The organism is Mesorhizobium sp. B2-4-12 (assembly GCF_006441575.1).
Lineage (GTDB): Bacteria > Pseudomonadota > Alphaproteobacteria > Rhizobiales > Rhizobiaceae > Mesorhizobium.
Window position 1 is genome coordinate 1 of the sequence record NZ_VFVC01000001.1, and the last position, 113007, is coordinate 113007.

Consider the following 113007-nt stretch of genomic DNA (forward strand, 5'->3'; position numbering starts at 1 on the left):
AACTTCGTCATCCTAGGGCGCAGCAAGGAGCGTAGCGACGCAGCGCAGACCCTAGGATCCATGCCAAGACTTTGAAGCTGGTGTGACGGTGCAGAATTCCGCTCCGCTGTGCCCTTCGGCCGAGGTAACGGCATGGATCCCAGGGTCTCCGCGACGGAGCTTCGCTCCTGCTTCGCCCTAGGATGACGAAGTTGGAAGGGCGCCGGCCGAAGATTTGCGAAGGCCAAGCTAATCGCCAACGCATAGGATCAGTCACTCCTTCGCTTCGGGCTCGGCCGTTGCCTTGCTCTCGTCGGCCGGCTTGTAGAGGTAAAAAAACTGCCAGACGCCATAGCCGGCAAAGCCGAGCGCGATGACGCCCCAGAACGGCGTGCCGGTGGCGAACTCGATGACCGACCAGAGGACGCAGACCGCGACGACGGCGACGCGCCGCCAAAGTGGTCGGAAGAAGGGATGTTCGGAATCTTTCATCAGCCCAATCTATAGCAACCCGCCTCGCAGGGAACCCTCGCGTCAGGCATGCGGAAAACCTTGCGTTTCGACCGTGTAGCCGGCGGCCGTCATCACCCGCATCAGTTCCTTGTGGCCGACCTGCGCCATCCTGAGCGGCGGGTTCTTTTTCGGATCCTGCTCGGCCTCCACCACGAACCAGCCCTCATAACCATGATCGGCGAAGCGCTGCACGATGGCGCCGAAATCCAGCGAGCCATCGCCCGGCACCGTGAAGGCGCCGAGCGCCACGGCGTCGAGGAAGGATTGCTTCGTACGGTCGAGCTTGTCGATCACGCCCATGCGCACATCCTTCACGTGGACATGGTTGATGCGCCTGTGGTGGTTGTCGATGGCGCGCAGCACATCGCCGCCGGCAAAGGCCAGATGGCCGGCATCGAGCAGCAGCGGAATGCCTTCGCCGGAATGGCGCATGAAGGCGTCGAGCTCCGGCTCGGTCTCGACCACCGCCGCCATATGATGGTGGTAGGACAGCGGCATGCCTTGTTCGGCACACCATTCGCCGAACTCGGTCAGGCGCCGGCCATACGCCTTCATCTCGTCGCTGGTGAGTTTCGGCTTGGTGGCAAGCGGCTTGGAACGGTCGCCCTGGATCGAGCGGCCGACCTCGCCATAGACGATGCAGGGCGCATTGACCGCCTTGAACAGGTCGATCATCGGCTGGATGCGATCCTTGTTCTTGGCCATGTCCTCATCGACCAGCGTGCCCGAGAACCAGCCGCCGCACAGCGTCACGTCGGCCGCCTTCAGGATCGGCAGCATGACAGCGGGATCGTTGGGAAAACGCCGGCCCATCTCCATGCCGGTGAAGCCAGCCGAACGCGACTGGCGCAGGCACTCCTCCAGCGACACATCATCGCTGAGTTCGGCAAGATCGTCGTTCCACCATGCAATGGGGGACATGCCCAGTTTGGCTTTCAAGTCGTCACTCCAGTTTCAAAACAGCTCATTCTTTGGCCGTCAGTGCCGCCCCTCATCCGCCTGCCGGCACCTTCTCCCCGTATAGGGACGGGTAAGGGGCTGATCACGACGCTGGCGACCCCTCTCCCCGTTCTTATGGGGAGAGGGTAAGGGTGAGGGGCGGCGCTGACATTAGTCACCGACACTCTGCATCTGCCGCTTCTCGTCATAGGCCTTGCGTGCCGCGTTCACTTGTGGCCGCGCGGAGACTTCCGGCACCGCCACGTCCCACCAGTGGCCGCCGGCATCGGTCGAGACCAGCGGGTCGGTGTCGATGACCAGCACGGTGGTGCGGTCGTTTGTCTTCGCCTTCCGCAGCGCGTTTTCCAGCTCGGCGATCGACGGCACCTTATCGGCAATCGCCCCCATGCTCGCCGCATGCGCGGCAAAGTCGACATCGGGCAGGATCTCGTGGCGCGAGTCTTTCAGCAGATTGTTGAAGTTGGCGCCGCCGGTTGCCATCTGCAGCCGGTTGATGCAGCCGAAACCCCTGTTGTCGAGCAGCACGATGGTCAGCTTCAAACCGAGCATCACCGAGGTGGCGATCTCGGAATTGAGCATCAGGTAGGAGCCGTCGCCGATCATGACGACGACCTCTTCGTCCGGCTTCGCCATCTTGGCGCCAAGCCCGCCGGCTATCTCGTAGCCCATGGTCGAGAAGCCGTATTCGGCATGGTAGGAGCCGGGCGTGCCGGCCTGCCAGAGCTTGTGCAGTTCTCCCGGCAGGCCGCCGGCCGCATGCAGCAGGGTCACGCCGGAGCCCATGGCCCGCTGCACGGCGCCGATCACCTGCGCGTCGGAGGGGAAAGCGACGTTGGTCGACGCCGTCACCTTGGCCGCGTCGGACTGCCAGATCTTCTTGCCCTTGGCCGCATTCTCGGTCCAGACGGCGGGCGCCTTCCAGCCCTTCAGCGCGGCGCCGAGTTCGGCGAGACCCTCGGCCGCATCGGCGACCAGCGGCAGCGCGCGGTGCTTGCCGGCATCGAAAGGCTGCACGTTGAGCCCGATGATGGTCTTGCCGGAGTTCTTGAACAGCGCCCAAGAGCCGGTGGTGAAATCCTGCAGCCGCGTGCCGATGGCCAGCACCACATCGGCTTCCTCAGCCAGCCGGTTGGCGGCCGAAGTGCCGGTGACGCCGACCGCCGCCATATTGAGCGGATGACCGTCCGGCAGCGAGGACTTGCCGCCTTGCGTCTCGCAGACCGGAATGCCGGCACCCCCGGCGAATCTGGCCAACTCATCCGATGCCTGCGAATAGAGGACGCCGCCACCGGCGATGATCAGCGGCTTCTTCGCGCCCTTGAGTGTTGCGACGGCCGCGGCAAGCTCGCCGCGATCCGGACGCGGCCGGCGCTGATGCCAGACCCGTTCGACGAAGAAGCTATCCGGATAGTCATAGGCCTCGGCCTGCACATCCTGGCACAGCGACAGCGTCACCGGCCCGCAATCGGCCGGATCGGTCAGCACCTGCATCGCGCGGCTCAACGCCGGGATGATCTGCTCTGGCCGCGTGATGCGGTCGAAATAGCGCGAGACCGGACGGAAACAGTCGTTGACGGTCGCGGTGCCGTCGGAAAAATCCTCGGCCTGCTGCAGCACCGGATCGGGAATGCGGTTGGCGAAGACATCGCCAGGCAGGAACAGAACCGGCAAGCGGTTGACATGGGCGAGTGCGGCCGCCGTCACCATGTTGAGCGCGCCCGGCCCGATCGAAGAGGTCGCGGCCATGAAGCGGCGGCGGAAATTGGCCTTGGCATAAGCGATCGCCGCATGCGCCATCGCCTGTTCGTTGTGGGCGCGAAAAGTCGGCAAGTCGTCGCGCACCTGGTAGAGCGCCTCGCCGATGCCGGCGACATTGCCATGGCCGAAGATCGCCCAGACACCGCCGAAGATCGGCATTTTTTTTCCGTCGATCTCGGTCATCTGGTGGGACAGGAAGCGGGTCAACGCCTGCGCCATCGTCAGGCGGATTGTCTTGCTCATGGTCTTTTCCTTCGCAGTCCTTGTGCCGCGCCTGTTATGCTGCCTTGCGGCCGCGCGCGGCAAGCCACGCTTCGGTCAGTTGCTCGAAGCGCGACGCCATGTCGGCGACGGCCTCGTCATCGGACATCCTGCCGGCGAGCCACTCTTCGGCGGCGTGGACGAAGATTGTGCGGCCAACGGCAAAACCCTTGACGATCGGCGCCTTGGCCGTGGCGGCGAAAGCGGCTTCCAGCTCGTCCTGCGGCGCCTCGAGCCCAAGCAGCACGATGCCCCGGCACCAGGGATCATGTTTCAGGATGACAGCCTCGATCCTGGCCCAGGCGCCGGCCGAGGCCTGCGGCTCGAGCTTCCACCAGTCAGGCTTGATACCGAGCGCGTAAAGCTCCTCCAACGCGCGCGGGATGGTCGTGTCGTCGAGCTTGCCGTGCTTCCCGGCAATGATTTCGACCAGCAATTCGCGGCCGACCTTGCGCGCGGCCTCGAATAGCGCGCGCAGCTTCTGCTGTTGTTCTTCCTTCAAGGCCGCCGGATCGTCGGGATGGTAGAAGCACAGGCACTTGATGCAGTGATCGACAGGCCATTCGGCAAGCTGCGAGCCGATGTCCTGCGAGAACTCGAAGCGCAGCGGCCGCGATCCCGGCAGTTCCACCGGGCGTCCAAGCCAGGCGAAGGGATGGCGGGCGAATTCGAACATCGCCTCGCGGCCATGTTTCTCGTCGATCAGCATGCCGTAGCCGTCGCGGCCGGCGGCAACCTTCGCCGCCGCCTTGACGGCCAGCACCTTGAAATCGCGGATGCGCGCAGGATCGGCGCCGGCCTTGGCCGCGACGTCCTCGAGCTGCACGCGATGGTCGCAGGCGAGCGCCATCAGCGAAGGGATCTCGCGCCGGCGCGTGGTCGCCCAATGGATGTGGTTGATCGCCTCGTCCTTGCGCAGAGCCCGGTGCCTGCTGCCGTTCTTCAGAAAGAACTGCAGCTCCTCGAAGGTTGGATATTCCGGTGCGCAAAGCAGCCGCGAAACGGCGAAGGCGCCGCAGGCATTGGCCCAGGTCGCCGCTGTTTCCAGGTTTTCGCCGCCGAGCCAGCCGCGCAGCAAGCCGGACATGAAGGCGTCGCCTGCGCCCAGCACATTGTAGATCTCGATCGGGAAACCCTTGCCGACGACGCCGTCCTCGAGATCGTCGCTGATCGGCCCGTCATAGACGATGCAGCCCATGGCGCCGCGCTTGAGCACGATGGTGGCGGAGGACAGTGAGCGGATCGTCTTCAGCGCGCTCAGGCAGTCGTCGGCGCCAGAGGCGATCATGATCTCTTCCTCAGTGCCGACGATGAGGTCGCAATCGGGCAGCACCGTCTTCAACTGGGCCGAGACCCGGTCCGACTTCACATAGCGCTCGAAGCCCTCGGCATGGCCGGCGAGGCCCCATAAATTCGGGCGATAGTCGATGTCGAAGACAACCTTGCCGCCCTTGGCCTTCATGATGCGGATCGCCTTGCGCTGGGCGGCGTCGCTGTTGGGGCGCGAAAAATGCGTGCCGGTGACCACTATCGAGCGCGCCGAGGCGATGAAAGCCTCGTCGATGTCTTCCGGCGCCAACGCCATGTCGGCGCAGTCGGTGCGGTAGAAGATCATCGGCGAAACGCCTTCGCTCTCGACCGAGAGCAGCACCAGGGCGGTCAGCCGTTCCTTGTCGGTCTTCAGACCGTCGACGTTGACGCCTTCGCGCTTGAGCTGTTCGCGGATGAAGCGGCCCATCTGCTCGTCGCCGACGCGCGTCAGCAGCGCCGAACGCAGGCCGAGCCTCGCCGTGCCGACCGAAATGTTGGCCGGGCAGCCGCCGACCGACTTGGCGAACGAAGTGATGTCTTCCAGCCGCGAGCCGATCTGCTGGCCATAGAGGTCGACGGAAGCACGACCGATGGTGATGACGTCGAGCGGCGCCTGTTTCGCGTCCACGGCTTCGCTCATTGGAACCTCCCGTCGGGCTTGTTGTCATGGACAACATTGTTTGGATAACACGCGCGAGCGGCAGCGTGGCGCCGGCAATATGAAATAATAATTCCAATCCATAGTCAATATGGAATGAGCATTCCCGTACTGAAAACTGCGCGGCCATGATCCCGGACCGAAGGCGGGAAGCGATGGGCGGTGTCCGATTTCCGGTCTCGCCCAAGCCTTCTCGGGGTCAAATTCAGGTTCTTCGCTTGCGGCTTGCGTCGCGCCGCTTCTCGCCGACCCCGACGGTCAGAGCCATGGCCAGCGCCATCGTTGCCGACAGCGAGCGGAAGCCAGCGAAGTCCGCCTCGGCAACCTCGAACCAGACCCTGGCGAACTGGGCAAGCGGCGAAAAAGAGCTGTCGGTGATGGCGACGATCGGCACGCCCTGTTCCGAAATGCTGCGTGCTTCCTCGATTGTGGCCGGTGCGTAGGGCGAGAAGCTGATGGCGATGACGGCGTCCGCCGGCGTCGCGAAGCCGACCATCTCGGCGTTCAGGCCGGCGGCCGATTCGATCAGCTGGTTGCGGATCTTCAGCTTGCCCAGCGCGTAGGCGATGTAGGTCGCCACCGGGTAGGAGCGCCGCTTGGCCAGTACATAGATGGTCTGCGCCTTCGCCAGCAAGGAAATAGCGTCTTCCAGATGCGCGTCGTCCAGCGTGCGCGAAATATCGTTGAGCGAGGTGCTGGCGGCGGCGACGAAGCCGTCGAAGATCGCCCGGTGGCCGGCGCCGGCGTCAGCCTTGGCCCGCAGCGCCTGCAACCGCTCGTCATAGGAAGAATTGCGCTCGCGCAGCCGCTCGCGAAACACCTGCTGCAGGCTGGTGAAGCCGTCGAAGCCGAGCTGCTGGGCGAAACGGATCAGGGTCGAAGGCTGCACGCCGGCCGAGGCGGCGATGCTTGCAGCGGTGCCGAAGGCGATGTCGTCCGGATTGTCGAGCGCATAGGCGGCGATCTGGGCGATGCGCTTGGGCAGGTTCTCGCGCCGATCCAGGATAGTGGCGCGCAGCGTCTCGAAGTCGCGAGGTACCAGTTCGTCCATCGTCGGCCCGTTCAAGCTCATCCGTGAAGCGTCCTCTCTGCCTCATCATAGCGAGCTTGTGCAAGAACGCCATAAAAAATGAGGCAGACATTCCATTCCCGAAGAAAATGGATTAATTCATCCAATCGGCGCTTCAAGCAGTGGAGAAATCGCGGATGGTCGGCGTAGGTCTTATCGGCACGGGCTTCATGGGCAAATGCCACGCCATCGCGTGGAGCGCTGTCGGCGCAGTCTTTCCCGACGTTGCCAAGCCGCGGCTGGTCCATCTCGGCGAGGTCAACGAGGATCTCGCCAGGCGCAAGGCCGACGAGTTCGGCTTCGCCAAGGCGTCCGGCGACTGGCGCGCCGTGATCAACGACCCGGAGGTCGATATCGTCTCGCTGACCACGCCCAACCAGTTCCATCCGGAAATGGCCATCGCCATCCTCGAAGCCGGCAAGCATCTGTGGTGCGAAAAGCCGATGGCGCCGAACTTTGCCGAAGCCGAGGCGATGGCCGCCGCGGCCAAGAAATCAGGCAAGGTCGCGGCCCTTGGCTACAACTACATCCAGAGCCCGGCCATCCGCCACATCGGCGCGCTGCTCGAGGAAAAGATCATCGGCGAGGTCAACTATCTGCGTATCGAGATGGACGAGGATTTCATGGCCGATCCCGAGGCGCTGTTCTTCTGGAAGCACGAGGCCGCTTCCGGCTATGGCGCGCTCGACGATTTCGCCGTGCATCCGCTGTCGCTGGTCTCGGCCCTGTTCGGCCGCGTCGCCAGCGTCATCTGCGACATGGCCAAGCCCTATGCCGACCGCAAGCTGGCGGCCGGCGGGCGCCGCGCGGTCGAAACCTACGACATCGCCAGCGTGCTGATGCATCTGGAAAACGGCATTGCCGGCACGCTCCAGGTCAACCGCTCAGCCTGGGGCCGCAAGGGCCGCATCGCCGTCCAGATTTTTGGCTCCAAGGGCTCGATACTCTTCGATCAGGAGCGGATGAACGAATTCCAGCTTTACCTCACATCGGACCGCCCGACCGAACAGGGTTATCGCACCATCCTGGTGGCGCCGCACCACAAGCCGTACGACGCCTTTGTGCCGGCGCCCGGTCATGGCCTCGGCTTCAACGATCTCAAGATCATCGAGTGCCGCGAATTGTTGACGCGGCTCGCCGGCAAGCCGGCGCGGCTCATCGAATTCGCGCAAGGCCTGGAGATCGAGCGCACCGTGCACGCCATGGCGCGCTCGTTCGAGGAGAAGCGCTGGGTCGATGTGCGGTAGCGGCGGCTTGGCAGGATCGAGCGCTATCCAGCGGGGAACACATATGATGCCACGCCCGCTGCTAGCTTTAACGTCGGCGCCGTCCCTCATTGCCCTGCCGGGCCTTCGCCACGGATTTCGCCAGTTTCCCGCACCGCAGGGCAAGCGCCAAGGCCGAAACCGCTCCCTTCTCCCCGTCACTACACGGGGAGAAGATGCCGGCAGGCAGATGAGGGGCAGCGCCGACATTTCAAATCAATCAGTTGGTGCTGATCGCTGGGCACACCGGTCGGTGCTACTCGCGAACGGCGGCAAACGTCTCAGTTACCAGCGGTGGTATTCGTCTCCCACCCGTTCACCCAGACCTGCCGCAAGCCGTCGCCTTCGCCTTTGAACCACGGCTCGGTCGGGGCATCCTCGATGCGATCGTTGCGGAATTGCAGATCGCCTGGCGGAGTTCACACCAGGCGACGATGTTGGCGGTTTCAGCGTAGGAGTTGAGCGGGGTCGGGCGGATCAGGCGCCTGCAGGCGCGGTCAGGCTTGTCGGCCGAGCTTCTGCTCGTTGAGGATTGCGCGGCGCACCGGCGCCAGGTCGGTCGCTCCGGCCGAGGTGCCGCGAAACCCAGGCATTGCAAGGCTGAAGGCGGCCTGAGACCGGTCCGAATCCGGAGACCGCCGCCCTTCCATACAGACATGGCCTGCCAGATCACGCGGCTCCCTGCCGGCTCTCCATCATCGCGCGCCGTGCCGATCGGCGCCACTCGACGGCGCCGGCAAGGCCGTGCAGCACGGTCTCGGTGGTCGCCCAGTCGATGCAGCCATCGGTGATGCTCTGGCCATAGACGAGCGGCTTGCCGGCCACCACATCCTGCCGACCGGCGACGAGATTGCTCTCGATCATGACGCCGATGATGCGCTCGTCGCCTGCCGCCACCTGGCCCGCCACGTCAGCCGCCACTTTGGGCTGGTTCTCGGGCTTCTTGGCTGAGTTGGCGTGGCTGACATCGATCATCAGCCGCGGCGCGACACCAATGCGGGCGAGTTCCGCGGCGGCGGCCGCGACGCTCGCAGCGTCATAGTTGGGTTGAACGCCTCCCCGCAGGATAACGTGGCAATCCTCATTGCCGCTGGTCGCCGCTATGGCGCTGCGGCCGCCCTTGGTCACCGCCATGAAATGATGCGGCTGCGCGGCCGATTTCACCGCCTCGGCGGCGATCCGCAGATTGCCGTCGGTGCCGTTCTTGAAGCCGACGGGGCAGGACAGGCCCGAGGCCAGTTCGCGATGGATCTGGCTTTCTGTCGTGCGGGCGCCGATGGCGCCCCAGGCGACGAGGTCGGCGATATATTGCGGGATGGTCATGTCGAGGAATTCGGTCGCCGCCGGCAGGCCGAGATTGTTGACGGCCGACAGCACGTTGCGCGCCATGCGCAAGCCCTTTTCGATGTTGAAGCTGCCGTCGAGGTCCGGATCGTTGATCAGCCCCTTCCAGCCGACGGTCGTGCGCGGCTTCTCGAAATAGACGCGCATGACGATCTCGAGCCGGTCGGCCAGGGCTTCGCGCAGCGCCGCCAGACGGCTGGCATAGTCAACGGCGGCGACCGGATCGTGGATGGAACAAGGGCCGACGATGACAACAAGTCGATCGTCGGCCCCTGTGAGGATGGAATGGACGGCGTTGCGTGCCGTGGCCACGGTGCGCGTCGCCGTCAGCGTGCGCGGTATCTCGCCCATCACCTCGTCCGGCGTGCTCAGTGTCCTGATTTCGGTGACCCGAAGGTCGTCTGTGGTGGTCAACACGGCTTTCTGCTCCTGGTTGGGAGACCTGCCGGCTGAAACAAAAAAGCCGCCAGGTCTGGCGGCTTGTCGGATGTTTGATCTGCAATCTTCAGATCGAGCGCAATCCTCCCGCCGCCAGCGAGCTGCTAAAGTACCAATACGTGGCGGTCAGGTTGATCATGCGGGTCATATAGTCGATGCTGGGCTGTTTGTCACGTACCGCTGAGACTGATGAATTGTCTCAGTCTGTAATGTGCTCTTGGCCCTGGGGAAACCAGATGCCACGCCGAAGCCAGTTGGCCACCATATTGGGCACGACGTGATTCTGGTCGAGATCGTCCATGTCCTTGACGATGTCGATGCCAATGACCTGTTTGGACGGAAAGGCGAGCGCGAAGAGTTGGAGCGCATCGGCTTCCGATCGCGCGGTGACGCCGACACCAAGATGACCGTCTATCGTGATCCAGTATGGATGCATCGGGACCTTTTCTCGTCACGAGCGGTTCATGGAGTCCAGGGATCGAATAGTTCGATCCCGAAGCCTTCGAAGTCCTTGACATTGCGTGTTGCCAAAGCGAGCTTCTGCGCGATCGCGGTGGCTGCGATCAGGCCGTCCATTGACGACAAACCGCGACCGCGGCGCTTGGCAAGGCCCATCAGATCGCCCCAGGCCAAGGCGACCGGTTCGTGCACCGGCAAAACCCTCTGCTCGAAGCGCTGCGGCAGGTCCCGAGCGAGCCATTCGGCCAAGACCTCGCGCTTGCGGCCCTCATCCATAAGGGCGACGCCGCGCCGGATTTCGGCGATCGAAACCACGCTGATGAATGAACGGTCCTCGTCCAGCCCGTCCAGCCACTCCAGAACGGATGCGTCCGGCGACGGCCTCGTCACCTCGGACAGGACATTCGTATCAAGCAGCAGCTTCACAGCGGCAGATCACGCGGTTCGTCGCGTTGACGTTCAAGGTCGAGATCGGCGCCGCGCAGCGGCGAGTCCAGCAGGAACTCCGCAAGCGTACCCTTACGCGCCGTCTTGCGCCGCCATTCCTCGGCCGAGACGACAACCACGCTTGGTTTGCCGTTTCTGGTGATCGTCTGCGGCGAAGATTGCGCGCGCTCGATAACTTCCGATAGCCGGGCTTTTGCCCCGGCGACCGTCCAGTTCGTGTCTTTCTTGGGTTCTGGCATTTTAATCCCATGACTAGTCTGACTATGTTGACTATATGGGAATGCCTATGCTCCGGCAACAGGGCTTTTGAGACGCGGCCATGATGGCCCGGACAAACGGCCGAGCTCTGCTGGACGTAGTGGTGCCGTTACTCCCCAACAACGCCGGCTATGTTCTGGTCGTAGTCGACCAGCGAGCCGGTCATGACGCCGGCCTGCGGGCTCAGCATATAGGTGATCAGCCGGGCAAGCTGGGCCGGCTTCACCAACTGGCCCATCGGCTGCGCGGCCTCGGCCTTCTCCAGCCAGTCGTCCGGCGCGTCGTGCCATTTTTTCTGCACGATCGCCTCACCTTCGGTGTCCATCCAGCCGGGCAGCACGGCGTTGCAGCGGATGCGGTTCTTCCGGTAGGAGCTGGCGACATTCTTGGTCAGCGTCATCAGCGCGCCCTTGCTGGTCGAATAGGGCGTCAGGAACGACTGGCCGGCATGCGCCGACATCGACAGCACGTTGACGATCGAGCCCGGCGCCTTGCGTTCCAGCAGATGTGCGACCAGCCCCTGCATGAGGAAGAAGGGTCCCCGCACGTTGGTGTCGAATATCTGGTCGAAAAGCTCCTCTGAAGTCTCGACCAGCGAACCGCGCGCCGATGTGGCGGCGGCGTTGACCAGCGCGTTGATTGTGCCGAAATGCGAAATCGCGGTCGCCACCGCGCGCTTGCAGTCCGCCACTTTCGCAACGTCGGCGCTGATGAAGATGGCGTCGACGCCGGATTTCTTGAGGCTGGCGACGGCCTTGTCCCCCTTCTCCTGCGAGCGGCCGATGAGTGCCAGCGCCCGGCAGCCCTCATCGGCAAGCGCCTCCGCGACAGCGAAGCCAATGCCTTGCGCGCCGCCGGTGACGATGGCGCGTGTTTCTGAATTGCGATCGGCGAATGCGCTCATCGCTCTGCTCCTGTTTTCTTGGGTCGATTTCCGTTACTTGTCGAGACGGACGGTCTTGCCTGACGTCGCCGATTTCAGCGCCGCATCGGCGAGCCTCAAGGCCACAAGCCCATCCGCTCCGCTCGGAGCCGCTTTCTTGCCCGATGTCGCAGCGGTGATGAAGGCTGCAATCTCATTGGCATAGGCGTCGAGATAGCGCGTCATGAAGAAGTCGTGCAGCGGCGGGCGGGTATAGCCCTTGTCGTTGGCCAGTTCGATCGACACCGGCCGCTGGTTCTCGGCCGCGACCATGCCCTTCGAACCATGCACCTCGATGCGCTGGTCGTAGCCATAGGTGGCGCGGCGCGAGTTGGAGATGATGGCCTGCTTGCCGGAAGCCGTCTCGAGGATGACGCTGACCGAGTCGAAATCGCCGGCCTCGCCGATTTTCTTGTCCACGAGCACCGAGGCGTGGGCGCTGACCGCAACAGGCTCCTCGCCGAGCAGGAAGCGCGCCATGTCGAAATCGTGGATGGTCATGTCGCGGAAAATGCCGCCCGAGCGCTTGATGTAATCGATGGGCGGTGCACCGGGGTCACGCGAGGTGATCGTGACCATCTCGACGGTGCCGATGGCGCCGTCGTCGATCGCCTTGCGCACGGCGGCGAAGTGAGGATCGAACCGCCTGTTGAAGCCGACCATCAGCGTCGCCTTGGCCTTGTCCACCACGGCCAGGCACTTCTCCACCCGTTTGGCGTCCAGATCGATCGGCTTCTCGCAGAAGATCGCCTTGCCGGCCTTGGCGAAGCGCTCGATCAGGTCGGCATGGGTGTCGGTCGGCGTGCAGATGACGATGGCGTCGATATCGCCGGATTTTTCGATGGCATCGATGGTGCGCACCTCCGCGCCATAGGCGGTCGCCAATTCCGTCGCCGCCTTCTCGAAGGCATCGGCGACGGCAACCAGTTTGGCCTGTGGATTGGAGCCGACCGCGCGGGCGTGGACCTTGCCGATGCGGCCGGCACCGAGGAGGGCGAAGCGGAGAGTCATGGATATTTCCTCTGGGGATGGTTCGAAGCAGGGGCGCCTGTCACGGGCGCAGGGTGATTTTTGCGGTCCGGATATATCGACAGGGAGGCGATGACCGCCGCCTCCGCGCCCGGCCCTAGGCCGCGAGTTCGGCTTCCCCGGTCTTGGCGCCGGTGATGTAGGACACGATGTCCTGGCCGTCGGTGTTCTCCTTGCGCAGATTGGCCACGATGCGGCCGCGCCGGAACACGACGATGCGGTCGCAAAGGTCGAACACCTGGCGCATATTGTGGCTGATCAGGATCAGCGGCTCGCCATTGTCCTTCAGCGTCCGGATGATGTTTTCGACCTGCGCCGTCTCCTGCACGCCAAGGGCCGCCGTCGGCTCGTCCATGATGATCAGCTTGGAAGCGAAAGTCGCTGTCCTGGCGATCGCCACGCACTGGCGCTGGCCGCCCGACATGTGGCGGATGGTGTTGGAGAGGTTGGGTATTTTCACCGCGGTGCGAACCAGAGCCGCCTCGGTCGCCTTGCGCATATATTTGCGGTCGAGGATCGAGAATGGCCCGAGGTTGAACAGCACCCTCTCGCGGCCGAGGAACAGGTTCGATGGCACGTCGAGGTCGTCGGCCAGCGCCAGGTTCTGGAATACGGTCTCGATGCCCGCCTCGCGTGCCGCGATGGGACCCGTAAAATTCACTTCCTTGCCGTCGAACCAGATCTTGCCGCTGGTGCGCTGTTCGACCGCCGTGATCTGGCGCACGAAGGTCGACTTGCCGGCGCCATTGTCGCCCATGATGGCGACATGTTCGCCCTTGCGCAGCTCGAAGTTCGCGCCCTCGAGCGCATGCACGCCGCCATAGCGCTTGGTCAGGTTTTCGGTCTTCAGGACGATGTCTGACATGGTCAAGCCCTCAATGCACGCATACGTTGGCGCCACTGGTCGAGAACGACCGCTCCGACGATGATCACGCCCTTGACCATCTCCTGATAGTAGGCGTCGAGGCGCAGGAAGGTGAAGCCGGAGATGATGACGCCGAAGATCAGCGATCCGATCACCGTGCCGACGATGGAACCGCGCCCGCCCGACAGCGAAACGCCGCCGATGACCGCCATGGCGATGGCGTCGAGTTCATACATCACGCCCATGCCGGACTGGGCGGTGAGGTTCTTGGAGGAGAGCACCACGGCGGCGAGCGAGGCCAGGATCCCGGCAATGACATAGACCAGGATCTTGTGATTGGCGATCTTGATGCCGGACATGCGCGCGGCGTCCTCGTTGGAGCCGATGGCGTAACAATGCTTGCCGTATCTCGTGTAGGTCAAGATGAGCTGGAACAGGATCGCCAGCGAGATGAAGATGATGACCGGCATCAAGCCCTTGCCGATTGCCGCGAAACTGTCGGTCGGAAACGAGATCGGCTGGCCCTTGGACCACCATTTGGCAATGCCGCGCGCCGTCACCATCATGCCGAGCGTGGCGATGAAGGGCGGAATGCGCGTGTAGGCGATCAAGGCGCCGTTGACCAGGCCGGCAAGCAGGCCGCAGCCGATCGCCACCAGCACCGGCACGATGACCGGCAGGTCGGTCCAGCCCTCCGCGAGGAACATCGCCTTGGGATTGGGGTTGCCGTTGACGGTCGCCACCTGGGCGAAGCTCATGGCGATCATTGCGGTGGCGCCGACGATCGAGCCCGAGGACAGGTCGATGCCGCCTGTTATGATCACCTGCGTGACGCCGATGGCGATGATGCCGACGATCGACACTTGCAGGATGATGATCTGCAGGCGCGCCTCGTTGAAGATGCCGCTGACGTCGCTGCGCGTGTTGAACAGGAAGCTGTCGCCGAGAAAGATCCGGCCGATCGCCTCGAAGATGACGACGAGAATGACGAGCGCCAGGAAAACGTTGAATTCGGCCGGCCATGTGCGCTTCTTCGCGTCATAGCTGAGCCCGCCGACGCCATGAGATGTCTGTGCCAATCCTCTATCCTCCGTCAGCCACGGCCGTCCTCGCGTCTTTCAGACGCTGAGAAAGAGAGCGGCGCTACCTTTAGCGTGGGAGCGCCGCTCCGTATGTCCGCCGCTCAGTTCTTCTTCAGGAACTTGTCGATGTTGGCCGGTGTAACCAGCTGGAACGGGACGTAGACCTTGTGCTCCACCTTCTCGCCCTTGGCGAGCTTCAGCGCCGCGTCCAGCGCGCCAGCGCCCTGGCCGGCAGCGTCCTGGAACACGGTCACGGCAAGGTCGCCCGCCTGCATCGCCACAAGCGCGTCCTGGGTGGCGTCGACGCCGCCGACGATCACGGTTTTCATGTCGATGTTGCCGGCCTTCATCGCCTGGATGGCACCGATGGCGCTTTCGTCGTTGTTGGCGATGACGCCATCGAACTTCTTGCCGGTCGACAGCCAGTTGGTCATCAGGTTCTGGGCCTGGTCGCGATCCCAGTTCGACGTCTGCTTGTCGATGATCTTGATGAAGTTGCACTCCGGCGTGGCGATGACTTCCTCGATGTCCTTGGTACGCTGCACGGCGGCCTGGTTGGAAAGCTCGCCCATGATCACATAGACATTGGCTTCCTTCTTGCCGGCTGCCTTGAACAGGCGGCAGACTTCCTTGGTTTCCAGCGTGCCGGAATCGGCTTCGTTCGAAGCGACGAAGGCCTGGTTGTCCGGCAGCGTGTTCACATTGACCGGCTCGCGATTGACATAGACCAGCGGGACCTTGGCGGCCGCCGCGGCGTCCGACATCGCCTGGGTGGCCGAGGTGTCGACCGGGTTGACGATGATGGCGTCGACGCCCGAGGCGGCGAAGTTCTTGATCTGGTCGAGCTGCTTGGCGACGTCGTTCTGCGCGTCCTCGACCTGCAGTTCGACACCGCTCATGCCCTTGGCCTGCGCGATCATGCCGTTGCGCAACACGGTCAGGAAATTGTCGTCGAACTTGGCCATCGATACGCCGATCTTGGCGGCCATGGCGGATGAACTCATCAGCGCCGCGAAGGCGACGCCCAAAAGCAGTTTCTTCATTGTGTTTCTCCTCCACTTTTGGTGTCCGGTTGCACCGATCTATCCGGAATCCCCGATCTCCCCGGGGAATCTCTCCCTGATATCGTTTCGTTCCGCAGGGCGTTCCCCTGCACGGGCTGGAACGCCAAACCTCCGTTTGAAACAGATGTTCCGGAACGAAAGAACCAAAATGCGCAGTTGGTGAAATATTTATTCCATTTCGTATCGAGGCGTCAAGGGCGATTCCAAATCCGGACGCGGGATTTTGATGTCGATGCGGGAAAGCCATCTGGCAAGCGGTCGGCCGCGCGACGATGCGGCTCCTATCAGCCGTGATGGATTCTTTCATCCTGCCGGCGGGATGCGCCGGGTGTCGAGGTAATCGCTAGATATTCTCGGGCAGATAGATATCGAACGGCAGGAATGTCTGTCCTGGCGCGTTCGCCGCGCCGGTTTCGATGGCATGCGCCATGAGGTCGAGCAATTCGCGGCAAAGTGCGGCCAGCGGCGTGGAGATAACCATCGTCAGGATCCCGTCGGCCAGGGCCGAACGCGAGACCGCCGTGATCTCGTTGCAGACGACCGCCGGCATCTCGGCCGGGTTTGCCTGTCTCAGTGCCGCGACCGCGCCTTCCATGCCGCCGCCGGCGACGTAGCATCCGACCAGATCGGGGTGGCGGCCAAGAAGCTCGAGCAGCGTGTCCTGTGTGATCTGGTTGGCCTCGAGATTGACCAGCGTTTCCAGCAGGGTGAAGTCCGGCGCCTGTTCGCGGAAGAAAGAGCGAAAGCCGATCTCGCGCAGCTCATGCCCGTGGAAACGGTGGCTGCCGACGAACAGCGCGACCTTGCCCGGCCGCTTCGCCGCCTTCGAGATCATCCAGGCCGCAGTACGGCCAACCTTGCGGTTGTCGAGGCCGACATAGCCCTCGCGGATACCGGCTGCGAAGTCGGACAGCAATGAAAAGACCGGCAGTCCCCTGGCTTCCATCTCCTCGACCGTTACCGTCAGTGTCGGGTGATCAGGCCCGACCAGTGCGACGGCCCTGCATTTGGCCGCCAGCTTGCGGGTGCGCTCGACGATCTCGTCCGGCGTCAGCGAATTGGCGAAATCGATGATCGCGACGCCGCGGAAGCACTGCGATTGCGACACCGCGAGTTCGAGCTGCCGCGCGAACTCCGTGTAGAAGACATCATTGCCCCTCAAAAGCAGAAAGCCGAGCCGGTACTCCGGCAGTTCGTGGCGCATCCGCTGCTTGATCAGGCCGGCCGCGTGGTAGCCGATCTCGGTCGCGGTCTCATAGACGCGGCGCGCGGTTTCCTCGCGCACCGGCAGGCGGTTGTTGAGCACGCGGTCCACCGTGGCGACGCTGACGCCCGAGACGCGCGCCAGATCTGATATGGTCGGTCGTTTCGCCATGATCGCCCTCGTTCAATTTCCAACGTCGATACATCATTTTGATAGGAAATGATAGAAACTATCTTTGTGATATTGAGTCTATCACGGGTCAGCGGTATTTTTCAGGCCGAAGCCAGATGGGGTGCCAAAAGGTTGGCACTCGTTCGGGCGAGTGCCCTTGCCCAAGGAGGCAATCATGACCAGGAGGCAATCATGACCGCAACGCCGTCCCGGCGTGACTACAGCCTGATCGGCCGCGACTCCAAGCTCGCCGTGGAAGACGGCTTGTCGGCGGCGGAATGGTATCACACCGATATTCCCCGCAAGCAGATGAAGGAGCTGATGCAGCGCTCCGACGGCCCGGCCATCCGCGACACAGCGATCTGGATTGCCGCGCTGGTCGTCAGCGGCGCCGGCGGCGCCTGGTTCTGGGGCACATGGTGGTGCGTGCCGTTCTTCTTCGTCTATGGCGTCCTCTATGGTTCGTCCACCGATTCACGCTGGCACGAATGCGGCCACGGCACGGCGTTCCGGACGCAATGGATGAATGATGCGGTCTATCAGATCGCCTGCTTCATGATCATGCGCAATCCGGTGACCTGGCGCTGGAGCCACACGCGTCATCACACCGACACTATTATCGTCGGCCGCGACCCGGAAATCTCGGTCATGCGGCCGCCGGACCTGGTGCGCGCCATTCTCGGCTTTGTCGGCGTGCTCGATGCCTGGCATGCGATGAGCGACATGCTGCGCAACGCCGCTGGCAACATCAGCGCGGCCGAAAAGACTTTCATTCCGGAACAGGAGCGAAAGAAGGCGATCCGCATCGCCCGCATCTGGACCGCGATCTATGCCGCGACCATCGCGCTGGCGCTGTATTTCGGCTCGTTCCTGCCTTTGATGCTGGTCGGCCTGCCGAGGCTCTATGGCGCCTGGCATCACGTCATGGTCGGCCTGCTGCAGCATGGCGGCCTTGCCGACAACGTCACCGACCATCGGCTGAACAGCCGCACCGTCTACATGAACCCGATCAGCCGCTTCATCTACTGGAACATGAACTATCATGTGGAGCATCACATGTTCCCGATGGTGCCTTACCATGCGCTGCCGAAGCTGCATGCGCTGATCAAGCACGACCTGCCGGCGCCGACCCCGTCGATCCTGGCGGGCTATCGCGAGATGATCCCGGTCTTCCTGCGCCAGTTGCGCAACGAGGATTATTTTCTGAAGCGCGAATTGCCGCCGACCGCAAGGCCGTACCGCGAGGAATTCCACAACGATGCCGTCGCCGTCGCGGCGGAGTGATGGTGCGATCGAGATTTGCCGGGAGGACTGAATGAGCGACTGGGTCGAGGCCTGTGCTGCTGATGATATCGATGAAGAGGACGTGATGCGCTTCGATCACGGCGGACGTACCTTCGCCATCTATCGCAGCCCGGACGACGAGTACTTCGCCACCGACGGCCTCTGCACGCATGAGAAGGTGCATCTGGCCGACGGCCTGGTGATGGACGACATCATCGAATGTCCCAAGCACAATGGCCGCTTCAACTACAAGACGGGTGCGGCCAGGGGCGCGCCGGTCTGCGTCAACCTCAGGACCTACCCGGTCAAGGTCGACGCCGGCAAAGTTCTCGTTCAGATCGGGTGACGGACATGGCGCGGGGAATGGTCATCATCGGTGCCGGCGAATGCGGCGGGCGGGCCGCCCTTGGATTGCGCGATCTCGGCTATGACGGGCCGGTGACGCTGGTCGGCGACGAACCGCATCTGCCCTACGAGCGTCCGCCTCTGTCCAAGGATGCGATGGCCAGCGACGCGCCTGCCGTCAAGGCGATCGCCAGCGATGGGATGCTGGCCGAAAAGTCGATCCGACATATCCATTCCGTCCAGGCGGTGGCGATCGATCGCGCGGCGCATACGGTGCGTCTGTCGGACGGTTCGGTCCTGCCTTACGACAAGCTGCTGCTGGCCACCGGCTCGACCCCGCGCAAACTGCCGGTGCCCGGTCTCGGCGCGCGCTGCGTCTATCTCAGGACCTTCGCCGACGCGCTGACCATTCGCGCCCATCTCAGTGCCGGCAACCGCATCGCCATCGTCGGCGGCGGCTTCATCGGCCTTGAACTCGCCGCCGCCGCCCGCAAGCTCGGCGCCTCGGTCACTGTCATCGAGGCACAGCCGCGCATTCTGATGCGCGGCGTGCCGACCGAGATTGCCGAAATCATTCACCAGGCGCACATTGCCGAGGACGTCAAAATCCTGTGCGGTGACGGCATTGCGGCCATCGCCGATGACGGCAAGGAAGTGCGCGTGTCGCTTGCGGGCGGACGGGAAATCGCAGCCGATCTCGCCATCATCGGCATCGGCGCCGTGCCGGTGACCGGGCTCGCGGCCGAAGCAGGCCTCACCATAGACAACGGCATTGCCGTCGACGCTGAATTGCGCACGAGCGACCCCGACATCTTCGCCGCCGGCGACTGCTGTTCATTCCCGCTCGCCGTCTATGGCGGTCGGCGCGTGCGGCTGGAAGCCTGGCGCAATGCACAGGAACAGGGCGCGCTTGCTGCAAGAAACATGCTGGGTGCCGGCGAGGCGCATGCGGCGGTGCCGTGGTTCTGGTCGGATCAGTATGGCCTGTCCCTGCAGATCGCTGGTCTAGCGGACGAAGGCCGTTCTGTCGTCCGCCGCGATCTCGGCGACGGCGCCTTCATCCTCTTCCATCTGGCCGGGGATGGCAGGCTGGTGGCGGCCAGCGGCATCGGCCCCGGCAATGCGGTCGCCCGCGACATCAGGCTGGCCGAGATGCTGATCGGCAAGCAGGCCAAGCCCGCGCCGGAGTCATTGGGATCGCAGGCCGTCAAGCTGAAGTCGTTGCTGGCGGCGTAGGGGCGCAGGGCTAATTGTGGAAGTCGGCGCCGCCCCTCATTGCCCTGCCGGGCGTTCGTCGTTCGAAAAGCCAAGCAATTGGCTTTTCGTCCGCTGCGCGGACCACTTCTCAACTCCCCGAATAGTGACGGGGAGAAAGTAGCTGGCCGCAACCTCTCGGCGCCTCTTGCAACGCTGATGATTGGCGAAACCGGCAATGACAGTGCCCTTCTCCCCGTCACTATTCGGGGAGAAGATGCCGGCAGGCAGATGAGGGGCGGCGTAAACGCTGGAAGCCGCGCGACACCGATCCCCCGCAGCACTGAACTTCACTGGACTCTAAAACAGCGCCTTCAGCTCGTCCAATTTGTCGTTGACCAGCCAGCCATAATAATTCTCTTCCGGCAGCTTTTCCGGCTCGCCCGCAGCGCGGCGCTTGTCGTTTTCCGCCTTCAGCGCATAGGCGCGCTGCTCCGGATTGCCGACATTGTAGAGCGTGGCGGTCAGCCCCGGATTGCCCGAAATGTCGAAGCCGGCAATGCTCTTGTAGGCATCGATCGATTTCTTGATCGTCGCGGCGACATAAGGCAGCGTCAGGTCCGGATCCATGATGGTCTTGTAGACCGAGTTGGGATCGCCGACGTCCAGCTTCGGCAGGCCCGACACTTTGTGCACGAGATCGCTCATCTGCAAGGCGGTCAGTGGATTGAGTTGGCCGAGGCCGAAGGTCTGGCCAGCATAGTAGGGCTGGAAGAAAGTGGCGCCGAAGCGGTTGTCGGGGAAATCCTCGCCGCCGACGGTCTTGCCGCGAAACGAATGGTTCCAGACCTGTTCGCGGCATTCCCACAGATCGTAGCTGTCCGAGATTGCACCGCATTTTTTGAATTCCGGCCGCTGTACAAAATCGCTGACATCCTCGCCGTCATACGCAAAGGACAGTTTGCTGGAGAGGTAGGAGATCGCCTTGACGTAGTAGGTCTGCAGCCGGTCGTAGGCGTCGACATTATAGGTGTGCTCGCCGACGATGGCGCCGACAATATGCATAGGATCGATGCCATAGGCGCTTGCTGCCTTCTTGATCTTGCCGCGCAGATCGGCGTCGTTCTGCAGCAGCGCATAGACCTTGCGATACTTCGCCTGGAAGGTGGTGTTGGTCGCTTGCGTGCGCCGGCTGGAGGCGCCGGGAATATCGGGCTGCTCGGCATTTCGGTTTCCCGGCGGCACCAGCGTCGCCGCGTCGGCGGCGAAAAGCGTCGCCGCCAGCGTCAAGCCGAGAATGAACAGGATCAATTTTTTCATGCGCCGCCGCCTACAGTATTGCCGCGCAAACTAGGGTATCGCTCTTGGTCGAGTCGAGAGCGCCCCTTCGGTCGGCGAGACGAAAGGTGGCCAGATGGTACCATCTGGCCACACATTGATTCTTGCCGGAAACGGTGCCGAAGCATCGGTCAAAGTTGTTGGAGCGCCCTTTGCGCGTCCAGAGGACGCGCGGCGCTTCAATCCCGGCGCCGGAACATTCCGGCGCTGGCGTTTAAAGGATGAATCGCGACAAATCTGTGTTTCGCGACAGGTCGCCCACATGCTTCTCGACGTAGGCGGCATCGATGGTGACGGCCGTGCCGTGGCGGTCCGGCGCGTCGTAGGAAATGTCGTCCAGCACCCGCTCCATCACCGTCTGCAGCCGCCTGGCACCGATATTCTCGATGCTGGCGTTGAGGTCGACAGCCACACCGGCAAGCGAATCGATGGCGTCGTCGGTGAAGGTCAGGTCGACACCCTCGGTCTTCATCAGCGCGATATACTGCTTTATCAGGCTGGCCTCGGTCTCGGTCAGGATGCGGACGAAATCCTCCTTCTCCAGCGCGCGCAATTCGACGCGGATCGGCAGGCGGCCCTGCAGTTCCGGCAACAGGTCGGACGGCTTCGAGACGTGGAACGCACCCGATGCGATGAACAGGATATGATCGGTCTTCACCGGTCCATACTTGGTCGCCACCGTCGTGCCTTCGACCAGCGGCAGCAGATCACGTTGCACGCCTTCGCGGGAAGGGCCACCGGAAATGTCGGATCTGGCCGCGATCTTGTCGATCTCGTCGAGGAAGACGATGCCATCGTTTTCCGTCGCATCGAGCGCCCGGCGCACCACCTCGTCCTGGTCGAGCAGCTTGTCGGACTCGTCACTGACCAGCAGGTCGTAGGACTCCTTCACCGTCGTCTTGCGCAGCTTGGTCTTCTTGCCGCCCATCGCCTTCGACAGCATGTCGTTGATGTTGAGCACGCCGATATTGGCGCCCGGCATGCCGGGGATCTCGAAGCCGGGCATGCCGCCATTGCCGGTGTCCGCCACTTCGATCTCGATTTCCTTGTCGTCGAGTTCGCCTTCGCGCAGCTTCTTGCGGAAGGAGTCACGCGTCGCCGGGCTTGCCGTCTTGCCGACCAGCGCCTCCAGCACGCGTTCCTCGGCGTTGATGTGGGCACGCGCCTTGACGTCCTCGCGCATCTTCTCGCGCACCAGGCCGATGGCGATCTCGACAAGGTCGCGCACGATCTGCTCGACATCCCGGCCGACATAGCCGACCTCGGTGAACTTGGTCGCCTCGACCTTGACGAAGGGCGCCCCGGCCAACCGCGCCAAGCGGCGCGAGATCTCGGTCTTGCCGACGCCGGTCGGCCCGATCATCAGAATGTTCTTGGGCATCACCTCTTCGCGCATCTGCCCTTCCAACTGCTGGCGGCGCCAGCGGTTGCGGAGCGCAATGGCCACGGCGCGCTTGGCGTCCTTCTGGCCGATGATGAAGCGGTCGAGTTCCGAAACGATTTCGCGGGGAGAAAATGTGCTCATATCACTAAATTCCACTTTGCCACTGCTTGATGGCCTCGAACGGATGCAGCAGCATGATCACGTTGAGTGTCAGGTTGTCGCGGATAAGGTAGCCGGTACTTAATTCAAAGAGGACGGCGAGGCTGACGATCACCCATATAGGTAGCCTTCGCGCCATGACAAATCCCAGCACCATGGCCAGTGTGTCGGACAGCGAATTGATGATGCTGTCGCCGTAATAGTCGAGCGATATGGTGCCGGCGCGGTAGCGCTCGATGATGAAAGGGCTGTTCTCCAGCAACTCCCAGCCGCCTTCGATCAGGACGGCGAATGCCAGCCGCAAGCCGATCGGCGAGCGCGGGAACAGGAGCCGTGCCAGCGCGTAGAACAGGAAGCCGTGGATGATATGCGAGAAGGTGTACCAGTCCGAAATATGCTGGGAATTCTCGGAACTGTTCACCACGCCATGCCATAGTTTCACATACCCGCAGGTGCAGATCGGCGGATGGCCCATCAGGTAGAGCGTGACGGCCTGGACGGCAATTAGGCTGGCGACGATCAGCAGGCCCATCCGCCAGCTGTTTTCATAGGCCGAAAGACTCTTGTCCTCGTCGGAAATGATCATGCGCTACTGCCCCTCTTCAGCGTCGATCGCCATCAGCACGACGTCGCCATATCGGATCGCCTGCGGTTGATAGGCCTGAATCCGGCCTTTTCATAGGCGCGGATGGCCCGGATATTGGCCGGATCGGGGTCGATGATGACGCGCGGCACGCCTTCCTCGAACAACGCCTCGATGAACTGACGCACGATCGCCGAGCCATGGCCGATGCCGACCAGTTCCGGCCGGCCGATCGAAAGGTCGATGCCCAGCGTGCCGAACGGCTGGTCGGCATAGGGATGGTCGTCTTCCATATGCGGATCGTAGCTCTGCAGATAGGCGATCGGCTTGCCGTCGAACTCGACGATCAGCGGTTCGACGGAAATCGAATCGATATGATCGCGGATCTCGGCGAGTTCGGTCTCCGGATCGTCCAACCACTCCGCGACATGCGGTTCGGCCAGCCAGCCGGCGATCATCGGCAGGTCCTTCTTGGTCACCGGCCGAAAATCATAGCTATGGTCTTGTTTGATCATGATCTTGTCCGAAAACCGGTTGCCAGTTTTCGCTTACGCGGTCCTGCGGTTCGGGGATCATGGCCGGCCTTCTCAGGCGGCATCGAGCGTTTCGACAACGAAATTGTTGTTGGTGTAGACGCAGATGTCGGAAGCGATCTGCATCGCCTTGCGGGCGATCTCCTCGGCATCCTTGTCGGTGTCCATCAGCGCCCGTGCAGCCGCCAGCGCGTAGTTGCCGCCAGAACCGATGGCCATGACGCCAAATTCGGGCTCCAGCACGTCGCCCGTGCCGGTCAGCGCCAGCGACACCGACTTGTCGGCCACCAGCATCATCGCCTCCAGCCGGCGCAGATAGCGGTCGGTGCGCCAGTCCTTGGCGAGCTCGACGCAGGCGCGCGTCAGCTGGTCGGGATATTGTTCAAGTTTGGCTTCCAGCCGTTCCAGAAGCGTGAAGGCATCGGCCGTGGCGCCTGCGAAACCGGCAATCACATTGCCGCCCTTGCCAATGCGGCGCACCTTGCGGGCATTGCCCTTCATGATGGTTTGGCCGAGGCTGACCTGGCCGTCGCCGGCGATCACCACCTTGTTGCCCTTGCGCACCGTCACGATGGTCGTGGCGTGCATGGTCAGATTATCAGACATGTCCTGGCTCCGATTCGCGCGATCCCAAAAAAGGCGATTGGCGCGGTACGAGTAACTTTGATCGGCCATATGTATGCATAGGGCGAACGATTGCAAATCGCCTCTCCGGCAGGGCCGATACCTCTACGCAAGGCAACTGGCAATCGCCGGATCATGCTGGTAGAAGGCTTTCGTTTTCAAGCCCGCGAGCGCTTGAGGCCCGTGAACCGGTCACGATGTGCACCGCTGGGACAAGGATAGAGTGATGGCGCCCCGATCCGCCGAAGCAAGCCGCAAGACCAGGGAAACCGACATCTCCGTGTCGGTCCATGTCGACGGTTCGGGCAAGGCGGACATTGCGACGGGCGTCGGCTTCTTCGACCACATGCTGGACCAGCTCTCGCGCCATTCGCTGATCGACATGACCGTCAAGGCCAAGGGCGACCTGCATATCGACGATCACCACACGGTCGAGGATACCGGCATCGCGCTCGGCCAGGCCTTGACCAAGGCGCTGGGCGAGCGGCGCGGCATCATGCGCTATGCCTCGATCGACCTTGCCATGGACGAAACGCTGACGCGCGCGGCGATCGACGTGTCCGGCCGTCCGTTCCTGGTCTGGAATGTGTCGTTCTCGTCGCCGAAGATCGGCACCTTCGACACCGAACTGGTGCGGGAATTCTTCCAGGCGCTGGCGCAGAATGCAGGCATCACGCTGCATGTCACCAATCATTATGGCGCCAACAACCACCATATCGCCGAGACCTGTTTCAAGGCGGTGGCGCGTGCGTTGCGCGCGGCACTGGAGCGCGACCCGCGCCAGCCGGACGCGGTTCCCTCCACCAAGGGATCTTTGAAGGGATAGCCTCATGGCCACCTATGTCGTGATGGAACCGCCCAGCCGCGGCGAAAAGGTCGACACAACGGCCTTCATCCGCGATGGCTTCACCTGGCTCGGTCTCCTGGTGCCACCGCTGTGGTTTGCCTGGAACCGGCTGTGGATCGAAGCGGCGCTCACCTTCGTCGTCATGGCTGTGCTTTCGATGCTTGGCCAAGGACTTGGCCTTGGACTGGCCGGCTCGCTGCTGTCGCTGCTCGTCTCGCTCTATGTCGGCCTGGAGGGGCAGGGGCTGCGCATTGCGGCACTCCGCCGGCGCGGCTGGCACGAGTGGGGCGTCGTTGAGGCCGGCTGGTTGGACGACGCCGACACGCGTTATGCGCTGGAGGTCGAGAAGCATCCGGAGGAAGCACCACCAGCACCGCGAATGGTTCCGGATGCCGCCCTGGCGCGCCCGGCGCAGCCCGGGATGGCACTGGGGCTGACCCACATTCCGGGACGGCGCTGACATGCGGGTTGCGATCATCGATTACGGTTCGGGCAATCTGCGCTCGGCCACCAAGGCCTTCGAGCGTGCCGCGCGTGAAGCTGGCATTGCGACTGAGATCGGCCTGACGGCCGATGCCGAACGGGTGCGCAGCGCCGACCGCATCGTCCTGCCCGGCGTCGGCGCCTATGCCGACTGCGCGGCTGGCTTGCGTGCTGTCCCCGGCATGTGGGAAGCGGTGGAAGAGGTGGCGATTGCCAAGGGGCGGCCGTTCCTTGGCATCTGCGTCGGCATGCAACTGATGTCGGAGCGTGGCCTGGAAAAGACCGTGACGAACGGCTTTGGCTGGATATCGGGCGATGTCAAGGAAATCACGCTGGCCGATCCGGCGCTGAAGATCCCGCAGATCGGCTGGAATACGATCGAACTCACGCGCCAGCATCCGCTGTTTGCCGGCATTCCAACAGGGCCGCACGGGCTGCATGCCTATTTCGTCCATTCCTATCATCTTGATGCAAAAAAGCCGGACGAAGTGCTGGCTGTGGCCGACTATGGTGGCCCGGTGACAGCGACAGTCGCCCGCGGCAATCTCGTCGGTACGCAGTTCCATCCTGAAAAGAGCCAGGCGCTCGGCCTGGCGCTGATCGCCAATTTCCTGCGCTGGAGGCCCTAGATCATGAGCAAGAAGGGCTATTGGATGGCGATGATCGATGTTCGCGATCCCGAATTGTACAAACAGTACATCGAGGCCAATGCCGCGGCCTTTGCGAAATATGGCGCGAAATTCGCTGTGCGGGCCGGCCGCCATGAAAATCCGGAAGGGCCGACCGGCAACCGCCATGTACTGGTCGAGTTCGATTCCTTCGACAAGGCGGTCGAATGCTATCATTCGCCCGAATATCAGCATGCTTCGAAGTTCCGGCTTGCCGCCTCGACCGGTCATTTCGTCATCGTTGAAGGCGCCTGAACGAATGATCCTGTTTCCAGCCATCGACCTCAAGGACGGCCAATGCGTGCGCCTCAAACACGGCGACATGGCGACCGCAACCATCTACAACGATGATCCTGCCGCGCAGGCGAGAGCCTTCGAGGAACAGGGCTTCGAATGGCTGCACGTCGTTGACCTCAACGGTGCTTTCAAGGGCCAGAGCGTCAACAGCGCCGCGGTCGACGCCATTCTCAAGGCGACGAAGAATCCGGTGCAGCTTGGCGGCGGCATCCGCACGCTGGAGCAGATCGAGGACTGGCTCGATCGTGGCCTGGCCCGCGTCATTCTCGGCACGGTCGCCGTGCGCGATCCCGATCTGGTCAAGCAGGCCTGCAAGGCCTTTCCGGGCAAGATCGCCGTCGGCATCGACGCCAAGGGCGGCAAGGTTGCGGTCGAGGGCTGGGCGGAAGCCTCCAGCCTCGGCGTCATCGAACTCGCCAGGAAATTCGAGGGTGTGGGTGTGGCCGCCATCATCTACACCGATATCGACCGCGACGGCGTGCTCACCGGCATCAACTGGAACGCCACCATCGACCTCGCCGAAGCCGTGTCGATCCCGGTCATCGCCTCCGGCGGACTGGCCTCGATCGCCGACATCGTGCGCATGACCATGCCGGATGCGCAGAAGCTCGAGGGCGCCATTTCCGGGCGCGCGCTCTATGACGGCCGTATCGACCCGGCCGAGGCGCTGGCGATCCTGCAAGGCAAGGCGGCGGTGGAGACGCGGTTGTGAAAATCTCCATCATTCTCGCCTCTTATGATAGCGGGCACTATCACGGCGGCATGGGCCAAGGGCCGGATGCGCTGATATCGGGCGGGTTGGTCGACGCGCTGACCATGGCCGGTCACGACGTCGTCGTCGAGGATATCGGCAAGGTCGGCGATGACCAGGAACGCGAGATCGCCACCGGCTTTGCCGTCTGCAACGCCGTCTCCGGCGAGGTCCGCATTGCCATCGACAGGGGACGGTTTCCCATCGTGCTTGCCGGCAACTGCCTGACATCAGCTGGTGCCGTAGCCGGCGAAGGCGCCGATGCGATCATCTGGGCCGACCAGCATGGCGACCTCAACACGCCCGAAACCTCCACATACGGCTTCCTCGACGGCATGGCGCTGGCGACCGTGCTTGGCCTGTGCTGGCGCCCGATGGCGGGGTCCATTCCAGGCTTCAGGCCGATCGATCCCCAGCGTTGCGTGCTCGTCAACGCGCGCGATCTCGATCCGGCGGAGAAAAAACTTCTCGAGACTTTGCCCGTCATCCAGACGGAATGTCCTGGCTGGGCGCAGGCGACGGAAAAGCTGAAGACCGCCGGCGCCGAAAGGGTGCACATGCATATCGATCTCGACGTGCATGACCCGAAGGATCTGCAGGTAAACCGCTACGTCACCCCCGGCGGTCCGAACCCGGAACAGTTGCGCGACGCGACCTGTGCCATGGCGCTTTCGGTGCCGGTCGTTGGCATCACCGTTTCCGCGTACGATCCGGCCTTCGATGCCCAGGGCGATGTGCCGCCGATGGTCGGCCAGTTGCTCAACGATCTCATCGCCACGATAGAGGGCCGCTGATGCTGAAAGCCCGCGTCATCCCTTGCCTCGACGTCAAGGACGGCCGCGTCGTCAAGGGTGTCAACTTCGTCGATCTCGTCGACGCCGGCGATCCGGTCGAGGCGGCCAAGGCCTATGACGCCGCCGGCGCCGACGAATTGTGCTTTCTCGACATCACGGCGTCGTCGGACAATCGCGAGACCATCTTCGATGTCGTTGCCCGCACCGCCGAGCAGTGCTTCATGCCGCTGACCGTTGGCGGCGGCGTGCGCCAGGTCGCCGATATCAGGAAGCTGCTTTTGGCCGGCGCCGACAAGGTGTCGATCAACACGGCGGCGGTGAAAAACCCGGATTTCGTCGCCGAGGCCGCCGACAAGTTCGGCAACCAGTGCATCGTTGTCGCCATCGACGCCAAGAAAGTGTCCGGCCCCGGCGAGACCGACCGCTGGGAGATCTTCACCCATGGCGGGCGCGAGAAGACAGGCATCGACGCGGTCGAATTCGCCCGGAAAATGGTCGATCGCGGCGCCGGCGAGATCCTGCTGACCTCCATGGACCGCGACGGCACCAAGGCCGGCTATGATATTGCGCTCACCCGCGCGATTGCGGATGCGGTGCGCGCGCCGGTCATCGCGTCCGGCGGTGTCGGCACGCTCGATCACATGGTTGAAGGCATTCGCGATGGTCATGCCGGTGCCGTGCTCGCCGCATCTATCTTCCATTTCGGCACCTATACGATCGCCGAAGCCAAGGCGCATATGGCCGAGGCCGGCCTGCCGATGCGGCTGGACTCCCTCGGCAACAGGTCCTAGAGCATGATCCCGAAGCCGGCTTTCGGGAAAGATCAGGCCTAAACAAGAAGATAGGCAGGCATGGCCGAGTTTTCTCTGTCCGATCTGGAAAAAATCGTCCGGGAGCGCGCCGAGTCCGGCGATCCCGACTCGTGGACGGCAAAACTGTTCGCGCGCGGCATCGACAAGGCGGCACAGAAGCTCGGCGAGGAGGCGGTCGAGACGGTGATCGCCGCTGTTCACGGCGACAAGCCGGCTCTCGTTTCGGAAAGTGCCGATCTCCTATATCATTGGCTTGTCGTTCTCGGCATTTCGGGTGTGCCGTTGGGCGACGTGCTCAAGGAGCTTGAGAGCCGCACCGGGCGCTCGGGCATCGCCGAGAAGGCGTCGCGGCCCAAGGGCTGATCGCGAGGAAGGGACAGGAAACTCGATGGATCAGCTCGCGCAAACCGAGAAATATTCCCCCTTTCGTTTCTTCTCGGCCGAGCAATGGTCGCAATTCCGCGCCGACACGCCGCTGACGCTGAGCGAGGACGAGTTCCGCCGCCTGCGTTCGCTCAACGATCCGGTCGACCTCGAAGAGGTCAAGCGCATCTATCTGTCGCTGTCGCGGCTTTTGTCCGCCCATGTCGAGGCGAGTCAGCTTCTGTTCCGGCAGCGCCAGGCCTTCTTCAACGCCGTCGACGTGGTCAAGACGCCGTTCATCATTGGCGTCGCCGGTTCCGTCGCGGTCGGCAAATCGACCACGGCGCGCGTGCTGAAGGAACTCCTGGCCCGCTGGCCGTCGAGTCCCAAGGTCGATCTCATCACCACCGACGGCTTCCTGCTGCCCAATGAGGTGCTGCGCCGCGAAAACCTGATGGAACGCAAGGGTTTTCCCGACAGCTACGATGTCGGCGCGCTGCTGCGCTTCCTCTCGGGCATCAAATCGGCGCAGAGCAGCGTCCAGGCGCCGGTTTATTCGCATCTCACCTATGACGTCATTCCCGGCGAGTTCGTCACCATCGATCGCCCGGATATCCTGATCTTCGAAGGTATCAATGTCCTGCAACCGGGCAAGCTGCCGCAGGACGGCAAGATCGTGCCTTTTCTGTCGGACTTCTTCGATTTCGCCATCTACATCGATGCCGACGAGAAGCTGATCCATCAGTGGTATATCTCGCGCTTCATGCGGTTGCGCGAGACCGCTTTCCGCAATCCGGACTCCTTCTTCCATCGCTATTCGCAGCTGTCGGAGGATTCGGCCCGCGCGATCGCGGAGGGCCTGTGGACCAACATCAATCTGAAGAACCTGCGCGAGAACATCCTGCCGACGCGCGCCCGCGCCGACCTGATCCTGCGCAAGGGCGCCGACCATCTGGTCGAGGAAGTGGCGCTGCGCAAACTGTAACGGCGGGCTCGTCGCCGACGAGCCCGCCACGCCGCTGTTCAAATCAGCGCCACGGCTCAGCCATTGGCGAATGGCACGGCGACGTAGATCTGGCCACCGTCGCGTTCCACCAGCAGCAACACCGATTTGCGGCCTGATTTGCTGGCCTGGGCGATCGCCTGTGTCACTTGTCTGACGCTCTTCACCGGCGCCTGATTGACGGCGACGATGATATCGCCAGGCTGGATGCCGGCGGCGGCCGCCGGCTTGTCGGGATTGACGCTCGCAACCACCGCCCCATGCTCATTCTCGGCGAGGTTCATCTGCTGGCGGATATCGGGTGTGATGTCCATCAGGCCGAGGCCGATCGCCGGCGCGCGCGTGCCCTGCTCGGCGCTCGGCGCGCCGGAATTGCCATTCGATGCCGTCTTCACCTCGTCCTGGTTGCGCCCGACATCGACGGAAATCTGCATGGCCTTGCCCTTGCGCCAGACCTGAAGCGTTTCCTTGACGCCCGGCGCGACGTCGGCGACGGCCCGCGACAGGTCCTTGGGGTCTTTCACGTCCTGTCCGGCGAAGCCGGTGATGACATCGCCACTCTCGACGCCTGCCTTGGCCGCGGGCGAGCCATCATTGACCTGAGAGACCAGTGCGCCGCCGGGATGATCGAGCCCGATGGCGCTGGCTACATCCGGGGTCACAGGCTGGATCTCGACGCCGAGATAGCCGTATTCGATGTTGCCGCCCTTCATCAGCTTGGCGACCACCTTCTGGGCCTGGTCGGACGGAATGGCGAAACCGACGCCGACGCTGCCGCCGTTGGGTGAGTAGATCGCCGTGTTGATGCCGACGACATTGCCGTTCACGTCGACCAGTGGGCCACCGGAATTGCCGTGGTTGATCGGAGCATCGATCTGGATGAAATCGTCGAACGGTCCGCTGTGCAGGTCGCGGCCTCGCGCCGAGACGATGCCGGAGGTGACGGTGGTGCCGATGCCGAACGGATTGCCGATCGCCAGCACCTGGTCGCCGGTCATCAGCTTGTCGGAATCGCCCCATTTTATGGTGGGCAGCGGCTTGTCGGTCTTGATCTTGAGCACCGCCAGATCGTTCTTGGCATCGTGCCCGACCAGCGTGGCCGGAAGCTCGGTGCCGTCGTCGAGCGTGACCTTGATCGAAGTGGCGCCGTCGACGACGTGGTTGTTGGTCACGATGGTGCCATCCGCGCCCACGATGAAGCCGGATCCGAGGGCTTCCTGGCGCGGTACCTGCTGGGGCGGCGTTCTGGGCATCGGAGCGCCCTGATCACCGAAAAACTGGCGGAAATAGTCATCGAAAGGCGAATTGCCGCCGAAGGGCGAGGGTTCGCCCATGGTTTGTGCCTGTGCCTTCATGACCGTTGTGACCGTCACGACGGCCGGCTTGGTGGTGGCCACGACCGGCGCCAGCGAACCATTAGGGGCCTTGGTCCCCACGACGGGGGTCTGGGTCGTCGCAGCGACGGTGCTCAAGCCGGTGTTGCCGGTGTTCTGGGCGAATGTGACGACGACGGGGGAGATGATCAGCGCAGCGCCCAGCAGGGCCGCGACGCGATGTCTGCGAAGAATGCTCATGGGTGACATGGTCGTTCTGTCCGGGCGAGCGTTGAACCGGCGCCGCAGGCGCACTTGGGAGCCGCGCCTGTCGGCGTGTCGACCACCGGGATCGCCTGCCTCGCCGTACATGGCGGCCGGCCGGATCGACAACCAGTTATCTAGGGCGTGGATCGGCCTGATTTAGGGTTTTGAGCCGACCTTACGAAGATTTAATTCAGCACGGGCTCACGGACCCGTCATGGCGATTAAGATAGGCCGACGCGATCTCGCGCATGCGCTTGCCGTCGAAGCTCGGGCCATGGCCGCCATGGCCGATACGGATCGGCAGGTCGAGCAGGCGCCGCATGGTGCTGATATAGGCGGCGCGGTCGGAATCCGGCAGATCGTCGATCAGCGTGTCGTCGTAGATGGCATCGCCACTGAAGAACAGGCCGTCGGCCTCGTCGAACAGCGCGATCGAATCCGGCGAATGTCCAGGCAGATGCAGGACGCGGAAGTGCCGGTCGCCGAGATCGACGACGTCGCCTTCGCCAAGCGTCCGCGTCAATGGCGCCGGCGGTATCTTGTAATCAGCCGACCTCCAGCCTGGCGCCGGCAGTTTCGAGACGGCGCCTTCGAGGTTGTGGAACATGTAGGCGTAGGTCGCCGCCTCATCCATGGTTTCGAACTGCGCCGCACTCATGCTTGGCCCGGCCCGCAGCGGAAATTCGTGCAGCGAGCCGACATGGTCGAGATGGATGTGCGTCGCGACCACCAGAAGCGGCTTGCCATTTGGCGTCCCGATCTCCGGCGCCAGCGGACAGATGCCCATGCCGGTGTCGACCAGAAGGTCGGCGTCGCGGCCGTGCAGATGCCAGATATTGGCGCGCACATAGCCATGCACGAACGGTTCGGTCAGCATCGTCGTCTTCTCGTCGACGATACTCTTGCTGAACCAGTCCGGCATTGCCGGCATCATGTGTGAGCCGGACATCAAGTGTGAGCCGGGCATTAGACGAACGGTTTCCCGACCTTGTATTTTTCCGGCACCAGCCGCTTGAGGTAGGCCATGCCGGCATCGGACAGCTGGTTGACGTCGGCCTTCATGAAATTATCCGGCATGTGGCGGGTCTTGCCGGCGACATTCTTCAGCGGCACCTTCTTCAACACCGTTTTGGTGCCGTCATATTGCAGCGCCACGGAGCCGCCGCCCTGTTCGGCGACAGAGACGGCGAAGGCTCCGGCATCGAAAGCCTCCTGCGCATCGACCGCGCTGATAGCGCCGACATAGCCGCGCGGCATGTAGCCAAGGGCATCGACGCGGGCACGCTTGCCTGGCAGTCCGTCGGCCAGGGCCCTTTCAAGCGCCGCCGGCAGGTCGCTGCCCGACAGCTTGACGTTGCCATGCTGGTCCCGTTCCAGTTTCTCCGGGGGCACCAGGCTTTCGACCAATGCCTTGCCGTCGGCGGTGCTGACGCCTTCCGACACGGCGACGATGCAGCGCTTGTGGCGGTCGAGCGTGGCGCGCACATCGTCGATGAAGCCGGCCGCCGAGAACGCCCGCTCCGGCACGTAGACAAGGTGCGGGCCGCTGTCGGGATCAAGCTGCCAGGCCGCGGCCGCCGCGGTCAGGAAACCGGCATGCCGGCCCATGACGATGCCGACATAGATGCCGGGCAGGGCGCGAAAATCGAGGTCCACGGACAGGAAGGCGCCGGCAACGAATTCGGCCGCCGAGATGAAGCCCGGCGTATGGTCGTTCTCCTCGAGATCATTGTCGATGGTCTTGGGCGCATGGACAAAGGCGATCTTGCCGCCGGCGGCGTCGGTCAGGATCTGCTGCGTGCCCGACGTGTCGTTGCCGCCGATATAGATGAAGGCGTCGGCGCCGGCCTTCTGCAGGCCTTTGAGGATGACCTCGCAATAGGCGGCATCCGGCTTGTCGCGCGTCGAGCCCAGCGCCGCGCTTGGCGTTCCGGCAATCAGCCGCAGCCGGTCCTCCGGGATGGCGGAGAGGTCGACATAATTGCCGTCTCGGATGCCGCGCACACCGTGGATGGAGCCCAGCACCTTGGCGCCGGGGTGCCTTTTGCGGATCTCCAGCGTGGCGCCCACAACCGTCTGGTTGATGACGGCGGTCGGGCCGCCGCCCTGCGCGATGACGAAGGTTCCGGCCATGCTTGATCTCTCCCTAGAGCCTAGAGCACGATGCCGAAAAGTGTGAAGCAGTTTTCGGACGACATCATGTTCTATTTTCTGAATTTGGAGACAGATTCAGATTCCAGGTCGAATGGACCTGAAATCACCCGGCTCCAGGCGATGGTTTTCAGGCCACCTTCGCCTGTCTTGCGGCGTCGCGCAACGGCAGAATCCGGAGCATGATCCCGAAAAATAGGGATCGGTTTTCGGAAAAGATCATGCTCAAACCAGAACAGAAGGCGGCCGCCGGCCGCCTGAAACGATCAGACGACGACGACCGGGTTCTTCTTCGAAACGCGGCTGTAGAGGTCGATGATGTCCTGGTTGATCAGGCGCACGCAGCCCGACGACATCGCCTGGCCGATGCTCCACCACTCGGGCGAGCCGTGGATGCGGTAGCCCGTATCCTTGCCGTTCTGGTAGATGTAGAGCGCGCGGGCGCCGAGCGGATTGGTGAGGCCGCCGGGCTGGCCGCCCTGCCATTTCACCAGTTCAGGCTTGCGGGCGATCATTTCGCGCGGCGGCGTCCAGGTCGGCCATTCCCGGCCGTACTGGATGTTGGCGCGGCCCGACCAGCGGAAGCCGTCCTTGCCGATGCCGACGCCGTAGCGGATGGCGTCGCCGCCAGTCTGGACGAGATAGAGCTTGCGCTCCTGCAGGCGCACGACGATGGTGCCGGGTGCCTCGCCGGTAGGATCGACGACGATCTGGCGGCGGAATTCCGGCTTGACCTTAAGGTAAGGTACGTCGGGCACGTTGAAGCCGCCATCGGTCAAACCGGCATACATGACGTCGGGGCTGGTGATGTTCTTGTCGACACTGATCGCCGGGCGGATCGGAGGCACCGCGCCGGTGACCGTATCGTCGAGCTGAAGTGCCGGCAGACCCCCGCCCGAGGTCGAGCAGCCGGCGACGCCGAGCAAAGCCAATGCGCCTGCGCCAGACAAAATGGCGCGGCGGGAGAGAAGAATATCGGTTTCGATCGCGTCGCCGTTTCGTGATGGCGTCGGACCTTGCGGCAACTCACGCATATACCCAACCCTACGCTGTCGGCGGGAAGCACGGTCCGGCCAATGTCAGGCATTTTCGTCATTCATGGTTGATAAAGCGTGAATGCCTTGCACCGCCTGCATTTGCGCGCCGCCTGGCGGCGTCCGGCCACACCCGGCGGCGGCCGACCGGGCGTTCCTGCATAAAAACACCCAGGTCAGGCCATAATGCCGGCGCCGGCCTTTCCTAAGGACCGGCCGATCAGTGAGGGGTCTCCATGTGCAAGACGTTAAAAACCGACATCAAGCTTTTTGCCCCTGCCATTATCGCGGCTATGGTTCTCGGTGCCAATGTCAGCCTGGCCGACATGGTGAGCAGGCTGGGCGTCGCGAGCTGACGCCGACCTGCCGTTGGCGCAATTGATGGTGTGGCAATTTCCAGGAAAACTGCATGGCGGTCTTTTGCGCCCGTATTTTGCGTAAAACAAAAACCAGGCCTCTTTACATTCTCCCAGGGCTCAGGATTTATCCTTTTCCTTAACCCAAGGGAGACAGACATGTCCTTCGAAAACTGGGCCGCTTTCGCCGCCGCGTCGACGATCCTTCTCATCATTCCGGGCCCGACCATCCTGCTGGTCGTGTCCTATGCGCTGGGCCAGGGTTGGCGCACCGCCCTGCCGATGGCCGTTGGCGTGGCGCTGGGTGACTTCACCGCCATGACCTTGTCGATGCTGGGCATTGGCGCCCTGCTGGCCGCTTCGGCTGGTGTCTTCACCATCCTGAAGCTGATCGGCGCCGGCTATCTGATCTATCTCGGCGTGAAACTGTTCCGCGCCGGCGGCGCGCTCAAGGCCGAGCCTCGAAGCGATGCGGTTTCCTCCGCGAGGATGATGGCGCATGCCTGGCTAGTCACCGCGCTCAATCCGAAAAGCATCACCTTTTTCGTCGCCTTCCTGCCGCAGTTCCTCGACCGGCATGCCGACTTCTGGCCTCAGATGCTGACCTTCGAGACGACCTTCCTGGCGCTGGCCTTCACCAATGCGTTCGGCTACGCGCTGGTCGCTTCGCGGGCACGTGCCGTTGTGCGCAATCCCAAGGCGATCCGCATCTTCAACCGCACCGGCGGCACGCTGCTGGTCGGCGCCGGCATCGCCACGATGGCGATGCGTTCGGGCAATTAGAGGTTCGAGCAACCGGGTGACCGCCTGCCGCGACGCTGGGCTTGGCGTGGCCGCTGATCATGCTCTAGGATCGGACCTTATACGGCTCTTGGAAGACGAGGCATGCCAGTCAAGGATGCATTCGGCCTGGCATTTTCAGGCGCGACGGAAGCGGGGTTCACGCTCTACAGCCAGGCGGTGCGCCAATTGCAATGCTTTATCGGCGATCCGGTGGCTGCCGTCGACCGCGCCATCGCGCAGGATCCCGGTTTTGTGATGGCGCATGTCTTCAAGGGCTATCTCTTTGGCCTTGCCACCGAGCGCGAGGCGATGGCGGTGGCAAGGGCCTGCCATGAGGCGGCGCTGCCACTTGCCGCGACAAAGCGCGAGCAGGCGCATGTCTCGGCCCTCGGCCGCCTCGCCAACGGGCGCTGGCACGAGGCCGCGGGCATTCTTGATGACATCGCCATCGACTTCCCGCTCGACGCGGTGGCGCTGCAGGTCGGGCACCAGATCGACTTCTTCACCGGCAACGCCCGTATGCTGCGTGATCGCATCGCGCGCGCCTTGCCGTCATGGCAAAGCGACATGCCGGGTTACCATGCCATTCTCGGCATGCAGGCCTTCGGGCTGGAGGAGATGGGCGAGTACATACGGGCCGAAAAGCTCGGCCGCACGGCGGTCGAGATCGAGCCGCGCGACGGCTGGGCGCAGCACGCCGTGGCGCATGTCATGGAAATGCAAAGCCGGCAAAGGGATGGCATCGCCTGGATGCGCGCCAATCCGGAAGCATGGACAAGGGAGAGCTTCCTCAAGGTGCACAATTGGTGGCACCTGGCGCTGTTCCACTATGACCTCGGCGATACCGATGAGGTGCTGGCGCTCTATGACGGTCCTATCTACGGCGCGCGATCGATGCTGGCGCTCAACATGGTCGATGCCTCGGCGATCCTGTGGCGGCTTTATCTCGGCGGCGCCGATGTCGGTGACCGCTGGGCAGCGCTGGCCGCCAATTGGGCTCCCAAGGCCGGCGCCGCCAACTACGCCTTCAACGACGCGCATGCGATGATGGCCTTTGTAGGCGCCGGGCTCGACGCGCCGGCCCGGACCCTGCTCGAGGCGCAGCGCGAGGCCATGGCCGGTAATGACGACAATGCCACGTTCACCCGGGATGTCGGCCACCCCTTTACGCTGGGAATCAAGGCGTTCGGCGAAGGCAATTACCCTGAGGCCATAGGCCTGATCCGGCCGATCCGGGCGATCGCCAACCGTTTCGGCGGCAGCCATGCGCAGCGCGACGTCATCGACCTGACGCTGATCGAAGCGGCGCTAAGGGCCGGTGACGGCGCGCTCGCCACGGCGCTCACGGCCGAGCGTTCGATGGCGCGGCCGGACAGTCCGCTGGCGGCGTTGTTTTCGCGGCGCGCGGCCGATTTGTCAGAGAATTGACCCGGAGCGGATCTTGCCTTAGAAACTGGCTCGGCCGGGGTTTTTTCGAGTTCCGAAAAAAATAATGGTGGGAGGAAAACATGTTTCTCGGCATCGATCTGGGCACGTCGGGCGTCAAGGCGCTGCTGATCGATGCCGGACAGACCGTCATCGGCTCCGGCCATGGTTCACTTGACGTCTCGCGGCCGCATCCCGGCTGGTCCGAGCAGGACCCGTCGCACTGGATACGCGCCTGCGAAAACGCGATTGCCGAACTCAAGGCATCCCACCCTAAGCAATTGGCGGCGGCGAAGGGCATCGGCCTGTCGGGCCAGATGCATGGCGCGACCTTGCTCGATGCGGCCGACAAGGTGCTGCGCCCCTGCATCCTGTGGAATGACACGCGCAGCCATGTCGAGGCGGCAGCGCTCGACGCCGATCCGCGCTTCCGCCAGCTCACCGGCAACATCGTTTTCCCTGGCTTCACCGCGCCGAAACTCGCCTGGGTGAAAAACAACGAGCCCGCCGTCTTTGCCAAGGTGGCGAAGGTGTTGCTGCCAAAGGATTTCCTGCGGCTTTGGCTCACTGGCGAACATATTTCGGAAATGTCGGATTCTGCCGGTACCTCCTGGCTCGATGTCGGCAAGCGCCGCTGGTCCGCGGACCTGCTCGCGGCCACCTCTCTTGACGAGAAGCACATGCCGTCTCTTGTCGAGGGCACCGGAAAGGCCGGCGCGTTGCGCGCCGAACTCGCATCGAAATGGGGCGTGGAGGCTGGCATCCCCATTGCCGGAGGCGCCGGCGACAATGCTGCTTCCGCTTGCGGCATGGGCACGGTCGGTGCCGGCCATGCTTTCGTCTCGCTCGGCACGTCGGGCGTGCTGTTCGCCGCCAACGCATCCTATCTGCCGAACCCGGCAAGCGCGGTCCATACCTTCTGCCATGCCCTGCCAAACACCTGGCATCAGATGGGCGTCATCCTGTCAGCGACCGATTCACTCAACTGGTTGTCGGAAATTACCGGCAAAGGGGCGGGCGAGTTGACATCGGAACTCGGCGATGCCCTGAAGGCGCCGAGCGGCGTGTCCTTCCTGCCCTATCTCTCGGGCGAGCGCACGCCGCACAATGATTCCGCCATTCGTGGTTCCTTCACCGGGCTGGCCCATGAATCCAGCCGCGCCGTACTGACGCAGGCGGTGCTCGAAGGCGTCACCTTTGCCTTCCGCGACAGCCTCGAAGCCCTGAAGAAAGCTGGCACCACGCTGACGCGGGTGACGGCGATCGGCGGCGGGTCGCGCTCGCGCTACTGGCTGAAGGCGATTGCCACCGCGCTGCAGATGCCGGTCGATATCCCCGCTGACGGTGATTTCGGCGCCGCCTTCGGCGCCGCCAGGCTTGGATTGATCGCCGCGACCGGCGCCGATCCGCTGGCCGTTTGCTCCGCGCCGAGGACAGATGCCACGATCGAGCCGGATGCCGCTCTCGGCGGCGCTTACGCGGATGCCTATCACCGCTACCGCGCGCTCTATCCGGCAATCAAGGCCGTAACCGCGTGAGCTGGCGCCCACCCAACCATTCTTTTCCGCACGCTGGCGCTGCCCCTCACCTGCCTGCCGGCATCCTCTCCCCGTATAGAGACGGGGAGAGGGGCGCTAGCATCGCCGATTTCGCCAATCGCCATTGTTTCAAGAAGGGTGCCGGAGTTGGGGACAGCCCCCTTCTCCCCGTCACTATACGGGGAGAAGTGCCCGGCAGGGCGATGAGGGGCAGCGCCCATCTTGGCGATTGGTGCGTTCCACCGCACATTCGCGGACTTTCCTCACTGCGCCGGCACCTTGTCGAGGAAGCCGGTAACGCTCCTCAGCCGACCGTTCTCGATGACGCCGATATCGGTACCCTCGACGACGGAGTCCGTGCCTTCGGGGCCAAGGTTCCAGGAGAAGCGGATCTTGTCGGCATAGCCGTCCGGCATGCCCTTCAGCGAGAACCGGAAGCCGGCAAAACGATGCTGCACCCCGTCGATCAGGGCCGCGACGCCGTCATGGCCGTCGCCCTGCATGATCGGATCGCGATAGCTGACATCTTCGGTGAAGGTCGCCTTGAGCAATTCGGCGCGGCGGCCGGCGTCGCTTTCATTCCAGGCGGTGATGTAGCCCTCGGCTATTCTGTTGAGGTCGGTCATGGTCTGTCTCCTTTGTCTGACGGTTTTGACACCAGCCTTTTCGACCAGCCCAGGACCGAAACCAATTACGCCTGAGGTAATCAGGGCGAACTATTCGAGAGAGGACAGGAATTATGAGCAGCGGATTTTTCGGCAACATCCAGAAGATCAAATATGAGGGACCGGATTCGACCAATCCGCTGGCCTACCGGTTCTACAACCCGGACGAAATGGTGGCCGGCAAGCGGCTGGAGGATCATCTGCGCTTTGCCGTCGCCTATTGGCATTCCTTCGCCTGGCCGGGCGGCGATCCGTTCGGCGGCCAGACCTTCGATCGCCCCTGGTTCCCCAAGGCCGGCGGCATCGACACGATGGAATTGGCAAAACTGAAGGCGGACGTCGCCTTCGAGATGTTCTCGCTGCTCGGCACCCCCTATTTCTGCTTCCACGACGCCGATGTGCGGCCGGAGGGCAAGGATTTTTCCGAGAGCGCCGCCCGCCTGGATGAGATCGCCGATTATTTCGCCACCAAGATGAAGCAGACTGGCGTCAAGCTCTTGTGGGGTACGGCGAACCTGTTTTCCAACCGCCGCTTCATGTCTGGTGCCGCCACCAATCCCGATCCGGATGTGTTTGCCTATGCGGCCGCGACGGTGAAAAGCTGCATCGACATCACCAAGCGGCTGAAGGGCGAGAATTATGTGCTGTGGGGCGGCCGCGAAGGCTATGAGACGCTGCTCAACACCGACCTTGCCCGCGAGCAGGAACAGGCCGGCCGCTTCCTCAACCTCGTTGTCGACTACAAGCACAAGATCGGCTTCAAGGGCACCATCCTGATCGAGCCGAAGCCGCAGGAGCCGACAAAACATCAGTATGATTACGATGTCGCGACCGTCTATGGCTTCCTCAAGCGCTTCGGCCTGGAGAAGGAGGTCAAGGTCAATATCGAGCAAGGCCATGCCATCCTTGCCGGCCATTCCTTCGAGCACGAACTGGCGCTGGCCAACGCGCTCGGCATTTTCGGCTCGATCGACATGAACCGCAACGACTACCAGTCCGGCTGGGACACCGACCAGTTCCCCAACAACGTGCCGGAGATGGCGCTTGCCTACTACCAGGTTCTGCAAGGCGGCGGCTTCAAGACCGGCGGCACCAATTTCGACGCCAAGCTGCGTCGCCAGTCGCTCGAGCCGCAGGACCTGCTGATCGCTCATATTGGCGGCATGGACGCCTGCGCGCGCGGCCTCAAGGCGGCGGCGCGCATGGTCGAGGACAAGGCATTGTCGGGACCGTTGGCCGAACGCTACGCCGGCTGGAACAGCGCCGAGGCCAAGGCGATGCTGTCGGGAAAGCGTACGCTTGAGGACATCGCCGAACGTGTGGTGAAGAAGAAGATCGAGCCGCAGCCGCGCTCCGGCCGCCAGGAGCTGCTGGAGAACATCGTCAACCGCTACGTCTGAGACGGTTGCCGGCCAGCAATCCAGGCCGGCAACCGGTCCGTTCGAAAAGTTGGCGCGCGGAAACCTTCTGCGCGCCATGCCGAAATCAGGGACAATCTTTTGCCCCGCACCGCCCCTTAATCGCCCCGCTCCTGCCTTCAAATGGTCGTCACGAATCTCCTATAAGAGTGGCTCGTGGCGGGAAGGAAAGGAGGCGAAACGATATGCAGCACGAACGTGAAATCGACGCCCTACTCTCACCTGGCGAGGCTGGTTCGATCATCGATCGGCTGATGGCGCTGCCGCATTCGAAAGACAGCGCCCGCAAGACAAATGAATGGGATCGCGCGGTCGCCGCGCGGCTCGAAACGGCACTGGCCAAGAGCATGCGCTCGCGCATCGTCGGCGAAGGCCGCGACGCCGCCTGATTCTTCCGTGATTTCAGTGGTCTGATTGTTCCGCGGTTTGACGAATGGAGACGCTTTCTCCATCCTACATCGATGATACGCGCGGTGCTCCTGGATCTTCTGGGTGTCGTCTACGATGGCGACACCCAGATCGCGGGCGCCTTGGCCGCCGTCGAACACCTGCGCGAAGCCGGCCTGCCGCTTCGCTTCGTCAGCAACACGACACGTTCGCCGCGCGACAGAATCCTCGCACAGCTTGCGGCTCTGGGCGTCCGCGTGACGGACGAGGAACTGCTGACGCCGGCGCGCGCCGCGGTCGAATGGTTGCGCAGGCACGGCCGCCAGCCTCATCTGCTCGTCCATCCAGACCTCGAGGCCGAGTTTTCAGGCCTGGACGGCGGCAATGGCCGCGCGGTCGTCGTCGGTGACGCCGGCGATGCCTTCGACCATGCAAGCCTCAACCGGGTGTTTCGCGAACTCGTTGCCGGCGCCGATTTTCTGGCACTTGCCACCAACCGCACCTTCAAGGATGCCGACGGCCTGCTCAGCCTCGACGCCGGTGCCTTCGTCGCGGCCCTCGAATTCGCCAGCGGGCGAAGTCCTGTCGTGCTCGGCAAACCGTCGCCCGATTTCTTCCTCTCGGCGCTTGCCAGCTTGAATTGCCCGGCCGCCGATGCGGTCATGGTTGGCGACGATGCGGAGAGTGATGTCGCCGGCGCCCTGCGCGCCGGGCTTGGCGCGGCGCTGCTCGTGCGAACGGGCAAGTACCGTCCTGGCGACGAAACGCGCTTCGACCCGGCGCCCACGGCGCTGGTCGACGACCTCGCCGCCGCGACAGACTGGATACTCAGCCGCGCCGCAGCCTGACCGGCGCTTCACCGAAAGCCCTGGAAAACGCCCTGGAAAATGCGGCTGCGGACGAAAAGCCGGTCCGCCCGGCAATGTCCGCCATCGCGATCCGCGTATCGACCACCAGCCGTCGCGCGGCACCCAGGCGCAGCCTGAGATAATAAGCGCCCGGCGTCTCGCCGATCGACTTGCGAAAGATGCTTTCCAGTGTCCGTGCGGTCACCCCGGCGCGCTTGGCGACCGCCTCTATGGTCAGCGGCTGGTCGACATGCGCTTCCATCAGCCGGATGGCTTGCGCCAGACGGGGATCGTAGCCGTCGAGCCGGCCGAGCGAGACCAGCGGTTGCGCATCTGTCGCGGCGCGCGCCTGGTCGTAGATGAAGACGCTGGCGACATCGAGCGCCACGGCCATGCCGAGACGCGTGCGAATGAGATGCAGCATCAGGTCGAAGGTGGGCGAGGCACCGCCCGAGGTGAAGACCGGTCCGTCGATGACATAGCGGTCCGGACGGACATCGACGCCGGGGAAGGCCGATGAAAAATCTTCCATGTCCTCCCAATGGGTGGTGGCGCTTCGCCCTTCCAGCAGGCCGGCACGCGCCACCAGCCATGTGCCGGCCTCGACGCCGCCGCAGGCGCGCGCCGTCCGTGCCGCGCGGCGCAAGCCTGCGAGCAGGGCCGATGTCGTGTAGTTCTGGGTGCCGAAACCAGCCACGACGACAAGAACGTCGGTTGATTCGTTTGCGTCGAAGCGGCCGCTGACCGCCACCGGCAGACCGCAAGTGGTGACCGGAGGCTCTCCCGTCACCGAGACCAGCTTGAAGTCGAACAGAGTCTCGCCTGAGATGCGGTTTGCGGCGCGCAGCGGATCGACAGCCGACGCGACGCACATGATGGACGAGCCGGAAAACACCAGCAGCGTCACCTTGAGCGGCGAGCGTTCGGCACGAAAGATATCGGATTTTTCGCTTTTGATCATGGAAGCTTCGTAAAACGCAAAACAGTTTCCGGCAAGTCGGTCATTGTTGTGGTCTGTTTCTATGGGAGGAGAAGTTCCATGCCGCTCGCGATGAACCGTGAGGTCTTCATTACCTGTGCCGTGACCGGGTCTGGCGGTTCGCAGGATCGCAGCCCGCATGTGCCGCGTTCGCCCAAGCAGATCGCCGATTCGGCCATCGACGCGGCCAAGGCGGGTGCTGCCATCGTCCATTGCCATGTCCGCGATCCCGAAACCGGCAAGCCCAGACGCGACGTGCACCTGTACCGCGAAGTGACCGAGCGCATCCGCGAGGCCAATGTCGACGTGGTGCTGAACCTCACCGCCGGCATGGGCGGCGACATGGTGTTCGGCTCGCCGGAAGCGCCGTTGCCGCTCAACGAAAAGGGCACCGACATGGGCGGCGCCACCAACCGCATGGAACATGTGCGCCAGTGCTTGCCGGAAATCTGCACGCTCGATTGCGGCACCATGAATTTCGCCGAGGCCGACTATGTCATGACCAACACGCCCGGCATGCTGCGCGCCATGGGCGGCATGATGACGGCGCTCGGCGTCAAGCCCGAGATCGAGGCCTTCGACACCGGCCATCTCTGGTTCGCCAAGCAACTGGTCGAGGAAAAGGTGCTGAACCCCGATGCGCTGGTGCAGCTCTGCATGGGCGTGCCGTGGGGCGCGCCCGACGACCTCAACACCTTCATGGCGATGGTCAACAACGTGCCGTCGACCTGGAATTGGTCGGCTTTCTCCATCGGCCGCAACCAGATGGCTTATGCCGCCGCCGCCGTGCTGGCCGGCGGCAACGTCCGCGTCGGGCTGGAAGACAATCTGTGGCTGGACAAGGGCGTGCTGGCGACCAACGCCCAGCTGGTCGAGCGCGCCGCCAGCATCGTCACCAATCTCGGCGCCACCATCCTCGGGCCCGAGGACGTGCGCAAGAAGCTCAACCTGACCAAGCGGGCGCCGATCGCGGCGTGAGCCAGAGCCTGATCCCGAAAAGCCGTAGCTGGCTTTCGGAAAAGATCATGCGCTCAGCAAGCCAACCGGGGAGGCGCAGATGACGACCGTTAAATTCACCGCGATGAAGGATGGCGACAGGGATGACTACGAGTTCCTGACCGCGCATGAAATCGATTATGCGGCCAAGACCGGCGAGCGATTGCTCGACGCGCTGGTGCAGCTCGACGAGGGCCTTTCCGGCTACAAGATCACCCGGCTCGGCCATTCGCTGCAGGCGGCGACGCGCGCCTGGCGCGACGGCGCCGACACCGATTGGATCGCCTGTGCATTGCTGCACGACATCGGCGACATCTATGCGCCCTACAATCATGACGAATATGCCGCGTCGATCCTGAAACCCTTCGTGCGCGAGCAATGCACCTGGGTGGTGGAGAAGCATGGCGATTTCCAGCGCCTCTATTACGCCCATCACCTTGGCGGTAATCGCCATGCCCGCGACCGCTTCGCCGGCCATGCCTATTTCGATGACTGCGACCAGTTCTGCGAGCGCTGGGACCAGTCGAGCTTCGACCCCGATTACGAGACGCTGTCGATCGACTTCTTCCGGCCCTTCGTGCTCGAAGTCTTCGCCCGCAAGGCCTACGACCCCCAGGTGATCCGCGCCGGCGAGCGCGTTCCCCTCATCGATCCCGAAATAGCCAATAAGAGAACCGGAGCCTCCACATGAGCATCATCAACAAGGCAGCCGCCATCGGTGGCGGTGTCATCGGCGCCGGCTGGGTGGCGCGCCTGCTGCTCAACGGCATCGACGTGGCGATTTTCGATCCGGATCCCGAGGCGTCGCGCAAGGTCAGCGAAGTGATGAAGGGCGCGCGTCGCGCCTACAAGCAGATGGTGCCCGGTGGCTTGCCCAAGGAAGGCAAGCTGACCTTCGCCAAGACCATCGCCGAGGCGGTCGCCGACGCCGATTTCATCCAGGAAAGCGTCCCGGAACGGCTCGACCTCAAGCACAAGGTGCTGGCCGAGATCGACACCCATGCGCCGGCCAACGCTATTGTCGGCTCCTCCACCTCCGGCATCAAGCCGACCGACATGCAGGTGGCGATGAAGAAGCATCCGGAGCGGCTGGTCGTCGGCCATCCGTTCAATCCGGTCTATCTCCTGCCGCTGGTCGAGATCGTCGGTGGCGACCGGACCTTTCCCGAGGCGATCGAGGTCGCCAAGGAGATCTATGCCTCGATCGGCATGAAGCCCGTCGTCATCCGCAAGGAGATCGAGGCTTTCGTCGGCGACCGCCTGCTCGAAGCCGCCTGGCGCGAGGCGCTGTGGCTGATCAAGGATGGCATCTGCACCGTCGAGGAACTCGATGACATCATGCGCTACGGCTTCGGCCTGCGCTGGGCGCAGATGGGCATGTTCCAGGTCTACCGTGTCGCCGGCGGCGAAGCCGGCATGCGCCACTTCATGGCCCAGTTCGGGCCCTGCCTGAAATGGCCATGGACCAAGCTGATGGACGTGCCGGAGTTCAACGACGAGCTGGTCGACCTGATCGCCACCCAGTCAGACGACCAGGCGCATGGCCTGTCGATCCGCGAGCTGGAAAAGATCCGCGACGACAATCTGGTCGCGATCATGGACGCCCTGTCGAAGCAGAACAAGGGCAAGGGCTGGGGCGCCGGCGCCTTGCACAAGGACTATACCACGCAGCTCGCCAAGCTGGCGGCGAAGAAGCCGACGGCTTCAAAGGCGGCCGAGAAGGCCAAGGCCTCCAAGCCGGCGAAGAAGGCGGATAAGCCGAAGAACAAGAAGAAGGGCTGAGGCCATGGATTTCGGTCTGTCGGAAGAGCAGAAGCTCATTGTCGAGACGACGCGGGCCTTCGTCGAGAACGAGCTTTACCCGCATGAGCGTGAGGTCGAGCGCACCGGCGTGCTGCGCCGCGAGCTGATCGAGGAACTGAAGGCCAAGGCGATTGAGGCGGGGATCTATGCCGCCAACATGCCGGCCGATGTCGGCGGCGCGGGGCTCGATACCGTGACCTGGCTGCTCTACGAGAAAGAGCTCGGCCGCGCCAATTATGCGCTGCACTGGACCTGCGTGGCGCGCCCCTCCAACATCCTGCTCGCCGGCACGCCCGAACAGCGCGAAAAATATCTCTTCCCTTGCATCCGTGGCGAGAAATGGGACTGTCTGGCGATGACCGAGCCCGGCGCCGGCTCGGATTTGCGCGGGATGAAGGCGACTGCGGTGCAGGATGGCGACGACTGGGTGCTGAACGGCACTAAGCATTTTATCAGCCACGCCGATCTTGCCGATTTCGCCATCGTCTTCATGGCCTCGGGTGAAGAGGACTCGCCGCGCGGCAAGCGCAAGAAGATCACCGCATTATTCGTCGACAAGGGCACCAAGGGTTTCACGGTGCGCGACGGCTACCGCAACGTCTCGCATCGCGGCTACACCAACGCCATTCTCGAATTCGACGATTGCCGGCTGCCGGCGAGCCAGGTGCTGGGAGAGGTGCATAAAGGCTTCGACGTTGCTAATTCCTGGCTGGGCGCCACGCGTTTGCAGGTCGGCGCCACCTGTCTCGGCCGTGCCGAGCGGGCGCTTGGCCACGCGGTCGAGTACGCCGCGCAGCGCCAGCAGTTCGGTCAGCAGATCGGCAAGTTCCAGGGCGTGTCGTTCAAGCTCGCCGACATGGCGACCGAACTGAAGGCCGCCGACCTTATGGTGTTCGAGGCTGGCTGGAAGTACGATCAGGGCACTGTCACCGATCAGGACATGGCCATGGCCAAACTGAAAGCCACTGAAATGCTGGCCTATGTTGCCGACGAGGCGATCCAGATCCATGGTGGCATGGGGCTGATGGACGATTTGCCGCTGGAGCGCATCTGGCGCGATGCCCGCGTCGAGCGCATCTGGGAAGGCACGTCGGAGATTCAGCGACATATTATTTCGCGGGCGCTGCTGCGTCCGTTCGAAGCTTAGAGCATGATCGTCCAAAGCCGAGATTCGGTTTTGGCGGACAAACGAGATCGTTTGTCCTGGGATCGCGCTCAAACGAAAAGATGACCATGCATAAACTCGAACGTCTCCTGCGCCCAAAATCGATCGCCGTGTTCGGCGGCGTGCAGGCCGCCGCCGTCGTGGCGCAATCGATCAAGATGGGCTTTGCCGGCGAAATCTGGCCGGTGCACCCGACCAAGGACGAGGTTGCCGGACGTAAGGCATATCGTTCGGTGGCGGACCTGCCCGGCGCGCCGGACGCCGCCTTTGTCGGCGTCAACCGGCACCTGACCATCGAGGTGGTCAAGGCACTGGCCGAGCGCGGCGCTGGCGGCGCCGTCTGCTTTGCCGCCGGCTTCCTCGAAACCGAGGCCTATGACGAGGACGGCGAGCGGCTGCAGGCCGAACTGGTCGCCGCAGCAGGCCACATGCCGATCATCGGCCCGAATTGCTATGGCCTGATTAATTATGCCGACGGCGCACTGCTGTGGCCCGACCAGCATGGCGGCATCAGGCTGGCCGAGGGTGGCAAGGGCGTCGCCATCATCACCCAGTCGTCCAACATCGCCATCAACATGACGATGCAGAAGCGCGGCCTGCCGATCGCTTTCCTGATGACAGCCGGCAACCAGGCGCAGACAGGCCTTTCGGAAATGGCGCTCGGCCTGATCGAGGACGAGCGCGTCACCTCGCTCGGCCTGCACATCGAGGCTTTCGATTCGGTAGCCGGCTTCGAGAAGCTGGCCGCCCGGGCGCGGGAATTGAAAAAACCGATCATCGCCATGAAGGTCGGCCGCTCCGAACAGGCGCGGCAGGCAACCGTGTCGCACACCGCGTCGCTGGCCGGCTCGGATGCGGCATCCGGCGCCTTCCTGAAGCGCCTCGGCATCGCCCGCGTCGATTCCATCCCCGCCTTCATCGAGGCGCTGAAGCTGCTGCACATCACCGGGCCGCTGCCCGGTTATCGTCTGTCGTCGATGAGCTGCTCGGGCGGCGAGGCGTCGGTCATGGCCGACAGCGCCGAAGGGCGCTGGGTCAACTTTCCGGTTCTGACGGAGCAGCATCGGGCCCATGTCAAATCGACGCTCGGGCCGTTGGTCGCGGTCGCCAATCCGTTGGATTATCACACCTTCATCTGGAATAACGAGCCGGCGATGACCGCCACCTTCACCGCCATGGTGTCGGGCGGTTTCGACTTGAACATGCTGGTGCTGGACTTCCCGCGCCCCGACCGCTGCTCGGTTACGGACTGGTGGGCGACGCTGCGCGCCTTCGAATCGGCGCTGAAGACCAACAAGGCGCATGGCGCGATCGTTTCCTCGCTGCCGGAAAATCTGCCGGAGGAATACACCGCCGAGCTGATGGCGCGCGGCATGGTGCCGTTGTTCGGTATTTCCGAAGCCATGGATGCCGCTCAGGCGGCGGCCTTCATTGGCTGGGCATGGCGGGAGCCGCAGGCGCAGCCGGTCGACACATCGGCGGCGGGCGCTTCCGAGGGCGAGCATGTTACGCCGGACGAGGCCGAGGCGAAGGCGAGGCTGATCAGGGCCGGGCTTCCAGTGCCCAAGGGCGAGCGCGCCGGCAATGCCGTCGAGGCGGTGATTTCCTCCATGGCGCTCGGCTTCCCCGTGGCGCTGAAGGCGCTTGGCGTCACCCACAAATCTGAAGTGGGTGCGGTCCGCCTCAACCTCAGGGACGCCGAATCCGTCAGCACGGCGGCGCACGACCTGCTGCCGCTCGGCACTGGCCTCTATGTCGAACGCATGGTGCGCGACGGCGTCGCCGAACTGATCGTCGGCTTCACCCGCGATCCGATGTTCGGCGCGGTGATGACGCTGGGCACCGGCGGCGTGCTGGTCGAACTGTTGCGTGACAGCGTCACGCTGATGCTGCCCGCGACCCGCGACGACATCGAGGCGGCGTTGCGCGGCCTCAAACTGTTCCCGCTGCTCGAAGGCTATCGCGGCCGGCCGAAAGCCGATGTCGCGGCTGCCATCGATGCCATCGCGGGTATCGCCGATTTCGTGCAGAAGAATGCCGGCGAGATCGAGGAACTCGATATCAACCCGCTGATCGTCTGCGTCGAGGGCAAGGGCGCCTGGATCGCCGACGCGCTGCTGGTACTGGGAGAAAGCAGGAATGTCTGACGTCATTTCGACCCGCCGCGAAGGCTCGATCCTCGAGGTCACGCTTGACCGGCCCAAGGCCAACGCCATCGACCTGAAAACCTCGCGGCTGATGGGCGAGACCTTCAAGGCGTTCCGCGACGATCCCAGCTTGCGCGTCGCAATCGTCAAGACCGCCGGCGACAAGTTCTTTTGCGCCGGCTGGGATCTGAAGGCGGCTGCCGGCGGCGATGCGGTCGACGGCGATTATGGCGTCGGCGGCTTTGCCGGCTTGCAGGAATTGCGCGACCTCAACAAGCCGGTCATCGCCTGCGTCAACGGCATGGCGGTGGGCGGCGGCTTCGAACTGGCGCTGTCCTGCGACCTCATCTATGCCTCCGACCACTCCTCCTTCGCGCTGCCCGAAATCCGCGCCGGCACGCTGGCCGACGCGGCGACGATCAAGCTGCCGAAGCGCATCCCCTATCATGTCGCCATGGACCTGCTGCTCACCGGTCGCTGGATGGATGTCGCCGAGGCGCATCGCTGGGGTCTGGTCAACGAGGTGCTGCCCAAGGAGAAGCTCGAGGATCGCGTCTGGGAGATCGCCCGACTGCTGGCTAGCGGCCCGCCGCTGGTCTTCGCCGCGATCAAGGAAACGGCACGGGTGGCGGAAGCCCTGACCTTCCAGGACGCGATGAACAAAGTGACGCGCCGGCAATTGGCGACGGTCGACGTGCTCTATGGTTCGGAAGACAATATGGAAGGTTTCCGCGCTTTTGCCGAGAAGCGGGAGCCGGTGTGGAAGGGGAAGTGACCCGGAGATGATGGCGTTCCGTCCCACCCCCCTCTGGCCTGCCGGCCATCTCCCCCGCAAGGGGGGAGATCGGATGCCATCTCAGCTTTCGCCAATCTTCGACGTTCAAAAGAATGCGCCGCCAGCGGAACTGGCAATCTCCCCCCTTGCGGGGGAGATGTCCGGCAGGACAGAGGGGGGTGCCTGGGCTCTGCCTTGGCAATCCGCCCCATGACCGATTACAAAGCCCTCATCGACGCCGAGACCTGGGCCTTCATCGAGCGGACCAATTCCTACTACCCGCCCGATACGATCGACTACACTATCGCGCAGCAGCGCGAGATCTATGATCGCATGTGCCGGGAATTCTTTGCCGGCTATCCAGAGGGCGTCACGGCCGAAACATCGGCCATTGCAACGCCCGAGCACAATATCTCGATCCGCATCTATCGCAATGGAGCCCCGCAGAAGACAGGGACGGTGCTCTACATCCATGGCGGCGGCTTCATCCTCGGCGGGCTGGACAGTCATGACGATGTCTGCGCCGAGCTTTGCGCCCGCACCGGCTACGAGGTTGTCTCCGTCGATTACCGGCTGGCGCCGGAGCACCTGCATCCGGCTGCCTTCGACGACGCCATGAGCGCCTTCGAGTGGGCTGCCGCCACCTACGACAGCCCCATCCTGCTTTGCGGCGACAGCGCCGGCGGCAATCTCTGTGCCGCGGTCAGCCATGCCACGCGCGGCCACGCGAAAAGGCCGATCGGCCAGGTGCTGATCTATCCCGGGCTCGGCGGCGACCGCTCGCACGGTTCCTATGTCACGCACGCAGAAGCGCCGATGCTGACCATGCGCGATCTCGAATTCTACAAGCATATCCGTACCGGCGGCACGGACCAGACCGGCGATATAACGCTCTCGCCACTCGCCGATGCTGATTTCGCCAACCTGCCGCCGACGGTGCTGATTACCGCCGAGTGCGACCCGCTGTCGTCGGACGGCGAGGCCTATCGCGACCGGGTCATCGCAGCAGGCGGACGGGCCGTCTGGATCGAGGAAAAGGGTCTGGTACACGGCTATCTCAGGGCCCGGCACACGGTGGGACGCGCCCGCGCCAGCTTCACCCGCATTGTCGACGCGGCAGCTGCCCTCGGGGAGGGTGCCTGGCCCTGGTGAGCGATTTCGTCTCGGCGCGGCGGGTGGCGAACAGCAAGAAACAGCAGCTATCATGACCGGGCTCCGAAACGCCTGCGTCAAGGCCGCCTCGGCGTGGGCATCCCAAGCACATAGCTGCATAGTCCAGGCCGCCGTGATACCGTCTTATGCCACCGAACGTCCCGCCGCCCGGCCGGCGCTGCGGCCGGAGAAGATGCAGCCGCCGAGGAACGTGCCTTCAAGCGCCGCATAGCCATGCACGCCGCCGCCGCCGAAGCCGGCGGCCTCGCCCACGGCATAAAGTCCCGCAACTGGCTGGCCGTCGGCGCCAAGCACTCGGCTGTCGAGATCGGTCTGCAGGCCGCCGAGCGTCTTGCGGGTCAGGATGTTGAGACGCACCGCGATCAGCGGGCCATTCGCGGGGTCGAGCATCTTGTGCGGCTTGGCCGTGCGGATCAGCCGGTCGCCGAGATAGGCGCGGGCGCCGCGCAAGGCGGTGACCTGCATGTCCTTGGAGAACGGATTGTCGAGCTGCCGGTCACGGGCGCGGATCTCGCGCTCGACTTGCGCGACGTCCAGCAGCGGCTCGCCGCCGGCCAGCACATTCATGCGCGCCACCAGCTTCGAAAGGTCGGTCTCGACGATGAAATCCTCGCCCTTCTCCATAAAGGCTTTCACCGGCCCCGGAATGCCTGAGGTCGCGCGGCCAAGCACCTGGCGCCAACTTTTTCCGGTCAGGTCCGGGTTCTGTTCGGAACCCGACAGCGCGAACTCCTTCTGGATGATCTTCCTGGTCAGGATAAACCAGGAATAGTCGAACCCGGTGCCCATGATGTGGCTGAGCGTGCCCAGCGTGTCGAAGCCGGGATAGAGCGGCACCGGCAGACGCTTGCCGCGCGCATCGAGCCAGAGCGAGGATGGTCCGGGCAGGATGCGGATCGCATGACCGGTCCAGATCGGCGCCCAGTTCCTGATGCCCTCGACATAGTGCCACATGCGGTCGAGGTTGATGATCGAGCCGCCGGCCTGTTCCGTGATCGCCAGCATGCGGCCATCGACATGGTCGGGGACGCCGGTGATCATGCGCTTCGGCGCCGAGCCCAGCCGCTGCGGCCAGTTTTCCCGCACCAGCTGATGGTTACCGCCGATGCCGCCGGAAGCGACGATCACCGCTTGCGCGTGAAGCTCGAAATCGCCTGATATCTCGCGCGAACTCTTGTGGCCGCGCTCGACGGTGCTCGGCTCGAGGATGTCGCCGCGCATGCCGTCGACAACCGCGCCGGTGCGGGTCAGTTCGTTGACCCGGTGACGGAACTTGAGGCCGATCAATCCACGCTTCTGCGCCTCGCGCACGCGCTGTACGAACGGTTCGAGCACGCCGGGGCCGGTGCCCCAGGTGATGTGAAAGCGCGGCACGGAATTGCCGTGGCCGATAGCATTGCCGCCGCCGCGTTCGGCCCAGCCAACCACGGGAAAAAACTTCAGACCGCGCTCAATCAGCCAGGAGCGCTTTTCACCAGCAGCGAAGCCGACATACGCCTCGGCCCATTTGCGCGGCCAGAAATCTTCCGGCCGGTCGAAAGCGGCGGTGCCCATCCAGTCCTCGAGCGCGAGGTCATGGGAATCACGGATGCGCATGCGCCGCTGTTCGGGCGAGTCGACCAGGAAAAGCCCGCCGAAAGACCAGAATGCCTGCCCGCCCAGCGACTGCTCCGGCTCCTGGTCGACGATGATGACTTTCTTGCCGGCCTCGGCAAGCTCGGCGGCGGCAACCAGCCCGGCAAGGCCGGCGCCGACAATGATCACGTCCGCGTCGTCAGCCATTTTCCCTCCAGAATTAGCCGGCTAACGCAATTCCAGGAAAAGTATAAGCGGTTTTCCGTCCGGAATTGCGTCGAACAAAGAGTCAGACGGTCTCCCAGCCATCCTTGCCGCCGGCGCGGAAGATGGCGTCGATGACCTTCTGGTTGAGCACCGATTCCTCCAGCGTGAAGACACGCTCCTTGCCGCCAAGCGCTGCGCGCGCGAAGGTCTCGACCTCCAGCCTGTACTGCTGCGTGCCGGGGAAGCGGAACACCTGTGCCTCGGTGTGGTTCTGGTTGTGCAGCTCGACGCGGTGATGGTCGTAGAGCCCGGCGTTGAACGGGGAAAACACTTCGATGAAGCCTTTCTCGCCGTGAAATACCATCACCTGGCGCGCAGCCATCTGCGTCGACAGATAGAAGGACAGTTCGAAGTCACCGAAATCGGCACGGATCGAGGAATAGATGTCGGTGCCGAATTTTTTGTCGCGTTCGATCGTCGCCTGCACGCGCAGCGGCTCCTTGCCGGTTGAGAAGCGCGTCGACACCGTCGGATAGACGCCGATATCGGGCAGCGCGCCGCCGCCGAGATCGAGCTGGTTGCGCATGTTGTTGGGGTCGACATTGTAATAGGAAAACGCGCCCTGCACGTGGCGCAGCCGGCCGATGGCACCGCCGGCGATGAGATCGCGAACCTTGATCCACTGCGGATGGTAGATGACCATGAAGGCCTCGCAGACCAGCACCTTCTTCTGGTCGCGCAGCTTGATCAGCGGCAGGATGTCCTTGGCGTCGAGTGCCAGCGGCTTTTCGACCAGCACATGCTTGCCGGCTTCGATGGCCTTGGCCGTCCATTCGACATGCTGCGATGTCGGCAGCGGGATGTAGACGCCGTCGACCTCATTGGAGGCGAGCAGTTCCTCATAAGAGCCAAACGCATGCCGCGCGCCGAAACGCTCGCCCAATGCCTTGGCCCTTGACAGGTCGCGGCTCGCAATCGCCGACAACACGCCATTCTCCGCCTCGACGATTGCCGGCAACAACTGCTCGCGGCCGATCTTGGCCGTCGACAACACACCCCATCGGAACATCGCGCTTCTCCCTATCGGTTACATCGACGGAGGTGTGCCCCAATTCCGGAGAAAAGCCAATCGCAGACGCGGGTCACAAAGCGCCTTCGTCATCCTCGGGTCTGCGCCGCGTCGCTTCGCTCCTTGCTTCGCCCTAGGATGATGAACCCAAGCAGGCGGGCTTGGAACTAGCCTCTCTTGCCCGTCAGCGTCATGTTGAAATCGACGACGTTGGAGTAGAGCGGCGTGCCGACATCCATGCCGTAGCGCGACCTCAGCACCTTGCCGGTGACATGGAATTTTATCGTACCGGCCTTCAACCCATCGAGTTCGGCGGTGAACTTTTCCGGAAACGTCTTGCCGCGCGCCGTCAGCCTGCCTGTGACAAGGGCTGATGTGTCGCCGGTGCGGGTCACGCTGGTCGAGTGGAACTGGATCTCCGGGCTGTTGGCCGCATCGAACACCGCGTCGGAGCGCAGGAAGGCATCGATGCGGCCCTGGCCGGTGCCGACGCTTTCCGGATAGATGATGAGGTCGACTTTCGAGCGCCCGACGTCACCATTGTCGATGCGGATCGTGCCTTTGAAGCGGGCGAAGGCGCCATCGAAGCCGCCGCCACCGGCCTTGCCTATGGTGAAGCGGATGCTGGAGCCTGCCGGAACGATCGTGTAGCTGCCCGCGGCGTCGCTCAGCGCCACCGCGGCAGTGGCGGGCACGGCTAGGCATGCGGCAAAAGCCGCGAATCCAAGGATGCGCGCATGCATGGGATTGTTCCTTTCCTGGAGGTTACGCGTTTCGCGTCCTCACCCCACAAACGCGCGAACCGCCCGTACTATTCCCTGCCTGACGAAGGTGTGATCATGCGCGTGAGCACACTGTCGCGCAGCAGGAAGTGGTGGCGCAGGGCGGCGGCGACATGCAGTGCCACCAGCGCGATGCCGGCATAAGCGAGATACCAGTGCGTTGCCGCCCAGAAGCTCTCCGCAGCGTCGGACTCCGCCAAAGGCAGATCGGGCATCACGAACAGGTTGAACGGCATGGTCGGGATTTCCAGCGTCGAGACCGAAACCAGCGCCCAGCCCGACAGGGGCAAGGCGATCTGGAAGGCATAGAGCGCGAAATGCGCGAGCGGCGCCGTGCGCCGCTCCAGGGCGCCGACCGAAGGCGGCAAGGGCGGTGCCGCATTGCCGAGCCGCCAGCCGATGCGCAGGATGACGAGGCCCAGCAGCAGGAAGCCCAGGGATTTGTGCAACTGGATGAGTTCGAAGGCCGTTCGCTGGCTCTGGGTCCTCACCATCACGAAGCCGAGCACGAACTGGCCGATGAAGATGATCCCGATCAGCCAGTGGAGGATGATCGTTGTCCAGCCATATCGGGTCGCGCTGTTGGTGATTGAAAACTGCATGGGACATAAACGAATAGCAGTGTGCGTTTCTTCCAGCCCGCCCTTCACCGTCCCCACAAGGGGCCTACAAGGGGGAAGGGTGGTCACCACGGCACCACCTCAATCTCCGGCCACATCTCCCGCGCCCGTTTGCCCTTAGCCTCATGCGTTCGCTGGTTGTCCATCACCTTGTTCGGTGTGATGCGGAACGAGAAGATGTCGTCGAGACCGAATGGCGCCACGAGATCGAGTTGCCCGTCCGCATCAAAGCGCACACCCACCGCATGCGTCTTCGAGGCGAAGTAGCTGACCGATTCACTTGAGCTCGTGTAGCGCGGGCAAAGCTGGCCGAATTTCTGCGGATACCACAGATGCACCCGCGCCTGATTGCGCACCTCCACCGGCAGCGCCAGCCCTTCGAAATGCCGTGCCGCTCGGCGAATGACCGCGTCCTCGGCTTCGTAGGACAGGTCGCTGTCTTCGAAATAGAACAGGTCGACATCCCTTATCCCGTAGCCGGACGGCATGCCGGTCAGATGGTTCCAGACGCTGTTGTAAAGCGCCCCAGAAACCACCAGCCAGTCCGGCAGCACAAGCGTGCACACTGCGCCAGCGTTTTGGCCAGCAGCGGATCAGCCGCTATGATGGCGAAAAAAGCCGTGCGTTGTTTCTCGAACGGCAGCCCGGAATAGCGCAGATGGTCCATCGCCCTTTGGAGGGCGATTCGCCATCTGCCCGCAAGTCTCACCCCCGCAGCACGCCGCCCGTCTGCTTGCCGACATTCTCGACGATGCGCTTGGCCAGCGTCTCGAAATCCTCGTCGGTCAGCGTCTTTTCGACCGGCTGGATCGACACCTCGATGGCAATCGACTTCTTGCCCTCGCCGAGCGACGCGCCCTCGAAGATGTCGAATACCGAGACACCTGAGATCAGCTTCTTGTCGGCGGCGAGTGCCGCGCGCACCAGCGTGCCGGCCTCTACTCCTCTGTCGACGACGAAGGCGAAGTCGCGCTTCACCGTCTGGAAGGCGGAAAGCTCGAGCTTCGGCTTGGTCTTCGTCGGCTTGGCCTTGGGCTCGGGAACGGCGTCGACGAACACTTCGAAGCCGCAGAGCGGCCCGGAGACATCCAGACCTTCCATCGTCTTGGGATGGAACTCGCCGAACGTGCCGAGCACGGTCTTCGGTCCGAGCTTGATCGTGCCGGAGCGGCCGGGATGGTACCAGGCCGGACCGCCGGGCTCGATCTGCAGCCGCTCGATCGGCGCACCGCAGGCTTCGAGTGCCGCGATCGCATCGGCCTTGGCGTCGAACACGCCGACCGGGCCGGAATTGCCGGCCCAGTTGCGGCCCGAGCCGTCGAGCTTGGCGGTGCCGCGCCGCACGCCGGCGGCCACGCGCCGCTGCTGTTCGGCGCCGTCGCCCTTATAGGTGCCCGACACCTCGAACAACGCGACGTCGCCAATACCCCTGTCGGCATTGCGCTGTGCGGCCGTAATCAGCCCCGGCAGCAGCGATGGCCGCATGTCGGACATGTCGGCGGCGATCGGGTTGGCGAGTTTCAGCGCCGTCTGGCCGCCGCCGAACAGCTCGGCATGCTTGGCCGGAATGAACGACCAGGTGACGGCCTCCATCATGCCGCGCACGGCAAGCGCCCGCTTGGCGGTGCGGGTGCGAACCTGCAGCATGGTCAGGATCTTTGCGTTGACCGCGTCATGCGCGCCGAGCGGCTGCGGCGCGATGTTGTCGACACCGTGGATGCGCATCACTTCCTCGACAAGGTCGGCCTTGCCGTCGACATCCGGCCGCCATGACGGCACCTTGACCTTGACGACGTCGCCCGAGCCCTGCGGCTGGAAACCAAGGCGGGTCAGGATGTCGAGGCTTTCCGCCTTCGGCACCTCGATGCCCGTCAGGCGCTTCACTTCCGACAGCGGGAACGACAGGATCTTCGGCTTGTGCCCGGCATAGCCGGCCACTTCCATTTCCGTCGGCGTGCCGCCACAGAAATCGAGCACCAGCCTGGTCGCCAGCTCGATGCCAGGCACCATGAATTCGGGATCGACGCCGCGCTCGAAGCGGTAGCGGGCGTCGGAGATGATGCCGAGCGTGCGGCCGGTGCGGGCGGTGGCGATCGGGTCCCAGAGCGCGGACTCGATCAGCACGTCGGTGGTGTTCTCGTCGCAGCCGGAATGCTCGCCGCCCATGATGCCGGCGATCGATTCGACGCCATTGTCGTCGGCGATCACGCACATCTCCGGCGTCAGCGTGTATTCGCGGCCGTCCAGCGCCAGCACCTTTTCGCCGTCCTTCGCCCGGCGCACGACGAGATTGCCAGCCACCTTCGCCGCGTCGAACACATGCAGCGGCCGGCCGCGGTCGAAAGTGACATAGTTGGTGATATCGACCAGCGCGCTGATCGGTCGGAGGCCAATGGCGATCAGGCGCTGCTGCAGCCATTTCGGCGACGGGCCGTTCTTGACGCCCCTCACCATCGTCAGTGCGAAGCCGGGGCAGAGTTCCGGCGCTTCGATCGTCACCTTCACCGGACACAGCCCCTCGCCGACATGCGGCATGATCGCGCCACCCACGAGCCGTCCGAGCCCGCTCGCGGCGAGATCGCGCGCGATGCCATAGACGCTGGTGGCGTCCGGCCGGTTCGGCGTCAGGTTGATCTCGATGACGGGATCGTCGAGATGCGCATAGGCGGCGAAGCTGGTGCCGACCGGCGCATCTCCGGGCAGGTCGATGATGCCGTTGTGCTCGTCGGACAATTCCAGCTCGCGTTCGGAACACATCATGCCGTGGCTTTCGACGCCCCTGATCTTGCCGACGGTCAGCGTCACGTCGATGCCGGGCACATAGGTGCCGGGCGCGGCGAAGGCGCCGATCAGGCCCGCGCGCGCGTTGGGCGCGCCGCAGACCACTTGGACGGGGGCCTTGCCGTCGCCCGTATCGACGGTCAGCACCCGCAGCCGGTCGGCGTCGGGATGCTGCACCGCGCTCAACACCCTGGCGATGACGAATGGCTTCAGGCTGGACTTGTCGTCGACATGCTCGACTTCGAGGCCGATCGACGTCAGCCGCTCGATGATCTCGTTCAGCGAGGCGTCGGTCTCGAGGTGATCCTTGAGCCAGGAGAGGGTGAATTTCATTGTACTTTTCCGTAAGCTTTGACAGCAGGGATTTCTGGGCTCATCACGGGCTCAGGCCCCCGAACAGCGTCGGCATGTCGAGCGGCCGGAAGCCATAATGCGACAGCCAGCGCACATCGGCGTCGAAGAAGGCGCGCAGGTCCGGCATGCCGTATTTCAGCATGGCGATACGGTCGATGCCCATGCCCCAGGCAAAGCCCTGATACTCGTCCGGGTCGAGCCCGCCGGCGCGCAGCACGTTCGGGTGCACCATGCCGCAGCCCAGGATCTCCATCCAGTCGGAGCCTTCGCCGAAGCGCACTTCGCCGGGCCGCGAGCGGTCGCACTGGATGTCGACCTCGAGGCTTGGTTCGGTGAACGGGAAGAAGGACGGCCGGAAGCGCATCTTGACCGAAGGCACCTCGAAGAAGGCCTTGCAGAACTCTTCCAGCACCCACTTCATGTTGGCGACGTTGGCTGATCTGTCGATCACCAGCCCCTCGACCTGATGGAACATCGGCGAGTGGGTGGCGTCGGAATCCTGGCGATAGGTCTTGCCCGGAATGACGATGCGGATCGGTGGCTTCTGCCGCTCCATGGTGCGGATCTGCACGGGCGAGGTGTGGGTGCGCAAAAGCTTGCGCTCGCCCTTCTCGTCCGGCTGGAAGAAGAAGGTGTCGTGCATCTCGCGCGCCGGATGGCCTTCGGGGAAATTCAGCGCGGTGAAATTGTAATAGTCGGTCTCGATATCGGGACCTTCGGCGATGGTGAAGCCGAGATCGCCGAAGATCGCCGCGATCTCGTCGATGACCTGGCTGATCGGATGGATGCGGCCGCGCTCGGCCGGCGACTGCCGCACCGGCAGCGTCACGTCGACCTTTTCGGCGGCGAGGCGGGCGGCGATCGCCGCATCCTTCAACTCGGCCTTGCGAGCCGTGAGCGCCTCAGTGATGCGGTTCTTCAGGCCATTGATCGCCGGTCCTTTCACCTGCCGTTCCTCGGCGCTCATCGCGCCGAGTGTCTTCAGCATTTCGGAGACCGAGCCCTTCTTGCCGAGGGCCGCGACACGCACGGCCTCGATCGCCGGCTCGTCGGCAGCCGAGGCGATGTCGGCCATCAAGGAAGCTTCAAGGGTTTCAAGATTTCCAGCGGTGGCGTTCACGGCGAAATTCTTTCTATTCGGTGGCAGGCGTTAGCGTGCGTTACGATTTTGGTTACGCGGGTGCCATTTTGGTTACATCAGGGGCCAAAAAAGAACCCGCGCCAGCCGTGCCAGCGCGGGTTCCCCAAATCAAGTGTCGAAAGTGCTTGGGAAGCGCTGGTCTTAAGCGACAGCGCTTTCAAAAGCGTTCGGCGTGGTGTTCTTCAGATATTCGAGCGCCACCTTGGCCTTGGCGACCAGGGCTGCGAAAGCCTGCGGCTCGTGGATTGCCATGTCCGACAGGATCTTGCGATCGATCTCGATCCCGGCCTTGTTGAGACCGTCGATGAAGCGGCCATAGGTCAGGCCGTGCTCATGGGTCGCCGCGTTGATGCGCTGGATCCACAGCGCGCGGAACGAGCGCTTGCGGTTCTTGCGGTCGCGGTAGGCGTACTGCAGCGACTTTTCCACCGCCTGCTTGGCAATGCGGATGGTGTTCTTGCGGCGGCCGTAGAAACCCTTGGCGGCTTTCAGGACCTTCTTGTGCTTGGCGTGCGAGGTGACGCCTCTCTTTACGCGTGCCATGTCATGATCTCCTTAAAAGCAATTCCAGGAAAAGTGTGTTGCGGTTTTCCGTTCGGAATTGCGTCAAACAAATGCGTGTCCAGACCGAATGCCTTAGAGGCCGTTCGGCAGAAAATTCTTGATGACCTTCTTGCCATCCGGTTCAGCCAGAACCATCGTGCCGCGGGCATTTCGAATGAACTTGTTGGAACGCTTGATCATGCCGTGACGCTTGCCGGCCGCAGCCGACAGGACTTTACCCGTACCTGTGATCTTGAACCGCTTTTTGGCGGCCGATTTGGTCTTCATCTTGGGCATTTTGCTACTCCGTATTGTTGGCGCACTATCGCGCTTCTTGTTCGCTCCGGGCCGACCAAAGCCCGAAAAGCAAATGAAACCGCCACGGCATGCCCTGCCGGGCGGTTTTCTTGAACGGCGGTCCTATACGTCAAAGAAGGCCCGTGCGCAACACCCGACACATTCACTCGCCAAAGCTATCGCTTCAGTTTGAATCCCTTCCCGAGTGCTGGCGCTGCCCCTCACCTGCCTGCCGGCATCCTCTCCCCGTATAGTGACGGGGAGAGGGGGCGCCCTCGCCGATGTTTTCGCTAATCTTCTACGCTGCGGAATAAGCGCGACGCCACAACTGCTCTTTCTCCCCGTCACTATACGGGGAGAAATGCCCGGCAGGGCAATGAGGGGCAGCGTCAGCTTCGGCGATAGTAGTCCCGGGTCGTGACAATTCTGCTTGCCGACCACGATTGAGACCGAAATGCCCTAGAAATCAGGGAAGAGTGAACCACACCGGCAGCATGCCCGACTGCTGGGCGCCGTCGATCAGTTCGAAGGCTGGCAAGGCAATCAGAAACACCAGCCCATCGAGCAGCGTGGTCAGCAGCAGGCGCGGCTTGAAGCTGCCGGTATCGCCCTCCTGATAGAGGGAAAGGTTCGGGAAGAAGCGTGGCACCTTTTCCAGATAGGCCTGGTAGGGCGCTCCAAGTGCTTCCTTGAGGAATTTCTCCTCGCGCAGGATGACGATGTGGAAGACACCCGCGCACAGAACCGCGAACAGGATGACGCCGGAGAACGAGCCGATCTGCGCGCCGACGCCGGCCGCAGCCACGGTCGAGAACACATAGAGTGGATTGCGGGTGATCGAGTAGGGCCCGCCGGTCACCACCTCGGAAGATTTGCGCCCGCCTATATAGAGCGTCGCCCAAAGGCGCCCGACAATGCCGAGGAAAATCAGCAGCACGCCGAACATTTCGATCGATTCATGCACCGGCGTGTCGGGCGGGAAGGTCGACTGACCAAACAGCAGCGCAAGAAACAGCACCACCACCAGCACGGCAAGCACCAGCCTGCGCATCTGCTGGTAGTTGCCCAGCCCGTATTTCGGTTCATTGTCCAAGGGAGGTATCCGATCGTCGAGGAGCCTATCGCCTGCCGCCCAAAATGACCTGGCTTTTGGGAGAACGACAGGCATAAAAACAAAGCCGGCGATCGCGGCTGTGGCCAAGAAACAGGCGTCCCGCCGATCGTCGGGACGCCTGTAGCACAATTCAGGCGAATTTGGAGCGCGACGGCCACGCCTAACCTTAACGTGATCTGAGCCGGGTTCCGCAAAGTGTCGCACGGTGCGATGAGGACCTGCGACAACCAAAGAAACCTGAGCAGACGACGTCCGGCGAAGCGAGCGGAGCCTGCTTAGCGTGGCGCCAGCACCATCATCATCTGGCGGCCTTCAAGCTTCGGTTCCGCCTCGACCTTGGCGATAGCAGCGACTTCCTCGCGCACCTTGTTCAGAAGCTGCATGCCGAGTTCCATATGCGCCATCTCGCGGCCACGGAAGCGCAGCGTCAGCTTGACCTTGTCGCCTTCCTCGAAGAAGCGGCGCACCGCCTTCATCTTGGTCTCGTAGTCATGGCTGTCGATGTTCGGGCGCATCTTGATCTCCTTGATCTCGATGACCTTCTGATTCTTGCGCGCCTCGGCCGCCTTCTTCTGGTTGGCGTATTTCAATTTGCCGAGATCGAGAATCTTGACGACGGGCGGCTGTGCGTTGGGCGATATTTCGACGAGATCGAGCCCTGCCTCTTCGGCGAGTAACAATGCGTCGTTGATGGAAACGTCGCCACGGTTCTGGCCTTCGGCGTCGATAAGCTGGACCCGGGGAACCCGGATGTCACGGTTGGAGCGCGGGCCATCCTTGGTGGGCGCCGCTGCTTTGAAAGGTCTGCGAATGGTCGTGGTCTCCTTGGCCGTTTCGTTCAGGGTTCGTACAAAATTGTATGTGGACGCGCCAATGTGGGAAGCGCGCGGGCGGAGTCAATAGCACAGCGTTCTCAGGAAATCACCTGATCAAGAGCCTGTACCAAGCAAAGAAGCATCGCGAGCACTTTCCGCCTCACCTGTGGCTGTGCCAAAAGACCGGAGCCCAGAGACCGGAGCCAGTCAACCAGGACCGATCGATAACCCATGACCGCCACCGCCCCCACTTTTCTGGACGTCGATGGATCGCGCATCGCGGTCCGCCATACATCCGGCGCCACACCCGGCATTGTCTGGCTCGGCGGCTACAAGTCCGACATGCTGGGCACGAAAGCCGAGACGCTGGCCGGCTGGGCGGCGAGGGAAGGCCGTGCGTTTTTGCGCCACGATTATTCGGGCCATGGCGAATCCGGCGGCGCCTTTGCCGACGGCACGATTTCGAAATGGCTGTCGCAAAGCCTTGCCGTATTTCGGCATTTCACCAAAAGCAATCAGATCCTGGTCGGCTCGTCGATGGGCGCCTGGATCGCGCTGCGCATGGTGCAGGAACTGCGCAAGGCCGGGGACACAAATATCGTCGGCTTGGTGCTTTTGGCGCCGGCGCCGGATTTTACCAGTGAGCTGGTCGAGCCGGTGCTGACCGAGGTCCAAAAACGCGACCTCGCCGAAAAAGGTTTCTTCGCCGAGCCGTCCGACTACTCCACCGAGCCCTACATCTACACCAGGGCTCTGATCGAGGACGGGCGCGACAACCGGGTCATGACCGGGCCGATCGACACGCATTGCCCGGTCCATATCTTGCAGGGCCTTGCCGATCCCGACGTACCGTCGAGCCATGCGCTGAAACTGGTCGGGCTGCTGCCGGCCGACGATGTCACGCTGTCGCTCATTCCCGACGGCGACCACCGCCTGTCGCGGCCGCAGGACCTCGACATGCTGGTCCGGGCGGTGGGTGACATAGCCGGACGAGGCAAATGACGATGCGCCTTTCCATCCCGGTCTCCGCCTTTGTCGCGGCAATCGTCGGCTTCGGCGGCACGCTGGCCATCGTCATTGCCGCCGCCAAGGCGGTCGGCGCGACGCAGGTTCAGACGGCGAGCTGGGTGACGACCATTTGCCTCGCCATGGCGATCGAAAGCCTGTGGCTGTCGTGGCGCACGAAAATGCCTGTGATCACCGCCTGGTCGACGCCAGGCCTGGCGCTAATGGCGGCATCGAGCGGCTTTTCGATCGGCGAGGCCGTCGCCGCCTTCATCGTCGCCGGCATCCTGTTGATCGCCACCGGCCTGTTCCGGCCGTTGACGCAGCTGATCTCCAGGATACCGCCCTCGGTCGCTTCCGGAATGTTGGCCGGCATCGTCGTCACCTTCGCCCTCAACGCGGTCAAGACTATTCCGGTGGATCCGTGGCTGATCCTGCCGTTGATCGCGGCCTTTTTCATCATCCGCCTGTTCAACCCGGCGCTGTCGGTTCTGGCGGTGCTGATCGGCGGCGGACTAGGTGCTTTTCTCACTGGCCGTGTCGGCGGCCTGCCCACCCCAGAGCTGTCCACACTGACGCTGATCGCGCCTGATTTCACCGTCAAGGCGATGATAGGTCTGGCACTGCCGCTCTACCTTGTCACCATGGCCTCGCAGAACCTGTCGGGTCTCGCCGTGCTGCGCGCCGCCGGCTACCATCCCGAACCCGGTCCGCTGATCGGCGTCACCGGTCTGTTTTCGCTTCTGTCGGCGCCGTTCGGCGGTTCGACCACCAATCTGGCCGCGATCTCGGCGGCGATCTGCACCGGGCCGGATGTCCATCCCGACCCCGCTGAGCGCTGGAAGACCGGCCCGTTCTACGCGCTTGCCTATCTCATCTTCGCGATTTTTGGCGCGTCGCTGGTGGCGATCTTCGCCGTCCTGCCGCAAAGCCTGATCGTGTTGGTGGCGGGTCTCGCGCTGATGGCCTCGCTCGCCAACGCGCTGGCGATCGCGCTCAAGGATGAGGGCGAGCGCATGGCCGCCACCGTCACCTTTGCCGTCACCGCTTCCGGGCTGACATTGTTTGGCGTCGGTGCTGCTTTCTGGGGGCTGATCGCCGGGCTGACCGTGCTTTTCCTCGATATGCTCAAAAAGCGACAATCATTTCAGAAGCTTGTCCGGTTTTAGCGGACATTGTCTTGAATCGCTGTTTTTGCCTTCCCATTTCGATTCCACGCAGCCGGTCCTGGCTGTCTCCAACCGAAGGAATGGGAGAAAATGAACACATCTGCATTGATCCGCCCGGCCTGGACGCCGGCAACCATCGCGTTGATGGTGATCGGCTTCATGGTGTTCTGGCCGCTCGGCTTCGCCATGCTCGCCTACATCATCTGGGGCGACCGGCTTGAAGGCTTCAAGCGTGACGTCAACCGCGCGACCGACGGCATCTTCGCCGGTTGCCGCCGCGGCTCCGACAAGGCCGCGCGCTGGGGCAATGGCTCCGCCCGCACCGGCAATGTCGCCTTCGACGACTGGCGCGAAAAGGAGCTTGAGCGCCTCGCCGAGGAACGCCGCAAGCTCGACGACATGCTGACCGAGTTCGACGATTATGCCCGCGAATTGCGTCGTGCCAAGGATCAGGACGAGTTCGATCGCTTCATGGCGAACCGCAACAAGTCGACTGCTCCGACCAAGGCCGACCCGAGCGCCGGAACGTCGACCGCCAAGCGTGGCAAGGGCTCGAACCTGCTCGACGACTGAAGCCGCGCGACAGGCTGAGGTATGATGACGGCGTCGCGCAAGCGGCGCCGTTTCTTTTTTGTTCTATTCGTTTTTCCCGAATCGCGTATCGTCCCGCCATGACCCTCGGATTCTTTCGCAATCTGACAAAGCCTAAGCCGACGCCCGTCGTCGAGCGTGAATATTGCGTCGCCGGCCGCACATTGCCGCTCAAGATCGTCGAGAGTGCCAGGGCGCGACGTCTGACGCTGCGCATCGATTCCGGTGGCCAGGGCCTGCGCATCACCGTTCCGCCTGGCCTGCGCCGTGGCGAGGTGGAGCGGTTCCTCGACCGCCATCAGGACTGGCTGGAGCAGCGGCTGGCCAAGGTGCCGACGCGGCCTCAGGTACGGCCCGGCATCAAGATCCCAGTTCGGGGCGTGCCGCACCGCATCGTCCATGAACCGTCAAAGCGCGGCACCGTCACCGTGTCGCGCGACGAGCGCGGCCCGCTGCTGATCGTGCATGGCGAGCGTGTGCACCTCCCGCGCCGTATCGCCGATTTCTTGAAGCGCGAGGCCAAGAAGGAGATCGAAAAGCTAGTGGTCAGGCACACCGAGGCGCTTGGCAAGCGCGCCAAGGCGATCCGCTACAAGGATACGTCAAGCCGCTGGGGTTCCTGCACCTCGGAAGGCAATCTGTCCTTCTCCTGGCGTATCATGATGGCGCCGCCACCAGTCATAAACTACCTCGTCGCGCACGAGGTGGCGCATCTGAAAGAGATGAACCACGGCCCGAAATTCTGGAAACTATGCGAAAAACTTTGCCCCGATACTGACCGTTGCAAGGATTGGCTGAAGCGCAATGGCGGCGCCCTGCAGGCGATCGTGTTCGAATAGGGCGCTAGCGCAAGCGTTCGGGATTGGCGAACCCATCTCAATTTCGTCACCCTAGGGCGAAGCAAGGAGCGAAGCGACGCGGCGCAGACCCTAGGATCCATGCCGCGACGCTGATGCTTATGCTCCAGCGGTGCAGGAAACGGAGCGCACCCGGTTCCAGGAAAGAGCTCAAACCACTCAGGTTGGCCTTTCGATTAACTCGATCTTCCATTGCCGCAGCCAGCGCCGGAATTTAGCCCGTTTTACATAGAGTTTGACGAGGGTTTCGGGGACAATAATTTGGCGGAGGCAATGCGCGACTTGATTTTCGTGACATGAAGTTTGCCTGCGCCTGCGGCTAACTTACGGGATCGATCCGCATAAGGAAAGTTGGCGCTCGCTCATGAAGGGAGGATTGTTTTGAAATTGATCCTGACGGCGATGGAACCGAACCTAGCTGACGCCTGGGCGAAGGAATTTCGCGGCGTAGCCAATGTGCAAATTCATAGGGGGTCTATTTTCGACGTTGAGGCGGACGCGCTTGTCAGCCCCGCCAACAGCTATGGCTTTATGGATGGTGGCATTGATGCTCAGTACTCTCGCGTTTTGGCTGGGATCTCCAGCTTCGACTGCGCCGAGTCATTGTCGACTATCACTATGGGGAGCTCCTGGTTGGAGCCGCGGAAATCGTCTCGACGGGAAATCACAACCATCCCTATCTAATCGCAGCACCGACCATGCGGGTGCCGATGGTGCTCGATCAAAACACCGTCAACCCGTTCCTCGCCACCCGGGCGACCTTGCTACTGGTCCGGCATGGGACGTTCCATACCGAGGCCCTTTCCGGGGCGAAGGTGCGGGAGCATGTCCGGACGATTGCCTTCCCCGGGATGGGAACCGGCGTTGGCCGCGTTCCCGCCGCGCGGTGTGCCAGGCAGATGCGGGCAGCATTCGACCAGGCGCGGCAAGAATCAATCGTTTTGCCCTCCAGTTGGGCCGAGGCTAGTGAGGAACACCAGCTTCTTTACACGGATCGGCCCCGCGGATTGCAGTAGTTCGAGTTTCGCAAGCTTACCCACACCGATATGGACGGCCTCAATCGTCATTCGCCGCATTGAGCTCCTCCGGCCTCAGCCCCTCATTTCCATGATGCGGCCAGGGCAGGAAATTGCGGTCGAAGGCGTCGCTGCCGAAATACTCCAGCGCGCGGTGTGCTTCGGCGCCGTTGAAGGCGGCCTTGTCCATCAGGTGGGCAATGACCTCACGCGCTTGCGCGATCTTCTGCTTCAGTTCGGCAACGGTTGGGTCGGTTGTATCGCTCATGGTTGTTCTCCCGCCCGGCATGCTGTTCATCAACGTGCCCTCCATCAATAGGTAGCGCCTTTGGCCTTGCCGGCAAACAGCATGCTTTTTCTCGACTCTCATCGCTTTTCGTGCCAATTCCCGCGCCATGGCGCTCGACATCAAGATCTGCGGTTTGAAGACCGACCAGGCTATGGCCGCGGCCCTGGCCGGCGGCGCCAGCCATGTCGGCTTTATTTTCTTCGCTAGAAGCCCTCGCTATGTCGGGCCGGCTGAAGCCGGCCGCCTGCGCGAAACGGCGCGCGGCAAGGCTTTGGCGGTCGCCGTCACGGTCGATGCCAGCGACGCCTTCCTGGACGAGATCGTCACGGCGATGCAGCCCGACATGCTGCAGTTGCACGGCTCGGAAACACCCGGACGGGTGGCCGAACTGAAGGCCCGCCATGGCTTGCCGGTGATCAAGGCGTTGCCGCTCAGCGAGGCCGCCGACCTCGGCCGCATAGGGCCGTTCATCGGCGTTGCCGACCGCTTGCTGTTCGATGCCAAACCGCCGAAAGGCTCCGAACTGCCGGGCGGCAATGGTGTGGCCTTCGACTGGCGCATTCTCGCCGGCCTTGACGCCGGCGTCGATTACATGCTTTCCGGTGGGCTCAACGCCGCCAATATCGGCGATGCCCTTCGGCTTGCAAACCCGCCCGGAATAGACATTTCGTCGGGCGTGGAAAGCGCGCCGGGCGTCAAGGATCCGGGGCTGATCGAACAGTTTTTCCGGGCCGTCCGGGCAGCACGCGACGACCGCGCCGCCTGACCGGCTCAAACCAGAGCATGTCCCGGAAAAGTGGAACCCGGTTTTCCGACAAGGACATGCTCAACAAGATGCCAGGAGATCGGCGATGAACAAGCCGGCGACACCAAATTCCTTCCGCACCGGACCCGACGAGCAGGGCATGTTCGGCATTTTCGGCGGCCGTTTCGTCGCCGAAACGCTGATGCCGCTGATCCTCGATCTGGAAAAGAACTGGAACGAGGTCAAGAACGATCCGGATTTCAGAGCCGAGCTGACCGATCTTTCGACCCACTATGCCGGGCGGCCGTCGAAGCTCTATTTCGCGGAAGGGCTGACCAAGCATCTTCGTGAGATTTCTTCGGCGAAGGGCCTCGGGGGCGGCGCCAAGGTCTATTTCAAGCGTGAGGACCTGAATCATACCGGTTCGCACAAGATCAACAACTGCCTCGGCCAGATCCTGCTCGCCAAGCGCATGGGCAAGAAGCGCATCATCGCCGAAACCGGCGCCGGCCAGCATGGCGTGGCGTCGGCCACCGTCGCGGCCCGCTTCGGCTTTCCCTGCGTGGTCTATATGGGCGCCACCGACGTTGCCCGCCAAAGCCCCAATGTCTTCCGCATGAAGCTGCTCGGCGCCGAAGTGCGGCCGGTCACTGCTGGCCACGGCACGCTCAAGGACGCCATGAACGAAGCCTTGCGCGACTGGGTGACCAATGTCGAGGACACCTATTACCTGATCGGCACCGCGGCGGGCCCGCATCCCTATCCGGAGCTGGTGCGCGACTTCCAGTCGGTGATCGGTTCGGAGGCGCGCGCGCAAATCCTCGAACAGGAAGGCCGGCTGCCGGACACCATCATCGCCGCTGTCGGCGGCGGCTCCAACGCCATCGGCCTGTTCCACCCCTTCCTGGATGACAAGGATGTGCGCATCATCGGTATCGAGGCCGGCGGTCGCGGTCTCGACGGCATCGAGCATTGCGCCTCGATGAATGCCGGTTCGCCCGGAGTGCTGCACGGCAACCGCACCTATCTCCTGCAGAACGCGGATGGCCAGATCATGGATGGGCATTCGATCTCGGCCGGATTGGATTATCCCGGCGTCGGGCCGGAGCATTCGTGGCTGCGCGATTCCGGCCGCGTCGAATATGTGCCGATCCTCGATGACGAGGCGCTGGAAGCCTTCAAGTTGACCACGCGCGTCGAAGGCATCATTCCGGCGCTGGAATCCGCGCACGCCATCGCGCATGCGGTGAAGATCGTGCCTGCCATGGGCAAGGACCAGATCGTCATCGTCAACCTTTCGGGCCGTGGCGACAAGGACGTGCACACGGTGGCCTCGATGCTGGGCATGGAGATCTGATCATGACGACCCGCATCGACCGCCGCATGGCGAAGCTGAAGACCGAAGGCCGCCCGGCGCTCGTCACCTATTTCATGGGCGGCGACCCGGACTACGACACCTCGCTGTCGATCATGAAGGCGCTGCCCACGGCCGGCGCCGACATCATCGAGCTCGGCATGCCGTTTTCCGATCCGATGGCCGACGGCCCAGCGATCCAGGCGGCGGGCCTGCGCGCGCTGAAAGGCGGCCAGACGTTGGTCAAGACCCTGAAGATGGCGGCAGAGTTCCGAGCAGGCGACAATGAAACGCCGATCGTGCTGATGGGTTACTACAACCCGATCTACATCTACGGCGTCGACCGTTTCCTGAAAGACGCGCTGGCCAGCGGCATCGACGGGCTGATCGTCGTCGACCTGCCGCCCGAGATGGACGAGGAACTCTGCATTCCGGCGCTGAAGGCGGGCATCAACTTCATCCGCCTGGCGACGCCGACCACCGACGACAAGCGGCTGCCCAAGGTGCTGCAGAACACATCCGGCTTCGTCTACTACGTCTCCATGACCGGCATCACCGGCTCGGCGCTGGCTGATACCGGCAAGGTGGCGTCGGCGGTGAAGCGCATCAAGAGCCATACCGACCTGCCGGTCTGCGTCGGCTTTGGCGTCAAGACCGCCGAGCAGGCGCGCGTGATCGGCGCCAATGCCGATGGCGTCGTCGTCGGCACCGCGATTGTCAATGCGGTCGCCAATGTGCTGGGGCCGAAGGGTGAAAAGACCGCCGATCCGGCCGAGGCCGTCGCCACGCTGGTCAGCGGCCTTGCACAAGGCGTGCGTTCGGCCCGCCTTGCTGCCGCCGAATAGTTCTCCTACCTCTGGTTTCGTGCATGCCGATATCCCAAAACCGGTTCCCACTTCTGGGCGGCATGCATTAACAACTCTTCGTCAGGACAGGAGCCGAAGCGATGAACTGGATCACCAATTACGTTCGCCCGAAGATCAATTCGATGCTCGGCCGGCGCACCGACATGCCCGAGAATCTCTGGATCAAGGATCCCGAGACCGGCGAGATGGTGTTCCACAAGGATCTGGAATCCAACCAGTTCGTCATCCCGTCCTCCGGCCATCATATGAAGATCTCGGCCAAGGAGCGGCTGAAATACTTCCTCGACGACGGCAAGTACGAGACCCTCGAGAACCCGAAGGTCGTGCAGGATCCGCTGAAGTTCCGCGATGAGAAGCGCTACACCGACCGGCTGAAGGACGCCAAGGCCAAGACCGGCCTGGAAGACGCGATCGTCAACGCGCTGGGCACCATCGACGGCCTGCCGGTGGTGGTGACGGTGCAGGATTTCGCCTTCATGGGCGGTTCGCTCGGCATGGCGGCGGGCGATGCCATCGTGCACGCTTTCGAGGTCGCCCTGCAGCGCAAGCGGCCGCTGGTCCTGTTCGCCGCTTCCGGCGGCGCCCGCATGCAGGAAGGCATCCTGTCGCTGATGCAATTGCCGCGCACCACGGTCGGCGTCGACCGGCTCAAGGAAGCCGGTCTTCCCTATATCGTCGTGCTGACCAATCCGACCACCGGCGGCGTCACCGCCTCCTACGCCATGCTGGGCGATGTGCACATCGCCGAGCCCGGCGCGTTGATCGGCTTTGCCGGGCCGCGCGTCATCGAGCAGACCATTCGTGAGAAACTGCCGGACGGCTTCCAGCGCTCCGAATATCTGATGGAGCACGGCATGGTCGACATGGTGGTGTCGCGGCTTGAGCTGCGCGAGACGATCGCACGATTGTTGAAGATGCTGCTCAAGATGCCGGAGGCTGAAAAGCCGCTGGAACCGGAAATCTTGCCGCCAGCCGTGGTTGCCGGCGAATCCAGGCCGCAGGCCTGACGCGACACCAGCCACCGCGAACAATGATTGCGTCATGTCCATGGCGCGCTGTAGCCTTTTGATTGCCATGGCTATTCCGGGATTGATTCTGGTTCTCGGGCCATGCGCCAGGATTCTGTCATGACGACGCTCGCCGCCGACCGCGAAATCGAAGCCCTCATGGCGCTTCACCCGAAAGGCTTCGACCTTTCGCTCGAACGCATCACGCGGCTCTTGGAGCGGCTGGGCAATCCGCAGGACTTGCTGCCGCCGGTCATCCATATCGCCGGCACCAACGGCAAGGGCTCCTGCGCGGCCTTCTCACGGGCATTGCTGGAGGCTTCCGGGCGTCTCGTGCACGTGCACACGTCGCCGCATCTGGTGAACTGGCACGAGCGCTACCGGCTTGCCGCCGAAGGCGGTGGCAGGCTGGTCGACGATGATGTCTTCGCCGAGGCCATTGCCCGCGTCGCCAAGGCCAATGAAGGCCAGAAGATTACCGTCTTCGAAATCCTCACCGCCGTCACCTTCATCCTGTTTTCGGAACATCCCGCCGAAGCCGCCATCATCGAGGTCGGTCTCGGCGGCCGCTTCGATGCCACCAATGTCATCGCCAGGCCGGCCGTGTCGGTGATCATGCCGGTCTCGATGGACCACGAGGCCTATCTCGGCGACCGTGTCGAACTGATCGCGGCTGAAAAGGCCGGCATCATGAAACGCGGCTGCCCCGTGGTGATCGGCGCGCAGGAAAGCGAAACGGCGCTGCAGGTGTTGATCGAAACCGCCGAGCGGCTGGAATGCCCGACCTTCGTCTACGGCCAGGATTTCCTGGCCTTCGAGGAAAATGGCCGCATGGTCTACCAGGACGAGGACGGCCTGATGGACCTGCCGTCGCCGCGGCTGCCGGGTCGTCACCAGTTCGCCAATGCGGCCGCGGCGATCGCCGCGATCAAGGCGGCTGGCTTCGAGATCAGCCATCGCGCCGCCGAAAAAGCGATGACCAGTGTCGCCTGGCCCGGCCGCATGCAGAAGCTGATGCAAGGCCGGCTGGCGGAGCTCGCGCCAAAGGGCGCCGACATCTGGCTCGACGGCGGCCACAATCCGGGCGCCGGGGTGGTTGTCGCCGAAGCCTTGGCCGAGCAGGAAGAAAAGAACCCGCGCCCGCTCTTCCTCATCTCGGGCATGATCAACACCAAGGACCAGAGTGGCTATTTCCGCGCCTTCAAAGGCCTGGTCCGGCATGTCTACACCGTGCCGGTGAGCATGAGCGACGCCGGCGTGCCGAACGACGAACTGGCGATCCGCGCCACGGAAGCCGGGTTGTCGGCAGAGCCGGTCAGTTCCGTCGCCAGCGCGCTGATGCTGCTGCGCGACACCTGGGACGGCCCGCCGCCGCGCATCCTGATCGGCGGCTCGCTCTATCTGGCCGGCGCGGTGCTGGCCGAAAACGGCACGCCGCCGACCTGAGTGCTGTCTCCTGAACGGCTTCGTCGCCCGTGGCCTTCGCGGATGACTTTCTCCAGATCAATGTCGGCGCCGCTGCTTGCAGTCAGGCGGGCATAGAAGGTGGATGCGGGTTCTCGGCCCGCTTCCCGTATCTCGTAGGCTTCGAGCGCGCGTTCGACCACGTCGGCTATAGAGCGATTCTCGCGACGGGCAAGGCGATGAGCCAGATCGCGTGCTTTTGCACTGCGGACTGAGAGCTGTGATTCGGCCATTTCAAACTCCGGTTTGAAAGAGATATGTGCCAATCCGCTCCAGCCATCAAGACGGCTGCTGATGGCATGCGCATCCGTGCGCATGGGATTTCCAGATTTCCCATGTGCAATCAGCCGTCGAGACGCCGGTTACTTCAGCTCGATCTCGATAAAGGCGTATTCGCCCTCATTGGCGTTGATGACGTCGTGCTCGACGCCTTCCTTGCGGAAATAGGGCGCGCCCTTCTTCATCTCGGCGAAGGATTCACCGTCCTTGGTCAATAGTTTCACCTTGCCGTCCATCAGCGGCACGACGACATAGTCGTGGCCATGGCGGTGCCAACCGGTGTTGTCACCGGGCTGGAAGCGGTATTCGGTGACGATGACGCGCTCATTGTCGATGAAGACGGTGGCCTTGGCGGATCCGGTCATTTTTCTCTCCCTGCTTCTGCTCACAACAGAAGACATGGAAAGCCCTTGTGTGAGGGCCAGAGCAGTTCACCGATGACGCCAACAAAAAAGCCCGGCGCGAGGCCGGGCTTATCGATCCGGTTTTTAAGAACCTCAGGCGAGGTTGCCGTTGATCCAGTGCGACAGCGCGGTCTTGGGCGCGGCACCGACCTTCATGTCGGCCACTTCGCCGCCCTTGAAGATCATCAGTGTCGGGATCGAGCGCACGCCGAATTGCGCGGCAAGCTCGGGATTCTCGTCAATGTTCAGCTTGGCGACCTTCACCTTGCTGCCGAGTTCGACTGCGATGTCTTCGAGCGCCGGCGCGATCATCTTGCACGGGCCGCACCATTCCGCCCAGAAATCGACCACGACCGGCTCCTTGGCGTTGAGCACATCGGCCTGGAAATTGCTCTTGTCGACCTTGACGGTGGCACCCATGCGGAAAAATCCTTTCGAGAGTTCTTTGTCGCACCCAAATGTGGTGGTTGTCGCGCCCTTCTTCAAGCAGGTCTTGTGTCACGCTCCCGTGAGTCGGGCAAGGTCGTCATCCATGGACCGGGCCGGCAGTTCGATCAGCCTTGGCGCTTCGGTAAACAGGAGGGCCGCCTTGACCTCCCGCCCGGGATAAAGCGGCTGCAGCAGGGCGCGATAGAGCGCGAGCTGCAGCAGATAGGCCGGCGGGACTTCGGCGAGAGAGGCGGGTGCGGGCCGGTTGGTCTTGTAGTCGACGATCGAGACCGTGTCCGCGGTGACCGCCAAACGGTCGATCTTGCCGGAAATGGAGCGCTTTTTTCCCCTTACCTCCAGACTGCCCATGATTGCGACCTCGGCTCGAGAGGAGGGCGCGAACAGCTGACCGAGGCTAGGATCGGCAAGTATGGCAATAACCGATGCCAGGGCTTTTTCCCGCTCTGACGAGGGCCAGCCTGCACCGACGCGCGCCAGGTAGCGCTCGGCCGCGCCCTTGCGTCCGTCCTCGGCCATGCCAGGCAACATCTGCAGCAGCTTGTGCAGCGCGAGCCCGCGCAGCACGGCAAAACCGGGCTCGGCGTCGCCGTCCAGCACCGGCGAAGCCTTGTCGACGACGGCTTCCTTGCCCTCATCGATCAGCGCCGAGGCGCCCGACGGGGACAGGGGACGCGGCAGGTCCTCGAAGGGCGGCAAGGCACGGAACAAGGTCGATGGCAACGGGCCGAACGCATCGGCCTGCCGCGCCTGCTCACCGGAGCTCGTCGCGACCGGTGGCAGATTGGTGACATGAAAACGATGCACCGGCTCGCCGCTGGCGGGATGCGCACGCTGTTCGCTTTCGGGCGCGCCGGTCAGCGCGCGGCTAACGATCGAATGCCAGGTGCCGGCATTCGGTGCCCGCTTGCCGTGATAGCCACAGACGATCAGCCGGTCCTCGGCGCGGGTCATGCCGACATAGAGCAACCGGCGATACTCGTCGTCGGCGAGCTCTCGGGCGCGAGCGGCGGCCGTTTTCGAAAAGCCGTTGGCGACATCGCTGGCCGACCGCCAGAGATAGCCCTTGCCGGGCCAATGTCGGCCTGAGCCGTCGAAAGGCATCAGGCGCGGCAAATGCTGGTCGCTGAACGGGGCGGAGCCGCCATCGACCAGGAACACGACCGGCGCTTCCAGGCCCTTGGCCGCATGCACAGTCATGACGCGGACCTCGTCGCGGGTCTGGTCCATCTCGCGCTTGATCTCGGGCCCGGCATTCTCGAGCGTCGACAGGAAGGCCTCCAGCCCTGGCAGGCCAGTCCGCTCCTCGGCAAGACAGAAACTCAGGAACTCGTCGAGAATATCGCCGGCTTCCGGCCCGAGCCGGGCGATCATCTTCCGGCGCACGCCATCGCGTGCCAGCAGGCCGGCATAGAACTCGAACACCGGTTTGAAGGCCGCCTCGTTGGCCCAGATGTCGAGCTGTTCGACGACCGCTGCGAGGGCGTCGCTTTCGCCGGCGTGCTGGCGCAGCGACGCGGCCAGTGAGAGGCCGGGCGGCCTCTGTGCGGCGAGCGTGAAAAGCGCCTCCTCCGGCAGGTCGAAGACCGGGCTGCGCAGGATTGCGGCCAGCGACAAATCGTCCTGCGGCTGGATCAGGAGATGGCCGAGCGCGATCAGGTCCTTGACCGCGATATGGCCGGGCAGGCTCAGCCGGTCGGCGCCAGCAACCGGAATGTCGCGGCGTTTGAGCGCCCGCGTCAGGGCGTGGACGAAACTGTCGCGCTTGCGCACCAGCACCAGCACGTCGCCGGGCCGCAGCCGCTTGCCGCGGCCTTCGATGATCTCGCCGCTGCCGATCCAGCCGGCGATGGTGGCCGCGACATTCTCGGCAACGCGCACCGCGGGGGCATGGGCATGGTCGATAGCCTGCGTCCAGTCGTCGGGCTCGTCGACGATATCGGCGCCGATCGACGGCCACACCTCGACATAGCCCGGCGCATCGGTGCGGATGGCCTTGTGGCTCAGCGGATCGGGATCGTGGCTGATGCCGCGCCGAACGACAGGATCGGCAAAGACGCGGTCGACGGCGGCCAGCACGTCATCGGTCGAACGGAACGACCAGGTCAGCTTGAGGTCGGCGAACGCCGCTTCGGCGTCGCGCACCCGGCCGGCGAACAACAACCGGCTATCGGCGAAGGAGTCGGGCGCCGCACCCTGGAAGGAATAGATCGACTGCTTCTCGTCGCCGACGGCAAACACAGTGCGGTGGATCCTGTCGCGCGCTCCGAAGCCGGCAAAGAATTCCTCGGCCAGCCGCTTCACCACCTCCCACTGGTCAGGACTGGTGTCCTGCGCCTCGTCGAGCAGGATGTGGTCTATGCCTTGATCGAGCTTGTACTGCACCCACGGACCGGCATCGGGCCGCGCCAACAGGTTGACCGTGCGGGTGATCAGGTCGTTGAAGTCGAGAAAGCCGCGCCCACGCTTCAGCACTTCATAGCGGGCGATCAGCCAGTCGGCGATGGTGAGCGCCGCGCGCGTGCCTTCCAGCATCCGGAACAGCGCCAGCCGGTCGACGGTTTCGATGATGGCGCCCGACGCCGAGCGATATCGATCGGCGAGGTCCGGCAACAGATCGGTCAGCGCTTTCTTGAAGGCATTTGCCGGATCGTAGGGCGCGCCATCGGTCTTGAGGAAGGCTCTGGCAAGCAATTGCAGCCGGCGAATCGGATCGCTCTCGGCGAAGGCCTGGCGCGCATAGGGCAGGATGTTGTTCAGCACCGATCTGGCGTCGGTGGATTCGGCGGCCTGGACAAAGCCGGCAAAATAGTCGGGCAGGAAGCCCGGCAGCGGCCACACCGAGGCCGCTATGCCCTCGGCGGTCTGGCCGGGGCGGAAATGGAATTCATCGAACAAGGGCTGGAAGCCATCAAGCCCGACCGCATCGAGGAAAGGCCGCAGCCCGTCACGCTTGCGCACGATCTCGCCGAGCAGGGCATCGAGGCCGGCTTCACCGCCGCGTTCCAGCACGGTGGCGAAGGCGTCGGCCAGGTCCCTGTCGCCGGCGGCCGAAATCATCTCGCGGCGCGCGGTGGCGAAAAGCGATGCCTCCATCTGGCTGTCGAGCATTTCGAAATGGGCGGGGATATTGGCTTCCAGCGGGAACTGGTGGAGCACGGATTCGCAGAAGGCGTGGATGGTCTGGATTTTCAGTCCGCCGGGGGTTTCCAATGCCTCGGCGAACAGGCGGCGCGCGCGGCGCATCGTGTCGCGGTCGGGCCGGCGCCCTTCGAGCGCCTCGATCTTCACGGCCAGCTCGGCGTCGCCGAGCGCCGTCCAGTCCGACAGCGTGGAAAAGACCCGGTTCGACATGTTGGCGGCGGCGGCGCGCGTATAGGTCAGGCACAGGATCTTCGACGGATCGGTGCCATTGAGCAGCAGCCGGATGACGCGTTGGGCCAGCACATGGGTCTTGCCCGATCCCGCATTGGCCGACACCCAGGCGGAATTACCGGGATCGGCGGCGCGAGCCTGGCTTGAAGCGGTGTCGCTCGGGATGGGATAGGCCTTCTTCATGCCTCCCCTCCTTCATCACCCGCATCGCCGCCGGCCGACCATTCGAGCACGCGAGCGAGATGGTCGTAGTCGCCATCCGTCTCGCCTTCGCGAAACGGCAGCGCGCGCGACAGATAGCCGGTCTCCGGTTTGGCATAATGGATCAGCAGTTTCTCCAGCCGCGCCCAAGCCTCTTCGGCGAGGTCGGTCGCGCTCCGCGGCTGACGGTTGTGTTCGAGTATGGACTCCTCGAAGACCTCGCCATTGGGCTTCAGCCGCACGAAGGCCAGCTGCGAGGGCTCGCGCGCGCCCAGATCCTTGAAGGCGCCGCGCCTGAGCAGCGCGCCCTCCAGCGCCAGTTGCGGGGCCAGCAGCATATGCGCCTGCGCCTTTGATGGCGAGGAGCCGGTCTTGTAATCCAGTATGTCGGCCATGCCACCGGCCAGCAGATCGATACGGTCGGCGTAGCCGGACAGTGTCACGCCGGACTGGTCGACGATGGTCTTGCCGGCTCGCTCCTCGGCATGGCGCCGGACCACCGCATCGGCGCGCGTGCGCTCCCACTCGATGATGTTGGCGGCGAGCTTCTCGAAGCGCGGCCACCACACCGCCTCGACATCGGCCGGAAGGGCAGCCTCGGCAAAACAGGCGCGGCCGGCGGCGATGAGGCCGGCGAGCGCGTCTGGCGCCCGTGGATCGGCCACGCGCGACGAGAACAGATGCAGGATGGCATGGAACAGTGTACCGCGTTCGGCAGCACCAGGGTCGCGGATGAGCGGATCGAGCGGCATCAGGCCGAGTATCCGCCTTGCATAGACGGCATAGGGATCGCGGCGCAGGGTTTCGATCTCGGTGACCGAGAAATGGCTTGGGCGCACCGGCAGCGGCGGCTTCGGCTGCGGTCGCGGCGCGAAATCCAGCTTCGGGCCGGTATCGAGTGCGCGCGCCCAGGCGAGCAACTCGTCGCCGCGCCGGCGCAGTGTTGCCGCCTGGTCGTTGCCGATGAAGGTCAGCAGCCGCTGCAGCCAGCGCGATGGCACGGCGGGCGCGTCGCCGGCGCGGGCCGAGCGCGCCAGCACCACTTTCTTAGCGCCCATGGCCATCTGGAAATCATGCGCGGCGAGGCCGATGCGCCGTTCGGGCGGCTCGAGATCGATGCCGGTTTTCATCAGCCGCGACATGAAGCGGTCGCTCTCGGGTTTGCGCGGCCAAACGCCTTCATTGAGGCCGCCGATGACCATCGTGTCGACATCCTGCAGCCGCGCTTCGAGCGCGCCCCAGATCGCGATGTTCCTGTCGGTACCCTGCGCCGGCTTGACCGTCTCGGGCGCGATCAGCGCGTCCATGACATCGGGCCATTCGCTCGCGACGAACGACAGCGACGCCGAAGCCGACACAAGCCCGCGCAGCAGCTCGGCAAGCTTGTCGCCGGCATCGCCGGCGTAGAGGTCTCCAAGACCGCCATCGGCGGAGCGGCCGAGAGCCTCGAGGGCCACCACGCTGGCTTTGACCAGCGCCGCAAGATCGGCATCCGGCTGGCCGCGAAAGGCCGAAAGCGGCGCCAGCGCCTGCGCCAGCCGTGCGAGGAGGGTTCGTGCATCCTCGATGGAGCGCACGGTGAGACGGGCAAACCAGAAGGGCGGCCGGCTGTCATCGCCGAGGCCTGTGAGGCGGGCCTCGAACAAGTCCGGCAGCAAGGCAATGTCGGGGCGGCCCGTGCCGCCGCGCAGCGCCACCAGTTCGACCAGTTCCGCCGCATGGCGCACAGTAGCGCGTTCGAGACCGAGGCCGAGCAGCGGATGCTTGAGCAACGACAGCAGGCCGACCGGGTCCCCCGGCCGGAATACCGCCTCAAGCGTCAGCCGGAGCAGGCTGGCCGCGGGCGTGTTGGCGAGCGGCGTGCCGCCGGAATCGTCGGCGACGACGCCGAAGCGTTTGAGCTCGACCGAGACGCGCCGCGCCAGCGCGCGATCGCCGGTGACGAGAGCCGCCCTCTGGCCCGGCGCCTCGACCGCGTGCTTGAGCGCAACGGCGATGGCAATGGCTTCGTCGCGTTCGCTGGCCGCTTCGAGCAGCGTCACATCGGCAAAGGCGCCGGCAATCTCGGTTGCCGAAAACCTGTTGCGGGTCTCGGCCCACAATTCGGTGGTCTCGGCCGGCCGCAGCGCCTCGCCGACGAGGGCGGCGCGAAGCGCAAGCTGCGGCTCGGCCGTGCCGATCTCCTCGACATCCGAGCGCAGCATGCCGATCTTGCCGATCAGCCTGGCCAGGCCATATTGCGGATGGCCAAGCACGGCCGGGCGCGCGCCACGGGCGACAAGCGCCTGGAAGGACGCTTCGTCCAGCGTCCGGTCGAGCCCGGGCAGCACGATGGCGCCGCCCGGCAAGCCAGCTATCGCGGCAAGCAATTCGGCCGTGGCGGGTATCGAGCCGGTGGACCCAGCGGCGATGACCGGCCCGGCCGGCGGATTGCGCCGCAGCCGCGCTGCCTCGGTGCGGATCAGCGCGCTGCGGTGCGCGGCCGGATTGGAGCGGTCGCTCTCTTTAAGAAATTTCGGCCAGGCATCGGTGACGATGCCGAGAAATTCGAGCGTCACCTGCCACCATCCGGCAAGGTTGCCGGTCACCAGATCGGCGAGCTTGCTCCAGTCGGTGCCTTCCGTCTCGATCTCGTCCATCAATGCAGCGAGATCGCGCGCCAGCCAGATCGCATCGGCGGTCGAGGCCGGGATGACGATTTCCTCGGCGAAGAGGGCCGCGACATGAGCGGGCAGCCTGCGTTTCCATGCCCGCACAAGCGGCGTCAGCAGCAACAGGCGCTCGGTAGCGGCGATCGGTGGCGCAAGATCGATTGCAGCCGACGGCTCGGCGTCGAACGCGGCCTCGTCCTCGTCGAACTCGCCGAGCGGACGGATGACCGGCAGGATCGCCGAACCGCCACCACCGCGTGCCTTCAAGCTGTCGACGAAGACACCACGCAAAGCCCGCGCGGCGCGGCGCGTCGGCACATAGATGGTGACATCGGCCAAGGCGAGCGGATCGCCACCGAAACGGAACCCCGGAATCAGCCGGCCGGCAAGCAGCGCCTCGGCCAGCGTCGGCAGAAACGGCGCTCCAGGGGGGATCGAGAAAACGCGGCTTGGGCCGCTCATTGCGGCTCGGTTAGCGCGCCCGCGACCGCCGTTTCGGCCAGCGCGATGGCATCGGGTGTGCCGACGGTGATCCAGCGGCCCTGCATCGGCATGCCGAACAGGCGGTGGGCGGCAATGGCCTTGTCGAAATAGGCGTTGAGCGAATGCGGTTCGGCGGGTGCGTCCTTGAGCAGGCGCGGATGGATGATCGCGGCGCCGGCATAGATCAGGCCTGCCGGATCGCCTTTTGAACGCCGCAAGGCACCATCCGGCGCCACCAGGAAATCGGTGCTGCCACAGTGTCCTGTCGCCTGATGGTGGTCCGCCAGCATCAGCAGAATATCCATTTTCGCCGCGTCCCATGCAAGGGCGAGCCGGCCGAGATTGAGCGGGCCGTGGTCGATCCAGAAGGTGTCGGCGTTGAGGATGTAGAAGGGATTTTGTCCCAATTCCGGCAATGCCTTGACGATACCGCCGGCTGAATCGAGCAGCCGTTCGCTCTCATCGGAGATGATGATCCGTGGCGCGCGACGCGCGGCGACATGGGCGACGATCTGCTCGGGAAGATAATGGACGTTGACCACGGCCTTGGCGACGCCGGCGGCGGCCAGGCTGTCGAGGCCCCAATCAAGCAGCGTCTTGCCGGCGATCCTGACCAGCGGCTTGGGGATCGTGTCGGTGATCGGCCGCATGCGCTTGCCGAGCCCTGCGGCAAGGACCATGGCAGTATCCGGTGTTGCTGTCACAGCGCGCGTTCCTCCAGCAGCCCATGCGTGTCGTAGAAATCCTTCAGGCTGGCGAGCGCCGGGTGGGACAGCGCCCGGCGCAGATAGTCGCGGATGCGCGGCAGGTGTCTGAGATAATAGGGTTTGCTGTCGCGCTTTTCGAGGCGCACGAAAATGCCGAGGATCTTGGAATTGCGCTGCGCTGCCATGATTGCGTAGGCTTCGCGGAAAGCGTCCGTGTCGAATGGACCGGCGGCCAGGCGCGCCGCGACATAGGCATCCAATGTTTGTCTCTCGATGTCGGGCGAGACAGTGACGCGGGCATCCATGGCGAGCGAGGCGACGTCATAGGCTGCAGGCCCGATCAACGCGTCCTGGAAATCGACGATGCCCAGCCGGTCATGCCCGGAACGGTCGCCGCGCCAGATGATGTTGGGCGAATGGAAGTCGCGCAGCATCAGCGTGTATTCGCTGCCCCGCAGCCGGTCGAAAAGCGCGTTCCATTCCCTGGTGTAGCCCGTCGTCAGATCGTCGCTGGCCGGGCCGCCCGATATTGCCGGCACATACCAGTCGACCAGCAGGTCGGCTTCGATCATCATGGCGTCACGGTCGAAGGGCGGCACCTCGTGAAAGCGGCCCGGTCCCGCTTCCAGACGCCGCGGCCAGCTCTTGCCATGCATCATGGCCAGCAGTTCGGCCGCTGCGGCGTAGCGCGCGGCCACCGGTTCGCCGTCGTTGCCGAGAAACCCTTCCGAGCCGAGATGTTCGAGCAGGAGGAAGCCCTGGTCCAGGTCCTCGGCAAGGATTTCGGGGACACTGACACCGCGGGCTTTCAAGGCGCGGTCGATGGCGACGAAAGCGGACACCGACTGGGCAGTATGGGCAAGCACCGCATAGGGTTTGCCGTCACGCACCGGAGGGCCGAGCAGCAGTCGCGGCGAATTCATCAGCACTCGCGGTTCCTGGCCGGCGAGCGTCACGATCTCGTAGGAGCGGGCCGAGGCATCGCCGATGAAATGGCGGCGGTGGGCTTCGCCCCAGCCGGCGCTTTCCAGGAAACCGCGCATGGCCAGAGATCGCGCCGCGCGGTCGAAGGCCGCCCCTTGCCCCGACAGAAGCGCCAGGCGGCCTTCGCCATGCTGGACGAGTTCGATCAGAACGGTCGTTTTCGGCAGCTCGCCTTCGGCCCGTTCCGGCCATTCGACAAGAGCCGCGCCTTGCGTCAGGGCTTCCTCGAAGCCGAGTTCGTCGAGCTCATTTGCCGACGACAGGCGATAGAGGTCGAAATGATGGACCGGAATGCGCGTGTCGTAGCTTTGCACCAGCGTGAAGGTCGGGCTCGGCACATCAAGGCGGGCATCGTCCGCCAGCGTCCGGATCAGCGCCCGCGCCAGCGTCGACTTGCCGGCGCCGAGATCGCCCTTGAGCGCCAGCACGTCGCCGGCACGCACCGCGAATGCCAGATCCTCGCCCAGCCGCGCTGTCTCTGTCTCGTCGGCGAGCAAACGCTCCAGCACCGGTTCCGTCATCGAACGCGCTACTCGGCCGCGGCGCGGATGCCCGGCATGGCGGGGAAGGTGCAGATGACGGTCGTGCCCTTGTCCTTGCCGGTTTCGATGCGCACGCCGCCGCCATGCAATTCGACGAAGCTCTTCACGATCGACAGGCCGAGGCCGGCGCCGCGCCGGCGGCCGCCATTGGTGCGCGGTTCGAAGCGGCGAAACACCGAATCGAGCACATCCGGCGGCATGCCGGGACCGTCGTCATGAACCGAGAATTCCACCCCGTCCGCAAGCTGGCGGCAGGCGAGCCGGATGGTGCTGGCCTCCGGGGCGTAATTCGCGGCGTTGCTGAGCAAATTGTAGAGGATCTGGCGGATGCGGGTTTCATCGCCGTGGAACGTCCTGGGTGCCGCCGCGGCATTGACCTCGAGACGGATCGAATGCTCCTGCAACCGGTCGGAAACCAGTTCGGCGGCGGCCGCGATGGTGCGGTCGACATGAACCTCGGAAATATCGAGTTGCATGATGCCGGCATCGACGGTTGCGAGATCCAGTATGTCGTTGACGATGGTCAGCAGCACCGAGGAGGACGAGCCGACATGCTCGACATATTCGCGCTGCTTCTGATTGAGCGGGCCGGTCGTCGGCAAGGACAGAAGTTCGGTGAAGCCGATAATGTTGGTCAGCGGCGAACGCAACTCGTAGGACACGTGCTGGACGAAATCGTTCTTGAGCTGGTCCGACTTTTCCAGGGCTTCGTTCTTGTCCTTGAGCGCGCGTTCGACATGGACGCTGTCGGTGACGTCGACAAAGGTCATCATCACTTGCCCGTTGGGCAAGGGGATCATGGCGTACCGCAGCACGGTGCCGTTGTTGAGCTCGGTCTGGCCATGGCGGTCGCGGCGCTCGTCGTCGAAACCGGTGATGGCGGCGACGAAACCGGGCCAGGGGCTGTCCGCCGTCTGCCGGTCGCAAAGGTCACGGATCGTGGAGACGTGCACATTGGGCTTGGCGGCGTCTGCCTCCAGTCCCCATAGCGCGGCAAAAGCCGGGTTCGACAGCCGAAGCCTGCCGTCAGGGCCAAACACCGCCACGCCTTCGGCGAGGTTGTCGAGCGTTTCGCCTTGGACACGCACCGCGGTGCGGTAGCGGCTCTCCAGGTCCATCTTCTCGGTCAGGTTCTCGAACACCCAGGTGACGCCGCCCTTGGGTTGCGGGTTGGCGACGACGCGAATGGTTTTGCCGTCGGGCAGATGCCACCAGTGTTCCTGCGATTCCACGGCGCGGTAGGCGCCGAGCAGGCCTTCCTTCCAGCGACGCCATTCGGGCTGTTCTGCGATCTTGCCCTCGCTGCGCAGCCGGTCGAGCAGCAGGGCATTGTCGGGCGCGCTGTGTAGGAAGCCGCTGTCGAGCCCCCACAGTTTCTGGAACGCCTGGTTGAAGAAGCGCAGCTTCTCGTCGGTGTCGAAGATGGCGACCGCGGTGTTGAGCTGGTCGAGCGTGTCGGCGTGGCTGCGCACCGTGCGCTCATATTCGCCGCGAATGGTCTCGATGGCGCTGGTGTCGCAAGCAAGGCCGGCCGAACCGTCGGCGCCGGCGAAGTCGGTCACCGTGAACACCCGGCGGTCGCCCTCGATCACCGTCGAAAGCGACTGCTCGAAAACCGGGTGCGATTTGTGTTGCGCGGCGATTGTCTCACGTGCCTGGCCACCGAGGAACTCCTTGGCATCACGGACGGCGGCTTCCGGGCTCTCGGCTTCGACCGCGTCGGCATAGGCCCGGTTGACCCATTTCAGCCGCCCGTGCTCGTCGCGCAGCCATGCCGGCATCTTCAGCGCCTCGAGCAGACCGATCATCGTGTCATGATCGGCGGCCAGTCGCTGGTTGTCGATCTTCAGCCGGGCCTGGCTGCGCTGTGTCTCGGAAAGCGAGACAAACCGCACCAGTATGTGCGCCGCGCTCTTGCGGCCGTGCACTTCGAGCGGAGCGCCGGCTTGGGATTCGATGATGAGGTCGAAGGGCCTCGCCTTTTCGCGCAAACCAGCGATGGCATGCTCGAGCGCTGCCGCCGAGCGCGGCATCAGCCAGCGGCCGAAGGCAAGGAATGCCGCCCGTTCCTCGGGCGCGCCGCTTTCGACCGGCAAGGTGCCGATGAGTTCGGGCTTCTTGTTCTCGGCAGCCCAGACGACCACACGCTGGTCGCGCAGATTGAGCAACGCTTCCGAACGGCGCAGCGCCGCGTTGACGTCGGCGATGCGGCTTCTCAGTTCGACATTTTCCGCCGAGGTGCGGGCCCGTTCGCGGATGAGAACGATGGCCGACAGAAAGGCCGCGCCCGTCACGCCGACGAACACGGCAAGCTGCATCACCTCGATCGTGCTGATCGATAGACCCGCTGCCGACACGCCAGCACCCTGGGCACGTGCCACCGCGCTAGCCAACGGACAGGCAAGCGTGGAGCCGGCAAGCAACAGTCCAGCGCGGCCACGCCATGAAAGACGCCCGCGCCGTGTTGCGGAGCCTGTGGCCCCCGAATCGTCATGGCCGCCGGAAACGGCCCGTCCCGCTCCGTGCGGGTATTGCCCCGGCATGTCTTGGTCCTCTCCGCCGCCTGAATGCAGGACCGCCCTGAAACGCGCCTCTCTGATCCCCTCTTGGGCTGGAAGCGTCGCGAATCACGTGACAATAAACCCTCGCCGAATCGCCGTGAAGGCTGGTCTTGCGCAAAAATAAAGCCGGGCAAAAAGTCAATCGCCCGGCCTCAATATCTGGTAGTAAATTTAGATTTGGTTAATAGCGGTAGTGTTCCGGCTTGAATGGACCTTGCGGCGTGACGCCGATATAGGCGGCCTGCTCACCCGACAGTTCGGTCAGGCGGGCGCCGAGCTTGTCGAGATGCAGGCGGGCGACCTTTTCGTCGAGATGCTTGGGCAGGACATAGACCTGGTTCTGGTACTGCTCGCCCTTGGTGAACAGCTCGATCTGGGCCAGCACCTGGTTGGTGAAGGAAGCCGACATGACGAAGCTCGGATGGCCGGTCGCGTTGCCGAGATTGAGCAGGCGGCCTTCCGACAAGAGGATCATCCGTTTGCCGTCCGGGAAGGTGATCATGTCGACCTGCGGCTTGACGTTGGTCCATTTCAAATTGCGCAGCGACGCCACCTGGATCTCGTTGTCGAAGTGACCGATGTTGCCGACGATCACCATGTCCTTCATCGACCGCATATGGTCGAGGGTGACGACATCCTTGTTGCCGGTGGTGGTGATGACGATATCGGCGGTCGGAGCCGCATCCTCCAGCGTGACGACTTCAAAGCCGTCCATCGCCGCCTGGAGGGCGCAGATCGGGTCGACTTCGGTGACCTTGACGCGGGCGCCGGCGCCCTTGAGCGAGGCCGACGAACCCTTGCCGACGTCGCCATAGCCGCAGACGACCGCGACCTTGCCGGCCATCATCGTGTCGGTGCCGCGACGGATGCCGTCGACCAGCGATTCCTTGCAGCCATATTTGTTGTCGAACTTCGACTTGGTGACCGAGTCGTTGACGTTGATGGCCGGGAAGGGCAGCAGGCCCTTCTTCTGCAGCTGATACAGCCGGTTGACGCCGGTGGTCGTCTCTTCGGTGACGCCACGGATCGCTTCCCTCTGCTTGGTGAAGAAGCCGGGCGAGGCCTTCAGGCGCTTCTTGACCTGGGCGTAGAAATATTCCTCTTCCTCGCTCTGCGGATTGGACAGCACGTCCTCGCCGGCTTCGGCGCGGGCGCCGATCAGGATATACATGGTGGCGTCGCCGCCATCGTCGAGGATCATGTTGGAGAGGCCGCCATCGGCCCACTGGAAGATTCGGTCGGTGTAGTCCCAGTACTGTTCGAGGCTCTCGCCCTTGACGGCGAAGACCGGAATGCCAGCCTCTGCGATAGCTGCCGCGGCGTGATCCTGGGTCGAGAAGATGTTGCAGGAAGCCCAGCGGATATCGGCGCCAAGCGCCTTCAGCGTTTCGATCAGCACCGCGGTCTGGATGGTCATGTGCAGGGAGCCGGTGATGCGCGCACCCTTGAGCGGCTGCTTGGCGCCGAACTCCTCGCGGCAGGCCATCAGGCCTGGCATTTCGGTTTCGGCTATATCGAGTTCCTTGCGGCCCCAGCCGGCAAGCGAGATATCGGCGATCACATAATCCTTGCTACCCGTCATGGCAGTACTCCGATGCGAATTGTTATGCTTGCGAATTGGTTGCGGATGCGCCCGCGCTGGCAGGCACATCGAAGGGCGCGAATTGTCGGCCTGACTAGCAGATCGGTGTCCAGACGACAATGGCATATAAAGAAATCTTTATCCCTGCATGTCTCTCGGACATGCCTTGACGGCGCACGGGATCAGCATTCCTCGCCGAAGCGGGAGGCAACGAGTTGTTCCAATGCGTCCATGACCTCGAGCGCCTCCGGCCCGCTGGCGGTGACGCGGATCGATAATCCAGGGCTTGCGGCCAGCATCATCAGACCCATGATCGAGGTGCCGCCGACCTTGACGCCGTCTTTCTCGACGTGGACGGATGCGTTGAAGCCGCTGGCGAGTTGGACGAATTTCGCGGAGGCGCGTGCGTGCAGGCCGCGCTGGTTGACGATCGGAAACTCGCGGACGATCTGGTCCTTTTCCGATGAAACCATGCTCATTTGCTGCTCAGAAGTTGGCTGGCGACGTTGATGTATTTGCGGCCTGCGGCCTGCGCCTCGTCGAGCGCGGCGGCCATGTTGTCGCCCTTGCGGATCGAGGACAGTTTGATCAGCATCGGCAGGTTCATGCCGGCGATCACCTCGGTGCGGCCGGACTCCATCACCGAGATCGCGAGGTTCGATGGCGTGCCACCGAACATGTCGGTCAGCACGATGACGCCGGCGCCGGTATCGACCCGGGCCACCGCATCGACGATGTCGCGGCGACGCTGTTCCATATCGTCGTCGGCACCGATCGCCACGGTTTCGAAATTGTCTTGTGGCCCGACGACATGTTCGACGGCATGTCGGAACTCGGTGGCCAGTTGACCGTGCGTTACAAGCACGAGTCCGATCATTCTTTGGTGGCTCCCGTCATCGCCGCTTCACAGGCGCATTTTATGCTCGCCAGCCATTCCGGGCGGCGGGAGCGCTATCTTGTCGACGCGCGGCCCGTTGACAAGCCCAAAATTGCGACGGCCCACGCCATTTTGACGCATTGCAGAAAAAAACCCGGACGGATCATAAAAAAGGCGAGATCGACAACCGCGCCATCACGGCAGGCAGGGCCGCTGCGACATTGCGCTCGGCCACATCGATCCGCGGCACCGCGCAGCCGGCGATATCGGTGCTGGCGTCCACCTGGAAACGTGCGATTTCATCAGCCGGCAGCAGGCGCAGATGCAGGTCGACGACGCAGGCCGTTTCGAATGTCAGAGGCCGCGGACCCAGCCGCGGCACTTCGGCCAGGCCTGCTATGGTCGCGGGCGCGCGGCACACCAGCCGCCCCGCATGCGCCGCGACGAAAAGCTGATCGTCGCCGACCAGTCGCGAAAACATTCCGCGCTGCCGGCAATGGTCGATGAGCGCCAGCGCCAGCGTCGTCTTGCCCGACCCGGAGGCGCCGCTGACGAGCACGCCGCGCTCGCCGATCAGGACCGCCGTCGCGTGAATGTTTTCAGGTTTCACGAATTGAATCTTTGATCGGCGTCACGCTTCGGCCGGCAGCGTCACGACGAAGCGCGCGCCCTTGATCTCGCCCGGCTTGGTGCCGGGGATGTTCTCGGCGGTCAGCGTGCCACCATGCGCCTCGACGATCTGCCTGGATATGGACAGGCCGAGGCCCGAATTCTGGCCGAACGCCTCGCCGGCCGGCCGGTCGGTATAGAAGCGCTCGAAGATGCGGTCGATGTTGTCGGCGCGGATGCCGGGACCGTTGTCGTCGACGGTCAGGATGTTGAACTTGCCGGCGCGCGCCAGCGACAGGATGATGTGGCCATGGTCCTCGGGAACGAAGGAGCGCGCATTCTCGATCAGGTTGGTGATGACCTGGCCGATGCGCAGGTCATGGCCGACGACGAAATAGCCTTTGACGCCCTGCGGCAGCTTGGCGACCCGAAGTTCGATCTCGACAGCCTTCTTGTTTCGGGTGGTCTCGCGCGACACGGCGACGAGGTCGGTGACGAATTTCTTCAGGTCCACGGTTCCGGCGTCGTCGCGCGCCAGCTCGGCGTCGAGGCGGGAGGCGTCGGAAATGTCGGTGATGAGGCGATCCAACCGTTTGACGTCGTGTTGGATGATCTCCATCAGCCGCGCGCGTGAAGTATCATTTTTCGCCAAGGGCAGTGTTTCCACCGCACTGCGCAGCGAGGTCAGCGGGTTCTTCAACTCATGTGAAACATCGGCGGCGAAGCTCTCGATCGCCTCGATACGCGCATAGAGCGCGTTGGTCATGTCGCGCACCGCGACCGAAAGGTTGCCGATCTCGTCCTGTCGGTCGGAAAAATCCGGGATCTCCTCGCGGCTCTTGACGCCGCGCCGCACCCGCACCGCCGCCGCCGACAGCCGCCGCAGCGGGTTGGCGATGGTCGAGGCCAGAAGCATTGACAGGATGGCGGTGACCAGCGCCGCAATGCCAAAGACACGCAGGATCGCCTTGCGTTCGGCGGCGACGATCTTGTCGATGTCGCCGCCCTCGGTCGACAGCATCAGCACGCCGAGTACGGCGCGGAAGCGCTGGATCGGAACGGCCACCGATACGATCTGCTCGCCCTGTTCGCTGACGCGCACGATGGTCGAGGGGCTGCCGGTCAGCGCCTTGATCACTTCCGGGTACGCGGCGCCATTGCCGCCCGGTTGTTCGTGGTAAACGGGCAGATCGGTGTTGCGGAAGAAGTCGAAGATGAATTTCTGGATGCGCTCGACAAGGTCAGGCTCTTCCTCGTCGACCGGCGGCAGGTCGTAGCGCAGGATCTGGCCGCGCGAATAGAGGTGGCGCGAATCCAGCAGCAGGTTGGCGTCGCGGTCATAGATGCGGGCGCGGGTGCGGGTCGGCGAAATCAACCGGCGCAGCACCGGGGCGACGCGCTCGGGATTGATCGGGAAGTCGAGGTTGTCGAGCTGGTCCGAGCCCGGCCCCAGGCTTTCGCCGGCCTGCAGCTCAAGCAGCTTTTCCGGATCGATGCTGATCGAATCCGTCTCGACGGTCGCCGACGCCGCGATCGCGCCGGCGATGATCTCGCCCTGCGTCATCAGGCTTTCGACACGGGCGTCGATCAGCCCGTCGCGGAAGGTGTTGAGGTAAAGGATGCCGGTGACGAGAACAGCCAGTCCGGCGAGGTTGAGGAAGAGGATGCGCCGCGTCAGGCTGGAAAAGATGTGATGGCCGAGGAAGCGGCGCATCGGCACCGTGATCCTCGAAACGAAGGACGGCATGATACGCGACGGCCGCCTGGTGGCGCCCGTCGGTCTGCTTCGTTGTGCTTCAACTGCCATCGAATAGCAGATCCTGCTTAGCAAGTGGTGGGTAGACAGCAGGGATTGGAGAAATGGATGCCTGGGATCGCGTGACCGCTCGCACCATTCGAAACTGACTACCGGCTATTTCCTACTGCCTACCGCCTATTCACGCTTCGCGGAACCGGTATCCGACTCCGTAAAGGGTCTCGATCATTTCGAAGTCGTCGTCGACGGCCTTGAACTTCTTGCGCAGCCGCTTGATGTGGCTGTCGATGGTGCGGTCGTCGACATAGACCTGCTCATCATAGGCCGAATCCATCAGCGCATCACGGCTTTTTACGACACCGGGACGCTGCGCCAGCGAATGCAGGATCAGGAATTCGGTGACGGTGAGCGTCACCGGCTCGCCCTTCCAGGTGCAGGTGTGGCGTTCCTGGTCCATGACGAGCTGGCCGCGCTCGAGCGAGCGGGCCTGCTGGCTAGGCGCCTTTGCCGCAGCCTCGCGGGCACTGGCGCGGCGCAGCACGGCGCGCACCCGCTCGACCAGCAGGCGCTGCGAGAACGGTTTGCGGATGAAGTCGTCGGCGCCCATCTTGAGGCCGAACAATTCATCGATCTCGTCGTCCTTGGAGGTCAGGAAGATCACCGGCAGGTCGGATTTCTGGCGCATCCGGCGCAGAAGCTCCATGCCGTCCATGCGCGGCATCTTGATGTCGAGGATGGCAAGATTCGGCGGTCGCGCCGCCAGGCCTTCCAGCGCGGACGCACCATCCGTGTAGGTCTCGACGCGATACCCCTCGGATTCGAGGGCGATCGACACCGACGTCAGAATGTTGCGGTCGTCATCGACAAGCGCGATTGTTGCCATTTCAAGCGGCTCCCTCATGAGCTGTCCCTTCTTTCGCAGAGAAGGGGCTTTTGCAGGACAAATTAGGTACAAAATGTGGCATAGGCCTTGTCCGGTGTCACGGGCGGCGGCCAGCGGCCACAATCCTACCTCGACAGGAATTGGACGAACGAACACGGCCAATCCTTTGGGCAACCACGAAACTTTTTGCACATATAAACGATTTAAACAACTTTCAAATTTTTTAAATCGATTAATGATTTGATATCATTTGGCTTTTCTGGTTTTCCATCTTGCCCGGACAGCGGGCATGCTGGAATACTTCAGCAAGATGCGGCAACTCGAAGAAGGGTCACCAATGTCGGAAATCGGCAAACGCAATCCTGCCTGTGCGATCGATCGTATCGGTCTCAAAACCTCCGGCGTGGTGCGCTACAATTTCGGCGCGGCCGCCCTTTATGAGGAATCAATCAGGCGCAACGAGGCCCGGCTGACCGCCCATGGCGCGCTGGTCGCCGAAACCGGACAGCACACCGGCCGCTCGCCCAAGGACAAGTTCGTCGTCCGTGACGGCGCCACCGAACCGCATGTCTGGTGGGACAACAACAAGGCGATTTCGCCGGCCCAGTTCGACGCGCTGCTCGCCGATTTCCGCGCTCACGCCGCGGACAAGGATCTCTACGTGCAGGACCTGGTCGGCGGCGCCGATACGGAGCTGAAGCTGCCCACTCGCGTGATCACCGAATTCGCCTGGCACTCGCTGTTCATCCGCAATCTGCTCATCCGCCCGGACAGCGCCGAACTCGAGCAGTTCGTACCCGAGATGACGATCATCGACCTGCCGTCCTTCCGCGCCGACCCTGCTCGCCACGGCAGCCGCACCGAAACTGTGATCGCGGTCGATCTCACCCGCAAGATCGTGCTGATCGGCGGCACGTCCTATGCCGGCGAGATGAAGAAGTCGGTGTTCACCATGCTCAACTACTTGCTGCCGGAAAACGGCGTGATGCCGATGCACTGCTCGGCCAATGAGGGCCCCGCCGGCGATGCCGCCATCTTCTTCGGCCTGTCGGGCACCGGCAAGACGACGCTGTCGGCCGACCCGTCGCGTACGCTGATCGGCGACGACGAGCATGGCTGGGGTCCGCACGGCATCTTCAACTTCGAAGGCGGCTGCTACGCCAAGACGATCAAGCTGTCGGCGGAAGCCGAGCCGGAGATCTTCGCCACCACGCAGCGCTTTGGCACGGTGCTGGAAAATGTCGTGCTCGATGCCGAAGCCGTGCCGGACTTCAACGACGGCCGGCTCACCGAAAACACCCGTTGCGCCTACCCGCTCGACTTCATCCCCAACGCCTCGAAGACCGGGCGCGCCAGTCATCCCAGAAACATCATCATGCTGACCGCTGACGCTTTCGGCGTGCTGCCGCCGATCGCGCGGCTGACCCCGGCGCAGGCGATGTACCATTTCCTCTCCGGCTATACGGCCAAGGTCGCCGGCACCGAAAAGGGTGTGACCGAGCCCGAGGCGACGTTCTCGACCTGCTTCGGCGCACCCTTCATGCCACGCCATCCCTCGGAATACGGCAATCTGCTGCGGGAGCTCATCGCCCGCCACGGCGCCGATTGCTGGCTGGTCAACACCGGCTGGACCGGCGGCGCCTACGGCACCGGCACGCGTATGCCGATCAAGGCGACGCGCGCCCTGCTTGCCGCGGCACTCGACGGCTCGCTGAAGACAGGCGTGTTCCGCACCGACGCCAATTTCGGCTTCGAGGTGCCGGTAGCCGTGCCTGGCGTCGACAGCGCCATTCTCGATCCGATGATTCTGGACCCCCGGGCGACCTGGGCGGACAAGGCAGCCTATGACCGGCAGGCGGCAAGGCTGGTCGGCATGTTCGCCATCAATTTCGAGAAATTCGAGCAGCACGTCGATGCAACCGTCATGGGGGCAGCGCCCCGCATGCAGGAAGCGGCGGAGTAACCGCCGAATCGCTGAGCATCATTGCCGCTCGGCACCATTGAAGGCCCGGTTTCGATCGGGCCTTTTCTTTTTCGGTCCGCCGCGCCATGACTGCGGCATGCCGACCGACGACAACATCATCATATCGGACGAAGCCGTGATCCACCCGGGCGACTTGCACGAGGATTTCATCCGCTCGTCCGGTCCGGGCGGCCAGAACGTCAACAAGGTGGCGACGGCGGTGCAACTGCGCTTCGACGCGGCCAACGCAGCGGGGCTATCGGAACGCGTGCGCGCGCGGACAATCAAGCTCGCCGGCCAGCGCGCCACCAAGGACGGCGTCATCGTCATCGAGGCCGGGCGCTTCCGCACGCAGGAGCAGAACCGGGCGGATGCAAGGGCAAGGCTTACGGCGCTGGTCGCCAAAGCGGCGGAACCGCCGCCGCCGCCGCGCAAGAAGACGCGGCCCTCGAAAGGCGCGGTCGAGCGGCGGCTGAAGAGCAAGGCCGGACGCGGCACGATCAAGAAACTGCGCGGCCGGGTGGAGAACGATTAAGCACCACACCAAGGTCGCGTTGTTTGACGCTTTCGGGTCGCCGTTCGCGTTTGAGAGTGGCATGTTGCGGCGATCAACCATCGCCATGCGAGGCAACCCATGCTCGTTCTGCCCAAGGGCGTCCGCCACATGCCGGCCTATCTGCCGCGCATCGCCCAGGAGGCGCTGGTCGAGGATGTCAGGCGCATCGTCCAGCAGGCGCCGCTGTTCGTGCCGGCCATGCCGCGCACCGGCAAGGAGATGAGCGTGCGCATGACCAATTGCGGCCCGCTCGGCTGGGTCACCGACAAGGAAGGGGGCTATCGGTACCAGCCGATGCATCCGGTGACCGGAGAGCCATGGCCGCCGATCCCCGAAGGCTTGCTCGATCTCTGGCAGCAGGTGTCGGGCTATCCGCATCCGCCGCAGGCCTGCCTCATCAATTTCTACACGGCCGAAGCCAAGATGGGTTTGCACCAGGATCGCGACGAGGTCGATTTCTCCGCCCCCGTCGTCTCCGTCTCGCTGGGTGACGACTGCCTGTTCAGGGTCGGCCAGACGACACGCGACGGCGCCACCAAATCGTTCAGGCTGAAGAGCGGCGACGTCGTCGTGCTTGGCGGCGAGGGCCGCCTCGCCTTCCACGGCGTCGACCGCATCTATCCTTCAACCTCGGCTTTGCTCAAAAACGGCGGCAGGATCAATCTGACGCTGCGCCGGGTGACGAAAGCTCAGTGAGCGAGTTGCGGGCATCCGAGCGCCGCGCATAGACTTCAATGTAGTCCCCAGTCGCGATTTCCACGTAGTCGTCCATCAGGGTTTGGAAATCCGCATTCCGACGCATCCACACGATCCAAATTGGCGGAAAGTCCGCCGTGAGCGACCACGTCGACTTTTTCTTGTTCATCCGGTCCATCAGGATGATATCGGGCCTGTTGTCACGGATCAGGGAATTGACGTAGCGAGTATAATTATCAAGGTCTTGCCGCGCGATGCGCTCGTCTTCGCCTTGATACTTACCCCGCATCAAACCCCAAAGCGCATAGGTGCCAAGCCAATCATGGGCATAGGCCGACAGCCAGCGACCATTGGCCATTCTCGTCAGCGGATTGCCGACGGAAAGGTCGGAACTGACCTGAACGATCGATGGCGAGGCGTAACGGCTGTTGATGGCATCGACCAGACCTTTCTCAGGCAGCTGGTAGAACTGGTGATGCGTCACCGAAAGTGCGGCGACCACGGCCAGCGCGGCTGCCGCATGGAGCCTGACACTGGCGATCTCAGAGGCGGCCTGTGGGTTTGCGAGGCCAACCGCTATTCGCCATCGTGATGCCACCGCCAGCAGCATCGCGACCAGCATCGTAGCCTGGTAGGGATACTGGTGATTGGGCCAGTATTTCCCGAGGTACAGCATGGACACAAAAAAGCCGGCGGCACTCGCCACCGCCAGCGCAACGCCGTCTCGCCAGACAGATTTGCGCATCTGGAAAACCACGAAAACGACGAAGACGGCGAAAGTCGGCAATGCCGCGAAAATGTTGATGTTGGCTCGCAAGCTGACATAGTAGCGCATCAGCAATTGCAGGAAAGTGCCGAAAAACTCGGGAAACCATACATACACACTGACGAGATAGGCAGTGCAAACCGTGAAGATGACGACGTTTTCAGCCGTCAGGCACGCCGTCAGCGAGCGTTTGCGCCAAGCGATGTAGAAATAGGGCAGTATGATACCAGTTGCCCAATGTGGTTTGACCAGAAGCAGTACGCTTCCAGCCAAGCCAACCGCTGCGGCAAGGCCAAGAGGAACCGGCGCATCTGCGCGGTTGTCGATCCGCCACATCATCAGGAACAGCATCGGCATGAACAGCATCGTACCGATATGCTCGCGCTGGCCGAAAACATTCCCAGGCATGATGAGAAGCAAAACCGCTAATGCGGGATAGATCCATTGCGTCTTCAGATCGACGAAGATTCGACTTCGCTCGATGACGACAGCCGACAGCGCAATCGAAACGAAGAAGATCAGATAGATGAAGCACTCGATTGCGGATTCCGGCGAGATGCCGAGCCTGTGGGACAGCCATACCGGCCCAATATAGAGGGCCACGGAGAAAGGCGGATTGGTTTCCAGAATGTCGACATAGAGCCTCTGACCATCCAGAACCTTTTCGCAGATAACGATGAGCCAGCTGACGTCGGTATTGTCGCCGGCGGTCCACGGCATAAAAAAAGAGAACACCACTACGGTCGCAACAAGCCATACCGGCGACAAGCTTCCAACCGCGGACGCAAAGCCAGTCGCAGTACTGATGTTTCTTACATTTCCCATGCTCATCGGACCGCCCCAACAAAGATGACTTTTACGCAGAATGACGAAATCATGGACGGGAACACAGCTGTGCCGGCCTCAGTGCCAAGGGTGGCAGTTGATCCGGTTCTGAGGAATACAAGCCAATATGGTCGGAAGCAGAAGCCGATCGTGCGTGCGCGCCCACTGTGTCGAGCAGCGTCGAAATGGGCACGACCGGTGCTCGCGCCGCTCGCCCAGCGGCAGTGCTGACATCGATCACCGGCTGCTCCCGCCACTGGAACTGACACCGAAAGCTAGCCGGGATTGCCTAAAGTGCGGTTAATCGCGCCATTACAGTCTGCGCGGTTCAGCCGGATTTTCGGTGGCACCGCGTCGCAGGCAACCAGGGCCGGCAAGCACCGACTGTTTCCCGGATCGGTTGAGGCCTTGAACCGATTATGCCTCGATTTCCAACGCCGACAGCGGCCTGGAGCAACAGGCCAGGATGAAGCCGTCATCGATCTCGTGATCGAGGATGCCGCCATTGTGGCTCATTTCGACATCGCCGAAGACCTTCTTGACCTTGCAGGTTCCACACAGGCCGAATTCGCAGGCCGCGGGTATCCGCACGCCCGAGGCGCGCGCCGTCTGCAGCACGGTCTGGCCGGCGACACATTCGGCATCGACGTCCGAAAGCGCGAAGCGAATCGCTGTCGCGGCTTCGGCGGGAACAGGGGCGCCGTCCTGTGCGGGCGCTGCGAACGGCGCCGGGATTTCCTCCACCACCGGCGCGGCGAAGCTCTCCTGGTGGTATTTCGTCATGTCGAAGCCGGCGGCTTCCAGCATGCCGCGCACGGCCCGCATGAAAGGATCCGGACCGCAGCAGAAGATCTCGCGTTCGCGAAAATCGGGCGCCAGCAGCGGCAGCCTTATGGCGTCGATACGGCCCATATGGCCGTACCAGCCCTCACGGCTTGAGCGCTCCTCGATCATGAAGCCGAGCGACAGGCCGGGCATATGGCCGCCGAGCAGTTCGAGTTCCTTGCGGAAGATGATCTCTTCGGGTCGGCGCGCGCAGTTGACGAAGCTGACATCGGTCCATGGCGCGCAGTCGTTCAGCCAGCGCAGCATCGACATCATCGGCGTCACGCCCGAGCCTGCCGAGATGAACAGATATTTGGCTGCCGGATGGCTGTGCAGCGAGAAGTCGCCGGCCGGCCCGTAGGCCTTGACGTGTGAGCCAGGCACCAGATGATCGAACATCCAGCGCGTACCAATGCTGCCGGCCTGTGCCTTCACCGTCACCGCGATCGAGAACGGCCTCGATGGCGACGATGACAATGTATAGGTGCGCATCAGCGGCCCGTCATCTGTCGGCAGTTCCAGCGTCACGAACTGGCCCGGCTTGTAGCGGAACCAGGTCTGGTTGTCGGAGCGGAAGGTGAAGGTCTTGACGTCAGGAGACTCGTCGCTGACCCCAATCACTTCCAGCACCTGGAGCCGGTCGTTCCAGGGCGCCATCTGGTCGAGATGGCGGTAAAGGCCAAGATCAGTCATCGCGTTCATCCTTTGGCCTCTCAGGCGACACTGCGGAGCGCTGGTCGACCATCCTCGGCGAGGCGCGGACCAATGAAACGCGCATACCAGTCGACGAACTGGATGACGCCACCCTCATGCAGCTCCGAATACGGGCCTGGTTCGTAGGCCGGCGACAGGATGCCGAAGGCGTTTTCCTCGACGATACGGCGATCCTGATCGTTGGTCTCGGTCCACACATGGGTGAGTTCGGCGAGATCGTAATCGACGCCCTCGACCGCATCCTTGTGCACCAGCCATTTCGTCGTTACCGCCGTTTCCGTGGCACTGATCGGCAGCACGCGGAAGGTAACGGCGTGATCGATCAGGATGTGGTTCCAGGTGGTCGGATAGTGATAGTGCATCAGGGTGCCGATGCGGTCGGCCGAGACGCTGTCGGAGAGGTTCTTCTTCACCGCCCGCTTGCCGCTCATCGTGTAGCTGACCGCGTCGCGCAGCAGCGGCGCGCGGGTGGCGCGATATTGCCCGGCCGGATCGATGCGGAATTTGCTCGGCAGGCCAACGGCCTCGCATTTCGCCCAGTGCGCGATCATCTCAGGATCGCTGTCGGCGCCCTGTACACCGGTCACGGTCGGCGCCTCCGGGAAGGTCTTGCAAAGCTCCGGATGGCTGCCGGCGCAATGATAGCACTCGCGGTTGTTTTCCCAGACCAGCTTCCAGTTGCCCTTCTCGACGATGGTGCTCTGGAAAGCGATCTTTGCTTCGCTCAGCCGGTGCGGCTTGAGATAGGGTTCGATCATCGCCCGCATCGGTGCGAAGTCGGCGGGCTCCCTGGCCAGGCAGATGAAGACGTAGCCGGCCACGCTCTCGCAGGCGACCGGCTTCAGGCCGAACTGGCCTTTGTCGAAACCGTCGGCCATCTGGCGGGCGAACAGCAGGCGGCCGTCGAGCTCGTAGGTCCACTGGTGATACGGGCAGACCAGTTTGGCCGCCAAGCCCTTGTCGGTGTTGCAGACGCGGCTGCCGCGATGGCGGCAGGAGTTGTGGAAGGCATTGATCTTGCCCTGCTGGTCGCGCACCAGCACGACCGGATAGTCGCCGATCTGCACGGTGATGAAGCTTCCCGGCTTCGGCAATTCGCAATCATGGCCGATGAACAGCCAGTCGCGATACCAGATCAGCTCCATGTCGAGCTTGAAGTAGTCCGGGTCGGTGTAGAAGGGCTGTTCCAGCGAAAAGCCCTCTCTGCGGCTGTTCAAGAGCCTCAGCATATCGTTGCGCGCATCCATGTCCTGTCCTCGCATTCATCGCATCGGCCCGTCCAAACGGACGCGCGTCGCTCTAATGACTGAACCGGAGGGGATGAGAGGAAGGACAAGGCTGCATGCCGGCAAGCGCCGGGCATGCGGCATCCGCCTCTTGACCGCCCACCGCGATCAGTCGAGTTCTACGATCTCTGGCTGGTTTCCGGGCTCTGGAGTGTCCTTGCGGACGGTCGCGACACCTTCCCAGGCTTGCGCCCAGTGGTCTCCCGTTGCGACTTGAACTCCACCACCGTCGCGGGGGCAGCGCCGGACTTTGACCGGCTTCCCAATTCTCCGCCCCGTCGTCACGAAGCGGCACCTGAGATGACATGATCTAATCACGACAGCGCTTGCGACATCGGCATGAAAGCGACATTGCATCCATGTGGCGCGACACCCATGCGCAACGATCTGGTCACGAGCAGCGACAGCGAAAATCATCGCGGTGACGGCCGCGCCGGGCGTCGGAATCGGCCCGGAGTGGAAGCAAAAAGGGTTAACGGTTTCGAAAAGTGACTATTAGCAGATTCTAAAATCGAACCGAACGGTTCGTTTCTGTTGACGGTGCGTGCAGGACGGTGTGAACGCCGAGCCTCCGATAGAGTCGGTGATGACGACACCGACTTTAATTAACGCGTTGATATTGCAACGGAAAAATCGCACGTGGAAGATCTTGGTACAATTTCAAGTAGTGGATTCATGGTCCACGTTGAACATCTTCGTGATTGGAAACGGCTAGCTGGCTCTCCCACATCGGGGTCGTCCGAACGACGCGATTTCAATCCCAAGACACGCCGCTAGACGGACGGAAAAATACTGGAGTACCCAAAATGAAAAAGATTGTTCTCACTGCCGCCGCCCTTCTGGCCATTTCCGGCAGCGCCTTCGCTGGTAGCGATCACTATGGTGCGAATGGCCCCGCGGCCACTGCTGCCGACAGCTCTTACACCGCTTCGATCAAGAAGTCGGAACCGGCTGCTCAGACGCCCACCCACGGTGCTGACCGCAACCTCTTCGGCAACAACTAACAGCCGATCTCCAGCAGGCGGCGGGTTTGGCCTGCCGTCCTGGCGACATTCGAAGAATTCAGGAGACTTGAAATGAAGAAGATCGCTCTTGCTGCCGTCGCCGTTCTGGCCATTTCCGGCAGCGCTTTCGCCGGCAGTGACAATTATGGTTCGAATGGCGCTAGCCAGCCGGCCGCCACGTCGACCGACAACTCATACACCGCTTCGATCAAGAAGTCCGAACCGGCGGCTCAGACGCCTACGCACGGTGCCGACCGCAACCTGTTCGGCAACAACTAATATCAACGACAACCGGCGGGCTTGCCCGCCGCTTGGATTCGCGAATACCGGAGTACCCGAAATGAAAAAGATTGTTCTTACCGCCGCCGCTCTTCTGATTGCCGCCGGCAGCGCCTATGCGGCCAACGACAATGTTGGCGGCACCGACATCAACAAGCAGGCGACGACCGCCAATGTCGACACTTCGCATACCGGCTCGATCCGCAATGAAGGATCGCCTGTCTACAAGCTGCTCAATTCCTCGGGTGACGCACAGAAGTCCGCCCCACAGGGCAGCGACCGGAATCTCTTCGGCCGTTAATAGCCGATGTGGAATACAAAAAGAGCCGCGGGCCGATGCCTGCGGCTCTTTTTTATCACCAGAACCCTGTTTCAGGCCGCCTTTGCCTCTACCTCGTGAAGCGCGAAGGAGCGGCCGTCCGCGTCGAAGATATGAAGGTCGCCGGCATCGGCGGTCAGCCGCAGCGTCGAGCCGCGCTTGACCTCGACATTGCCAGGCAGCTTGGTCACCAGGGGCAGGTCGGTCCTGCCGATGTCGACATAGACCAGCTGGACCTCGCCGAGTTGTTCGATATAGTCGACCGTCCCTTCGAACAGATAGTCCGTGCCGCTGGCGATCGCGAGATCTTCCGGGCGCACGCCGAAGCTTACCGCCGCGCCCTTCGCCGAAGCCGGTGTCGCGATCGGCACCGTCGCCTTGCGTCCGCCGACATGACTGATCACGGTCGGGCTGCCGGTCCTGTCGACGGTCGCCGGCAGGATGTTCATGGCCGGCGAGCCGATGAACTGGGCGACGAACAGATTGCCGGGCCTCTTGTAGAGTTCCATCGGTGTTCCGACCTGCTCGATATGGCCCTCCTTCAGCACCACGATACGGTCGGCCAGCGTCATCGCCTCGACCTGGTCGTGGGTGACGTAGATCATGGTCGTGTTGGGCATCGATTCCTTGAGCTTGGCGATCTCGATACGCGTGGCGACACGCAGCGCGGCGTCAAGGTTCGACAGCGGCTCATCGAACAGGAACACTTTCGGATTGCGCACGATGGCGCGGCCGATGGCGACGCGCTGACGCTGACCGCCCGACATCGCCTTGGGCAGACGGTCGAGATACTTGGTCAGCTGCAGGATTTCCGCCGCCTGGCGCACGCGCTTGTCGATCTCGGCCTTGCTTTCCTTGCCGATCTTCATCGAGAAGGCCATGTTGTCGTAGACGGTCATGTGCGGATAGAGGGCGTAGGACTGGAACACCATGGCGATGCCCCGCTTCGACGGCGGCACGTCGTTGACAACCTCGCCGTCGATCCTGAGTTCGCCTGAGGTGATCTCCTCGAGCCCGGCGATGGACCGCAGCAAGGTCGACTTGCCGCAGCCCGACGGGCCGACGAAGACGATGAACTCGCCCGATTTGATGTCGAGGTCGATGCCGTGGAGAATGTTGAGATTGCCGTAGGACTTCTTCACTTGTCGCAGCGTGACATCGGCCATGATTTTCTCCCGGTGATTTGAAATTCAGTCTATGCGCCCGAACCAGGCGCCGTAGCCGCCGAGGCGGACGGTGCCTGTGTCTGCCTTCTCCGAAAATCCGTGTCCCGGCAAAGGTTGCAGCGATCGGTCGCCAAGGTCAACCTCGGCCGGCTTGGCGCCCAGATTGAAGACACAGACGATCTGCTCATTGCCTGCCCGGCGCGTGAAGGCGACGGTGTCGCCCTGGCTTTCGATGAAATTGATATCGCCCTTGGCCAGCGCCGGATGGGCGCGGCGGAAGGCGAGAAAGCGCCGGTAGTGCTCGAGCAGTGACGTCTCGTCACCCTGCTGTACATTGACCGCCTGCGACAGATGCTTGGCCGGCACCGGCAACCATGGCTTTGCCTGGGAGAAGCCGCCATTCTTGGCGCTGCCGTCCCACACCATGGGCGTGCGGCAGCCATCCCGGCCCTTGAATTCCGGCCAGAAGCGGATGCCATAGGGATCCTGCAGGTCCTCGAAGCGCAGGTCGGCCTCGCCGAGCCCGAGTTCTTCGCCCTGATAGATGCAGACCGAGCCGCGCAGCGACATCAGCAATGCCGAAATGACCTTGAGATAGGCGACCGGGTCGGCCTCGTTGGCGGCCCAGCGCGAGGCCGGGCGCATCACGTCATGGTTGGAAAACGCCCAGCACGACCAGCCGTCGCTGGCGACCTTGCCGAAGGCTTCCAATACCGAGCGGACCTTGGCGGCGCTGATCTTCTCCGGCGCCAGGAAGTCGAAGGAATAGCACATGTGCACGCGCTTGCCGCCGGCGGTGTAGGCCGCGACCACGTCCAGCCCGCGCTGCGAATCGCCGACCTCGCCGACCGCGGCGGTTGCCGGATATTCGTCGAGCAGCGCGCGGAAACGCTCGAGGAAACCAAGGTTCTCCGGGCGGCTCTTGTCGTAGATATGGTCCTGGTAATTGTAGGGATTGACCGCCGGCGCGGTCTGGTCGTTTCGCTCCTCGGGCGGCAGCGGCGGATTGTTTTCCAGCCCCTGGCTGTGGAAATAGAAATTGATGGTGTCGAGCCGGAAGCCGTCGACGCCGCGCCCCAGCCAGAAACGGGTGACGTCGAGCAGCGCGTCCTGGACCTCATGGTTGTGGAAGTTGAGGTCCGGCTGCTCGGCGAGAAAATTGTGCATGTAATATTGCTGGCGGCTGGTGTCCCACTGCCAGGCCGATCCGCCGAAGATCGACAGCCAGTTGTTGGGTGGCGTGCCGTCGGGTCTGGCATCCGCCCAGACATACCAGTCCGCCTTGGGATTGGTGCGGCTCGACCGGCTCTCCTTGAACCACGGATGGATGTCGGCGGTGTGCGACAGCACTTCGTCGATCATCACCTTGAGGCCCAGCCGGTGCGATTCCGCAACCAGCGCATCGAAATCGGCAAGCGTGCCGAACATCGGGTCGACGTCGCAATAGTCCGACACGTCGTAGCCGAAATCCTTCATCGGCGATTTGAAGAAGGGCGAGATCCAGATGGCGTCCGCGCCAAGCGCGGCGATGTAGGGCAGGCGCCGTACTATGCCTTTCAGGTCGCCGATGCCGTCGCCGTCGGAGTCCTGGTAGGAGCGCGGATAGATTTGATAGATGACCGCGCCACGCCACCAGTCACGGTCGATGGCGGGATCCGGTCTCGAAGTCGCCTTCAAAGCCGATTGCATTGTCTCAACCTCCTTTCACCGAGCCGGCCAGCAGCCCGCGGACGAAATAGCGCTGCAGGGAGAAGAAGACGATCAGCGGCACGATGATGGTGATGAAGGCTGATGTCGTCAGGATCTCCCAATTGCCGCCGCGTGAGCCGAGCAGCGCATTGAGCTTGGCCGTCAGCACGATCTGGTCGGGCGCCGTACCGAGGAAAACCATCGCCACCAGGAGATCGTTCCATACCCACAGGAATTGGAAGATGGCGAAGGAGGCAAGCACTGGGAAAGACAGTGGCAGCACGATCTTGACGAAGATCTCGAAGTCGCTGGCGCCGTCGATGCGCGCCGATTCCATGATCTCGCGCGGCAGGCCGGCAATGTAGCTGCGCAACAAATAGATGGCGAAGGGCAGGCCGAATCCGGTGTGCGCCAGCCAGATGCCGAGATAGGTCTTTGACGGCACGCCGAAGAAAGTGCCGACGCCATTATAGAGCCTGAGCAGTGGAATGAGCGACATCTGCAGGGGGACTACTAGCAGGCCGATGATGACCGCGATCAAAAGCGCGCGGCCGGGAAAGCGCATCCACGCCAGCGCATAGGCCGCGAAAGCCGCGATCAGGATCGGGATAACCGTCGCCGGGATGGTGACCGTCAGCGAGTTCACGAAGGAGCGGCCGATGCCTTCCGAGAACAGCACGGTCTGATAGTTGTCGGTGGTGAATTTCGGCGGAGCCGAGGAGGCGAAATAGACACGCTGGCCGCGATCGCCTTCGAACGGCTTGGGCGAGGCAAGCACGAAACTGCCGTCGGCGTTGACCTGCAGGGTCACGCCGTCACCGAGATCCGCTGGCGTGCCGGCCGGATACTGTGTCGGCGCGGCGGCCTTGACACCGAAGGCGCTGATCGCGCGCTTGGCGCCATCGCCGAAAATGTTGCCTTCGATGACGTATTTGCCGTCCTTCTGGGTCTGCGTCGAGGCGGCCGGCAATCGTCCGGCCTCAGTCTGGCTCGAACTGGCAAAGGAATTCCACCAGCCCGAGGCGACGATCTGATCCTTGTCGCGCAGCGACGAGACGAGGATACCGAGCGTGGGGATGGTCCAGATCACGACGAAGACGAGCACCGCGATGTGGACGCCGAAACGGCCGACAAAGGACTTTCCGGTGGTGACGGCCATCTCAGTGCCCTCCCGTCTCTTTGTTGGCCTGACGGATGTTCCAGATCATGATCGGAATGACCGCGATCATGATGATGATGGCGATCGTGGCACCGCGGCCGAAATCGCCGCCGCCGCGAAACATCCAGTCGAACATCAGATTGGCCAGCACCTGGCTATTCCATTGGCCGTTGGTCATGGTCAGCACGATGTCGAACACTTTCAGCACCAGGATGGTGATTGTGGTCCACACCACCGCGATGGTGCCCCAGATCTGCGGCACCATGATCTTCCAGAAGATCTGGAACGGGTTGGCGCCGTCGATAACCGCGGCCTCCAGCGTTTCTTCCGGAATGCCGCGCAGCGCCGAGGACAGGATAACCATGGCAAAGCCGGTCTGGATCCAGATCAGGATGATCATCAGGAAGAAATTGTTCCAGAACGGCAGCGATATCCACACCTGCGGCTGGCCGCCGAAATGCTGGATGACGGCGTTAAGCAGGCCGATCTGGATCTGGCCTTCACCACGATATTCGTAGATGAATTTCCAGATCACGCTGGCGCCGACGAAGGAGATGGCCAGCGGCAGGAAGATCAGGCTCTTGGCAATCGTGCCCCACCAGATCTTGTCGGTGAGCACGGCGATGATCAGGCCAAGGAAGGTGCAGGCCGCCGGCACCACCGCCAGCCACAGGATGTTGTTCAGGATCGAGTTTCGCAGATCCTGATCGCGCAACGCCCATTCATAGTTGGCAAGCCCTACGAAACTGGTGCCGCCACGGTCGAAGACGGAGAGCCACAGCGTCGCGATCACCGGATAAATCAGGTAGATGGTCAGGATGATCAGAGCCGGGCCGACGAACAGCCAGGGCCGCACCAATCCCTGCCGGCGCAGATTGTTGACGGCAGCCGTGCCGGAGACCCCGCGCGAGGGGAATATCAGGTCGAGCAGTTTGTTGGCGCCCCAGAAATAGGCGACACAGCCGCCGACGCCGATGATGATGACAAATATGGCCGAGAAGATCTGAGTCGCCATGGGTCCCTCTCCCTGCGCATGATCGGCCAGGCAGTGCTGGCGACCGGATGCACCGACTTTCAGTTGTTCGGAACAATCGAAACGCTAAGGCATCCGGTGTGCGGCGCCGGTCGGACCCGGGCCGTAGCCCGGATCCAGCAGGAGGATCTGGAAGGTTCAGGTCGCGTCGCAGCGGCCTACTTGATTGCGTCCCAGCTCTTCTGGACATCGGTGGCGACGTCCTGCGCGGACTTGCCCCCGACCAGGTCGATCATGCCGGTCCAGAAGGAGCCCGCACCGATCTTGCCGGGCATGAGGTCGGAGCCGTCGAACCGCACCGTCGTCGCTCCGATCAGGATCTCGCCCTGCTTCTTAAGCGCCTCGCTGCCATAGGCGTCCTTGTTGGCCGCCTTGAACGGGGTGACGAAGCTCTTCTGCGCCATCCACAATTCATGCGCGAGCGGCATCTGCAGGAACTTGATGAATTCGCGCGATGCCTTGGAATCCTTGGTGATCATCACCAGCGTTCCGGCCACTTCCAGCGGCGTGCCCAGTTCCGGCTTTGAGGCGAAAGGCGGATAGTAGAAGAAGTCCGCGTCCTGGCCGAGCTTCACGCCCTCCGGGAAGAAGGAAGGGATGAACGACGCCTGATGGTGCATGTAGCACTTCGGCGGTACGGTAAAGAGGCCCTTCGGGCTGTCACGGAAGTCGGTCGCGGCCACGGCCTTGGCACCGCCATCCACCATCTTGTCGTCGGTGGCGATCTTGCCGAAAATGTCGATGGCGTTGACCACAGCCGGATCGTTGAACGGGATCTCGTTCTTCACCCATTTGTCGTAGACTTCCGGCGGCTGCGTGCGCAGCATGATGTCCTCGACCCAATCGGTCGCCGGCCAGCCGGTGGCGCCGCCGGAGCCAAGCCCGATGCACCACGGTTTGCCACCATCGGCGATGATCTTCTTTTCGAGGTCGGCGAGTTCCTCCTGCGTCTTAGGCACCTTGTAGCCGGCTTCCTGGAAATTGTCGGGGGAGTACCAGACCAGCCCCTTCACGTCGATCTTGTAGGGAAAGGCGTAGAAGCCGGACTTGCCGTCCTTGCCTGTGTAGGTGCCGAGCTTGGCCCAGGAGTCACCTGCGGCGTAGTTCTCCTTGATCCAGGCGGCCACGTCGTCGCCCAGCGGGGTGAGCACGCCCTTGGAAGCAAGGTCCTGGATGAGGCCCGGCTGCGGCAGGACGGCGATGTTGGGCGGGCTGCCGGCCTGGGTGTCGATGACGATCTGCTGCTCGTAGTTCTCGGACGAGGAATATTTGACCTCCGCGCCGGTGGCCTCGGAGAAATAATCGAGTACCGAACGGACAAGCGTCTCGTCCTCGCCACGCCATGGCCCGAAGATCGACAGGGTCTCACCCTTGAGATCGACTTTCTTGAGGTCTTCGTAATTCGCCCAGTGAAAACGCGGATCCTCGCCTGGTTTGAACTTCAGTTCGGCCTGCGCGGGCGCGCTCAGGGCAAGCGTGGCAAACGCTACACCCAGCAAAAGCATTTTCTTCATCGGTATTCCCTCCCAGTGGGTCACATGCACCGGACGGAACCTCCATTCCGCCCGCCGACGCCGCAGGACTGTGACTCAGTCGCAAGGGAACCGCAACCTTTCGAAGAGTCTTCCAAAGCGCTTTGGCTACTTCGATCTCGCCATTGAATCGACCGGAAGTCAAGAGGGCGGCAGCCTAGTCGATTTAATCTCGGCCGCTTGGAGTCCAAAAGTGCGCCGCAGCATAGTTTCTGGCGCTGCAGCAGCAATTTTTGTTTCAAACTCACGCCTCGCGCGCTTATGGTTATCATCTCACGGCCGCGCACTTGCAGTGCTTGGGTCGATTCAATTTAAAAGCGCTTTGAGGCGAGGAGGCCTCTCGTGAATCTCAAGCAACTCGCGCATATGCTGGCGCTCTCGCAGACCACGGTAAGCCGTGCGCTGAACGGCTATCCAGAGGTCAACGAGGAGACGCGCAGGCGCGTCATGGACGCAGCCAAGCGGCATGGCTATCGCCCCAACCCGAGCGCGCGCCGGCTGGCGACCGGCAAGTCGGGGATGATCGGCTACGTCCTGCCGACGGGTGCGGCCGTCGACATCGATCCGCATTTCGTCGAATTTCTCTCCGGCCTCGGCGACTATGCCCGCGCGCACGAACTCGACCTCGTACTGTCGCCGGCCGACGCCGACGACCAGGAGACGACCTACCGGCGTATCGTCGCCAACCGGCAGGTCGACGCCGTCTACATTTCCTCGCCACGGCCGGCCGACCGGCGCGTGGCGCTGGTCAACACACTCGGCATTCCGTTCATCGTCCATGGCCGCAGCGAAGGCTTCGGTTTCGACTATCCCTATCTCGACATCGACAATGAGGGCGCCTTCCACGAGGCGGCGCGGCTGCTCGTTCAACTCGGTCACCGGCGGCTGGCGCTGATCAATGGCGACGACCGCGAGACCTTCGCCATCCACCGCGAGCGCGGCGTGCGCCGCGCGCTCGCCGCGAGCGGGTTGACCCTGGGCGACCGCCATGTCTGCTCCGTCGCCATGACCGAGGAGAACGGCTATCGCGCCACCAGGCGCCTGCTCGAACAGGATGGCGCGCCCACCGCGATCGCCTGCTCCAGCCTGATCATGGCGCTGGGCGTCGTGCGCGCGGTGCGCGACCTTGGCCTCAGCATTCCCGGTGACGTCTCGCTGATCGCTCATGACGACGTCTTTCCCTGGCTGAGACCCGAAAATTTCTCCGTTCCGCTGTCGACGACGCGCTCCTCCATCCGTCTCGCCGGCGCCCGTGTCGCCGAGCGGCTGGCGGCGCGGATCTCGGGGCTGGAAGAGGGCGCGCGTGGCGAGATCTGGCCGGTCGACCTGGTGGTCAGGGGATCGGTCGCCGGGGCGCCGGTCTAGGTGCCAAAAGGTCAATCATTTGAATGAGTGAGGGCAACCTATTGCAGATCCGCAAATCGCCCTGAACGCCCTCGTTCTGAGCCTGCAGCCAACTATCGCCTTTCTCGGAATTTTCGCCTAAGACCCTTGGACTAAGAATAGTGGGGACTCGAATGCTTAAAGAAGAAATTGACGACGCAAAGCGTGCAGTGAATACAGACACTGTTCAGATTACAATCGGAGAAGTGGGTAATATGTACACTTCAAAAGAATTAAATATTCTACCAGATTTTCAGAGATTGTTTCGATGGACTAACGAGAGAAAATCTAATTTTGTCGAGTCAATATTAATCGGGATCCCGGTGCCGCCGGTGTTTGTGTATGAAAATGAGGATGGTACGTGGGAATTGATTGATGGCCTTCAGCGAATTTCCACTCTCCTCGAGTTCATGGGCGTGTTGAAGGATGTCGACTCCGGTGAAAGTCGTCGATCCAAACTTCAAAAGACCAAGTATTTGCCGTCGCTTGAAGGGATGGTTTGGGAGCATAAGGAAGATAACGAGGTGCCGCTCGATAAGGCATTGCAATTGTTCTTCCGAAGAGCTCGAGTGGATTTCCAGATTCTCAAGCATCCCAGCGATCCAAAGACCAAGTTCGATCTCTTTCAGCGCCTCAACCGAGGCGGTGCTTATGCCAACGAGCAAGAGGTTAGGACTTGTTCCATGGTCTTGGCCAATGCCGAGTTCACTCAGGCGATACGCACATTCGCGCAGCGGGATGATGTTAAGGGCATTTTCCAAATTACCAATGAACAAAAGGGCACGCAACGTGATGTGGAATACATAGTGCGGCTAATCGTGCATACGTTTGCTGACTACGACCGCAGCTTAGACGTGCAAGAATTCCTTGATGCTACGATTGTTGACATATTGGCCGGGAAGGATCGCGTAGAAGTTATGCAAACGATCACTTGGACAGTGGAGACCCTCCATAGAGTGCTTGGCAACGGAGCGTTGATCCCGCCGCAAGATGCCGGTGAAGGCATCGCCAATCGGTTCTCTTTGCGGGCGCTTGAAGCCATTGCGGTGGGGATCGGTCGGAACAAGGTTGCAATTATGAATCATGGACATCCAGACCAGTTTGTTGCCGAAAGAATCCAGCGCTTCTGGCAACGGCCGGAGGTCGCTGACATGAGCGCATCCGGGCTACGCGGGACCGTAAGATTACAACGAACCATTCCATTTGGGGAGCAATGGTTCAGCCCGAATGCCTAAACTGGACGACTTCTTTGATGAGATCGACGCTGCAAGGGTGCGACGAGCGAAGGAACTCTCCGAGGTCAAGAGATCATTCGGCCGACTCGCGGGCAATGATGTCTACGGCGTTGCGTCCAAGGCGGTTGTCGTGCTCGCCTATGCCAATTGGGAGGGTTTCTACAATGAATGTGTGCGCGCTTACCTGAAATTTTTAGTTGAGAAAGGCGGTAGGGTTCGGGACCAGGACTGGATGCTTTTGGTCAGCGCGTTTCATGCGGATTTTGAAAGCATGCGAGACAGAAACCATTCGCTCGATTCGCGCCAGGCTTTCGTCAAGAATCTGCAAGCCCGCATCGACTGTGGGTTCGACTCGGTTGATGGCAAAATCGTCGAAGCTCGTTCCAATTTGGACTTCGCGAGGCTGTCTGAAAACTACGGCCTTCTCAACTTCGATCTATCCACAATGCAAAAGGTCCGAAATCGACTAGACAAGGAACTGGTCGGTTGGCGGCATGCGGTCGCTCATGGAGACTCTCCCGACCTCACAACTATGGATGTGGAGGCTCACATCAATTTCACGTCTTCGCTACTCATACTAATTGCCGACCGATTCCAGTTCGCAATGCTGGCAAGGATTTAGCCGGGATTCCTAAAAGCAGCACACTACTCCTTAGCCGCCTCAGCTCCCTTGATATCCAGCAGCCCATAGCCGAAGTCGTTGTCGCGCCCCTTGGGGCCGAGATCCCTGGCAGTCGTGGCGAGCGCCTTCTCGATGTTGTCGGCCGAGCGGTCGGGCGCGGCATGGATCAGGTTGGCGATTGCGCCGGAGACGATCGCGGCGGCAAATGACGTGCCGGTAACCACGTCCGAACCGGCGCCGCTCGGCGCCACCATCTCGACGCCCGGCGCCGAGATGAAGACGTAGGCGCCGCGATTGGCCTGCGGCATCAGCGCGTCCTTGGCGTCGGTAGCGGTCACCGCGATGACGCCGTCGAAGGCGGCCGGATAGCCATAGGGCGCTTTCGGCCCGTTGTTGCCGGCGGCGGCGACCAGCACCATGCCGAGCGCCCACGCATTGCGGCAGGCGGTGCCGAGCAGGTCGTTCTTCGGGCCGACGAAGCTCATGTTGATGATGCTGACGTTCTGCTCGGCAGCCCAGTCGAGCGCTGACAGGATGACGTCCATCGTCGACTTGCCGCCTTCGAAGGCGCGGGCGTGATAGATGCGGGCGCCCGGTGCCATGCCCTCCAGCGCGCCGACACCGGCGATCAGCCCGTCGACCGAGGTGCCATGGTCGCGCTTTTCGATCGGCACATCGGGCATGGCATCGAATTGCGCGGCGATGACGCCGGCCAGCGCAGGATTGCTGTCGTCGATGCCGGTATCGATCACCGCGACACGGACGTTCTCGCCGCTGGCCTGTCTGGAATCGAGCGCGATGCGGTCAAAGGCATAGTTTACGATGCCGGCCGCCTGCTGCAGCGAGTAGATGTGGTTGGGTTCGCGCCGCTGCGTGCGGCCGTCGGCGGCAAGCTGTGCCAATACCACGCCGACGGGGCGGCCGTCAGGAATGCCGAAGCGGACCAGAGTGGTGCCGAGCAGCCGGGACTGGCGCTGCGAGCGCACTTCGAGGCCAAAGGAGGCGGCGATCTGCTGCACGGCGCCGGCATCGCCATCGACCGTCACCAGCACCTCGTCGGGCACGAAGTCACCGGCGACGGCGCGCGGCGGCTGAACGGCGATGAGATCGGTCGGCGACACGATCGGCCCGCTCGGCGGCGGACCGGCCTGGTTGTTGGCCGGCGGCGTCGCCGGCTGCGGCCGTGGGGCCGGCACCGGCGCAGGGTTGGGAAAAAGATCGACGATCAGGGCGGGAAGAAAGACCGCCTGACCAGGACCCGCGTCGCCGGCCCTGTTCTTGGCGCCATTGCCGTCCTTGGCGCAATCGGCACCGGCCGCGTTGGCCCCGTTGCGACAGTCGATTTTCGTGCCGTCCGGATTGGTCCCGCTGGTCTGCGCCGAGGCAGGCACGGCCGCGATTGTCGCCGCCGCCGCCAAAGCAATTCCAGCAAAAGTGCGTAGTGGTTTTCCGTCCGGAATTGCGAAAAGGAAAGCGGATGGAGCGGATCGACGTTTCGGTGAAACGGTGAACCGCTCCAGGATCGCCGCAAATCGAATGACCGCCTCAGCCGCCATCAGCCGGTTTCCTTCCCTCGATCACAGTCTCGGTGAAAGGCTGGGCGGCAATAAGGCCGAGCTCCTTGGTGTAGTCGGCCGTGTTGGCTGCGGGAATGGCGAGCCGGAACACGCCGTCGGCGGTCGGTCCGCCGATGATCTTCAGCCCTTTGCCGCCGAGGAAGCTGGAAACGTCGGACATCTTCGCATCCGGCTTGAACTTGACCAGCGCGAACGGCATCTTCGCCAGATCGTCCTCGGCGCCGGCAATCTCGAAATCCTTGCCTTTGCCGCCGGGCTGCACCAGCGACTGCACCACGATCAGCGCCAGCAGGACCGCCGCCGCCGCCCAGGCGACACCGGCGGGCACCGCCATGAAGCGGCCCCAGGCCTGCGCCAGCCAGGACGAGCCGGCCGGCATCCGCGCCGGTCCTGCCTCTGCCTCGAGCGTCTTGGCGAAGCGGCTGAGCGCGTCGGCGGGCGGGCGGATCGCTTCATTGGCGGCTGATGTGCCCGAGAATTCGGCCTCGGCCTCGCCAAGGGCGGCAAGAGCGGCCGGATCGCTGGCCAGCCATTCCTCGACGGCCTCCAGTTCCGCCCCTTCCAGCGAGCCGTTCAGATAGAACGGCAGCAGCGTTTCCATTTCGTCGCGGCGCGACATCTTTTCAGCGGCGCT

106 protein-coding genes, 3 pseudogenes and 1 riboswitch (2 of these 110 cut by a window edge) are annotated in these 113007 nt (G+C 63.2%); of the genes and pseudogenes, 45 read left to right on the forward strand and 64 right to left on the reverse strand.

The genetic code is table 11. The features are described 5' to 3' along the window. Positions 1–252: 252 nt before the first annotated feature. From FJ934_RS00005 to FJ934_RS00025, 5 genes are all read right to left on the reverse strand, one after another. On the reverse strand, positions 253–471 hold the full coding sequence (locus tag FJ934_RS00005; RefSeq protein ID WP_140606613.1) for a DUF3329 domain-containing protein: 219 nt from the start codon (positions 469–471) through the stop codon (positions 253–255). Positions 472–513: 42 nt separating this feature from the next. Continuing rightward, the gene (gene iolE / locus FJ934_RS00010; protein WP_140606614.1) at positions 514–1431 is read right to left on the reverse strand and encodes a myo-inosose-2 dehydratase; all 918 of its coding nucleotides are present in this window, start codon (positions 1429–1431) and stop codon (positions 514–516) included. Between the two features lie 171 nt (positions 1432–1602). After that, positions 1603–3453 carry a 3D-(3,5/4)-trihydroxycyclohexane-1,2-dione acylhydrolase (decyclizing) gene (gene iolD / locus FJ934_RS00015; RefSeq protein WP_140606615.1) on the reverse strand — a complete coding sequence of 617 codons (1851 nt, stop codon included), beginning with the start codon at positions 3451–3453 and terminating at the stop codon, positions 1603–1605. Between the two features lie 34 nt (positions 3454–3487). Beyond that, positions 3488–5422, reverse strand: a complete 1935-nt coding sequence (gene iolC, locus FJ934_RS00020) for a 5-dehydro-2-deoxygluconokinase (protein ID WP_140606616.1) — start codon at positions 5420–5422, stop codon at positions 3488–3490. Between the two features lie 223 nt (positions 5423–5645). Next, positions 5646–6491: a MurR/RpiR family transcriptional regulator gene (locus tag FJ934_RS00025; RefSeq protein ID WP_181165466.1), complete on the reverse strand. Its 846-nt coding sequence runs from the start codon at positions 6489–6491 to the stop codon at positions 5646–5648. A gap of 155 nt (positions 6492–6646) precedes the next feature. Here FJ934_RS00025 and FJ934_RS00030 point away from each other — a divergent pair, with 155 nt between their 5' ends. Next, positions 6647–7756: a Gfo/Idh/MocA family oxidoreductase gene (locus FJ934_RS00030; RefSeq protein WP_140606618.1), complete on the forward strand. Its 1110-nt coding sequence runs from the start codon at positions 6647–6649 to the stop codon at positions 7754–7756. A gap of 299 nt (positions 7757–8055) precedes the next feature. Here FJ934_RS00030 and FJ934_RS28255 read toward each other — a convergent pair. The 11 genes and pseudogenes from FJ934_RS28255 to FJ934_RS00085 form a co-directional block, all read right to left on the reverse strand. Further along, positions 8056–8346 (reverse strand): annotated as a pseudogene (locus tag FJ934_RS28255) (WYL domain-containing protein); the annotation flags it as partial. Positions 8347–8443: 97 nt separating this feature from the next. Beyond that, positions 8444–9535: a 3-deoxy-7-phosphoheptulonate synthase gene (locus FJ934_RS00040; RefSeq protein WP_140606619.1), complete on the reverse strand. Its 1092-nt coding sequence runs from the start codon at positions 9533–9535 to the stop codon at positions 8444–8446. A gap of 220 nt (positions 9536–9755) precedes the next feature. Next, positions 9756–9992, reverse strand: a complete 237-nt coding sequence (locus FJ934_RS00045) for a hypothetical protein (protein ID WP_140606620.1) — start codon at positions 9990–9992, stop codon at positions 9756–9758. A gap of 26 nt (positions 9993–10018) precedes the next feature. Next, the gene (locus FJ934_RS00050; protein ID WP_140606621.1) at positions 10019–10441 is read right to left on the reverse strand and encodes a type II toxin-antitoxin system VapC family toxin; all 423 of its coding nucleotides are present in this window, start codon (positions 10439–10441) and stop codon (positions 10019–10021) included. Then, complete coding sequence (locus tag FJ934_RS00055; RefSeq protein ID WP_140606622.1) at positions 10438–10701, reverse strand: type II toxin-antitoxin system Phd/YefM family antitoxin; 264 nt, start codon at positions 10699–10701, stop codon at positions 10438–10440. Before FJ934_RS00055 ends, FJ934_RS00050 begins: the two co-directional genes overlap by 4 nt. Before the next feature lie 128 nt (positions 10702–10829). Beyond that, positions 10830–11624: an SDR family oxidoreductase gene (locus FJ934_RS00060; RefSeq protein WP_140606623.1), complete on the reverse strand. Its 795-nt coding sequence runs from the start codon at positions 11622–11624 to the stop codon at positions 10830–10832. Positions 11625–11657: 33 nt separating this feature from the next. Then, positions 11658–12653: an inositol 2-dehydrogenase gene (gene iolG / locus FJ934_RS00065; RefSeq protein ID WP_140606624.1), complete on the reverse strand. Its 996-nt coding sequence runs from the start codon at positions 12651–12653 to the stop codon at positions 11658–11660. Positions 12654–12768: 115 nt separating this feature from the next. Beyond that, on the reverse strand, positions 12769–13536 hold the full coding sequence (locus FJ934_RS00070; protein ID WP_140606625.1) for an ATP-binding cassette domain-containing protein: 768 nt from the start codon (positions 13534–13536) through the stop codon (positions 12769–12771). Positions 13537–13538: 2 nt separating this feature from the next. Then, a complete protein-coding gene (locus FJ934_RS00075; RefSeq protein ID WP_140606626.1) occupies positions 13539–14615 on the reverse strand; it encodes an ABC transporter permease in 1077 nt (358 codons plus the stop codon). Positions 14616–14719: 104 nt separating this feature from the next. Continuing rightward, on the reverse strand, positions 14720–15661 hold the full coding sequence (locus FJ934_RS00080) for a sugar ABC transporter substrate-binding protein (RefSeq protein ID WP_140606627.1): 942 nt from the start codon (positions 15659–15661) through the stop codon (positions 14720–14722). Between the two features lie 364 nt (positions 15662–16025). Next, entirely contained in the window at positions 16026–17057 is a 1032-nt protein-coding gene (locus FJ934_RS00085) for a LacI family DNA-binding transcriptional regulator (protein ID WP_140606628.1), read from the reverse strand. Positions 17058–17249: 192 nt separating this feature from the next. On the opposite strand from FJ934_RS00085, the gene FJ934_RS00090 reads away from it, so the two are divergent. Genes FJ934_RS00090 through FJ934_RS00100 form a run of 3 tightly spaced genes read left to right on the forward strand, consistent with a single transcriptional unit; the run spans position 17250 to position 19922 of the window. Next, the gene (locus tag FJ934_RS00090; RefSeq protein ID WP_140606629.1) at positions 17250–18341 is read left to right on the forward strand and encodes a fatty acid desaturase family protein; all 1092 of its coding nucleotides are present in this window, start codon (positions 17250–17252) and stop codon (positions 18339–18341) included. A 31-nt stretch (positions 18342–18372) separates the two neighbouring features. Next, positions 18373–18687, forward strand: coding sequence for a MocE family 2Fe-2S type ferredoxin (locus FJ934_RS00095; protein ID WP_140606630.1), 315 nt, complete (start codon positions 18373–18375; stop codon positions 18685–18687). 5 nt (positions 18688–18692) lie between these two features. Then, entirely contained in the window at positions 18693–19922 is a 1230-nt protein-coding gene (locus FJ934_RS00100; protein WP_140606631.1) for an FAD-dependent oxidoreductase, read from the forward strand. Positions 19923–20240: 318 nt separating this feature from the next. Here the strand turns inward: FJ934_RS00100 and FJ934_RS00105 are convergent, their stop codons facing one another. The 5 genes and pseudogenes from FJ934_RS00105 to hslV all read right to left on the reverse strand — a co-directional run bounded on the left by FJ934_RS00105 (position 20241) and on the right by hslV (position 24483). Then, on the reverse strand, positions 20241–21200 hold the full coding sequence (locus tag FJ934_RS00105; RefSeq protein WP_140606632.1) for a DUF1402 family protein: 960 nt from the start codon (positions 21198–21200) through the stop codon (positions 20241–20243). A gap of 232 nt (positions 21201–21432) precedes the next feature. Next, positions 21433–22743: an ATP-dependent protease ATPase subunit HslU gene (gene hslU / locus FJ934_RS00110; RefSeq protein ID WP_140606633.1), complete on the reverse strand. Its 1311-nt coding sequence runs from the start codon at positions 22741–22743 to the stop codon at positions 21433–21435. A 4-nt stretch (positions 22744–22747) separates the two neighbouring features. Beyond that, a complete protein-coding gene (locus FJ934_RS00115) occupies positions 22748–23347 on the reverse strand; it encodes a DUF2585 domain-containing protein (protein ID WP_140606634.1) in 600 nt (199 codons plus the stop codon). A gap of 3 nt (positions 23348–23350) precedes the next feature. Next, positions 23351–23859: pseudogene (locus FJ934_RS00120) on the reverse strand (GNAT family N-acetyltransferase). A 72-nt stretch (positions 23860–23931) separates the two neighbouring features. Then, positions 23932–24483, reverse strand: a complete 552-nt coding sequence (gene hslV / locus FJ934_RS00125; protein WP_023765663.1) for an ATP-dependent protease subunit HslV — start codon at positions 24481–24483, stop codon at positions 23932–23934. A gap of 244 nt (positions 24484–24727) precedes the next feature. Here hslV and hisB point away from each other — a divergent pair, with 244 nt between their 5' ends. The 9 genes from hisB to coaA are packed head-to-tail and all read left to right on the forward strand — an operon-like array spanning position 24728 to position 30501. Continuing rightward, positions 24728–25327 (forward strand): imidazoleglycerol-phosphate dehydratase HisB, encoded by a 600-nt coding sequence (gene hisB, locus FJ934_RS00130; protein WP_140606635.1) that lies wholly within the window; start codon positions 24728–24730, stop codon positions 25325–25327. Positions 25328–25331: 4 nt separating this feature from the next. Beyond that, the gene (locus FJ934_RS00135) at positions 25332–25808 is read left to right on the forward strand and encodes a DUF2628 domain-containing protein (RefSeq protein WP_140606636.1); all 477 of its coding nucleotides are present in this window, start codon (positions 25332–25334) and stop codon (positions 25806–25808) included. A 1-nt stretch (position 25809) separates the two neighbouring features. Further along, entirely contained in the window at positions 25810–26460 is a 651-nt protein-coding gene (gene hisH, locus FJ934_RS00140; protein ID WP_140606637.1) for an imidazole glycerol phosphate synthase subunit HisH, read from the forward strand. Positions 26461–26463: 3 nt separating this feature from the next. Continuing rightward, on the forward strand, positions 26464–26754 hold the full coding sequence (locus tag FJ934_RS00145) for a DUF1330 domain-containing protein (protein WP_140606638.1): 291 nt from the start codon (positions 26464–26466) through the stop codon (positions 26752–26754). Positions 26755–26758: 4 nt separating this feature from the next. After that, positions 26759–27508, forward strand: coding sequence for a 1-(5-phosphoribosyl)-5-[(5-phosphoribosylamino)methylideneamino]imidazole-4-carboxamide isomerase (hisA, locus tag FJ934_RS00150; protein WP_140606639.1), 750 nt, complete (start codon positions 26759–26761; stop codon positions 27506–27508). Further along, on the forward strand, positions 27505–28341 hold the full coding sequence (locus FJ934_RS00155; protein ID WP_140606640.1) for an arginase family protein: 837 nt from the start codon (positions 27505–27507) through the stop codon (positions 28339–28341). The genes hisA and FJ934_RS00155 overlap by 4 nt, the downstream gene beginning before the upstream one ends. Further along, positions 28338–29132 (forward strand): imidazole glycerol phosphate synthase subunit HisF, encoded by a 795-nt coding sequence (hisF, locus tag FJ934_RS00160; protein WP_181165467.1) that lies wholly within the window; start codon positions 28338–28340, stop codon positions 29130–29132. The genes FJ934_RS00155 and hisF overlap by 4 nt, the downstream gene beginning before the upstream one ends. 60 nt (positions 29133–29192) lie before the next feature. After that, complete coding sequence (locus FJ934_RS00165; RefSeq protein ID WP_140606642.1) at positions 29193–29516, forward strand: phosphoribosyl-ATP diphosphatase; 324 nt, start codon at positions 29193–29195, stop codon at positions 29514–29516. Positions 29517–29541: 25 nt separating this feature from the next. Next, a complete protein-coding gene (gene coaA, locus FJ934_RS00170) occupies positions 29542–30501 on the forward strand; it encodes a type I pantothenate kinase (RefSeq protein ID WP_140606643.1) in 960 nt (319 codons plus the stop codon). Positions 30502–30557: 56 nt separating this feature from the next. On the opposite strand, the gene FJ934_RS00175 is transcribed toward coaA, so the two are convergent. From FJ934_RS00175 to FJ934_RS00190, 4 genes are all read right to left on the reverse strand, one after another. Continuing rightward, the gene (locus FJ934_RS00175; protein ID WP_140606644.1) at positions 30558–32093 is read right to left on the reverse strand and encodes a DegQ family serine endoprotease; all 1536 of its coding nucleotides are present in this window, start codon (positions 32091–32093) and stop codon (positions 30558–30560) included. 196 nt (positions 32094–32289) lie between these two features. Then, entirely contained in the window at positions 32290–33021 is a 732-nt protein-coding gene (locus FJ934_RS00180; RefSeq protein WP_140606844.1) for an MBL fold metallo-hydrolase, read from the reverse strand. Between the two features lie 44 nt (positions 33022–33065). Further along, positions 33066–34232 (reverse strand): diphosphate--fructose-6-phosphate 1-phosphotransferase, encoded by a 1167-nt coding sequence (locus FJ934_RS00185; RefSeq protein WP_140606645.1) that lies wholly within the window; start codon positions 34230–34232, stop codon positions 33066–33068. 284 nt (positions 34233–34516) lie between these two features. Beyond that, positions 34517–35284, reverse strand: a complete 768-nt coding sequence (locus FJ934_RS00190; RefSeq protein WP_140606646.1) for a L,D-transpeptidase — start codon at positions 35282–35284, stop codon at positions 34517–34519. A 515-nt stretch (positions 35285–35799) separates the two neighbouring features. On the opposite strand from FJ934_RS00190, the gene FJ934_RS00200 reads away from it, so the two are divergent. The 3 genes from FJ934_RS00200 to xylB all read left to right on the forward strand — a co-directional run bounded on the left by FJ934_RS00200 (position 35800) and on the right by xylB (position 39386). Beyond that, positions 35800–36423: a LysE family translocator gene (locus tag FJ934_RS00200; protein ID WP_140606648.1), complete on the forward strand. Its 624-nt coding sequence runs from the start codon at positions 35800–35802 to the stop codon at positions 36421–36423. Between the two features lie 102 nt (positions 36424–36525). Beyond that, positions 36526–37851, forward strand: a complete 1326-nt coding sequence (locus FJ934_RS00205) for a tetratricopeptide repeat protein (protein ID WP_140606649.1) — start codon at positions 36526–36528, stop codon at positions 37849–37851. 80 nt (positions 37852–37931) lie between these two features. After that, positions 37932–39386 carry a xylulokinase gene (gene xylB, locus FJ934_RS00210; protein ID WP_140606650.1) on the forward strand — a complete coding sequence of 485 codons (1455 nt, stop codon included), beginning with the start codon at positions 37932–37934 and terminating at the stop codon, positions 39384–39386. A gap of 263 nt (positions 39387–39649) precedes the next feature. On the opposite strand, the gene FJ934_RS00220 is transcribed toward xylB, so the two are convergent. Next, the gene (locus FJ934_RS00220; RefSeq protein ID WP_140606651.1) at positions 39650–40012 is read right to left on the reverse strand and encodes a nuclear transport factor 2 family protein; all 363 of its coding nucleotides are present in this window, start codon (positions 40010–40012) and stop codon (positions 39650–39652) included. Positions 40013–40125: 113 nt separating this feature from the next. Here FJ934_RS00220 and xylA point away from each other — a divergent pair, with 113 nt between their 5' ends. The 3 genes from xylA to FJ934_RS00235 all read left to right on the forward strand — a co-directional run bounded on the left by xylA (position 40126) and on the right by FJ934_RS00235 (position 42704). Then, the gene (gene xylA / locus FJ934_RS00225) at positions 40126–41451 is read left to right on the forward strand and encodes a xylose isomerase (protein ID WP_140606652.1); all 1326 of its coding nucleotides are present in this window, start codon (positions 40126–40128) and stop codon (positions 41449–41451) included. Positions 41452–41654: 203 nt separating this feature from the next. Then, positions 41655–41858: a hypothetical protein gene (locus FJ934_RS00230; protein WP_140606653.1), complete on the forward strand. Its 204-nt coding sequence runs from the start codon at positions 41655–41657 to the stop codon at positions 41856–41858. A 72-nt stretch (positions 41859–41930) separates the two neighbouring features. Further along, positions 41931–42704, forward strand: a complete 774-nt coding sequence (locus FJ934_RS00235) for a TIGR01458 family HAD-type hydrolase (RefSeq protein WP_140606654.1) — start codon at positions 41931–41933, stop codon at positions 42702–42704. Here the strand turns inward: FJ934_RS00235 and FJ934_RS00240 are convergent. Beyond that, complete coding sequence (locus tag FJ934_RS00240) at positions 42685–43665, reverse strand: GlxA family transcriptional regulator (protein ID WP_140606655.1); 981 nt, start codon at positions 43663–43665, stop codon at positions 42685–42687. The genes FJ934_RS00235 and FJ934_RS00240 overlap by 20 nt on opposite strands. Before the next feature lie 78 nt (positions 43666–43743). Here FJ934_RS00240 and FJ934_RS00245 point away from each other — a divergent pair, with 78 nt between their 5' ends. From FJ934_RS00245 to FJ934_RS00280, 7 genes are all read left to right on the forward strand, one after another. Beyond that, a complete protein-coding gene (locus tag FJ934_RS00245; RefSeq protein WP_140606656.1) occupies positions 43744–44661 on the forward strand; it encodes a 3-keto-5-aminohexanoate cleavage protein in 918 nt (305 codons plus the stop codon). A gap of 79 nt (positions 44662–44740) precedes the next feature. Continuing rightward, on the forward strand, positions 44741–45370 hold the full coding sequence (locus FJ934_RS00250) for an HD domain-containing protein (RefSeq protein ID WP_140606657.1): 630 nt from the start codon (positions 44741–44743) through the stop codon (positions 45368–45370). Beyond that, complete coding sequence (locus FJ934_RS00255; RefSeq protein ID WP_140606658.1) at positions 45367–46461, forward strand: carnitine 3-dehydrogenase; 1095 nt, start codon at positions 45367–45369, stop codon at positions 46459–46461. The genes FJ934_RS00250 and FJ934_RS00255 overlap by 4 nt, the downstream gene beginning before the upstream one ends. 4 nt (positions 46462–46465) lie before the next feature. Further along, a complete protein-coding gene (locus tag FJ934_RS00260; protein ID WP_140606659.1) occupies positions 46466–47629 on the forward strand; it encodes an acyl-CoA dehydrogenase in 1164 nt (387 codons plus the stop codon). A gap of 86 nt (positions 47630–47715) precedes the next feature. After that, positions 47716–49794 (forward strand): acetate--CoA ligase family protein, encoded by a 2079-nt coding sequence (locus FJ934_RS00265; RefSeq protein ID WP_140606660.1) that lies wholly within the window; start codon positions 47716–47718, stop codon positions 49792–49794. Continuing rightward, complete coding sequence (locus FJ934_RS00270) at positions 49787–50569, forward strand: carnitinyl-CoA dehydratase (RefSeq protein ID WP_140606661.1); 783 nt, start codon at positions 49787–49789, stop codon at positions 50567–50569. The genes FJ934_RS00265 and FJ934_RS00270 overlap by 8 nt, the downstream gene beginning before the upstream one ends. Before the next feature lie 210 nt (positions 50570–50779). Then, positions 50780–51721 carry an alpha/beta hydrolase gene (locus FJ934_RS00280; RefSeq protein ID WP_140606663.1) on the forward strand — a complete coding sequence of 314 codons (942 nt, stop codon included), beginning with the start codon at positions 50780–50782 and terminating at the stop codon, positions 51719–51721. Between the two features lie 144 nt (positions 51722–51865). On the opposite strand, the gene FJ934_RS00285 is transcribed toward FJ934_RS00280, so the two are convergent. From FJ934_RS00285 to infC, 11 genes and pseudogenes are all read right to left on the reverse strand, one after another. Beyond that, positions 51866–53524 carry an FAD-binding dehydrogenase gene (locus FJ934_RS00285; RefSeq protein ID WP_140606664.1) on the reverse strand — a complete coding sequence of 553 codons (1659 nt, stop codon included), beginning with the start codon at positions 53522–53524 and terminating at the stop codon, positions 51866–51868. 82 nt (positions 53525–53606) lie between these two features. After that, entirely contained in the window at positions 53607–54593 is a 987-nt protein-coding gene (locus tag FJ934_RS00290; protein WP_140606665.1) for a Gfo/Idh/MocA family oxidoreductase, read from the reverse strand. A 167-nt stretch (positions 54594–54760) separates the two neighbouring features. Beyond that, positions 54761–55336 (reverse strand): YceI family protein, encoded by a 576-nt coding sequence (locus tag FJ934_RS00295; RefSeq protein WP_140606666.1) that lies wholly within the window; start codon positions 55334–55336, stop codon positions 54761–54763. A 68-nt stretch (positions 55337–55404) separates the two neighbouring features. Beyond that, positions 55405–55977, reverse strand: coding sequence for a cytochrome b (locus FJ934_RS00300; RefSeq protein WP_140606667.1), 573 nt, complete (start codon positions 55975–55977; stop codon positions 55405–55407). A gap of 83 nt (positions 55978–56060) precedes the next feature. Next, positions 56061–56662 (reverse strand): annotated as a pseudogene (locus tag FJ934_RS00305) (nucleotidyltransferase family protein). 38 nt (positions 56663–56700) lie between these two features. Next, complete coding sequence (pheT, locus tag FJ934_RS00310) at positions 56701–59109, reverse strand: phenylalanine--tRNA ligase subunit beta (RefSeq protein ID WP_140606668.1); 2409 nt, start codon at positions 59107–59109, stop codon at positions 56701–56703. Positions 59110–59152: 43 nt separating this feature from the next. Continuing rightward, positions 59153–60205, reverse strand: coding sequence for a phenylalanine--tRNA ligase subunit alpha (gene pheS / locus FJ934_RS00315; RefSeq protein ID WP_246671397.1), 1053 nt, complete (start codon positions 60203–60205; stop codon positions 59153–59155). A gap of 207 nt (positions 60206–60412) precedes the next feature. Further along, a complete protein-coding gene (rplT, locus tag FJ934_RS00320) occupies positions 60413–60814 on the reverse strand; it encodes a 50S ribosomal protein L20 (protein WP_006201247.1) in 402 nt (133 codons plus the stop codon). A gap of 93 nt (positions 60815–60907) precedes the next feature. Continuing rightward, positions 60908–61111: a 50S ribosomal protein L35 gene (gene rpmI / locus FJ934_RS00325; protein WP_006201248.1), complete on the reverse strand. Its 204-nt coding sequence runs from the start codon at positions 61109–61111 to the stop codon at positions 60908–60910. A 466-nt stretch (positions 61112–61577) separates the two neighbouring features. After that, positions 61578–62204 (reverse strand): isoprenylcysteine carboxylmethyltransferase family protein, encoded by a 627-nt coding sequence (locus tag FJ934_RS00335; RefSeq protein WP_140606670.1) that lies wholly within the window; start codon positions 62202–62204, stop codon positions 61578–61580. Positions 62205–62500: 296 nt separating this feature from the next. Beyond that, complete coding sequence (gene infC / locus FJ934_RS00340; RefSeq protein WP_140606671.1) at positions 62501–63037, reverse strand: translation initiation factor IF-3; 537 nt, start codon at positions 63035–63037, stop codon at positions 62501–62503. Positions 63038–63271: 234 nt separating this feature from the next. On the opposite strand from infC, the gene FJ934_RS00345 reads away from it, so the two are divergent. From FJ934_RS00345 to FJ934_RS28200, 5 genes are all read left to right on the forward strand, one after another. Continuing rightward, the gene (locus FJ934_RS00345; protein ID WP_140606672.1) at positions 63272–64042 is read left to right on the forward strand and encodes an alpha/beta hydrolase; all 771 of its coding nucleotides are present in this window, start codon (positions 63272–63274) and stop codon (positions 64040–64042) included. Positions 64043–64044: 2 nt separating this feature from the next. Further along, entirely contained in the window at positions 64045–65214 is a 1170-nt protein-coding gene (locus FJ934_RS00350) for a benzoate/H(+) symporter BenE family transporter (RefSeq protein ID WP_140606845.1), read from the forward strand. A gap of 90 nt (positions 65215–65304) precedes the next feature. After that, positions 65305–65787 carry a DUF2852 domain-containing protein gene (locus FJ934_RS00355; RefSeq protein ID WP_140606673.1) on the forward strand — a complete coding sequence of 161 codons (483 nt, stop codon included), beginning with the start codon at positions 65305–65307 and terminating at the stop codon, positions 65785–65787. 98 nt (positions 65788–65885) lie between these two features. Next, the gene (locus tag FJ934_RS00360) at positions 65886–66644 is read left to right on the forward strand and encodes a M48 family metallopeptidase (RefSeq protein ID WP_140606674.1); all 759 of its coding nucleotides are present in this window, start codon (positions 65886–65888) and stop codon (positions 66642–66644) included. A 399-nt stretch (positions 66645–67043) separates the two neighbouring features. Further along, the gene (locus tag FJ934_RS28200) at positions 67044–67346 is read left to right on the forward strand and encodes a hypothetical protein (RefSeq protein ID WP_210241942.1); all 303 of its coding nucleotides are present in this window, start codon (positions 67044–67046) and stop codon (positions 67344–67346) included. A 372-nt stretch (positions 67347–67718) separates the two neighbouring features. Here the strand turns inward: FJ934_RS28200 and FJ934_RS00370 are convergent, their stop codons facing one another. Next, positions 67719–67946, reverse strand: a complete 228-nt coding sequence (locus FJ934_RS00370; RefSeq protein WP_140606675.1) for a hypothetical protein — start codon at positions 67944–67946, stop codon at positions 67719–67721. 127 nt (positions 67947–68073) lie between these two features. Between FJ934_RS00370 and FJ934_RS00375 the strand changes: the two genes are divergently transcribed. The 5 genes from FJ934_RS00375 to FJ934_RS00395 all read left to right on the forward strand — a co-directional run bounded on the left by FJ934_RS00375 (position 68074) and on the right by FJ934_RS00395 (position 73385). Continuing rightward, positions 68074–68733 (forward strand): phosphoribosylanthranilate isomerase, encoded by a 660-nt coding sequence (locus FJ934_RS00375; RefSeq protein ID WP_140606676.1) that lies wholly within the window; start codon positions 68074–68076, stop codon positions 68731–68733. An 85-nt stretch (positions 68734–68818) separates the two neighbouring features. After that, on the forward strand, positions 68819–70069 hold the full coding sequence (gene trpB, locus FJ934_RS00380) for a tryptophan synthase subunit beta (RefSeq protein WP_140606677.1): 1251 nt from the start codon (positions 68819–68821) through the stop codon (positions 70067–70069). A 2-nt stretch (positions 70070–70071) separates the two neighbouring features. After that, positions 70072–70911 (forward strand): tryptophan synthase subunit alpha, encoded by an 840-nt coding sequence (gene trpA, locus FJ934_RS00385; protein WP_140606678.1) that lies wholly within the window; start codon positions 70072–70074, stop codon positions 70909–70911. Positions 70912–71012: 101 nt separating this feature from the next. Continuing rightward, positions 71013–71939: an acetyl-CoA carboxylase, carboxyltransferase subunit beta gene (gene accD, locus FJ934_RS00390; protein ID WP_140606679.1), complete on the forward strand. Its 927-nt coding sequence runs from the start codon at positions 71013–71015 to the stop codon at positions 71937–71939. 120 nt (positions 71940–72059) lie between these two features. Then, positions 72060–73385 (forward strand): folylpolyglutamate synthase/dihydrofolate synthase family protein, encoded by a 1326-nt coding sequence (locus FJ934_RS00395; protein WP_140606680.1) that lies wholly within the window; start codon positions 72060–72062, stop codon positions 73383–73385. On the opposite strand, the gene FJ934_RS00400 is transcribed toward FJ934_RS00395, so the two are convergent. The 14 genes from FJ934_RS00400 to FJ934_RS00470 all read right to left on the reverse strand — a co-directional run bounded on the left by FJ934_RS00400 (position 73337) and on the right by FJ934_RS00470 (position 91744). Continuing rightward, entirely contained in the window at positions 73337–73636 is a 300-nt protein-coding gene (locus tag FJ934_RS00400) for a type II toxin-antitoxin system VapB family antitoxin (RefSeq protein WP_246671407.1), read from the reverse strand. The two genes, FJ934_RS00395 and FJ934_RS00400, sit on opposite strands and share 49 nt — an antisense overlap. A 129-nt stretch (positions 73637–73765) precedes the next feature. After that, positions 73766–74047 carry a cupin domain-containing protein gene (locus tag FJ934_RS00405; RefSeq protein WP_140606681.1) on the reverse strand — a complete coding sequence of 94 codons (282 nt, stop codon included), beginning with the start codon at positions 74045–74047 and terminating at the stop codon, positions 73766–73768. 132 nt (positions 74048–74179) lie between these two features. Continuing rightward, on the reverse strand, positions 74180–74506 hold the full coding sequence (trxA, locus tag FJ934_RS00410) for a thioredoxin (RefSeq protein WP_140606682.1): 327 nt from the start codon (positions 74504–74506) through the stop codon (positions 74180–74182). Between the two features lie 78 nt (positions 74507–74584). Further along, positions 74585–78091, reverse strand: coding sequence for a double-strand break repair helicase AddA (gene addA / locus FJ934_RS00415; RefSeq protein WP_140606683.1), 3507 nt, complete (start codon positions 78089–78091; stop codon positions 74585–74587). Then, positions 78088–81222, reverse strand: coding sequence for a double-strand break repair protein AddB (addB, locus tag FJ934_RS00420; protein ID WP_140606684.1), 3135 nt, complete (start codon positions 81220–81222; stop codon positions 78088–78090). The genes addA and addB overlap by 4 nt, the downstream gene beginning before the upstream one ends. Next, positions 81219–81923 (reverse strand): nucleotidyltransferase family protein, encoded by a 705-nt coding sequence (locus tag FJ934_RS00425; RefSeq protein ID WP_246671398.1) that lies wholly within the window; start codon positions 81921–81923, stop codon positions 81219–81221. The genes addB and FJ934_RS00425 overlap by 4 nt, the downstream gene beginning before the upstream one ends. Positions 81924–81943: 20 nt before the next feature. Next, positions 81944–83455 carry a tRNA (adenosine(37)-N6)-threonylcarbamoyltransferase complex ATPase subunit type 1 TsaE gene (tsaE, locus tag FJ934_RS00430; RefSeq protein ID WP_140606686.1) on the reverse strand — a complete coding sequence of 504 codons (1512 nt, stop codon included), beginning with the start codon at positions 83453–83455 and terminating at the stop codon, positions 81944–81946. Positions 83456–83463: 8 nt separating this feature from the next. Further along, entirely contained in the window at positions 83464–86019 is a 2556-nt protein-coding gene (locus tag FJ934_RS00435) for a PAS domain-containing sensor histidine kinase (RefSeq protein WP_140606687.1), read from the reverse strand. A 199-nt stretch (positions 86020–86218) separates the two neighbouring features. Next, a complete protein-coding gene (ahcY, locus tag FJ934_RS00440) occupies positions 86219–87619 on the reverse strand; it encodes an adenosylhomocysteinase (protein WP_140606688.1) in 1401 nt (466 codons plus the stop codon). 182 nt (positions 87620–87801) lie between these two features. Then, positions 87802–88098, reverse strand: a complete 297-nt coding sequence (locus FJ934_RS00445) for an HPr family phosphocarrier protein (RefSeq protein ID WP_140606689.1) — start codon at positions 88096–88098, stop codon at positions 87802–87804. Beyond that, entirely contained in the window at positions 88095–88496 is a 402-nt protein-coding gene (locus FJ934_RS00450) for a PTS sugar transporter subunit IIA (RefSeq protein ID WP_010912939.1), read from the reverse strand. Before FJ934_RS00450 ends, FJ934_RS00445 begins: the two co-directional genes overlap by 4 nt. A gap of 163 nt (positions 88497–88659) precedes the next feature. Then, complete coding sequence (locus FJ934_RS00460; RefSeq protein WP_140606691.1) at positions 88660–89106, reverse strand: HPr kinase/phosphorylase; 447 nt, start codon at positions 89104–89106, stop codon at positions 88660–88662. Between the two features lie 21 nt (positions 89107–89127). Continuing rightward, positions 89128–90912 (reverse strand): sensor histidine kinase, encoded by a 1785-nt coding sequence (locus FJ934_RS00465; RefSeq protein WP_140606692.1) that lies wholly within the window; start codon positions 90910–90912, stop codon positions 89128–89130. A gap of 130 nt (positions 90913–91042) precedes the next feature. Beyond that, complete coding sequence (locus tag FJ934_RS00470) at positions 91043–91744, reverse strand: response regulator transcription factor (RefSeq protein WP_010912942.1); 702 nt, start codon at positions 91742–91744, stop codon at positions 91043–91045. 337 nt (positions 91745–92081) lie between these two features. On the opposite strand from FJ934_RS00470, the gene FJ934_RS00475 reads away from it, so the two are divergent. From FJ934_RS00475 to FJ934_RS00485, 3 genes are all read left to right on the forward strand, one after another. Next, positions 92082–93707 carry a phosphoenolpyruvate carboxykinase gene (locus FJ934_RS00475; protein WP_140606846.1) on the forward strand — a complete coding sequence of 542 codons (1626 nt, stop codon included), beginning with the start codon at positions 92082–92084 and terminating at the stop codon, positions 93705–93707. Positions 93708–93804: 97 nt separating this feature from the next. Continuing rightward, positions 93805–94242, forward strand: a complete 438-nt coding sequence (arfB, locus tag FJ934_RS00480) for an alternative ribosome rescue aminoacyl-tRNA hydrolase ArfB (protein ID WP_140606693.1) — start codon at positions 93805–93807, stop codon at positions 94240–94242. Between the two features lie 99 nt (positions 94243–94341). Next, positions 94342–94959 (forward strand): alpha-ketoglutarate-dependent dioxygenase AlkB, encoded by a 618-nt coding sequence (locus FJ934_RS00485; protein WP_140606694.1) that lies wholly within the window; start codon positions 94342–94344, stop codon positions 94957–94959. Here FJ934_RS00485 and FJ934_RS00490 read toward each other — a convergent pair. The 3 genes from FJ934_RS00490 to FJ934_RS00500 form a co-directional block, all read right to left on the reverse strand. Beyond that, positions 94922–96556, reverse strand: a complete 1635-nt coding sequence (locus FJ934_RS00490) for a hypothetical protein (RefSeq protein WP_140606695.1) — start codon at positions 96554–96556, stop codon at positions 94922–94924. The two genes, FJ934_RS00485 and FJ934_RS00490, sit on opposite strands and share 38 nt — an antisense overlap. A 411-nt stretch (positions 96557–96967) precedes the next feature. Then, positions 96968–98068 (reverse strand): hybrid-cluster NAD(P)-dependent oxidoreductase, encoded by a 1101-nt coding sequence (locus tag FJ934_RS00495; RefSeq protein ID WP_140606696.1) that lies wholly within the window; start codon positions 98066–98068, stop codon positions 96968–96970. A 20-nt stretch (positions 98069–98088) separates the two neighbouring features. Beyond that, on the reverse strand, positions 98089–99336 hold the full coding sequence (locus FJ934_RS00500) for an aromatic ring-hydroxylating dioxygenase subunit alpha (RefSeq protein WP_140606697.1): 1248 nt from the start codon (positions 99334–99336) through the stop codon (positions 98089–98091). Positions 99337–99487: 151 nt separating this feature from the next. Beyond that, a riboswitch (cobalamin riboswitch) is annotated at positions 99488–99689 on the reverse strand. A gap of 492 nt (positions 99690–100181) precedes the next feature. On the opposite strand from FJ934_RS00500, the gene FJ934_RS00505 reads away from it, so the two are divergent. From FJ934_RS00505 to FJ934_RS00515, 3 genes are all read left to right on the forward strand, one after another. After that, complete coding sequence (locus FJ934_RS00505; RefSeq protein ID WP_140606698.1) at positions 100182–100379, forward strand: DUF680 domain-containing protein; 198 nt, start codon at positions 100182–100184, stop codon at positions 100377–100379. A 72-nt stretch (positions 100380–100451) separates the two neighbouring features. Beyond that, a complete protein-coding gene (locus tag FJ934_RS00510) occupies positions 100452–100658 on the forward strand; it encodes a DUF680 domain-containing protein (RefSeq protein ID WP_140606699.1) in 207 nt (68 codons plus the stop codon). Between the two features lie 61 nt (positions 100659–100719). Then, positions 100720–100959: a DUF680 domain-containing protein gene (locus FJ934_RS00515; RefSeq protein ID WP_140606700.1), complete on the forward strand. Its 240-nt coding sequence runs from the start codon at positions 100720–100722 to the stop codon at positions 100957–100959. A 71-nt stretch (positions 100960–101030) separates the two neighbouring features. Here the strand turns inward: FJ934_RS00515 and ugpC are convergent, their stop codons facing one another. From ugpC to FJ934_RS00540, 5 genes are all read right to left on the reverse strand, one after another. Next, positions 101031–102143, reverse strand: coding sequence for a sn-glycerol-3-phosphate ABC transporter ATP-binding protein UgpC (gene ugpC, locus FJ934_RS00520; RefSeq protein ID WP_140606701.1), 1113 nt, complete (start codon positions 102141–102143; stop codon positions 101031–101033). 24 nt (positions 102144–102167) lie between these two features. Next, on the reverse strand, positions 102168–103832 hold the full coding sequence (locus FJ934_RS00525) for an alpha-glucosidase family protein (protein ID WP_140606702.1): 1665 nt from the start codon (positions 103830–103832) through the stop codon (positions 102168–102170). A gap of 4 nt (positions 103833–103836) precedes the next feature. Continuing rightward, the gene (locus tag FJ934_RS00530) at positions 103837–104991 is read right to left on the reverse strand and encodes a carbohydrate ABC transporter permease (protein WP_140606703.1); all 1155 of its coding nucleotides are present in this window, start codon (positions 104989–104991) and stop codon (positions 103837–103839) included. 1 nt (position 104992) lies between these two features. Continuing rightward, complete coding sequence (locus tag FJ934_RS00535; protein ID WP_140606704.1) at positions 104993–106006, reverse strand: sugar ABC transporter permease; 1014 nt, start codon at positions 106004–106006, stop codon at positions 104993–104995. Between the two features lie 176 nt (positions 106007–106182). Then, positions 106183–107538: an ABC transporter substrate-binding protein gene (locus FJ934_RS00540; protein WP_140606705.1), complete on the reverse strand. Its 1356-nt coding sequence runs from the start codon at positions 107536–107538 to the stop codon at positions 106183–106185. Between the two features lie 360 nt (positions 107539–107898). On the opposite strand from FJ934_RS00540, the gene FJ934_RS00545 reads away from it, so the two are divergent. The 3 genes from FJ934_RS00545 (at position 107899) to FJ934_RS00555 (ending at position 110796) form a co-directional block, all read left to right on the forward strand. Then, a complete protein-coding gene (locus FJ934_RS00545) occupies positions 107899–108921 on the forward strand; it encodes a substrate-binding domain-containing protein (RefSeq protein ID WP_140606706.1) in 1023 nt (340 codons plus the stop codon). A gap of 152 nt (positions 108922–109073) precedes the next feature. Then, positions 109074–110174: a DUF262 domain-containing protein gene (locus tag FJ934_RS00550; protein WP_140606707.1), complete on the forward strand. Its 1101-nt coding sequence runs from the start codon at positions 109074–109076 to the stop codon at positions 110172–110174. Further along, on the forward strand, positions 110167–110796 hold the full coding sequence (locus FJ934_RS00555; protein WP_140606708.1) for an MAE_28990/MAE_18760 family HEPN-like nuclease: 630 nt from the start codon (positions 110167–110169) through the stop codon (positions 110794–110796). The genes FJ934_RS00550 and FJ934_RS00555 overlap by 8 nt, the downstream gene beginning before the upstream one ends. Before the next feature lie 23 nt (positions 110797–110819). Here the strand turns inward: FJ934_RS00555 and FJ934_RS00560 are convergent, their stop codons facing one another. After that, a complete protein-coding gene (locus tag FJ934_RS00560) occupies positions 110820–112352 on the reverse strand; it encodes a S8 family serine peptidase (RefSeq protein WP_246671399.1) in 1533 nt (510 codons plus the stop codon). Then, on the reverse strand, positions 112342–113007 hold the 3' portion of the coding sequence (locus FJ934_RS00565) for an anti-sigma factor (RefSeq protein ID WP_140606709.1). The gene runs 3 nt beyond the window's last position; the window shows 666 of its 669 coding nt (coding positions 4–669); the start codon falls outside the window, past its right edge; its stop codon occupies positions 112342–112344. The genes FJ934_RS00560 and FJ934_RS00565 overlap by 11 nt, the downstream gene beginning before the upstream one ends. Then, position 113007: a 1-nt sliver of a sigma-70 family RNA polymerase sigma factor gene (locus tag FJ934_RS00570; RefSeq protein ID WP_140606710.1), read on the reverse strand. The gene runs 566 nt beyond the window's last position; just 1 of its 567 coding nucleotides falls inside the window; the start codon falls outside the window, past its right edge; its stop codon straddles the right edge of the window (only 1 of its three bases is visible, at position 113007). Before FJ934_RS00570 ends, FJ934_RS00565 begins: the two co-directional genes overlap by 4 nt.

What these genes read in the sequence shown, in the direction of transcription:
- hisB (WP_140606635.1), top strand. Translation starts at nt 24,728, where the DNA reads ATGGCGCCCCGATCCGCCGAAGCAAGCCGCAAGACCAGGGAAACCGAC.
- FJ934_RS00425 (WP_246671398.1), bottom strand. Translation starts at nt 81,923, where the DNA reads ATGGTCCTTGCCGCAGGGCTCGGCAAGCGCATGCGGCCGATCACCGAC.
- FJ934_RS00280 (WP_140606663.1), top strand. Translation starts at nt 50,780, where the DNA reads ATGACCGATTACAAAGCCCTCATCGACGCCGAGACCTGGGCCTTCATC.
- rpmI (WP_006201248.1), bottom strand. Translation starts at nt 61,111, where the DNA reads ATGCCCAAGATGAAGACCAAATCGGCCGCCAAAAAGCGGTTCAAGATC.
- FJ934_RS00495 (WP_140606696.1), bottom strand. Translation starts at nt 98,068, where the DNA reads ATGACTGATCTTGGCCTTTACCGCCATCTCGACCAGATGGCGCCCTGG.
- FJ934_RS00345 (WP_140606672.1), top strand. Translation starts at nt 63,272, where the DNA reads ATGACCGCCACCGCCCCCACTTTTCTGGACGTCGATGGATCGCGCATC.
- FJ934_RS00490 (WP_140606695.1), bottom strand. Translation starts at nt 96,556, where the DNA reads ATGAGCATGGGAAATGTAAGAAACATCAGTACTGCGACTGGCTTTGCG.
- arfB (WP_140606693.1), top strand. Translation starts at nt 93,805, where the DNA reads ATGCCGACCGACGACAACATCATCATATCGGACGAAGCCGTGATCCAC.
- FJ934_RS00045 (WP_140606620.1), bottom strand. Translation starts at nt 9,992, where the DNA reads ATGCATCCATACTGGATCACGATAGACGGTCATCTTGGTGTCGGCGTC.
- iolC (WP_140606616.1), bottom strand. Translation starts at nt 5,422, where the DNA reads ATGAGCGAAGCCGTGGACGCGAAACAGGCGCCGCTCGACGTCATCACC.
- coaA (WP_140606643.1), top strand. Translation starts at nt 29,542, where the DNA reads ATGGATCAGCTCGCGCAAACCGAGAAATATTCCCCCTTTCGTTTCTTC.
- FJ934_RS00395 (WP_140606680.1), top strand. Translation starts at nt 72,060, where the DNA reads ATGACGACGCTCGCCGCCGACCGCGAAATCGAAGCCCTCATGGCGCTT.
- FJ934_RS00540 (WP_140606705.1), bottom strand. Translation starts at nt 107,538, where the DNA reads ATGAAGAAAATGCTTTTGCTGGGTGTAGCGTTTGCCACGCTTGCCCTG.
- FJ934_RS00560 (WP_246671399.1), bottom strand. Translation starts at nt 112,352, where the DNA reads ATGGCGGCTGAGGCGGTCATTCGATTTGCGGCGATCCTGGAGCGGTTC.
- FJ934_RS00060 (WP_140606623.1), bottom strand. Translation starts at nt 11,624, where the DNA reads ATGAGCGCATTCGCCGATCGCAATTCAGAAACACGCGCCATCGTCACC.
- hslU (WP_140606633.1), bottom strand. Translation starts at nt 22,743, where the DNA reads ATGAGCACATTTTCTCCCCGCGAAATCGTTTCGGAACTCGACCGCTTC.
- FJ934_RS00465 (WP_140606692.1), bottom strand. Translation starts at nt 90,912, where the DNA reads ATGGCAGTTGAAGCACAACGAAGCAGACCGACGGGCGCCACCAGGCGG.
- FJ934_RS00105 (WP_140606632.1), bottom strand. Translation starts at nt 21,200, where the DNA reads ATGAAAAAATTGATCCTGTTCATTCTCGGCTTGACGCTGGCGGCGACG.
- FJ934_RS00220 (WP_140606651.1), bottom strand. Translation starts at nt 40,012, where the DNA reads ATGACCGACCTCAACAGAATAGCCGAGGGCTACATCACCGCCTGGAAT.
- hslV (WP_023765663.1), bottom strand. Translation starts at nt 24,483, where the DNA reads ATGTCTGATAATCTGACCATGCACGCCACGACCATCGTGACGGTGCGC.
- FJ934_RS00260 (WP_140606659.1), top strand. Translation starts at nt 46,466, where the DNA reads ATGGATTTCGGTCTGTCGGAAGAGCAGAAGCTCATTGTCGAGACGACG.
- FJ934_RS00510 (WP_140606699.1), top strand. Translation starts at nt 100,452, where the DNA reads ATGAAGAAGATCGCTCTTGCTGCCGTCGCCGTTCTGGCCATTTCCGGC.
- FJ934_RS00055 (WP_140606622.1), bottom strand. Translation starts at nt 10,701, where the DNA reads ATGCCAGAACCCAAGAAAGACACGAACTGGACGGTCGCCGGGGCAAAA.
- FJ934_RS00190 (WP_140606646.1), bottom strand. Translation starts at nt 35,284, where the DNA reads ATGCGTGAGTTGCCGCAAGGTCCGACGCCATCACGAAACGGCGACGCG.
- FJ934_RS00450 (WP_010912939.1), bottom strand. Translation starts at nt 88,496, where the DNA reads ATGATCGGACTCGTGCTTGTAACGCACGGTCAACTGGCCACCGAGTTC.
- FJ934_RS00005 (WP_140606613.1), bottom strand. Translation starts at nt 471, where the DNA reads ATGAAAGATTCCGAACATCCCTTCTTCCGACCACTTTGGCGGCGCGTC.
- pheT (WP_140606668.1), bottom strand. Translation starts at nt 59,109, where the DNA reads ATGAAATTCACCCTCTCCTGGCTCAAGGATCACCTCGAGACCGACGCC.
- FJ934_RS00070 (WP_140606625.1), bottom strand. Translation starts at nt 13,536, where the DNA reads ATGTCAGACATCGTCCTGAAGACCGAAAACCTGACCAAGCGCTATGGC.
- FJ934_RS00435 (WP_140606687.1), bottom strand. Translation starts at nt 86,019, where the DNA reads ATGCCGGGGCAATACCCGCACGGAGCGGGACGGGCCGTTTCCGGCGGC.
- FJ934_RS00355 (WP_140606673.1), top strand. Translation starts at nt 65,305, where the DNA reads ATGAACACATCTGCATTGATCCGCCCGGCCTGGACGCCGGCAACCATC.
- FJ934_RS00360 (WP_140606674.1), top strand. Translation starts at nt 65,886, where the DNA reads ATGACCCTCGGATTCTTTCGCAATCTGACAAAGCCTAAGCCGACGCCC.
- FJ934_RS00400 (WP_246671407.1), bottom strand. Translation starts at nt 73,636, where the DNA reads ATGGCCGAATCACAGCTCTCAGTCCGCAGTGCAAAAGCACGCGATCTG.
- ahcY (WP_140606688.1), bottom strand. Translation starts at nt 87,619, where the DNA reads ATGACGGGTAGCAAGGATTATGTGATCGCCGATATCTCGCTTGCCGGC.
- FJ934_RS00240 (WP_140606655.1), bottom strand. Translation starts at nt 43,665, where the DNA reads ATGATCAAAAGCGAAAAATCCGATATCTTTCGTGCCGAACGCTCGCCG.
- FJ934_RS00085 (WP_140606628.1), bottom strand. Translation starts at nt 17,057, where the DNA reads ATGGCGAAACGACCGACCATATCAGATCTGGCGCGCGTCTCGGGCGTC.
- hisA (WP_140606639.1), top strand. Translation starts at nt 26,759, where the DNA reads ATGATCCTGTTTCCAGCCATCGACCTCAAGGACGGCCAATGCGTGCGC.
- FJ934_RS00525 (WP_140606702.1), bottom strand. Translation starts at nt 103,832, where the DNA reads ATGCAATCGGCTTTGAAGGCGACTTCGAGACCGGATCCCGCCATCGAC.
- FJ934_RS00270 (WP_140606661.1), top strand. Translation starts at nt 49,787, where the DNA reads ATGTCTGACGTCATTTCGACCCGCCGCGAAGGCTCGATCCTCGAGGTC.
- FJ934_RS00095 (WP_140606630.1), top strand. Translation starts at nt 18,373, where the DNA reads ATGAGCGACTGGGTCGAGGCCTGTGCTGCTGATGATATCGATGAAGAG.
- FJ934_RS00245 (WP_140606656.1), top strand. Translation starts at nt 43,744, where the DNA reads ATGCCGCTCGCGATGAACCGTGAGGTCTTCATTACCTGTGCCGTGACC.
- addA (WP_140606683.1), bottom strand. Translation starts at nt 78,091, where the DNA reads ATGAAGAAGGCCTATCCCATCCCGAGCGACACCGCTTCAAGCCAGGCT.
- iolD (WP_140606615.1), bottom strand. Translation starts at nt 3,453, where the DNA reads ATGAGCAAGACAATCCGCCTGACGATGGCGCAGGCGTTGACCCGCTTC.
- FJ934_RS00485 (WP_140606694.1), top strand. Translation starts at nt 94,342, where the DNA reads ATGCTCGTTCTGCCCAAGGGCGTCCGCCACATGCCGGCCTATCTGCCG.
- trpB (WP_140606677.1), top strand. Translation starts at nt 68,819, where the DNA reads ATGAACAAGCCGGCGACACCAAATTCCTTCCGCACCGGACCCGACGAG.
- FJ934_RS00445 (WP_140606689.1), bottom strand. Translation starts at nt 88,098, where the DNA reads ATGAGCATGGTTTCATCGGAAAAGGACCAGATCGTCCGCGAGTTTCCG.
- FJ934_RS00185 (WP_140606645.1), bottom strand. Translation starts at nt 34,232, where the DNA reads ATGGCCGGAACCTTCGTCATCGCGCAGGGCGGCGGCCCGACCGCCGTC.
- FJ934_RS00265 (WP_140606660.1), top strand. Translation starts at nt 47,716, where the DNA reads ATGCATAAACTCGAACGTCTCCTGCGCCCAAAATCGATCGCCGTGTTC.
- rplT (WP_006201247.1), bottom strand. Translation starts at nt 60,814, where the DNA reads ATGGCACGCGTAAAGAGAGGCGTCACCTCGCACGCCAAGCACAAGAAG.
- FJ934_RS00515 (WP_140606700.1), top strand. Translation starts at nt 100,720, where the DNA reads ATGAAAAAGATTGTTCTTACCGCCGCCGCTCTTCTGATTGCCGCCGGC.
- FJ934_RS00235 (WP_140606654.1), top strand. Translation starts at nt 41,931, where the DNA reads ATGATACGCGCGGTGCTCCTGGATCTTCTGGGTGTCGTCTACGATGGC.
- FJ934_RS00295 (WP_140606666.1), bottom strand. Translation starts at nt 55,336, where the DNA reads ATGCATGCGCGCATCCTTGGATTCGCGGCTTTTGCCGCATGCCTAGCC.
- FJ934_RS00535 (WP_140606704.1), bottom strand. Translation starts at nt 106,006, where the DNA reads ATGGCGACTCAGATCTTCTCGGCCATATTTGTCATCATCATCGGCGTC.
- xylB (WP_140606650.1), top strand. Translation starts at nt 37,932, where the DNA reads ATGTTTCTCGGCATCGATCTGGGCACGTCGGGCGTCAAGGCGCTGCTG.
- FJ934_RS00530 (WP_140606703.1), bottom strand. Translation starts at nt 104,991, where the DNA reads ATGGCCGTCACCACCGGAAAGTCCTTTGTCGGCCGTTTCGGCGTCCAC.
- xylA (WP_140606652.1), top strand. Translation starts at nt 40,126, where the DNA reads ATGAGCAGCGGATTTTTCGGCAACATCCAGAAGATCAAATATGAGGGA.
- FJ934_RS00405 (WP_140606681.1), bottom strand. Translation starts at nt 74,047, where the DNA reads ATGACCGGATCCGCCAAGGCCACCGTCTTCATCGACAATGAGCGCGTC.
- FJ934_RS00290 (WP_140606665.1), bottom strand. Translation starts at nt 54,593, where the DNA reads ATGTTCCGATGGGGTGTGTTGTCGACGGCCAAGATCGGCCGCGAGCAG.
- FJ934_RS00550 (WP_140606707.1), top strand. Translation starts at nt 109,074, where the DNA reads ATGCTTAAAGAAGAAATTGACGACGCAAAGCGTGCAGTGAATACAGAC.
- trpA (WP_140606678.1), top strand. Translation starts at nt 70,072, where the DNA reads ATGACGACCCGCATCGACCGCCGCATGGCGAAGCTGAAGACCGAAGGC.
- FJ934_RS00080 (WP_140606627.1), bottom strand. Translation starts at nt 15,661, where the DNA reads ATGAAGAAACTGCTTTTGGGCGTCGCCTTCGCGGCGCTGATGAGTTCA.
- FJ934_RS00505 (WP_140606698.1), top strand. Translation starts at nt 100,182, where the DNA reads ATGAAAAAGATTGTTCTCACTGCCGCCGCCCTTCTGGCCATTTCCGGC.
- hisH (WP_140606637.1), top strand. Translation starts at nt 25,810, where the DNA reads ATGCGGGTTGCGATCATCGATTACGGTTCGGGCAATCTGCGCTCGGCC.
- ugpC (WP_140606701.1), bottom strand. Translation starts at nt 102,143, where the DNA reads ATGGCCGATGTCACGCTGCGACAAGTGAAGAAGTCCTACGGCAATCTC.
- FJ934_RS00025 (WP_181165466.1), bottom strand. Translation starts at nt 6,491, where the DNA reads ATGGACGAACTGGTACCTCGCGACTTCGAGACGCTGCGCGCCACTATC.
- FJ934_RS00230 (WP_140606653.1), top strand. Translation starts at nt 41,655, where the DNA reads ATGCAGCACGAACGTGAAATCGACGCCCTACTCTCACCTGGCGAGGCT.
- pheS (WP_246671397.1), bottom strand. Translation starts at nt 60,205, where the DNA reads ATGGCCGACATCGCCTCGGCTGCCGACGAGCCGGCGATCGAGGCCGTG.
- FJ934_RS00100 (WP_140606631.1), top strand. Translation starts at nt 18,693, where the DNA reads ATGGCGCGGGGAATGGTCATCATCGGTGCCGGCGAATGCGGCGGGCGG.
- trxA (WP_140606682.1), bottom strand. Translation starts at nt 74,506, where the DNA reads ATGGGTGCCACCGTCAAGGTCGACAAGAGCAATTTCCAGGCCGATGTG.
- accD (WP_140606679.1), top strand. Translation starts at nt 71,013, where the DNA reads ATGAACTGGATCACCAATTACGTTCGCCCGAAGATCAATTCGATGCTC.
- FJ934_RS00470 (WP_010912942.1), bottom strand. Translation starts at nt 91,744, where the DNA reads ATGGCAACAATCGCGCTTGTCGATGACGACCGCAACATTCTGACGTCG.
- FJ934_RS00350 (WP_140606845.1), top strand. Translation starts at nt 64,045, where the DNA reads ATGCGCCTTTCCATCCCGGTCTCCGCCTTTGTCGCGGCAATCGTCGGC.
- FJ934_RS00500 (WP_140606697.1), bottom strand. Translation starts at nt 99,336, where the DNA reads ATGGATGCGCGCAACGATATGCTGAGGCTCTTGAACAGCCGCAGAGAG.
- FJ934_RS00115 (WP_140606634.1), bottom strand. Translation starts at nt 23,347, where the DNA reads ATGATCATTTCCGACGAGGACAAGAGTCTTTCGGCCTATGAAAACAGC.
- FJ934_RS00300 (WP_140606667.1), bottom strand. Translation starts at nt 55,977, where the DNA reads ATGCAGTTTTCAATCACCAACAGCGCGACCCGATATGGCTGGACAACG.
- addB (WP_140606684.1), bottom strand. Translation starts at nt 81,222, where the DNA reads ATGAGCGGCCCAAGCCGCGTTTTCTCGATCCCCCCTGGAGCGCCGTTT.
- FJ934_RS00475 (WP_140606846.1), top strand. Translation starts at nt 92,082, where the DNA reads ATGTCGGAAATCGGCAAACGCAATCCTGCCTGTGCGATCGATCGTATC.
- FJ934_RS00145 (WP_140606638.1), top strand. Translation starts at nt 26,464, where the DNA reads ATGAGCAAGAAGGGCTATTGGATGGCGATGATCGATGTTCGCGATCCC.
- FJ934_RS00175 (WP_140606644.1), bottom strand. Translation starts at nt 32,093, where the DNA reads ATGAGCATTCTTCGCAGACATCGCGTCGCGGCCCTGCTGGGCGCTGCG.
- FJ934_RS00255 (WP_140606658.1), top strand. Translation starts at nt 45,367, where the DNA reads ATGAGCATCATCAACAAGGCAGCCGCCATCGGTGGCGGTGTCATCGGC.
- FJ934_RS00285 (WP_140606664.1), bottom strand. Translation starts at nt 53,524, where the DNA reads ATGGCTGACGACGCGGACGTGATCATTGTCGGCGCCGGCCTTGCCGGG.
- tsaE (WP_140606686.1), bottom strand. Translation starts at nt 83,455, where the DNA reads ATGACGGAACCGGTGCTGGAGCGTTTGCTCGCCGACGAGACAGAGACA.
- FJ934_RS00030 (WP_140606618.1), top strand. Translation starts at nt 6,647, where the DNA reads ATGGTCGGCGTAGGTCTTATCGGCACGGGCTTCATGGGCAAATGCCAC.
- FJ934_RS00180 (WP_140606844.1), bottom strand. Translation starts at nt 33,021, where the DNA reads ATGCCGGACTGGTTCAGCAAGAGTATCGTCGACGAGAAGACGACGATG.
- FJ934_RS00555 (WP_140606708.1), top strand. Translation starts at nt 110,167, where the DNA reads ATGCCTAAACTGGACGACTTCTTTGATGAGATCGACGCTGCAAGGGTG.
- FJ934_RS00205 (WP_140606649.1), top strand. Translation starts at nt 36,526, where the DNA reads ATGCCAGTCAAGGATGCATTCGGCCTGGCATTTTCAGGCGCGACGGAA.
- FJ934_RS00370 (WP_140606675.1), bottom strand. Translation starts at nt 67,946, where the DNA reads ATGAGCGATACAACCGACCCAACCGTTGCCGAACTGAAGCAGAAGATC.
- FJ934_RS00090 (WP_140606629.1), top strand. Translation starts at nt 17,250, where the DNA reads ATGACCGCAACGCCGTCCCGGCGTGACTACAGCCTGATCGGCCGCGAC.
- FJ934_RS00135 (WP_140606636.1), top strand. Translation starts at nt 25,332, where the DNA reads ATGGCCACCTATGTCGTGATGGAACCGCCCAGCCGCGGCGAAAAGGTC.
- FJ934_RS00165 (WP_140606642.1), top strand. Translation starts at nt 29,193, where the DNA reads ATGGCCGAGTTTTCTCTGTCCGATCTGGAAAAAATCGTCCGGGAGCGC.
- FJ934_RS00200 (WP_140606648.1), top strand. Translation starts at nt 35,800, where the DNA reads ATGTCCTTCGAAAACTGGGCCGCTTTCGCCGCCGCGTCGACGATCCTT.
- FJ934_RS00250 (WP_140606657.1), top strand. Translation starts at nt 44,741, where the DNA reads ATGACGACCGTTAAATTCACCGCGATGAAGGATGGCGACAGGGATGAC.
- FJ934_RS00375 (WP_140606676.1), top strand. Translation starts at nt 68,074, where the DNA reads ATGGCGCTCGACATCAAGATCTGCGGTTTGAAGACCGACCAGGCTATG.
- iolG (WP_140606624.1), bottom strand. Translation starts at nt 12,653, where the DNA reads ATGACTCTCCGCTTCGCCCTCCTCGGTGCCGGCCGCATCGGCAAGGTC.